The sequence below is a fragment of the Aeromonas sp. INTO2 genome (genome assembly GCF_049860605.1).
Lineage (GTDB): Bacteria > Pseudomonadota > Gammaproteobacteria > Enterobacterales > Aeromonadaceae > Aeromonas > Aeromonas caviae.
This window is the reverse complement of record NZ_CP187588.1, coordinates 3482482-3594809: the sequence shown is the minus strand read 5'-3', so window position 1 is coordinate 3594809 and position 112328 is coordinate 3482482. Positions and strand designations below refer to the sequence as shown.

At 63.5% G+C, this 112328-nt stretch carries 107 protein-coding genes, 4 tRNA genes and 2 pseudogenes (2 of these 113 only partly in view); 54 read left to right on the top strand and 59 right to left on the bottom strand.

The genetic code is table 11. The features are described 5' to 3' along the window. The 5 genes from ACPW74_RS16970 to nhaC form a co-directional block, all read right to left on the bottom strand. A protein-coding gene (locus ACPW74_RS16970) for an ABC transporter permease (RefSeq protein WP_425858407.1) crosses the window boundary here: on the bottom strand, positions 1 to 100 show its 5' end (the start). The gene continues 869 nt to the left of window position 1, outside the view; the window shows 100 of its 969 coding nt (coding positions 1-100); the start codon lies at positions 98 to 100; its stop codon lies off the left edge, out of view. Beyond that, the gene (locus tag ACPW74_RS16965; RefSeq protein ID WP_279981957.1) at positions 97 to 1110 is read right to left on the bottom strand and encodes an ABC transporter ATP-binding protein; all 1014 of its coding nucleotides are present in this window, start codon (positions 1108 to 1110) and stop codon (positions 97 to 99) included. The genes ACPW74_RS16970 and ACPW74_RS16965 overlap by 4 nt, the downstream gene beginning before the upstream one ends. A 72-nt stretch (positions 1111 to 1182) precedes the next feature. Beyond that, the gene (locus tag ACPW74_RS16960) at positions 1183 to 2328 is read right to left on the bottom strand and encodes an ABC transporter substrate-binding protein (RefSeq protein WP_039039701.1); all 1146 of its coding nucleotides are present in this window, start codon (positions 2326 to 2328) and stop codon (positions 1183 to 1185) included. Positions 2329 to 2523: 195 nt separating this feature from the next. Next, on the bottom strand, positions 2524 to 3447 hold the full coding sequence (locus ACPW74_RS16955) for a LysR family transcriptional regulator (protein WP_279981955.1): 924 nt from the start codon (positions 3445 to 3447) through the stop codon (positions 2524 to 2526). A 105-nt stretch (positions 3448 to 3552) separates the two neighbouring features. Further along, positions 3553 to 4962: a Na+/H+ antiporter NhaC gene (gene nhaC / locus ACPW74_RS16950; RefSeq protein WP_223931664.1), complete on the bottom strand. Its 1410-nt coding sequence runs from the start codon at positions 4960 to 4962 to the stop codon at positions 3553 to 3555. A gap of 299 nt (positions 4963 to 5261) precedes the next feature. Between nhaC and ACPW74_RS16945 the strand changes: the two genes are divergently transcribed. Next, a complete protein-coding gene (locus tag ACPW74_RS16945) occupies positions 5262 to 5471 on the top strand; it encodes a hypothetical protein (protein WP_010675758.1) in 210 nt (69 codons plus the stop codon). Here ACPW74_RS16945 and ACPW74_RS16940 read toward each other — a convergent pair. The 8 genes and pseudogenes from ACPW74_RS16940 to rsmC form a co-directional block, all read right to left on the bottom strand. Continuing rightward, complete coding sequence (locus ACPW74_RS16940) at positions 5468 to 5740, bottom strand: late competence development ComFB family protein (RefSeq protein ID WP_029314828.1); 273 nt, start codon at positions 5738 to 5740, stop codon at positions 5468 to 5470. The two genes, ACPW74_RS16945 and ACPW74_RS16940, sit on opposite strands and share 4 nt — an antisense overlap. A 100-nt stretch (positions 5741 to 5840) precedes the next feature. After that, positions 5841 to 5926 (bottom strand) — tRNA-Leu (locus ACPW74_RS16935). Positions 5927 to 5997: 71 nt separating this feature from the next. Next, positions 5998 to 6083: transfer RNA gene (locus ACPW74_RS16930), tRNA-Leu, on the bottom strand. A 45-nt stretch (positions 6084 to 6128) separates the two neighbouring features. Next, positions 6129 to 6214, bottom strand: a tRNA-Leu gene (locus ACPW74_RS16925). 55 nt (positions 6215 to 6269) lie between these two features. Continuing rightward, positions 6270 to 6355, bottom strand: a tRNA-Leu gene (locus ACPW74_RS16920). Positions 6356 to 6471: 116 nt separating this feature from the next. Continuing rightward, entirely contained in the window at positions 6472 to 7932 is a 1461-nt protein-coding gene (gene glgA, locus ACPW74_RS16915; protein ID WP_039040607.1) for a glycogen synthase GlgA, read from the bottom strand. Beyond that, positions 7922 to 9142 (bottom strand): annotated as a pseudogene (glgC, locus tag ACPW74_RS16910) (glucose-1-phosphate adenylyltransferase); the annotation flags it as partial. The pseudogene glgC and the gene glgA, both read right to left, overlap by 11 nt. A gap of 147 nt (positions 9143 to 9289) precedes the next feature. Beyond that, positions 9290 to 10318 (bottom strand): 16S rRNA (guanine(1207)-N(2))-methyltransferase RsmC, encoded by a 1029-nt coding sequence (gene rsmC, locus ACPW74_RS16905; RefSeq protein ID WP_010675754.1) that lies wholly within the window; start codon positions 10316 to 10318, stop codon positions 9290 to 9292. 278 nt (positions 10319 to 10596) lie between these two features. On the opposite strand from rsmC, the gene dapA reads away from it, so the two are divergent. From dapA to ACPW74_RS16890, 3 genes are all read left to right on the top strand, one after another. Continuing rightward, complete coding sequence (dapA, locus tag ACPW74_RS16900; protein WP_279981952.1) at positions 10597 to 11469, top strand: 4-hydroxy-tetrahydrodipicolinate synthase; 873 nt, start codon at positions 10597 to 10599, stop codon at positions 11467 to 11469. Between the two features lie 95 nt (positions 11470 to 11564). Then, on the top strand, positions 11565 to 13211 hold the full coding sequence (locus ACPW74_RS16895; protein ID WP_041213957.1) for a sensor domain-containing diguanylate cyclase: 1647 nt from the start codon (positions 11565 to 11567) through the stop codon (positions 13209 to 13211). Between the two features lie 182 nt (positions 13212 to 13393). After that, complete coding sequence (locus ACPW74_RS16890; protein ID WP_041211731.1) at positions 13394 to 13984, top strand: HAD family hydrolase; 591 nt, start codon at positions 13394 to 13396, stop codon at positions 13982 to 13984. Positions 13985 to 14120: 136 nt separating this feature from the next. Here ACPW74_RS16890 and hfq read toward each other — a convergent pair whose 3' ends face one another. After that, positions 14121 to 14480: an RNA chaperone Hfq gene (gene hfq / locus ACPW74_RS16885; protein ID WP_039040603.1), complete on the bottom strand. Its 360-nt coding sequence runs from the start codon at positions 14478 to 14480 to the stop codon at positions 14121 to 14123. 176 nt (positions 14481 to 14656) lie between these two features. On the opposite strand from hfq, the gene ACPW74_RS16880 reads away from it, so the two are divergent. From ACPW74_RS16880 to ACPW74_RS16870, 3 genes are read left to right on the top strand one after another with little or no spacing between them, the layout of a single operon-like run. Continuing rightward, positions 14657 to 15928 carry a paraquat-inducible protein A gene (locus ACPW74_RS16880; RefSeq protein WP_041211730.1) on the top strand — a complete coding sequence of 424 codons (1272 nt, stop codon included), beginning with the start codon at positions 14657 to 14659 and terminating at the stop codon, positions 15926 to 15928. Next, a complete protein-coding gene (pqiB, locus tag ACPW74_RS16875; RefSeq protein WP_279981950.1) occupies positions 15921 to 17567 on the top strand; it encodes an intermembrane transport protein PqiB in 1647 nt (548 codons plus the stop codon). Before ACPW74_RS16880 ends, pqiB begins: the two co-directional genes overlap by 8 nt. Further along, complete coding sequence (locus tag ACPW74_RS16870; RefSeq protein WP_042864902.1) at positions 17567 to 18136, top strand: PqiC family protein; 570 nt, start codon at positions 17567 to 17569, stop codon at positions 18134 to 18136. The genes pqiB and ACPW74_RS16870 overlap by 1 nt, the downstream gene beginning before the upstream one ends. A 55-nt stretch (positions 18137 to 18191) precedes the next feature. On the opposite strand, the gene ompA is transcribed toward ACPW74_RS16870, so the two are convergent. After that, positions 18192 to 19223, bottom strand: a complete 1032-nt coding sequence (ompA, locus tag ACPW74_RS16865; RefSeq protein WP_041211729.1) for a porin OmpA — start codon at positions 19221 to 19223, stop codon at positions 18192 to 18194. A 278-nt stretch (positions 19224 to 19501) separates the two neighbouring features. Next, a complete protein-coding gene (locus ACPW74_RS16860; protein WP_279981949.1) occupies positions 19502 to 20509 on the bottom strand; it encodes an SGNH/GDSL hydrolase family protein in 1008 nt (335 codons plus the stop codon). A gap of 234 nt (positions 20510 to 20743) precedes the next feature. Between ACPW74_RS16860 and ACPW74_RS16855 the strand changes: the two genes are divergently transcribed. Further along, entirely contained in the window at positions 20744 to 21073 is a 330-nt protein-coding gene (locus ACPW74_RS16855) for a YgiW/YdeI family stress tolerance OB fold protein (RefSeq protein WP_425858406.1), read from the top strand. A 45-nt stretch (positions 21074 to 21118) separates the two neighbouring features. Here ACPW74_RS16855 and ACPW74_RS16850 read toward each other — a convergent pair whose 3' ends face one another. After that, positions 21119 to 22036 carry an IS5 family transposase gene (locus ACPW74_RS16850; protein WP_336580497.1) on the bottom strand — a complete coding sequence of 306 codons (918 nt, stop codon included), beginning with the start codon at positions 22034 to 22036 and terminating at the stop codon, positions 21119 to 21121. Positions 22037 to 22112: 76 nt separating this feature from the next. On the opposite strand from ACPW74_RS16850, the pseudogene ACPW74_RS16845 reads away from it, so the two are divergent. Next, positions 22113 to 22184: pseudogene (locus ACPW74_RS16845) on the top strand (DNA-binding protein); the annotation flags it as partial. Between the two features lie 57 nt (positions 22185 to 22241). Here the strand turns inward: ACPW74_RS16845 and mltC are convergent. The 5 genes from mltC to ACPW74_RS16820 all read right to left on the bottom strand — a co-directional run bounded on the left by mltC (position 22242) and on the right by ACPW74_RS16820 (position 27313). Beyond that, entirely contained in the window at positions 22242 to 23345 is a 1104-nt protein-coding gene (mltC, locus tag ACPW74_RS16840) for a membrane-bound lytic murein transglycosylase MltC (protein ID WP_010675743.1), read from the bottom strand. A gap of 119 nt (positions 23346 to 23464) precedes the next feature. After that, entirely contained in the window at positions 23465 to 23737 is a 273-nt protein-coding gene (locus ACPW74_RS16835) for an oxidative damage protection protein (RefSeq protein WP_010675742.1), read from the bottom strand. Then, positions 23734 to 24819 (bottom strand): A/G-specific adenine glycosylase, encoded by a 1086-nt coding sequence (gene mutY / locus ACPW74_RS16830; protein ID WP_182956706.1) that lies wholly within the window; start codon positions 24817 to 24819, stop codon positions 23734 to 23736. Before mutY ends, ACPW74_RS16835 begins: the two co-directional genes overlap by 4 nt. Before the next feature lie 167 nt (positions 24820 to 24986). After that, the gene (gene exeB / locus ACPW74_RS16825) at positions 24987 to 25670 is read right to left on the bottom strand and encodes a GspB family T2SS assembly factor variant ExeB (RefSeq protein WP_010675740.1); all 684 of its coding nucleotides are present in this window, start codon (positions 25668 to 25670) and stop codon (positions 24987 to 24989) included. Further along, a complete protein-coding gene (locus ACPW74_RS16820; RefSeq protein WP_053288783.1) occupies positions 25670 to 27313 on the bottom strand; it encodes an ExeA family protein in 1644 nt (547 codons plus the stop codon). The genes exeB and ACPW74_RS16820 overlap by 1 nt, the downstream gene beginning before the upstream one ends. Before the next feature lie 229 nt (positions 27314 to 27542). Between ACPW74_RS16820 and ACPW74_RS16815 the strand changes: the two genes are divergently transcribed. Then, complete coding sequence (locus ACPW74_RS16815; protein WP_279981948.1) at positions 27543 to 28781, top strand: multifunctional CCA addition/repair protein; 1239 nt, start codon at positions 27543 to 27545, stop codon at positions 28779 to 28781. 101 nt (positions 28782 to 28882) lie between these two features. Here ACPW74_RS16815 and ACPW74_RS16810 read toward each other — a convergent pair whose 3' ends face one another. Together ACPW74_RS16810 and ACPW74_RS16805 are read right to left on the bottom strand one after the other, a co-directional pair. After that, positions 28883 to 30148 carry an inorganic phosphate transporter gene (locus tag ACPW74_RS16810; protein WP_069784272.1) on the bottom strand — a complete coding sequence of 422 codons (1266 nt, stop codon included), beginning with the start codon at positions 30146 to 30148 and terminating at the stop codon, positions 28883 to 28885. 25 nt (positions 30149 to 30173) lie between these two features. Further along, the gene (locus ACPW74_RS16805; protein ID WP_010675736.1) at positions 30174 to 30854 is read right to left on the bottom strand and encodes a TIGR00153 family protein; all 681 of its coding nucleotides are present in this window, start codon (positions 30852 to 30854) and stop codon (positions 30174 to 30176) included. Between the two features lie 169 nt (positions 30855 to 31023). Here ACPW74_RS16805 and ACPW74_RS16800 point away from each other — a divergent pair, with 169 nt between their 5' ends. Continuing rightward, the gene (locus ACPW74_RS16800) at positions 31024 to 31977 is read left to right on the top strand and encodes an inorganic triphosphatase (RefSeq protein ID WP_425858405.1); all 954 of its coding nucleotides are present in this window, start codon (positions 31024 to 31026) and stop codon (positions 31975 to 31977) included. A 77-nt stretch (positions 31978 to 32054) separates the two neighbouring features. Here the strand turns inward: ACPW74_RS16800 and ACPW74_RS16795 are convergent, their stop codons facing one another. From ACPW74_RS16795 to hslR, 7 genes are all read right to left on the bottom strand, one after another. After that, entirely contained in the window at positions 32055 to 32525 is a 471-nt protein-coding gene (locus ACPW74_RS16795; RefSeq protein ID WP_279981946.1) for a glycine zipper 2TM domain-containing protein, read from the bottom strand. Positions 32526 to 32656: 131 nt separating this feature from the next. Further along, on the bottom strand, positions 32657 to 33109 hold the full coding sequence (locus ACPW74_RS16790; protein ID WP_104452240.1) for a GNAT family N-acetyltransferase: 453 nt from the start codon (positions 33107 to 33109) through the stop codon (positions 32657 to 32659). 137 nt (positions 33110 to 33246) lie between these two features. Next, positions 33247 to 35049, bottom strand: coding sequence for an aminopeptidase P family protein (locus ACPW74_RS16785; RefSeq protein ID WP_279981944.1), 1803 nt, complete (start codon positions 35047 to 35049; stop codon positions 33247 to 33249). 33 nt (positions 35050 to 35082) lie between these two features. After that, positions 35083 to 35748 (bottom strand): GntR family transcriptional regulator, encoded by a 666-nt coding sequence (locus ACPW74_RS16780; RefSeq protein WP_279981942.1) that lies wholly within the window; start codon positions 35746 to 35748, stop codon positions 35083 to 35085. A 173-nt stretch (positions 35749 to 35921) separates the two neighbouring features. Continuing rightward, on the bottom strand, positions 35922 to 37547 hold the full coding sequence (gene pckA, locus ACPW74_RS16775) for a phosphoenolpyruvate carboxykinase (ATP) (RefSeq protein WP_010675730.1): 1626 nt from the start codon (positions 37545 to 37547) through the stop codon (positions 35922 to 35924). Between the two features lie 149 nt (positions 37548 to 37696). Further along, complete coding sequence (hslO, locus tag ACPW74_RS16770) at positions 37697 to 38581, bottom strand: Hsp33 family molecular chaperone HslO (RefSeq protein ID WP_010675729.1); 885 nt, start codon at positions 38579 to 38581, stop codon at positions 37697 to 37699. 104 nt (positions 38582 to 38685) lie between these two features. After that, positions 38686 to 39084 (bottom strand): ribosome-associated heat shock protein Hsp15, encoded by a 399-nt coding sequence (gene hslR, locus ACPW74_RS16765; RefSeq protein WP_010675728.1) that lies wholly within the window; start codon positions 39082 to 39084, stop codon positions 38686 to 38688. A 216-nt stretch (positions 39085 to 39300) separates the two neighbouring features. Between hslR and exeC the strand changes: the two genes are divergently transcribed. From exeC to exeN, 12 genes are all read left to right on the top strand, one after another. After that, the gene (exeC, locus tag ACPW74_RS16760; RefSeq protein ID WP_406568946.1) at positions 39301 to 40149 is read left to right on the top strand and encodes a GspC family type II secretion system variant ExeC; all 849 of its coding nucleotides are present in this window, start codon (positions 39301 to 39303) and stop codon (positions 40147 to 40149) included. 21 nt (positions 40150 to 40170) lie between these two features. Further along, the gene (gene exeD, locus ACPW74_RS16755; protein ID WP_010675726.1) at positions 40171 to 42225 is read left to right on the top strand and encodes a GspD family T2SS secretin variant ExeD; all 2055 of its coding nucleotides are present in this window, start codon (positions 40171 to 40173) and stop codon (positions 42223 to 42225) included. After that, positions 42225 to 43730 (top strand): GspE family T2SS ATPase variant ExeE, encoded by a 1506-nt coding sequence (exeE, locus tag ACPW74_RS16750; RefSeq protein ID WP_041211720.1) that lies wholly within the window; start codon positions 42225 to 42227, stop codon positions 43728 to 43730. The genes exeD and exeE overlap by 1 nt, the downstream gene beginning before the upstream one ends. Before the next feature lies 1 nt (position 43731). Then, on the top strand, positions 43732 to 44952 hold the full coding sequence (gene exeF / locus ACPW74_RS16745; protein ID WP_039040588.1) for a GspF family T2SS innner membrane protein variant ExeF: 1221 nt from the start codon (positions 43732 to 43734) through the stop codon (positions 44950 to 44952). Positions 44953 to 45068: 116 nt separating this feature from the next. Then, entirely contained in the window at positions 45069 to 45500 is a 432-nt protein-coding gene (gene exeG, locus ACPW74_RS16740; protein WP_010675723.1) for a GspG family T2SS major pseudopilin variant ExeG, read from the top strand. 47 nt (positions 45501 to 45547) lie between these two features. Then, on the top strand, positions 45548 to 46111 hold the full coding sequence (gene exeH / locus ACPW74_RS16735; RefSeq protein ID WP_279981939.1) for a GspH family T2SS minor pseudopilin variant ExeH: 564 nt from the start codon (positions 45548 to 45550) through the stop codon (positions 46109 to 46111). 65 nt (positions 46112 to 46176) lie between these two features. After that, positions 46177 to 46530, top strand: coding sequence for a GspI family T2SS minor pseudopilin variant ExeI (exeI, locus tag ACPW74_RS16730; RefSeq protein ID WP_257713654.1), 354 nt, complete (start codon positions 46177 to 46179; stop codon positions 46528 to 46530). Positions 46531 to 46574: 44 nt separating this feature from the next. Continuing rightward, positions 46575 to 47216, top strand: coding sequence for a GspJ family T2SS minor pseudopilin variant ExeJ (gene exeJ, locus ACPW74_RS16725; protein ID WP_045522074.1), 642 nt, complete (start codon positions 46575 to 46577; stop codon positions 47214 to 47216). Positions 47217 to 47405: 189 nt separating this feature from the next. Next, on the top strand, positions 47406 to 48425 hold the full coding sequence (gene exeK, locus ACPW74_RS16720) for a GspK family T2SS minor pseudopilin variant ExeK (protein ID WP_201890335.1): 1020 nt from the start codon (positions 47406 to 47408) through the stop codon (positions 48423 to 48425). Positions 48426 to 48538: 113 nt separating this feature from the next. Next, on the top strand, positions 48539 to 49723 hold the full coding sequence (gene exeL, locus ACPW74_RS16715) for a GspL family type II secretion system protein ExeL (protein ID WP_103255184.1): 1185 nt from the start codon (positions 48539 to 48541) through the stop codon (positions 49721 to 49723). Further along, a complete protein-coding gene (gene exeM, locus ACPW74_RS16710; protein ID WP_010675717.1) occupies positions 49720 to 50211 on the top strand; it encodes a GspM family type II secretion system protein ExeM in 492 nt (163 codons plus the stop codon). The genes exeL and exeM overlap by 4 nt, the downstream gene beginning before the upstream one ends. Beyond that, the gene (gene exeN, locus ACPW74_RS16705) at positions 50208 to 50966 is read left to right on the top strand and encodes a GspN family type II secretion system protein ExeN (protein ID WP_029314819.1); all 759 of its coding nucleotides are present in this window, start codon (positions 50208 to 50210) and stop codon (positions 50964 to 50966) included. Before exeM ends, exeN begins: the two co-directional genes overlap by 4 nt. 48 nt (positions 50967 to 51014) lie before the next feature. Here exeN and ACPW74_RS16700 read toward each other — a convergent pair whose 3' ends face one another. Further along, positions 51015 to 51824, bottom strand: a complete 810-nt coding sequence (locus tag ACPW74_RS16700) for a helix-turn-helix transcriptional regulator (protein ID WP_010675715.1) — start codon at positions 51822 to 51824, stop codon at positions 51015 to 51017. 145 nt (positions 51825 to 51969) lie between these two features. Here ACPW74_RS16700 and tyrS point away from each other — a divergent pair, with 145 nt between their 5' ends. Next, positions 51970 to 53235: a tyrosine--tRNA ligase gene (tyrS, locus tag ACPW74_RS16695; RefSeq protein ID WP_279981937.1), complete on the top strand. Its 1266-nt coding sequence runs from the start codon at positions 51970 to 51972 to the stop codon at positions 53233 to 53235. Here tyrS and ACPW74_RS16690 read toward each other — a convergent pair. Further along, positions 53230 to 54135 carry a LysR family transcriptional regulator gene (locus ACPW74_RS16690; protein ID WP_425858404.1) on the bottom strand — a complete coding sequence of 302 codons (906 nt, stop codon included), beginning with the start codon at positions 54133 to 54135 and terminating at the stop codon, positions 53230 to 53232. The genes tyrS and ACPW74_RS16690 overlap by 6 nt on opposite strands. A gap of 116 nt (positions 54136 to 54251) precedes the next feature. On the opposite strand from ACPW74_RS16690, the gene ACPW74_RS16685 reads away from it, so the two are divergent. Then, positions 54252 to 55358: an NADH:flavin oxidoreductase gene (locus tag ACPW74_RS16685; RefSeq protein ID WP_279981935.1), complete on the top strand. Its 1107-nt coding sequence runs from the start codon at positions 54252 to 54254 to the stop codon at positions 55356 to 55358. 79 nt (positions 55359 to 55437) lie between these two features. On the opposite strand, the gene yrfG is transcribed toward ACPW74_RS16685, so the two are convergent. Continuing rightward, positions 55438 to 56106, bottom strand: a complete 669-nt coding sequence (gene yrfG, locus ACPW74_RS16680) for a GMP/IMP nucleotidase (protein WP_279981933.1) — start codon at positions 56104 to 56106, stop codon at positions 55438 to 55440. A 147-nt stretch (positions 56107 to 56253) separates the two neighbouring features. Here yrfG and nudE point away from each other — a divergent pair, with 147 nt between their 5' ends. The 3 genes from nudE (at position 56254) to ACPW74_RS16665 (ending at position 59399) form a co-directional block, all read left to right on the top strand. Continuing rightward, the gene (gene nudE, locus ACPW74_RS16675; RefSeq protein WP_279981931.1) at positions 56254 to 56862 is read left to right on the top strand and encodes an ADP compounds hydrolase NudE; all 609 of its coding nucleotides are present in this window, start codon (positions 56254 to 56256) and stop codon (positions 56860 to 56862) included. A gap of 44 nt (positions 56863 to 56906) precedes the next feature. Further along, entirely contained in the window at positions 56907 to 57719 is an 813-nt protein-coding gene (gene cysQ, locus ACPW74_RS16670; RefSeq protein WP_010675709.1) for a 3'(2'),5'-bisphosphate nucleotidase CysQ, read from the top strand. Between the two features lie 411 nt (positions 57720 to 58130). Continuing rightward, the gene (locus tag ACPW74_RS16665) at positions 58131 to 59399 is read left to right on the top strand and encodes an aromatic amino acid transport family protein (RefSeq protein WP_029314815.1); all 1269 of its coding nucleotides are present in this window, start codon (positions 58131 to 58133) and stop codon (positions 59397 to 59399) included. Positions 59400 to 59482: 83 nt separating this feature from the next. On the opposite strand, the gene ACPW74_RS16660 is transcribed toward ACPW74_RS16665, so the two are convergent. The 3 genes from ACPW74_RS16660 to metJ form a co-directional block, all read right to left on the bottom strand. After that, positions 59483 to 59821: a tRNA-binding protein gene (locus ACPW74_RS16660; protein WP_052815523.1), complete on the bottom strand. Its 339-nt coding sequence runs from the start codon at positions 59819 to 59821 to the stop codon at positions 59483 to 59485. Between the two features lie 84 nt (positions 59822 to 59905). Next, entirely contained in the window at positions 59906 to 60664 is a 759-nt protein-coding gene (locus ACPW74_RS16655) for an AraC family transcriptional regulator (RefSeq protein WP_279982307.1), read from the bottom strand. Positions 60665 to 60699: 35 nt separating this feature from the next. After that, entirely contained in the window at positions 60700 to 61023 is a 324-nt protein-coding gene (gene metJ / locus ACPW74_RS16650; RefSeq protein ID WP_005327165.1) for a met regulon transcriptional regulator MetJ, read from the bottom strand. Positions 61024 to 61246: 223 nt separating this feature from the next. Here metJ and metB point away from each other — a divergent pair, with 223 nt between their 5' ends. Both metB and ACPW74_RS16640 read left to right on the top strand, forming a co-directional pair. After that, complete coding sequence (gene metB / locus ACPW74_RS16645) at positions 61247 to 62425, top strand: cystathionine gamma-synthase (protein ID WP_010675705.1); 1179 nt, start codon at positions 61247 to 61249, stop codon at positions 62423 to 62425. Next, on the top strand, positions 62425 to 64878 hold the full coding sequence (locus ACPW74_RS16640; protein WP_201890331.1) for a bifunctional aspartate kinase/homoserine dehydrogenase II: 2454 nt from the start codon (positions 62425 to 62427) through the stop codon (positions 64876 to 64878). Before metB ends, ACPW74_RS16640 begins: the two co-directional genes overlap by 1 nt. Positions 64879 to 64945: 67 nt before the next feature. Here the strand turns inward: ACPW74_RS16640 and ACPW74_RS16635 are convergent, their stop codons facing one another. Together ACPW74_RS16635 and ACPW74_RS16630 are read right to left on the bottom strand one after the other, a co-directional pair. Continuing rightward, positions 64946 to 65635 (bottom strand): LrgB family protein, encoded by a 690-nt coding sequence (locus ACPW74_RS16635; RefSeq protein ID WP_010675703.1) that lies wholly within the window; start codon positions 65633 to 65635, stop codon positions 64946 to 64948. Then, a complete protein-coding gene (locus ACPW74_RS16630) occupies positions 65628 to 66029 on the bottom strand; it encodes a CidA/LrgA family protein (RefSeq protein WP_039040574.1) in 402 nt (133 codons plus the stop codon). Before ACPW74_RS16630 ends, ACPW74_RS16635 begins: the two co-directional genes overlap by 8 nt. Positions 66030 to 66157: 128 nt before the next feature. On the opposite strand from ACPW74_RS16630, the gene ACPW74_RS16625 reads away from it, so the two are divergent. After that, positions 66158 to 67033, top strand: coding sequence for a LysR family transcriptional regulator (locus ACPW74_RS16625; RefSeq protein ID WP_167826123.1), 876 nt, complete (start codon positions 66158 to 66160; stop codon positions 67031 to 67033). A gap of 15 nt (positions 67034 to 67048) precedes the next feature. On the opposite strand, the gene ACPW74_RS16620 is transcribed toward ACPW74_RS16625, so the two are convergent. From ACPW74_RS16620 to ACPW74_RS16610, 3 genes are all read right to left on the bottom strand, one after another. Then, entirely contained in the window at positions 67049 to 67825 is a 777-nt protein-coding gene (locus ACPW74_RS16620) for a substrate-binding periplasmic protein (protein WP_279981925.1), read from the bottom strand. Positions 67826 to 67862: 37 nt separating this feature from the next. After that, complete coding sequence (locus ACPW74_RS16615) at positions 67863 to 68747, bottom strand: hypothetical protein (protein ID WP_425858403.1); 885 nt, start codon at positions 68745 to 68747, stop codon at positions 67863 to 67865. A 102-nt stretch (positions 68748 to 68849) separates the two neighbouring features. Further along, the gene (locus ACPW74_RS16610; RefSeq protein ID WP_279981922.1) at positions 68850 to 70277 is read right to left on the bottom strand and encodes a PLP-dependent aminotransferase family protein; all 1428 of its coding nucleotides are present in this window, start codon (positions 70275 to 70277) and stop codon (positions 68850 to 68852) included. A gap of 252 nt (positions 70278 to 70529) precedes the next feature. On the opposite strand from ACPW74_RS16610, the gene ACPW74_RS16605 reads away from it, so the two are divergent. Genes ACPW74_RS16605 through ACPW74_RS16595 form a run of 3 tightly spaced genes read left to right on the top strand, consistent with a single transcriptional unit; the run spans position 70530 to position 72210 of the window. Then, positions 70530 to 70997 carry an OsmC family protein gene (locus ACPW74_RS16605; protein ID WP_279981920.1) on the top strand — a complete coding sequence of 156 codons (468 nt, stop codon included), beginning with the start codon at positions 70530 to 70532 and terminating at the stop codon, positions 70995 to 70997. Positions 70998 to 71015: 18 nt separating this feature from the next. Further along, a complete protein-coding gene (locus ACPW74_RS16600; RefSeq protein WP_279981918.1) occupies positions 71016 to 71453 on the top strand; it encodes a rhodanese-like domain-containing protein in 438 nt (145 codons plus the stop codon). A gap of 28 nt (positions 71454 to 71481) precedes the next feature. Then, on the top strand, positions 71482 to 72210 hold the full coding sequence (locus ACPW74_RS16595) for a GNAT family N-acetyltransferase (protein ID WP_424930945.1): 729 nt from the start codon (positions 71482 to 71484) through the stop codon (positions 72208 to 72210). A gap of 121 nt (positions 72211 to 72331) precedes the next feature. On the opposite strand, the gene ybaK is transcribed toward ACPW74_RS16595, so the two are convergent. Then, positions 72332 to 72802 (bottom strand): Cys-tRNA(Pro) deacylase, encoded by a 471-nt coding sequence (ybaK, locus tag ACPW74_RS16590; RefSeq protein ID WP_010675694.1) that lies wholly within the window; start codon positions 72800 to 72802, stop codon positions 72332 to 72334. A 181-nt stretch (positions 72803 to 72983) separates the two neighbouring features. Between ybaK and ACPW74_RS16585 the strand changes: the two genes are divergently transcribed. Further along, on the top strand, positions 72984 to 74465 hold the full coding sequence (locus tag ACPW74_RS16585; protein ID WP_279981915.1) for a GGDEF domain-containing protein: 1482 nt from the start codon (positions 72984 to 72986) through the stop codon (positions 74463 to 74465). A 169-nt stretch (positions 74466 to 74634) separates the two neighbouring features. On the opposite strand, the gene ppc is transcribed toward ACPW74_RS16585, so the two are convergent. Continuing rightward, positions 74635 to 77268 carry a phosphoenolpyruvate carboxylase gene (gene ppc, locus ACPW74_RS16580; RefSeq protein WP_010675692.1) on the bottom strand — a complete coding sequence of 878 codons (2634 nt, stop codon included), beginning with the start codon at positions 77266 to 77268 and terminating at the stop codon, positions 74635 to 74637. A 213-nt stretch (positions 77269 to 77481) separates the two neighbouring features. Beyond that, entirely contained in the window at positions 77482 to 78627 is a 1146-nt protein-coding gene (gene argE, locus ACPW74_RS16575) for an acetylornithine deacetylase (RefSeq protein WP_201933081.1), read from the bottom strand. Between the two features lie 261 nt (positions 78628 to 78888). On the opposite strand from argE, the gene argC reads away from it, so the two are divergent. From argC to argH, 5 genes are all read left to right on the top strand, one after another. After that, positions 78889 to 79896, top strand: a complete 1008-nt coding sequence (gene argC, locus ACPW74_RS16570; RefSeq protein WP_010675690.1) for an N-acetyl-gamma-glutamyl-phosphate reductase — start codon at positions 78889 to 78891, stop codon at positions 79894 to 79896. Between the two features lie 23 nt (positions 79897 to 79919). Next, complete coding sequence (argB, locus tag ACPW74_RS16565) at positions 79920 to 80699, top strand: acetylglutamate kinase (RefSeq protein ID WP_279981912.1); 780 nt, start codon at positions 79920 to 79922, stop codon at positions 80697 to 80699. 25 nt (positions 80700 to 80724) lie between these two features. Then, entirely contained in the window at positions 80725 to 81642 is a 918-nt protein-coding gene (locus ACPW74_RS16560) for an ornithine carbamoyltransferase (RefSeq protein ID WP_010675688.1), read from the top strand. A 56-nt stretch (positions 81643 to 81698) separates the two neighbouring features. Further along, positions 81699 to 82934: an argininosuccinate synthase gene (locus ACPW74_RS16555; RefSeq protein WP_010675687.1), complete on the top strand. Its 1236-nt coding sequence runs from the start codon at positions 81699 to 81701 to the stop codon at positions 82932 to 82934. 202 nt (positions 82935 to 83136) lie between these two features. Then, entirely contained in the window at positions 83137 to 84522 is a 1386-nt protein-coding gene (gene argH / locus ACPW74_RS16550) for an argininosuccinate lyase (protein ID WP_223914994.1), read from the top strand. A 105-nt stretch (positions 84523 to 84627) separates the two neighbouring features. Here the strand turns inward: argH and ACPW74_RS16545 are convergent, their stop codons facing one another. Beyond that, positions 84628 to 85521 (bottom strand): LysR substrate-binding domain-containing protein, encoded by an 894-nt coding sequence (locus ACPW74_RS16545; protein ID WP_042878353.1) that lies wholly within the window; start codon positions 85519 to 85521, stop codon positions 84628 to 84630. A 96-nt stretch (positions 85522 to 85617) separates the two neighbouring features. Here ACPW74_RS16545 and ACPW74_RS16540 point away from each other — a divergent pair, with 96 nt between their 5' ends. From ACPW74_RS16540 to ACPW74_RS16525, 4 genes are all read left to right on the top strand, one after another. Continuing rightward, complete coding sequence (locus tag ACPW74_RS16540) at positions 85618 to 85944, top strand: carboxymuconolactone decarboxylase family protein (protein WP_076361550.1); 327 nt, start codon at positions 85618 to 85620, stop codon at positions 85942 to 85944. Then, on the top strand, positions 85935 to 86327 hold the full coding sequence (locus ACPW74_RS16535; protein ID WP_010675683.1) for a tautomerase family protein: 393 nt from the start codon (positions 85935 to 85937) through the stop codon (positions 86325 to 86327). The genes ACPW74_RS16540 and ACPW74_RS16535 overlap by 10 nt, the downstream gene beginning before the upstream one ends. Next, positions 86324 to 86848, top strand: coding sequence for a DUF4865 family protein (locus ACPW74_RS16530; RefSeq protein WP_039040565.1), 525 nt, complete (start codon positions 86324 to 86326; stop codon positions 86846 to 86848). Before ACPW74_RS16535 ends, ACPW74_RS16530 begins: the two co-directional genes overlap by 4 nt. 235 nt (positions 86849 to 87083) lie before the next feature. Next, the gene (locus ACPW74_RS16525) at positions 87084 to 87719 is read left to right on the top strand and encodes an FMN-binding negative transcriptional regulator (protein WP_425858402.1); all 636 of its coding nucleotides are present in this window, start codon (positions 87084 to 87086) and stop codon (positions 87717 to 87719) included. Positions 87720 to 87792: 73 nt separating this feature from the next. On the opposite strand, the gene ACPW74_RS16520 is transcribed toward ACPW74_RS16525, so the two are convergent. The 10 genes from ACPW74_RS16520 to ACPW74_RS16475 all read right to left on the bottom strand — a co-directional run bounded on the left by ACPW74_RS16520 (position 87793) and on the right by ACPW74_RS16475 (position 95466). After that, positions 87793 to 88254, bottom strand: coding sequence for a hypothetical protein (locus ACPW74_RS16520; protein WP_182935230.1), 462 nt, complete (start codon positions 88252 to 88254; stop codon positions 87793 to 87795). Positions 88255 to 88453: 199 nt separating this feature from the next. Next, on the bottom strand, positions 88454 to 88666 hold the full coding sequence (locus ACPW74_RS16515) for a hypothetical protein (protein WP_041211694.1): 213 nt from the start codon (positions 88664 to 88666) through the stop codon (positions 88454 to 88456). Positions 88667 to 88760: 94 nt separating this feature from the next. Further along, positions 88761 to 89108, bottom strand: a complete 348-nt coding sequence (locus ACPW74_RS16510; RefSeq protein ID WP_324026626.1) for a DUF1294 domain-containing protein — start codon at positions 89106 to 89108, stop codon at positions 88761 to 88763. Then, positions 89105 to 89695, bottom strand: coding sequence for a sugar O-acetyltransferase (locus ACPW74_RS16505; RefSeq protein WP_266142298.1), 591 nt, complete (start codon positions 89693 to 89695; stop codon positions 89105 to 89107). Before ACPW74_RS16505 ends, ACPW74_RS16510 begins: the two co-directional genes overlap by 4 nt. 89 nt (positions 89696 to 89784) lie before the next feature. Further along, on the bottom strand, positions 89785 to 91044 hold the full coding sequence (locus ACPW74_RS16500) for an MgtC/SapB family protein (RefSeq protein ID WP_270829723.1): 1260 nt from the start codon (positions 91042 to 91044) through the stop codon (positions 89785 to 89787). Positions 91045 to 91264: 220 nt separating this feature from the next. Then, positions 91265 to 92101 (bottom strand): transporter substrate-binding domain-containing protein, encoded by an 837-nt coding sequence (locus ACPW74_RS16495; RefSeq protein ID WP_069651912.1) that lies wholly within the window; start codon positions 92099 to 92101, stop codon positions 91265 to 91267. Beyond that, positions 92098 to 92859, bottom strand: coding sequence for an amino acid ABC transporter ATP-binding protein (locus ACPW74_RS16490; RefSeq protein WP_425858401.1), 762 nt, complete (start codon positions 92857 to 92859; stop codon positions 92098 to 92100). The genes ACPW74_RS16495 and ACPW74_RS16490 overlap by 4 nt, the downstream gene beginning before the upstream one ends. Further along, positions 92856 to 93518 (bottom strand): amino acid ABC transporter permease, encoded by a 663-nt coding sequence (locus ACPW74_RS16485; protein WP_323944366.1) that lies wholly within the window; start codon positions 93516 to 93518, stop codon positions 92856 to 92858. Before ACPW74_RS16485 ends, ACPW74_RS16490 begins: the two co-directional genes overlap by 4 nt. 74 nt (positions 93519 to 93592) lie before the next feature. After that, a complete protein-coding gene (locus ACPW74_RS16480) occupies positions 93593 to 94258 on the bottom strand; it encodes an amino acid ABC transporter permease (RefSeq protein ID WP_425858400.1) in 666 nt (221 codons plus the stop codon). Next, positions 94255 to 95466, bottom strand: coding sequence for a threonine synthase (locus tag ACPW74_RS16475; protein WP_425858399.1), 1212 nt, complete (start codon positions 95464 to 95466; stop codon positions 94255 to 94257). The genes ACPW74_RS16480 and ACPW74_RS16475 overlap by 4 nt, the downstream gene beginning before the upstream one ends. Positions 95467 to 95681: 215 nt before the next feature. On the opposite strand from ACPW74_RS16475, the gene ACPW74_RS16470 reads away from it, so the two are divergent. The 3 genes from ACPW74_RS16470 to ACPW74_RS16460 all read left to right on the top strand — a co-directional run bounded on the left by ACPW74_RS16470 (position 95682) and on the right by ACPW74_RS16460 (position 101057). After that, positions 95682 to 97829, top strand: a complete 2148-nt coding sequence (locus tag ACPW74_RS16470; RefSeq protein ID WP_425858398.1) for a prolyl oligopeptidase family serine peptidase — start codon at positions 95682 to 95684, stop codon at positions 97827 to 97829. Between the two features lie 203 nt (positions 97830 to 98032). Then, positions 98033 to 100183 carry an AsmA family protein gene (locus ACPW74_RS16465; RefSeq protein ID WP_319896184.1) on the top strand — a complete coding sequence of 717 codons (2151 nt, stop codon included), beginning with the start codon at positions 98033 to 98035 and terminating at the stop codon, positions 100181 to 100183. Positions 100184 to 100322: 139 nt separating this feature from the next. Beyond that, the gene (locus ACPW74_RS16460; protein WP_202039951.1) at positions 100323 to 101057 is read left to right on the top strand and encodes an SDR family oxidoreductase; all 735 of its coding nucleotides are present in this window, start codon (positions 100323 to 100325) and stop codon (positions 101055 to 101057) included. Positions 101058 to 101113: 56 nt separating this feature from the next. Here the strand turns inward: ACPW74_RS16460 and glnE are convergent, their stop codons facing one another. The 3 genes from glnE to ACPW74_RS16445 form a co-directional block, all read right to left on the bottom strand. Then, positions 101114 to 103987, bottom strand: a complete 2874-nt coding sequence (glnE, locus tag ACPW74_RS16455) for a bifunctional [glutamate--ammonia ligase]-adenylyl-L-tyrosine phosphorylase/[glutamate--ammonia-ligase] adenylyltransferase (RefSeq protein ID WP_048208431.1) — start codon at positions 103985 to 103987, stop codon at positions 101114 to 101116. 135 nt (positions 103988 to 104122) lie between these two features. Next, positions 104123 to 104563, bottom strand: a complete 441-nt coding sequence (locus ACPW74_RS16450; protein WP_010675667.1) for a GNAT family N-acetyltransferase — start codon at positions 104561 to 104563, stop codon at positions 104123 to 104125. Between the two features lie 107 nt (positions 104564 to 104670). Beyond that, a complete protein-coding gene (locus tag ACPW74_RS16445; protein ID WP_010675666.1) occupies positions 104671 to 105921 on the bottom strand; it encodes a methyl-accepting chemotaxis protein in 1251 nt (416 codons plus the stop codon). 100 nt (positions 105922 to 106021) lie between these two features. Here ACPW74_RS16445 and ACPW74_RS16440 point away from each other — a divergent pair, with 100 nt between their 5' ends. The 7 genes from ACPW74_RS16440 to epd form a co-directional block, all read left to right on the top strand. After that, positions 106022 to 106774 carry a potassium channel family protein gene (locus ACPW74_RS16440; protein WP_029314808.1) on the top strand — a complete coding sequence of 251 codons (753 nt, stop codon included), beginning with the start codon at positions 106022 to 106024 and terminating at the stop codon, positions 106772 to 106774. Between the two features lie 152 nt (positions 106775 to 106926). Next, entirely contained in the window at positions 106927 to 107532 is a 606-nt protein-coding gene (locus ACPW74_RS16435) for a TIGR04211 family SH3 domain-containing protein (protein WP_223915461.1), read from the top strand. 123 nt (positions 107533 to 107655) lie between these two features. Then, entirely contained in the window at positions 107656 to 108993 is a 1338-nt protein-coding gene (locus tag ACPW74_RS16430) for an IS4-like element ISAeme15 family transposase (protein ID WP_425858397.1), read from the top strand. Positions 108994 to 109138: 145 nt separating this feature from the next. Continuing rightward, on the top strand, positions 109139 to 109918 hold the full coding sequence (nudC, locus tag ACPW74_RS16425; RefSeq protein ID WP_425858396.1) for an NAD(+) diphosphatase: 780 nt from the start codon (positions 109139 to 109141) through the stop codon (positions 109916 to 109918). A 139-nt stretch (positions 109919 to 110057) separates the two neighbouring features. Next, positions 110058 to 111125: a uroporphyrinogen decarboxylase gene (hemE, locus tag ACPW74_RS16420; RefSeq protein WP_425858395.1), complete on the top strand. Its 1068-nt coding sequence runs from the start codon at positions 110058 to 110060 to the stop codon at positions 111123 to 111125. A 151-nt stretch (positions 111126 to 111276) separates the two neighbouring features. Further along, on the top strand, positions 111277 to 112206 hold the full coding sequence (locus tag ACPW74_RS16415) for an ROK family protein (protein WP_041211677.1): 930 nt from the start codon (positions 111277 to 111279) through the stop codon (positions 112204 to 112206). Positions 112207 to 112256: 50 nt separating this feature from the next. Further along, on the top strand, positions 112257 to 112328 hold the beginning of the coding sequence (gene epd, locus ACPW74_RS16410; protein ID WP_425858394.1) for an erythrose-4-phosphate dehydrogenase. The gene runs 939 nt beyond the window's last position; the window shows 72 of its 1011 coding nt (coding positions 1-72); its start codon is at positions 112257 to 112259; the stop codon falls past the right edge of the window.

The following is a 112328-nucleotide window of genomic DNA, read 5'->3' as shown; positions in this document are numbered from 1 at the left end:
GCCGCCCGTAGAGCAGGGTGGAGAGGCGCCGCAGCGGCCGATAGGAGAGGGGGGCGGTGGGTTGGCTCATGGCAAGGCTCGCACTGTGGGGGGCACTCATGGTTGAGCTCCCTGAGGGGCGGTGTGCAGGCGATGGATCGCCTGCTCCGGCCAGCTGAGGCTGACCCGGGCGCCACGGGGCAGGCGGGCCTGGCCCTCGTTGGGGTGGTTGACGATAAGCTCGAGCTGCTCGCCGAGATCGACCCGGTAGCGCACGAAGGGGCCGAGGTACTCCACCTCACGCACCTCCCCTGACCAGCCCGGCGTGCCGGCCTCGGCGAGGCGGATCCGCTCCGGGCGCACCATCATCTGCTGAGCATCGCCGCACAGCCGGCGGGCCTGCTCCCCCTCGAACAGGTTGACTGTGCCGACGAAGCGGGCGACGAAGGGGGTGGCGGGGGCGTCATAGATGGTATCCGGCGCGGCGATCTGCTCGATCTTGCCCTGATTGAAGATGCAGATCCGGTCGCTCATGGAGAGCGCCTCCTGCTGGTCGTGGGTGACGAAGATGAAGGTGATGCCGAGCTGGCGCTGCAAGGCTTTCAGTTCGAGCTGCATCTGCTCGCGCAGCTTGAGGTCGAGGGCCCCGAGCGGTTCGTCCAGCAGCAGGATGCGCGGCTGGTTGATCAGTGCCCGGGCGATGGCGATGCGCTGGCGCTGGCCGCCGGAGAGCTGGCCCGGCTTGCGGTTGCCGACGCCGGGCAGGCGCACCAGTTCCAGCATCTCGTCCACCTTGCGGTAACGCTCCGCCTTGGCGACGCCCTTGAGCATCAGGCCATAGCCGATGTTGTCGCGCACATCCATGTTGGGAAACAGGGCGTAGTCCTGAAACACGGTATTGAGGTTGCGATCGTAGGGGGGCACGGTGGAGCAGGGCTCGCCGAACAGCCGGATCTCCCCCTCGCTCGGGTATTCGAAGCCCGCGATCATCCGCAGGCAGGTGGTCTTGCCAGAACCGCTCGGCCCCAGCAGGGTGAAAAACTCTCCGGCCGGGATCTGGAAGGAGATGTCATCGACCGCCTTCACCTCGCCATAGTAGCGGCTGACCCGGTCAAATTGTACGGCATTCATGGGGCGTCCTTGTCTGTGTGGGAAGCGGGCCGGACTCCTGTCCGGCCCCATATCAGCATTTACTGAGGCACCTCAGCGACCACCCAGGATGGCGATATAGTCCGAGACCCAGCGGTAGTAAGGCACGCAGGTTCCCTGGCTCTTGCACTGGGAGACGGGAGTTCGCCAGAAGTGAACCCGATCGAAGTTGTCGATGCCGTTGGTCTTGCACCCCTCTTTCCCGAGCAGGGCATTGCCCTCGCAGGCGGCCGGCACCACGGGCACGGAGCCGAACCAGGAGGCGAGATCCCCCTGCAGCTTGTTGTTGAGGGAGTGCTCCAGCCACTTGTAGGCACAGGTGAGGTTCTTGGCCTCGCTGTGCACCATGCTGGTGTCGGCCCAGCCGGTGACGCCCTCCTTGGGCACCGTCGTGGCGATGGGCTGCTTGTCGGCGATCAGGGTATTGGCCTGGAAGGGCCAGGAGCCAGAGGCCACTACCCCCTCGTTCTTGAAGTCGTCGATCTGGACGAAGGCATCGTGCCAGTAGCGTCCCACCAGCTTGCGCTGCTGGCGCAGGAGGTCGAGGGCGGCCTTGTACTGATCCTCGTTCAGCTCATAGGGATCCTTGATGCCGAGCGCGGGCTGGTGGCTCATCAGATAGAGGGCGGCATCGGCGATGTGGATGGGGCCGTCGAACGCTTGCACCCGACCCTTGTTGGACTTGCCGTCCGGCAGGGTCTGCTCCTCGAACACCACGTTCCAGGAGTCGGGTGCCTTGGGGAACACCTTGGTGTTGTACATCAAGATGTTGCCGCCCCACTGGTAGGGCACGCCATAGTGCTTGCCGTCCACCGTGTGCCAGGGGGCATTCTGCAGGCGGGGGTCTATCTTGCCGTAGCTCGGGATGAGCGCCAGGTTGAGTGCCTGCACCTTGCCGCCGGCGATGAGGCGCAGGCTGGCGTCGCCGGAGGCGGTCACCAGATCGAAGCCCCCCTCGTTCATCAGCGCCACCATCTCGTCCGAGGTGGCGGCCGTCTTGACGTTGACCTTGCAGCCGGTCTCTTTCTCGAAGCCGGTGACCCAGTCGTAGTTCTTGTCGGTCTCGCCGCGCTCCACGTAGCCGGCCCAGGCCACGATGTTGAGCTGGCCTTCACCCTTGCCGAGGGTGGTGGGGGCAGCCTGGACCTGGCTTGCCAGCAGCGCCGGGATCAGGGCCAGGGTCAGAGGGGTCAATTTCATCTTGCTCTCCTTGCATGATTGGCAACCGTGGCGGCGCCACAGTAGGCATTAACATCCTGTTAACCAGTCATGAGCGTAGGAGAAGCCGGGAGCAATGAGAATTTCAATTTTTAACGGCTTTGGTATCTGTAAAATCGATATCGAGTGCGGATGAATCTGATTTTTTGCCGGAGTCACGGCTGTTCAGGCTCAGTCCTAGCGGGGGAGGTGCTGGCGTGCCCGCAGCCGGCTCTGATCTCTGGCGATGTCGATGAACTCGCGTGCGGCCCAGTCAAGGCGCGAGCCGCGCCGCCACACCAGACCGATGTCGATGGCGGGGATGGGCTCCTTGATGGCGCGGGCCTCGACCCGCTCTTGCTCCAGGGACCAGGGGCGGTAGGCAAAGTCCGGCAGCAGGGCGAGCCCGAGCTGGCTCGCCACCAGGCTGCGCACCGCTTCCACCGAGGCGGTACGCAGCACGATGCGCGGCGCGATGCCGTAGCGGCGCAGGCCGCCGCCGATGATCTGGTCCAGCTGGTCGGCGGTCAGCGAGATCATGGGCTCCTCGCCGAGCGCCTTGAGGGAGAGGGTCGACTCGGCGCAGAGGGGGTGGTTGGCTGCGAGCCAGACCCGCAGCGGCGAGCGGGTCAGCAGCTCGGTATCGAACGCCTCCTGGCGGATGGTGGGGTTGGTCATCAGGATCCCCACGTCCACCTCGCCGTTGACGATCTGGTGTTCGAGATAGGGCTGCTCATCCTCCTTCACCTCGATCTGTACCGCCGGGAAGGCGCGGCGAAAGCGGCCGAGGGCCTCCGAGAGGTAGTAGCCTGCCACCAGCGTGGTTACGCCTATGGTAAGCCGCCCCTGATCCTGCTGGGCTACCGCCTTGAGGGACTGGCCGGCTTCGGTCATGGCGCTTAGGATGCGACGGGCGTGCAGCAGAAACTGGTGACCCTGGGTAGTGAGGCTGACCCCGCGCGGATTGCGCTCGAACAGGGCGGCGCCGAGCTCGGTCTCCAGCTCGCGGATGGCGCTGGTGACCGCCGACTGGGAAATGTGCAGCTCGGCGGCTGCGCGGCTGACCGAGAAGCTGTCGGCCACCGCCACGAAATAGCGGATCTGGCGAAAGGTGAAGTTCATCTGGGCGTCCTGCCACGTGCGATCAAGGTGAGTGCCAGCTTAACCTCGAATCGCACCCAGACAAAAGGCGCCGTGATGGCGCCTTTGTCGTTGTTTTTACGGAAATTAGCGGGCTGTCACCGCCTCTGTGACCGGTACACGGTTCACCCCCTTGCCCAGATAGGCGAGGGTGATGGTCACTATGATGCAGGTGAAGCTGAGCCACATGTAGGGCAGGTAGTCGAGGGTCGCTACCCCGAGGACCCCGGCCATGAAGATGCCGTTGTCGCTCCAGGGCACCATGCCGCAGGTGAGGGTGCCGCCAAACTCGGCGTTGCGGGAGAGGTTCTTGCGCGCAAGCCCCAGTCTGTCGTAGTTCTTGGCCATGATCTTGGGGGTCAGGATCAGGGACACATACATGGCCGAACCGAACACGTTGGCCAGGAAGGCGGTGCCGATGGTGTGGCTGGTCAGGCTGCCGGCGCTGTTGATGCGCTTCTCGAAGGCACTGGCGATCACTTCCAGGATGCCGACCTTCTCCAGCAGACCGCCGAAGCCCAAGCCGAAGATGATGACGGCCACGGAACCCAGCATGGACTCCATGCCGCCACGGCCCAGGATGTTGTCGATGAAATCGACGCCGGAGGTGATGGCAAACGGGCTGTAGGCGGAGTGCATCGCCTTCACCGGATCCATGTCCTGGAAGAGGATCGCCCAAACAAGACCCAGCAAGGCGCCGAAGCTGATCACCGGGAATGCGGGCTTGCGGTTGGCCAACAGGCCCAGCACCAGCACCACGGGCACTATGGCCATGGGGGTGATGTTGAACTGCTTGTCGAGGGCGTCCATCACCAGATTGACCTGCTCCAGGCTGACGTTGCCGGAGTACTGCATGCCGACCACGGTGAACAGGGCGGCGGTGATGACGTAGGAGAACAGGCTGATGGGCAGCATCCCCTTGATGTGTTCCATCACGTCGACGTTGGACATGGTCGAGGCCAGCACCACGGAGTCGGAGAGCGGGGAGAGCTTGTCACCGAAGTAGACGCCGGAGAGCACGGCACCGGCTACCAGCGGCGCGGGTACCCCCAGGCTGTGGCCTATACCCATCATGGCGATGCCGGCGGTGGCCGCCGAGCCCCAGGAGGTGCCGGTGGCCAGCGAGGTGAGAGAGCAGATGATCAGGGTCGCCAGCAGGAAGATGGAGGGGTGTATCACCTTGAGGCCGAAGTAGATGATGCTGGGGACGATGCCGCCGGCAATCCAGGTGCCCACCAGGGCACCGACGGAGATCAGTATCAGGATGGCCCCCATCCCCTTGGCGACGCCGTCGACTGCCGCCTGTTCCAGGGATTTGTAATCATGGCCGAGCTTGATGCCGAGCCCCATGATGACGAACCAGGCGATGAACAGTGCCAGCTGGATTGGCAGATCCAGCACGCTGGTGAAGGAGAAGGCCAGGGCCAGGAAAATGGCCAGGCAGGCAAATACTTGCGACATGCCCGGCAATCGGATGTGGTGTTGTTGGTTTTGCATAGACGCTCCCTAAACTCTTGCTCGCCAAGGTCAGCCCCTCTCGTCCTGCGGATGCGTTGATCCCGAGAGGCTTACCAAAAGAGGGCGCAATCTACCATAAAGCGGAGGTGTAAAATCCCTGCTCATTCGGCAAAACAGCTTTAAAATTTTAAAATCCCACAAAATAGTTGATCTAATCGGCATTTTTCACTGTTCAATCGACACCGTTTGATAGCCGGAGATCCATAGGCAAGTTCGATTGCAGATGGCGACACCAAAGATGATAATGGTTATCATTAATCTTTCTCGGACTAATGCCAATGAACTGGATAGCACGCGCTCTGCTCTTGGCCGCCCTTCTGGCGGTGCTGGTCTGGGGTCAGGAGAAGGAATACGGGTTCTGGAGCCTGGGGTTCTTGCTGGCTGCCTGGGTCATGCTGGAACCCAGGCTGAGACCGGTGTTGATCCTGCTGCCGGTTGCGGGAATGACAGGGGTCGTCACTCTGCTCTGGCAGCAGGGCTGGCATTAAGCCTGGCGAGTGGGGACGGCCTGGATCTTGTCGTAGGCCTGGCGCAGGGAGGCGATGACCTTCTTCTCCATTTCGCTGCGTTCGGCGTCTGTCGTGAAGTAGATCATGTCGACATCGTGACGGATGTAGTGGGAAGGAAGCTGGTTGAGTGTCAGGCAGCAGAGGTCTGCCAGCTGATAGGGGGTCAATGTTCGAGCCAACCCCTGTTTTTCTATCTCCTTGAGCACCAGATGCTCATAGAAGTTGTGAATATCGGTATCCAGGATCATGGGAAAACCCCCGTGGTGGCGCAGCATCTTCAACAGCATAGCCATGGGGCATGAAAACACAAAAGGCCCGTTACTCTCGTAACGGGCCTTTGCAGAATGATGGTGCGAAGAGAGGGACTCGAACCCTCACATCCGTGGGACACTAACACCTGAAGCTAGCGCGTCTACCAATTCCGCCACCTTCGCACACTGATTTTCTCCAGCTGGTTTTTAAATGCGGTTGGAGCGCATTTTCTGTGTTTTACATGCCAGAAGCATGGTGCGAAGAGAGGGACTCGAACCCTCACACCCGGGGGGCACTAACACCTGAAGCTAGCGCGTCTACCAATTCCGCCACCTTCGCACATCGGGTTATCAGTCTGGATTTACATGCTGTCTGACAAAAGCATGGTGCGAAGAGAGGGACTCGAACCCTCACACCCGGGGGGCACTAACACCTGAAGCTAGCGCGTCTACCAATTCCGCCACCTTCGCACATCGGGTTATCAGTCTGAATTTACATGCCGTCTGATAAGAGCATGTTGCAGTATGGTGCGAAGAGAGGGACTCGAACCCTCACATCCGTGGGACACTAACACCTGAAGCTAGCGCGTCTACCAATTCCGCCACCTTCGCATCACTGCGGTGGGGGATTCTATAGAGTTTTGGGGGGGCGTCAACAGCCAAAGGGGACTTTTTTCGCTGTTGACGGATAAAGGCGTGCCAAGGGCACAAAACTTCAGCAATCGGCGTCAGACGGTGGCCAGCGCATCCTGATACATCTGTTCGTACAGGATGACGGAGTCTGCCCAGTCGAAGCGGGTGTTCATGGCGTGGTGCTGCACACGGGCAAAACGTGCCGGCTCCTGCAGATAATGGAGCAGGCTGCGGCGCATGGCATCGAGTAAGGTGCTGGCAGTGGGATCGTTGAAGCAGAAACCGGTCGCGTGCGTCGGGTCGGCATCCCAGTCCACGACGGTATCTTTCAATCCGCCGACAGCCCTCACCAGGGGCAGGGTGCCATAGGCCAGACTGTACATCTGGTTGAGCCCGCATGGCTCGAACAGAGAAGGCATCAGGAAGAAGTCGGCGCCGGCCTCCACCAGGTGGGCCAGACGGTCGTCATAGGCATTGATGAAGGCAAACTTGTCGGGATGCTGCTGGGCAATGCTTTGCAACTGGGCGGCGAGAGAGGGATCACCGGAGCCCACGATCACTACCTGGACCTGATGCTGCAAGAACTTGTCCAGCGCCGGGATGAGCAGGTGTACTCCTTTCTGCTCGGTCAGTCGACACACCATGCCATAGATGGGGAGGTTGCCAACGGGGAGCCCCGTCTCCTGCTGCAGGATGCGCTTGCAGGTGTGTTTGCCATCCAGGTTGTCGGCATCATAGGTGGCGGGCAACAGGGGATCGAAGGCGGGATCCCAGTCCTGATAGTCACAGCCGTTGAGGATGCCACGCAGGTCAGCTGCCCGCTGCTGGAATACGCTGGCCATGCCGTGAGCGCCCAGGTGTGTCAGCAGCTCGCTGGCGTAGTTGGGGCTGACCGCATTGATCTTGTCTGCGTAGAGCACACCGCACTTGAGCAGATTGATGTGACCATAGTCGTAGTTGATGCGCTGCTCGTAGTCGTGGATTTCCGGCACGGCCCAGAACTGCTGGCGATCGAACACGCCCTGAAAGGCCGCGTTGTGAATGCTGATGACCGACCGGGTGCGCTGGAAGAAGGGGTTGTGGGCATGACGGGTTTTCAGCAGCAGCGGCAGCAGACCGGTGTGCCAGTCGTTGCAGTGGGCGATGTCGGGAGCGAAACCCAGCTGTTCGCACGCATGCAGGGCCGCCGCGGCCAGAAAGGCAAAGCGTTCACCGTTGTCGGGATAGGCCTGGTTGTTCTCGGCATAGAGCTGGGGGCGGTCGAAATAGTGCGGGCAATCGAGCAGATAGACGCAGATCCCGTCCAGTTCCAGCTGATGGATGCGATAGCTGATATCACTGCGATCCTGGGGGGTGGGGAGCCAGCGCGAGGCGAGGAGGGTGGCCTCGTCCCGGCGCTTGATGGTCTTGTAGAAGGGCATAATGATGCGCACATCGTGCCCCTGACGGGCGAGATGCTGCGGCAGGGCCTTGGCCACATCTGCCAGGCCCCCGGTCTTCACCAGCCCCTCAACCTCCGAGGCTACAAACAGGATTTTCAGTGGGTTAATAGCCAACTCTTGCTCCCTTAGGTACCACGACGATACCGCCTTCGGATACGGTAAACCGCTCTCTGTCATGGTCCAGATTCTCACCGATCACGGTGCCGGGTGCAATTTCAACGTTTTTGTCGATGATGGCGCGGCGAATGGAGCAACCTTCGCCGATTTTCACATCCCCCAGCAGCACGGATTCACTGATGTGGCTGCAGGGGCCTATGTTGCAGCGAAATCCCAGTATGGATCGCTGGATCTGGCTGCCCTGAATGAAGCAGCCACCGGAGATCAGGGAGTTGGCGATCTTGACCTTGCAGTCGTCGGTATCGATGAAGGTGGCGGGGGGCAGGGGCGGGTAATGAGTGTGCAGCGGCCACTTGCGATTGTAGAGAGAGAAGGGGGCATCGTCGGCCACCAGGTCCATGTGTGCCTGCCAGTAAGAGTCGAGCGTCCCCACATCGCGCCAGTAGACGTTGGGCTTCTCGCCCGGGATCACGTTGGTGCTGTAGTCGTAGACATAGACGGGGGCACGAGGGAACAGGCTGGGAATGATGTCCTTGCCGAAATCGTGACTGGAGTTCTCCTCGGCGGCATCCCGCTTGAGCTCCCGATAGAGGGCCTCGGTCTCGAAGATGTAGTTGCCCATGGAGACCAGGGCCTGGGTGGGGTCGCCGGGGATGTGTTTCGGGTGACGGGGCTTTTCTTCAAAGCCAATCATGCGCCCTTCCTGATCCACCTCGATCACCCCGAAGGCGCTTGCTTCCTCGATGGGCATGCGCAGGGCAGCGACGGTCAGGGCGGCCGCTTTCTGCTTGTGGAAGCTCACCATCTGGCTCACGTCCATCTTGTAGATGTGATCGGAGCCGAAGATGCAGACGTGCTCGGGGTCGGAGATCTCGATGAAGCGCAGGTTCTGGTAAATGGCGTCTGCGGTGCCGTCATACCAGCGTTTGCCCATTCGCATCTGGGCCGGAATGGGGTCGATGAAGCGATCCGTGATGCCGACGATGTTCCAGCCCTTCTTCATGTGCAGGTAAAGAGACTGGGACTTGAACTGGGTGAGTACATAGATGCGCAGGAAGTCGGCGTTGACGAAGTTGTTGAGCACGAAGTCGATCAACCGATAACTGCCGCCAAAGGGTACGGAGGGTTTGCTGCGGGTGGTGGTCAGCGGTTGCAGTCGGGTACCTTCACCGCCTGCCAGTATCATGGTGAGTATGCCTGCCATCGTCGTTCTCTCCCTGAGATCATGATGTTGAAAAGGTTTTCATGTCGCTGCGAAAAAAACACCCCTAAAGGGGTGGTAAACGTTTTCTTGGTACCTTAACAGATCCCGTCTGGCACTCTCTACTTGTTTTATTACAACCGTTGCACTTCTTTAAGCTTTGCTCAGATACACCTTGAATTTGGCATCGCCCGCGATCACCTCGGTCTGTTTGAAGTGCGCATCCAGTATAGGCTGGTATCGCAGGAAGGCATTGGCGACTATGGTCAGGGCGCCATTTGCGGTCAGGTACTCAGGTGCCTTTGCCAGGAAGGTTTCGGTGGCGGCGTAGAAGGTCTTGAGCCCGGCATGGAAGGGGGGATTCGAGACAATCTGTTGGAATGTTTCGGCAATGTCGGAATAGACATCGGAGGCATGAACACGTCCGCTCAGACCGTTGACCGCCAGGGTTCGGCGGCTGGACTCCAGTGCCAGGGCATTGATATCCACCATGGTGACAGCCAGGGCCGGGTTGCGCTTGGCCAGCACGGAACCGATGACGCCGGCGCCGCAGCCAAAGTCGAGCAGCTTGCCCGTTACGGGGGGGAGGCTCGCCAGCAGCATCTGGGTGCCGAGATCCAGGCCGTCTGCACTGAAGACCCCAGGCAGGGCCATGACGGTCAGGGTGGTGTCGCCCGCCTGGCACTCATAGCGACTGAACCAGGCGTCCAGCTCGAAGGGGACGACCGGTTTGTCGAGCGTGCCGTGGTAGAGAGAGCAGCGGCGCGCAGAGTCGCGCTTGATCGGTTTCTCGCCATAAGGTGCCAGCAGCTTGTCGGCCCCGTTGATGCCGCCCCGGTTCTCGCCGGCGAGGAACAGGTCGGCCCCGCTTTCGAGCAGCGGCGTCATCATGGCCAGCAGGTATTGCGCCTCGGCCTTGGCCTTGGGCATCAGCAGCAGCAGGGCATCGAATCGGGGGGCGCCACCCAGCTGGTGATCGAACAGGATGGCGTCTCCCAGAACGGCCTGCTGGGTGCGGTAATAGCAGTAATCCGTGGTGAAGACGGTCAGGCTTTGTGCCAGCTCGGCCAGTTGACGAGGATAATCATCCTCCAGGGCACCGCACACCAACAGCCGCTTGCCGACAAAGAGGGCTTGGTTACGTTCCAGCATCTGACTGACGGCACTGACAGGACGGCTCATTGGGTCTCTCCACGCATTTTTGGGCGGCCATTATACATGGCCGCTTTCGCCTTGACATTTATGCCGTGTTCCCGAAATATGCCCAGACGCCTTATTTACCCAGAGATGATGCAATGCGGTCATGCGTATCGAAACGAAAGCATAAACACAGCCTGACAATCGGGCCTGCTGGCGTGCGCGCGTAACCTCTCATCCCTGAGACGATTCAAGCCCCGGTAGCGACTCCCGTACCGGGGCTTTTTATTGACCAATCCATCTGTTTAGGAGAAGGAAATCCCATGTTTCAAGGTTCGATAGTTGCCCTGATCACCCCATTTCGACAGGGCCAGCTGGACGAGGCCGCACTGGCTCGCCTGGTGGAGTGGCACATAGAGCAGGGAACCCATGGCATAGTGCCGGTCGGCACGACCGGGGAGAGCCCGACCCTGACCCACGATGAGCATTGCCGCGTGGTGGAGCTGGTGGTCAAGCTGGTGGCCGGGCGCATTCCCGTGATCGCAGGTGCAGGCTCCAACAACCCGGTTGAAGCCATTGAATACACCCGCTATGCCGAGCAGATGGGAGCGGATGCCACCCTGCATGTGGCCGGTTACTACAACCGCCCCAATCAGGAAGGGCTCTACCACCACTTCAAGGCGGTGCACGACGCCACCACCAAACCCATCATCGTCTACAACATTCCGCCCCGCGCCATCGTTGACGTGCAGCCGGCGACCCTGGCCCGTCTGGCCGAGTTGCCGCGCATTGCCGGCGTGAAGGATGCCACCGGTGATCTGGCCCGCCCCTGGGTTGAACGCCAGCTCATCAAGAAGCCGTTTGCCTGGCTCTCCGGTGAAGACGCCACCGCCGTGGCCTACAACATCGGTGGTGGCCAGGGTTGCATCTCGGTGACGGCCAACGTGGCCCCCAAGCTGGTGGCCGAGGTGCAGAACCTAGCGCTGGCCGGTGAGTGGCAAGCTGCCCGCGAATTGCAGGACAAGCTCATTCCGCTGCACCAGGCCATGTTCGCCGAGCCGAGCCCCGCAGGGGCCAAGTATGCGGTCTCTCTGCTGGGTCTGTGCAGCGAAGAGTGCCGTCTGCCGGTGATGCCGCTCTCCGAGGCCACCCGCGAGCGCATCCGCAGTGCCATGCTGGCATTGAATCTGTTGTAAAAACTGGGCTCTGGATCTCGCTTTTGATTGCCCGGTCAATTAATGGCCGGGCTTTGCCGATATACTCGCTTGGATACAACCAAGGATGATTTGGCATGGAAGAATGGGATCCGGAGCACTTCACCAGTTTTGAACATCTCTGTGAAGTGACCTTGTCTGCGGTCAGGGAAAAAACAGAGGCTGAACAGATCTATCTGTGGCTGCGTGCTCCGACGCCCCAGCTCTATCACTATCGCCCGGAACAGGGTCTGCTCTGCCTGAGCGCTGACGTCCTCTCTTCCCTCGAGTTGCCCATCCTCTTCATCGAACGTTCCCTTGCGCTCGGCCAGTTGCTGGTGGAGCCCATCGCGCCGACCCGAGCCATCTGGGAGCGGGAGAGCGTCGAACCCGAGATCCCGCGCCTGCGCGCCAGCTTCCCCCTCAAGCGTCACAAGGGGCTGGAGGCTGTGGTCTATCTGGAAACCCGCCGTCGTCTCGATCGCCTGCCAAGACGCCAGCAGCAGAGCATCCAGCTGCTCATGCATTATCTCGCCGCCGAGCTCGAGAGTCGGCGACTCGCGGGACAGGTGGATCTGGAGCGGGATCAGCGGCTCCATACCCAGGCAGACCTCGTGCGCAGCCAGGCCCTGCAGGACTCTTTCCTCAGCATGCTGCAGGCGCTGCATCAGGTGGGGGTCAAGCTCTCCCGCTGCGAGAGCGAGGATCGTTTGCTGCACGACGCGGTGGCACTGGCCCGCCAGGAGTTGCAGTTCGATCGCATCGCCATCTTCCTGACTGACAGTGAATTCAAGACCATGCACGGTACATGGGGTACCAACGAGGCGGGTGAGCTCATCGACGAGCGCCATTTCATCAGCCCCATTCCGGATCACCCCACGGTGCAGGAGGCGCTGCGTCGCAAGGACTATGTCCTGGTGCTGGAGGACACGCCTCTCTATTACGAGAAGCAGGAGGTGGGTCGCGGCTGGAACGCCATGGTGTCGCTCTGGGACGGGAGTACCCCCATCGGCTGGATCGCCGCCGACAACCTGCTCTGGCGGCGCCCCCTCAAGGCGTATCAGAGCGAGATCTTCAAGCAGTATGCCGCCGTGCTCTCCCAGTTGCTGATCCGCCAGCGCACCCAGGAGAAGCTTGAGCGCTTCAATCGGGAGCTGGAGCTGAGGGTGCAGGAGCGGACCCGGCAACTGGCCGATACCAACCGGGCGCTGGAGGAGGCCAACCGGCGCCTCTCTCTGCTGTCTCTGGAAGATCCCCTGACTGGCATCGCCAACCGCCGCCAATGGGACATTACCATGGAACGGGAGTGGGAGCGGGCTCGCCGCCATCAGGGCGTGCTGGCGGTGCTGATGATCGATGTGGACGAGTTCAAGTCCTACAACGATCACTTCGGCCACGGCAAGGGGGATCAGTGCCTGCAGCGGGTGGCGGCACTGCTGCAGGACACCGAGCGGCGGCGTACCAACCTGGTGGCCCGCTATGGGGGGGAGGAGTTTGTCATCCTGCTGTGTTCACCGCAGCCGGGAGAGGCGGAGCGGCTGGCGGAGCAGATCCACCACGGCCTTGACGCCTTGCAAATTCCCCATCCGGCTTCCCGGGTGGCGGCGACACTCACCGTCAGCATCGGGTTCAGCTATCTGGTCCCGTCATCGGACAAGGAGTGGCAAACCCTGACCGAGCAGGCGGATCAGGCACTCTATCACGCCAAATCACAAGGGCGGGCCTGTACCCTGGCCTATCGCTGACACCTGCGTGGGGGCTGCCTGCCCGGCATCAGATCCATGCTGATCTGTATACGTGTGGGCTTTCAGATCCACGCCGCCCTGTATATATGAGGTAGCAAGCGTTTCTCGCCATCTGGTGCATGGCGATGCGCCCGCGCTCTGGCTAGAATGGGGGCCCATTTTTCACAGACAGATCCTGCACCATGACCCTATCCGGATTTCAAGGCCTGGTTTTCGACCTCGACGGCACACTGGTGGACTCCATGCCCTTGCACCTGGCCGCCTGGGAGCACACCGCCCGCGAGTTTGGCTTTCGGTTCGACGCCGACTGGTTTTATGAGCTGGGAGGCATGCCCAGCCGCAAGATAGCCCTGCTGGTGGCCGAAGTGCAGCAGATCGCGCTGGATCCCCTGGTGGTGACACGCTGCAAGACCGAACACTATGTCGCCAACCTGCACAAGGCCACCCCCTTCCCGGCCATGCTGGATCTGGTGGAACGCTATCACGGCCGGATCCCCATGGGCATAGGGACAGGCTCTCCCCGTATCAATGCCGAAGCGGTGCTGCGCAACACAGGGCTGGATCGGTATTTCCCCGTGGTGGTCACCGCCGACGACGTGGAGCTGCACAAACCCCATCCAGACACCTTCCTGCTGGTGGCGCGACGCCTGGGTGTCGAGCCCGGTCAATGTCTGGTGTTCGAGGATACGGGCATAGGCGCACAGGCCGGTGAAGCGGCCGGTATGCAGGTTTGCATGGTCAGAGAGGGAAAACCGGTCGGATTGACCTACTGAGTGACGAAGACGAGCGGGTCAACAACCGGCTCGGGAGAGAAGCCCCACTCTCATACGGGACAGGCGAAACATGAGAGTGGGGAGCAGATGTCACTGGCTGACGCAGCGACACCGTCAGGATGGGCAGTGGCGAGATTTACTGCTCGCTGCCACCACCCTGGTTGTCGTCATAACGGCTGGGGGCGCCATGGGGGCGCGGCGCCATGGAAACCCGTGGCTTGCGGGCCCGCTGGATGCTGACGGCAGGACGGCCGGAGTGCATGGCAATGGTGGAAATCTTGGCCTTGTAGACCAGTTGCTGATTGCCATGGGCATCGGTCAACAGCACGCTGTACTGGTCAAAACCGCTGATGGTCCCCTCCAGCTTGATGCCGCTCACCAGGAAGATGGCGACCTGGCTACGGTTTTTGCGCAACCAGTTGAGGGCAGAATCTTGCCCGTTCCCGAGGGAGAAGGCCTGCTCGATAGTGGAGTAGCTTGGGGATTCAGTTGTCATAAATTATTGTCCCGCGGAAAAAAAGTGGCGTTTGATTGTGCTAAATGGGCACTGCCTTGTCAAAGTCATTCTCACACCCGGGCAGGATGGACAACGACAGGGCTGGTCGGCAGGGGCCGCTGCTGCAATAATTGGCGGCTCTGGCCCCGTGGCGGGCCTCATGCTGGGGTCTTATCTTGCATCCGGTTTCACACCAACATCCACCCACCTATACCCATGACGCGACCGCCTGCGAAGAGTGTGACCTGCTGGTGCCGGCCACCGAGCTGGCCGTGGGGGAGACGAGCAGTTGTCCGCGCTGCGGCCATACCCTGACTCGTCATCTGCCGGAGCAGGAGCGCAGGCCCATCGCCTATGGCTTTGCGGCCATCATCATGTTCGTGCTCTCCAACGCCTTTACCTTCATGTCGTTCTCGGCCAAGGGGGTGGGGCAGGAGATGACCTTCCTGCAGTGCATCACCACCCTGGTGGATCAAGGCTACCTGTTCCTCGGGGCCGTGCTGAGCATTACCCTGATCGGGTTGCCGCTGGTCTATATCGGCTCCATCATGCTGGTGCTGTGGCGCCTGGACAAGGATCTGCACAGCAAGGCCCTGCGCTCCCTTGGCCGCCTGCTGTGCCGGATCAAGCCCTGGCTGATGGTGGACGTCTTCCTCATCGGGGTGCTCATCTCTCTGGTCAAGCTGATGGGGATGGCCGACATCAAGATGGGGCTGTCGTTCTGGGCCTTCGTTGGCTACACCCTGCTGCTCATCAAGATGATCTCCTCCCTGGATCGGATGTGGCTGTGGCAGCGGCTGTTCGGCCCGACGGCGGCGAGGGAGCTGGATCCCGAGGAGAGCGCCCTGTCGTGCGGTCTGGTGGGCTGTCACATCTGCGGCGCCCTGAACGAGCAGGATGCCCATAGTTGCGTTCGCTGCGGGGATCACCTGCACAGCCGCAAGCCGGGTGGTCTGAACCGCACCTGGGCCCTGCTGATCACTTCGGTGATCCTCTATGTCCCAGCCAACCTTTATCCCATCATGGACACCGTGTTCCTGGGGGATGACAGCCCCTCGACCATCATGGGCGGGGTGGTGCTGCTGTGGGCCATGGGCTCCTACCCGATTGCCGCGGTGATTTTTTTCGCCAGCGTGGTGGTGCCGCTGGTGAAGATCCTGGCGCTGCTGTGGCTCTGCTACGTGGTGCAGCGCGGCCAGGGGGCATCTCCCCTCGGCAAGCTCAAACTCTATCGCATGACCGAATTTGTGGGGCGCTGGTCGATGATCGACGTCTTCGTGGTGGCCATCCTGGCCGGTCTCATTCGGCTCGACAATCTGATGACCATCTACCCTGGCCCTGCGGCCGTCGCCTTTGCCGGGGTCGTACTGGTCACCATGGTGGCTGCCATGAGTTTCGATTCCCGCCTGATCTGGGATTTACAACAAGGAGAACGCGAACGTGAGTGAGCGTAAGACAAGGTGGAAACCGGGCTCTGATTTCATGAGTTCGGCTGCCGCTATCTGGATGGTGCCCTTGCTGGCGCTCTTCATCGGCGCCTGGATGCTGTTCCAGCACTGGTATTCACAAGGGCCGAGCTTCACCCTGACGGTGGCGACCGCCGAGGGCATAGTGGCAGGCAAGACGGTGATCCGTTCTCGTGAAGTGGAGGTGGGCCGTATCGAGACGGTGGAGCTCAGCGAGGACTACAGCCATGCCGTGCTCAAGGCTCGCCTGACCAATGCCGCCGCCGGCATGCTCAAGAAAGACAGCCAGTTCTGGGTGGTCAAGCCCAGGGTCGGGCGTGAGGGCGTTTCCGGTCTTGGCACCTTGCTCTCCGGTGCCTATATCGAGCTTTCTCCCGGCAAGAAGGGCAGGGCGCGAAGCGAATACGCCATGCTGGACAGGCCACCCCTGGCATCCCTGGATGCCAGGGGATTGCGGCTATCCCTGTCCAGCCGGGATGCCAACGCGCTGGGCGCGGGTTCCCCCATCAGCTATCAGGGATTCACCATCGGTCAGGTCGAAGAGGCCAAATTCCTGCCCGAGAAGAGCGAGATGCAGTACCAGCTCTTCATCAACGCGCCTTATGACGTCCTGGTGAGCAGCAACTCCCGGTTCTGGTTGACGCCCGGCTTCGAGGTCTCCATGAGCAGCGAGGGGATGAAGGTGAAGATGGACTCGCTGGAGAGCCTGATCAACGGCGGCATCACCATGGGGCTGCCTCCCGGCTGGTTGCCGGGGGAGCCGGTGAAACAGAACGACGAGTTCGTGCTGTTCAAGGACGAGGAGAGCGTGCTGGCCGGTAGCCTGGATCAGTTCATCGACTATGTCTTCCTGTTCGACAATGACGTGGGCGGGCTGCATCCCGGCGCGGCGGTACAGTATCGCGGCATCCGGGTCGGTACCGTCATCTCGGCTCCCTATCTCATCGACGACAAGGGCGTCCAGCTATTCAAGAGCCGGCAGATCCCGGTGCTGGCGCGCATCGAGGGGCAGCGTCTCTCCCACCGTTATGCCAATGCGGAGAAGGAGCAGTGGCGGGCCCTGTTCAACAAGCAGTTCAAGGAAGGGCTGAGGGCCAGCCTCAAGACCGCCAGCCTGCTGACGGGGGGCAAGGTGATCGATCTGAACTTCTATCCGGATGCGCCTGTCTATCAGCCGCTCAAGATGGCGGGCTATCAGGTCTTCCCGACTGCCCAGGCCGGGCTGGATCAGATCGAACGCAAGGTGAACCTCATCCTCGACAAGTTCGTCGACATGGACATGGCTACCACCCTTACTCAGGTCAACAGCACCCTGATGACGCTGGACAAGACGCTCAAGCATGTCAGTGCCGTGAGTGCGAATCTGGAGCAGTTTACCGGCCAGCAGTCGACCCAGCAGTTGCCGGCCTCCCTCAACCAGAGCCTCAAGCAGTTGCAGGAGACGTTGCAGACCTATGATGCCGGTTCCCAGACCAATCAGGAGCTGCGTCAGTCGGTGCAATCCCTCAACCAGCTGATGAGCGAGTTGCAACCTCTGGTCCATTCACTGAACGAGCAGCCGAGTTCGCTGATCTTTGACCGCGCTCGTCCGCGGGATCCCGAGCCCAAGCGAGGAAAATGATGAAAAAACGGATGATGACGCTGGCCTTGCTGGGCCTGCTGGCGGGATGTGGCAGTGCACCGACGACGCTGCATTACTATTCGCTGGATGCCGACACGGCGCCGTCGAGTGTCACCACGGCGAAGCCGCAGCACCAGTTGGTGCTGCGCCCCGTCGCCCTGTCCGGTCAGCTTGACCGGATGAGCCTGGTCTATCAGCTGGAGGGAAAGGAGCTGCACTTTGCCGAGTACCATCGCTGGGCAGGTTCCCTCGATGCCCAGTTGAACCAGTTGACCCTCAATGGCCTCTCCAGCCGCTTGCCTGGCTGGGTGGTGCGTCAGGACGGGGCCCGCAAGGGGCCTGTGCTGAGCATCTCGGTCGAGCGTTTCCAGGGGCGGCACGACGGCCGCGCCCTGCTCAGCGGTCGCTGGCGCCTGCTGACGGAGGAGGGGGTCGTGTTGAGAGATGTTCCCTTCCAGCAGGAGCGGGTGCTGCCTGCCGATGGGTATGGCGCCCTGGTGAACGAGCTGGGACAGGGCTGGCAACTGTTGCTCGATCAGATTGCGGCGGATGTACGCACGCGCATCTGAGGAAGCATAAAAAAAGACGGGAGGCCATGGCCTCCCGTTTTGTTTGGGGTCGTCGTTATTGCTGTACTTCCGAGACGCCCTGTACCTTGACCTCTACCCGGCGATCCGGGGCCAGGCAGACGATCAGCTCGCGCTTGGATTTGCTGGTGCAGCTGTCGCCGGTGACGGGAGACTGCTTGCCACGCCCTTCCACATTGACCTTGCCGGCCGGCAGGCCCTTGCCAATCAGGTAATCGGCCACGGTCCGGGCACGCTGCTCGGACAACTTCTGGTTGTAGGCCTCGGAGCCGATGCGGTCGGTATAGCCGATGACGGTGGCCGACCCGTCTTTGGGCCTGGCCTCTTCAATCTGGCTGTAGAGGGTATCCAGCGCCTGCCCGGCCTGGGGCTTGAGGGTGGCCTTGTTGAAGTCAAACAGCACGTCCGAGCTCAGGGTGAACTGCTTGTCGACCATCACGGGCTCGGGCGCGGGGGCGGGAGCTGCGACCGGCAGAGCCGGTGCAACCTGACCGAAGCGATAGACGGCGGCCAGGGAGAGCAGGCCGTTGTCCATGCGCAGGCCGGTATCGTCACGGCTGCCATACGGGGTGCTGTACTGGTATTCGAGGCGGGCTGCCCAATCCAGGCTCAGGGCATACTCCGCACCGAGCGCGCCGACGAAGGTGAAGCGGCTGTCGTTTTCCAGCTGATCGCTGTCGGTCCAGCCATAGCCGCCCCCGACACGGCCGTAAAGGTCCAGATTGTCCGCAACCGGGAACCCCAGTTTCAGCGTGAGCTGGGCCAGCTGGGCTTGCACGGAGTCATTGAAGGCCGCGCCATTGCGGGTGCCGCTGTACTTGAGCTTGCCAAGGTAGTCATAACCCAGTTCGACACCCAGATTCTGGTTGATCTGGTAACCGGCGAAGGCACCGGCGCCGACTTCATCGTCGTCTTTGTCGGTGATGGCGATGGAATTGCTCTCATCGACACCGTAGAAGTTGGACCAACCCAGTTTGGCACCGCCATACCAGGTGTTGTCTTGTCCGGCTGCCTGGGCGTTGGCCGCAAGCAAGCCTGAAACCAGCAAGGTAATCAGTGTTTTGTTCATAGATGCCTCTGCAATCTTGTGTGTGGGGAGCGCGAATTCATGTCGCCTCGCCTCGTGGGTTGGGCCTGTGTTCGACCACAACACGTTTAAACGTAGCTCGCTTTTCTCGATCTACAAGCAACTGATATAAAACATATTGTGATATCCATCTGCATCATAGTGGAGACAGAAGACCGCCGGGGAACCGTGACTCGAATCTGTGATGGGTGTCATATGGATTGCTTGCCCTTGTCGGCAAGAGGGCCGGCTAGGCGCCGGCCCTGGCAGGATGGCCTCCGTTATCGAGGGAGGAATTCGTACTCCTGTTCGATGAAGGCGGCAGCCCGCTCGCTCAGGGCGGCGTGTACCACTGTGGTGGGGTGGACCTGGTCCCAGAACATCTTGCCTTCACAGTTCAGCTCGCCCGCACTGCGGCGCGCCATGGGCGTTGCGACGGCCTGAGCCAGCAGAGGGTTGCCGGCGATGGCAAGGCGCTCCTCGGGATTGAAGGGGGCCAGTCGACTGTCGGTGGCGGCGCTGCGGGAGGCAAAGGGCTTCCACACATAGCCGCCGCCATAGCAGGCGTGTTCGGTGTCGCTCAGGCCGAAGTTCTGTGGCTCGCGCAGCATCTCGGCGAACTGCTTGTCGATCTCGAACAATCTCACCATGCCGGTGGGAGCCAACTGGCGTGCCAGATTCAGCAGCAGCTGGTTGTGGTAGGCGGAGACATGGCTGGCTGCCTCGACCACTTTCTGGCTGCGGGCCGAGGGGTTCTGGCCCAGATCCGGCAGGTTGAACAGCAAGATCTGCCTGGCACCGTTCAATACCATGCGGTTGGCCGCATCGCTGATGGCGTCGCGCACCCGCTTGGCATCCTGCTCGGTGTTCCAGCCATAGGCCAGGTAGTCGTTGGCACCGACCCAGAGGATCACCAGATCGTCGGGCTTGAAGCTGTCCTTTTGCAGGAACTGGGTCACCTCGTAGTCCAGGTTGTTGATGACCTGATACTTGGGGTTCCAGGAGATCTTGTTGTAGGCCACGGCAGTGGCGCCCCCTTCCGCCTCGTTGGCGATGGCGAGGCCCGGGAAGTGCTGGGTGAGCTGCTCCAGCCAGACCGGGCCGTTGGAGAAGCGGCCCTGATGGTAAGGCGGGCTGGAGGGGAGGTAACCGCGCATCTTGTCGTACATCTTGCCGGTATCGGAGAGGCTGTCGCCGAACATCACGATGCGGGAGAAGGGGGGACGCGTCTCGGCGGCATGGGCCGTGAGGGCGAAGAGACCCAATAAACACAAAAGCCATTTGTTCATGTAGCTGTTCTCATGGATGGGGCAGGGCGGGCCTGCGGGCTGTTCCTCGATGGCGGCGGGCTGGGAACCCGCATGGCCAGGTGAAAAGGTATCCACTCGAATACATTTTTGCAGCATGCCGTGGCCATTTAATCGCTTGCGATCACATCACTCCTCCCTGAATGGGGAGGCTTCACGTTTGTTTCACGCGCCCCCGGGCAAGATGCCCTCATACAGCAAAGACAGGAGCATGAAATGAACAACGCAAAAGCAATCGCCCTGGTGGCCCTGATGTCCGTCTCTTCCTTCGCCATGGCGGCCTACACCGGCCCCAAGGAGCAGAACAAGGTATCGGTCGCCCAGTTGAAAGACGTGGCCGATGATCAGTGGGTGACCCTGGAAGGCAAACTGGTCAAACACCTGGGTGGCGAAAACTACCTGTTCCGTGACGACAGCGGCGAGGTGGAAGTGGAGGTGGACGGTGACGTGTGGCGCGGTACCGAGGTAGGCCCTGACGATCTGATCCGCGTGCGCGGCGAGGTGGACCACAGCTGGAACAAGACCGAAGTCGAGGGGCGTTGTTGATCAAATCCGTCGCTGGATGGCCGTTCCCCAACCCGTTGATACCACTCAATTCACTGGCTGGCGAACAGGCATACCAAGCCCTGTCAGCTTGTTCATCACCTTCACGCCAGCCAGGATTTCGCCCACCTGGGCGTTGTAGTTCCGCAGGCTCAGCGTTGGCCCGATGAGTTGCTTGAACCGGTACATGGCGGTCTCGGCTATCGAGCGCTGGTGATAGCCGGAGTCTTTCTTCCATTGCTTCAGTTCACCGGCCTTGAGCGCCGTCACCGCCTCGTTGCGGGGATGGCCTTCCTCCCACGGTGCCGCATTTTTTCTCGGCGGTATGGTGGCTTTCGCCCCCTTCTTCTTCAGTAGCGCATGACAGGCCTTGGTGTCATACGCACCATCGGCGCTGACCTGTTTTATCTTGCGTCGTAAGGGGTTGAGCAACGTCGGTAACACCTCGTTATCCGCCACCGTCTCCAGGCTGACTTCGGCAGCGATGACCGCATGGGTTGTGGCATCCACCGCCAAGTGGAGCTTGCGCCACACTCGTCGCTTCTCCTTGCCGTGTTTGCGAATTTTCCATTCGCCTTCGCCATAGACCTTGAGGCCGGTGGCATCAATGACCAAGTGAGCCACCGGGCCTTGGCTGGGGACGCGGTACTTGATGTCGACGGTCTTGGCGCGCTTGCTGATACAGCTATAGTCCGGCGACTGCAAAGGCACCGCCATCAGTTGGAACAACGAGTTAATGAAGCCTTCTAGCGCCCGCAGCGGCAACTTGAACAAGCCTTTTAGCATCAGGGCCGTCTCAATGGCGGTGTCACTGTAGTGGAAACCTCTCCCTCGGCGGCCATGGTGGACCAGGCAATGCCACTGCTTAATGGCTTGTTCGTCCATCCAGATGGTCAACGAACCGCGTTGCACCAAGGCTTGGTTGTACTGCTGCCAGTTGCTGATCTTGTGCTTGGACTTGCCCATCTGATGCTCTCGGAGACTGCGCTACAGGATCAGATCACCGAGATGTCAGATAGTTCCCCGATTTGAGCAACAAGGCCAAGTCGAGGTGGAACACCTGGAGAAGGTGGGGGCTGCGCCCCTGAGCAAGGGTGGCTTCATCGCCAAGTAAGCTTTCTGGCCACAGTAAATGAGAAGGGCGCTCCAGGAGCGCCCTTCTTGCATGCCATCAGCCAGCCCGGCTTGCGACGGTTCGCTTGAACCCCTTCTCGGCCTGATTGACCTTGTAGAGATAGCGGCGAGCCTCTGCCTTGGGATGTTGTTCGGTCAGTACCTGATAGACGGCCTCGGGGGAGAGGCGGTTGATCATGCCGGGGGCCGCCTTGCGATCGTTGGAGAAGGTGTTGAGCACCCCTCCCGCACCACCGTTGTAGGCGGAGATCACCGCATAGCGGCGGGACTGGGGATCCTGGATATCCGCCAGATAGACGGTCTGCAGCAGGTGCAGGTAGGCGGTCCCCACATCGATGTTGTAGGCCGGATTGAACAGATCTTCCCTGGTCGGCTGGCCATCCTTGCCCTTGACCCTCACATAGACATCCCGCCCAGCGGTAGCCGGGATCACCTGCATCAGGCCATAGGCGTTGGCGTGGCTGACCGCATAGGGGTTGAAGCTGCTCTCGGTCTTGATCACCGCGTAGATGAGACTCTCGGCGACCCCGTACTTGCGGGAGGCGTCGCGGATGATGCTGGCGTATTTGTAGCCGCGCCTGTCTTCGTGGTTGGCCACCATGGGAATGTCGATGAAGAAGATGTTGCGGATCCCGAGGGTGCGCTTCTTCATCGCGTTGGCGATCAGATAGTCGGCATAACGCTCTGCACGCCAGCTGGAGCGGATCGCTTGTCCCTGGTTGTCCAGCACCTGGCCATAGAGGAAGGGCTCGCCACCTGGCATGATCTCACGGTCCGAATAGAGGTCGACCTCTGCCGGATCGTCCGGGGTCAGCAGGGTTTCGATGATGGCGCGACGCAGGTGGGCGCGGGGATCCAGACCCGAGACGGTCTCCACCATGATGTGACCGCTGGAGAAATCGATGTGGGCGCGGCTCTTGTACTGATCCGTGTATTTGACGTAGTCAAACTTGCCCGCGAACAGCGCCTCGCGCCCCCATATCTCGTTCACGTTATGGGAGAGCGCACTGATCATGTGTTCAAAACCGCGCACGTCCTTGCCGTTGACCAGATCATCATCGCCACTCCCGCTGGTCTGGGGTGTGGATGAACAGGCAGAGAGAAACAGCAGGGCGCACAGCAGCCCAAAAAAACGACCCATAAGATCCTCAAACCGGGCGGTGGGGCCGCCCGTCACTGACTGGCCTGAGCCAGGATTGGTGTCACCCTGCGGCATATTGACGACTCAGGGGGACGCTGGCCCTTTGACTCGATTCCCGCTCACTGGCTGGGAGGGGTGTAACCGTCGATCTGGACTTCACCCGCGTCGAACAGATAGCTGACCATCTCTTTTTCCAGCAACTGGCGGTGCTCGAGATTCATCATGTTCAGCTTCTTCTCGTTGATCAGCATGACCTGCTTCTTCTGCCACTCGGTCCAGGCTTCCTTGCTGATGTTGTCGAAGATCCGCTTGCCGAGTTCACCGGGGTAGAGTTGGAAATCGAGACCCGGCGCTTCTTTCTTCAGGCGCAGGCAAAATACGGTACGGCTCATGTTGACCTCTGTGGTTGCAAGTCTGGTTGTAAGTCCGGGTAGGCGAGCAGACGGGCCGTGGCCGCCGCCAATCCCACCTCGGCAGGATGGCGTAAGTTATACCAGAGTCGGGTATCCGCTTCCATGAGCAGGGGGGCGGGCGGAACAGCCATTTCGATCAGCAAAGGGCGGATATCGAGGTGGAAGTGGCTGAAAGTGTGACGAAATCCAGCGAGCTCCTGATAGGCGGCATCCTCCAGCCCCAACTCCCGCAGTCGTCCGGTCACCTCGGTGAGGGATTCCACCTGCGGGAAGCAGTAAAGCCCGCCCCAGATCCCTTGCGGCGGACGCTTCTCCAGCAGCAGCTGATCGCCGTGGCGGATGATCAGCATAATGCCGTTGCGTGCCGGAATGCTCTTCTTCGGCTTGCTGTTAGGGTAGGCGGTGGGGTTGCCCTGCGACAGCCCCTGGCAATCGGCCTGCACCGGGCAGCGCTCGCAGGCGGGCTTGCTGCGGGTGCAGACGGTGGCCCCCATGTCCATCATGGCCTGGTTGTACTGGGCCACCCCGACGCGCGGGGTGAGGCGGGTCGCCAGCTCCCAGAGATCGTGCTCGACCTGCTTCTGGCCCGGCCAGCCCGCCAGCGCCAGCCAGCGGGTGAGTACCCGCTTCACGTTGCCATCCAGGATGGCGTGGGGCTGGCCCAGAGAGAGGGAGAGCACGGCCCCGGCGGTGGAGCGACCGATGCCGGGCAGAGCCATCACCTCTTCCAGTTGTTCCGGAAAGAGGCCGCCGTGCAGATCGCGGATCTGCTGGGCAGCCTTGTGCAGGTTGCGGGCGCGCGCGTAGTAGCCAAGCCCGGTCCAGTGATGCAGCACCTCGTCGATGGGGGCGTTGGCCAGGGCCAGCACGTCGGGGAAGCGGGCCATGAACCGCTCGTAATAGGGGATGACAGTGGCAACCTGGGTCTGTTGCAGCATGATCTCGGAGACCCAGACCCGGTAGGGGGTTTTGTCCTGCTGCCAGGGCAGGGTCTTGCGGCCGTGGATCTGGTACCAGTCCAGAATGCGGGTGGCGAAGGTGGTGTTGTCTGAGTGGCTCACAGTGTGCTCATGTTCTGATGATAAGTCCGCCCGCCATCAGGAGGGCGATCCCCGACCCGGCGCATGGCAATGGTCGAGTGTAGGTTATTGATTAAAAAGGGGAGCTCTCGGGCTCCCTCTGAATGGGCGGTGACCCTACCGGGGGAGGGCCACCGGATGCCGGCAGATCAGCCGCGCCAGTCTTGCAGCGCCTTGAGGCTGGCATACTGGCCGCCGACCTGCAGGACGATGTAGTCCTGGGCGATGGCTGCCAGGATGACGCCGGGGGCGATCTCATTGCCCTCGCGCCACTCCCGTCCATTGAGCACGACGGCCCGCTTGGCCGGGTCGGAGGAGTAGTTGTGGGCACCATAGGTCAGGGACGGTACCTGCTGTTTCAGGGCCGGGGCCAGGGCGCCGAGGGGGATGGCACTGGTCTGGACCTGAGCCTGGGGCGCACTCTCTTCCACCAGCGGCGTGTTGTTGAGGGCGGCCATCAGCCGTTCTGCCAGACTCTGTCCCCCCTGGTTTGCGGTAGTCGCAGCCGGGGTTGCGGCAGGTCTTGGAGCGACCACGGGCTCCGGCAGGGGGGGCGGCAGCGGCCGGGTGATCATGGGCCTGGGTTCGACCCGCACGAAGGGGGGAGTCACCACTTCCTTCACTTCGACCTGCTGTTCCACGGGTTTGAGGTGATAGAGGTGCCAGCCATAGTTGGCGGCGGCGCCCATCACCAGAGCCAGGGGCACCAGGGCCCACCAGATCCAGCGGCGGTTGGGCTCCTCTTCCTGGCTCACGGGCAGACCCATGAGCGGCATATGGGGGGTGAACTGGGGCTGGTCGGCCCGGCGCAGGGCCTTGAGCAGGGTGGACATCAGGAAGCCTCCTCGACCATGGGATCCGTCTCATCATCCGCCACGCTGTCGAGATCGACCGGCGTGCTGGCTCGCAGGGATTCATCCTCCAGCCTGGGCATGGGTTCGCCGGAGGCCACATTCAGCCGCAGCAGGGTGTTGCTGCCGGCGATGCCGTCCGGGGTCAGTCCCTGCTCGCGCTGGAACTGTTGCAGCTTGTTCTTGAGGGTGGCATCGAAGCGGCTCACCTTGCGATCGGGTTGCTGCATGGCGCGGCTAAGGGCGTTGTCCAGCCACTGCACCTGGGCAGCCCCGGCATTGCTCGCTATCAGGGGCACGTTGCCCTTGGGCATGCGCCAGAGCAGGGTGTAGCTGCCGCCCCAGGCGTCGGAGAGCCACTGCCTGTCCACCTGCCAGCTCTGGTTGCCGATGAGCAGGGAAGCCTTGTCCGCCCCCAGGCTGACCAGGGTGGCGTAATAGAGGCCGCCGGTCTCGTCGGTGAGACTGATGAGGGCTGGGTATTGCAGCGCCTGCAATTGCGCCAGGGAGGCTTCTCCCTCCTGGCAGCGCAGGCCCGCACGGGGGGCATTGTCGCAGGTTGCCTCCTCCAGCTCGGCCTGGTAGCCCCATACCTTGTAGAGATTCTGCATGGCGACGTCCGGCTCCAGCGCCTGATTGATGGCGCGGGTCAGCTGGGCTTGCTGCTCCGGCGTGTCATCCACCTTGACCGGTACCTCGACCTTGACCAGGGGGCGGGCTGGGAAGAATCCGAAGAATTGCCAGCCCCACCAGCCGGTGGCGACCAGCAGGGCGCCCACCAGGGCGACCGTGAGGCCGGATTGCCAGCTTCCCTCGTCGCGAATGCCGCTCACCTCATACGCGGACTGGCTGATGTCCCCGTGCACTATCTTGTGGCTGCCACGGGCGAAGGCGGCGATGAGGGCGCGGTCGCAGATGAGGTTGATGAGACGGGGAATGCCTCCGGAGAGGCGATGCAGGGTCTGGATGGCCCTGGGGGTGAAGATGGGCTGGACGCAGCCTGCCACCTGCAACCGGAAGCGAACATAGGCATCCACATCCTGGCGCGACAGCGGCAGCAGGTGATAGCGGGCGGTGATCCGCTGCGCCAGCTGGCGCAACAGGGGCTGGCGCAGCATCTGTTGCAGCTCGGGCTGGCCGATGAGCACCACCTGCAGCAGTTTCTTCTCGTCTGTCTCCAGATTGGTGAGCAGTCGCAACTGCTCCAGCACGCCGGGCAGCAGGTGCTGGGCTTCATCCACCAGCACCACGCTGCGCTTGCCTGCCGCCAGATTCGCCAGCAGATGATCCCGGATAAGGTCGAACAACTGCTTGAGGCTGGCCTCTTCGCCGTAGGGCAACTGGAATTCGTCGCAGATGGCGGCCAGTAGATCCCGCTCGGTCAGAGAGGGATTGAGGATGTAGGCGATCTCGGTGTCGGCGGGCAATTGCTGCAGCAGGCAGCGGGAGACGGTGGTCTTTCCCGTACCCACTTCCCCGGTCAGCAGCACGAAGCCGCCACCGTCCTGCAACCCGTAGTTGAGGTGGGCGAGGGCCTCCCCGTGACGCTCGCTCATATAGAGGTATTTGGGGTTGGGCGAGATGGAGAACGGGGGCTCCGACAGACCAAAGAACTGTGTGTACATAAGGATCCATTCCATTGTTATGGGCGGCAGGTTAAAGCCTCCCAAAAGGGATGTCAAAGACCCGGATACCATAAGGGGAGCTGGCTCGAACCACGGGCTGACTCACCCAGGACGATGGCGGGAAGTGGCCGCCCGGCCGAGTGATGGCGAGCCCGGTGCGGCGGGGGCACATCGTCTCTCTTGGCCAAAAGCGGTATCATCGGGGCAAGTTTATCGAGGGAGAGTGCGCGTGCAGATTTATCTGGTCGGAGGGGCGGTGCGGGATCGCCTGTTGGGATTGCCCCAGGGTGACAGGGATCACCTGGTGGTCGGCGCCACGGTGGAGCAGATGCTGGGTCTCGGATTCACCCAGGTGGGCCGAGACTTTCCAGTCTTTCTTCACCCCAAAACCCAGCAGGAGTACGCCCTGGCGCGCACCGAGCGCAAGCAGGGGCAGGGTTACACCGGCTTCGTCTGCCATGCCGCCCCCGAGGTGACGCTGGAGCAGGATCTGCTGCGCCGGGATCTCACCATCAACGCCATCGCCGAAGATGAGGACGGGCAACTGCACGATCCCTACGGCGGCGTGCAGGATCTGGAGGCGCGGTTGCTGCGCCATGTCTCGCCGGCCTTTGCCGAGGATCCCCTGCGCATCCTGCGGGTGGCGCGCTTCGCCGCCCGTTTCCATGCCCAGGGGTTCGTGGTGGCACCCGAGACGCAGGGGCTGATGCGCGAGATGACGGAGGCTGGAGAGCTGGCCCACCTGACCCCGGAGCGGGTCTGGAAGGAGCTGGAAAAAGTGCTGCTGGGGCCGACACCCCAGATCTTCTTCGAGGTGCTGCGCGAATGCGGCGCCCTCAAGGCGCTCTTCCCCGAGCTCGATGCCCTGTTCGGTGTGCCGGCCCCTGCCAGATGGCACCCGGAGATCGACACCGGCATCCACACCATGATGGTGCTGGCGCAGGCATGTCGCCTCTCCCCCGAACTGACCGTGCGCTTCGCGTCCCTCTGCCACGACTTTGGCAAGGGGCTGACCCCGCCCGCCTTCTGGCCGAGCCATCATGGCCATGGCCAGAAGGGATTGCCGCTCATTCGGGATTTTTGCGAGCGCTTCCGGGTGCCGAACGAGTGTCGCGATTTGGCCCTGCTGGTGAGCGACCTGCACACCCATATCCACATTGCCTTCGAGCTCAAGCCCGCGACCCTGCTCAAGGTATTCGACAAGGCCGATGCCTGGCGCAGACCGGAGCGCTTTGCCCAGCTGCTCGATGCCTGTCGCGCCGACTTCCACGGTCGTACCGGCTTCGAAGAGAAGGTCTACAGTCAGCCGGACTATGTCGCCGAGGCCCTGGAGGCGGCGCAGGCTGTGCCGGTCAAGGAGATAGTGGCGGCCGGCTTCAAAGGGGAGGCAATCCGCGAGCAGCTTGCCAAGCGGCGGCTTGATGCCATCAGCCGGGTGCGCGACGAGTGGACCTTCATCGAGGAGTAAACGCCGCAGCCGATCGACGCTCAATCGACGGCGTAATATGGGCGAAGCATAAAAAAGCCCGGGTCAATGACCCGGGCTTTTTGTCGTGCGGCGTGGGCTGCTCAGGAGAAGCAGGCCTGCAGCACGTAGAAGATGGCGATGGCCAGGATGGCGCCCGCGGGCAGGGTGATGACCCAGGAGACCACGATGTTGCGCAGCACGCCCAGGTTCAGGGCCGCGATGCCCCGTGCCAGACCGACGCCCATGACGGCACCCACCAGGGTCTGGGTGGTGGAGATGGGCAGACCGGTGCCGGAGGCGATCACCACGGTGGCGGCGGTGGCCAGCTGGGCGGCGAAGCCACGGCTCGGGGTCAGGTGGGTGATGCCGGTGCCGACGGTCGCCATCACCTTCTCGCCCATGGTGGCCAGACCGATGACGATGCCGATGCCGCCAAGGGGCAGGATCCACCAGGCGATGTGGGAGCTGCCGCCGATCTCGCCGCCGGCCGCCACGATGGAGGCGACTGCAGAGAGCGGACCGATGGCGTTGGCCACGTCGTTGGAGCCGTGGGCGAAGGCCATGGCACAGGCGGTGATGATCATCAGGATGCCGAACACCTTCTCCACGTTGGCGAAGTGCATCTTGCTGTCATCTTTCGGGTTGTACTGCTGGCCGCGGATATAGATCCAGCCGGCAAACGCCACCGCGATGGAGATGGCGACGGAGAGCAGCGCGCCTTCGCCATTGCTCAGGTGCAGACCGACGTGGGTCAGCCCCTTCTTGATGGTGACCAGGCAGATGACCAGGGACGTCAGGAACATGTAGAAGGGGACATAGCGCTTGGCGTTGTCCAGGGGGTTGTCCGTGTTGAAGATGAGCTTCTGCACGCTGATGAACATGAAGTAGGCGATGATGCCCGAGATGGCCGGCGTGATGATCCAAGAGCCGACGATGCCGCCAAACTTGTTCCACTGTACCGCTTCCGGACCGATGCTCACCACGGCGAAGCCCACGATGGCGCCGATGATGGAGTGGGTGGTGGAGACGGGCCAGCCGAAATAGGAGGCCAGGATCAGCCACAGACCCGCAGCCAGCAGGGAGGCGATCATGCCGAGCACCAGCAGATCCGGCGTGTCGGCAAAGGCGTTGCTGTCGATGATGCCGCTGCGGATGGTGGCCGTCACTTCGCCACCGGCCAGATAGGCACCGGCGAACTCGAAGATCATGGCGATGATGATCGCCTGACGGATGGTCAGGGACTTGGTGCCGACCGATGTGCCCATGGCGTTGGCGACGTCGTTCGCACCAATGCCCCAGGCCATCAAAAAGCCGAACAAGGCCGCCACGAGCACCAGGGTGGTGCCGTAATTTGCGATAATGTCCATTAGTAGTGTTTACCCAGTCAGTCGATTACGAACGAGCCAGCATCAATTCCAGACGGGCGCCAACGCGCTCTGCCTGATCAGCCAGGTCACCTACCCATTCGAGGATCTTGTAGAGGAACATAACGTCGATCGGATTGTATTTGTGCTCAACGGCTTGCAGCTGTTGGCGCAGTCCGATCTGCATGGTGTCAGTATCGTCCTCGATGAGATCCAGCTGGTGGATCATCTCGGCAACCATTTCAACTTCACGTCCTTTAAAGCCGGTTTCGAGCAGCTCATCGAGTTCTCCGATGGCTTTTTCGGCTTGGGCGGTCGCATCGATACAGCGTTTGAGATAGGCCATGAAATCGGCGCGCATCTCGGTGGGGAATTCCATCTTGCGGCCAAGCATGCGACCGGAAATATCCTTGGCACGGTTGGCAATCTTGTCCTGCTGGGTCAAGAGCTCCAGCAGATCGGTACGGGCGACCGGCAGGAACAGGCCGCGAGGGAGTTTCAAGCGGATTTCGCGCTTGAGGATATCCGCTTCTTTTTCCAGCTGGGCGATCTGTTGCCGGATCTTCTCGGCATCTTCCCAGCGGTCTTCGGCGACGGCATCAAAGAAGGGAATGAGCTGTTCGCAGCACACGTGAACCTTGACGATATGCTTCTGCAGCGGCTTGATGGGGGACTTGGCAAAAAGACCCAAAATAGTATTTACTGGCATGGCCAAACCTGTGTCGGTGAAAAAACACTCGATACGATTTTATGAGGGGCGCATGGTAACCGAACTGTGCCATCAATAAAACCGTGAATTAATCGTGAACTGTCGCTGGCATTATATCCTCGCGACCCTGAACATGCCCCCCAAAGTTGCCCGCCAGCCCGGAATGACTATGCAAACTGAGATCGAGATAAAGTTTTTCGTCACCAGCAATATTCAAGAATCCCTCTCCAACCTTCTGAATTCACTAGAGATTATTTCTTCCAATCAAGCCGCTCTTGGCAACGTCTATTTCGACACGCCCGACCTGGGTTTGCGTGGGCTCGATATGGGGTTGCGCATTCGTCGCAGCGATGATTTTTCCGAGCAGACCATCAAGTGCCGGGGGCAGGTCGTGGGCGGATTGCACGCCAGACCCGAGTACAACGCCCCGGTAGAGGGCACCATTCCGACCCTGTCTGCCTTTCCTGCCGATATCTGGCCGAGTCTGGCAGTGCGCGATGAACTCCAGAGCCGTCTGGTGGCCCAGTTCAGCACCGATTTCCTGCGCCGCCACTGGCTGATCGCATTCGGAGATGCCGAGATCGAGCTGGCCTGGGATCAGGGGGAGATTGTCGGTGCCCTGGGGCGAACCGGGATCGACGAGCTGGAGCTGGAGCTGAAATCCGGCGATGCCCGCGCCCTGTTCACCCTGGCGAGCAAGCTGGCGGCGCTGGGAGGATTGTGGCTGGGTGCCCAGTCCAAGGCGCAGCGCGGATACAGGCTGGCTGGGCTTGGCAAGCCACTGGCCGTGCAGCCCCTGCAAAGGATTGAGGGTAAAGATCAGAAGGCCAGCATTACCCTGGGTATGCAGCACTGGCAGTATCATGAGCAGCTCTGGCTCGAGAGTGACGATGCTGGCGAACAACAACGGGCGCTGCATGCCCTGCTCGAGGGGGTATCCCTGGTTGCCGAGGCGGCAGGCACGCTGACGGTGCCACCCTCCTGGCTGGCCGACCTGCAGGCGCAACAGCGTCTGATGATGCAGGTGGCCGGGGATCGTGCATCACTGCATGCCCTGTTCCACCATGCCGACCTGGTGAGCCTGCAGCTGTCCATCGCGGCCTGGCTGCATCTGGGGGAGTGAATCTTAAGTGGTGCAGAGCGCAAAAAGGTGAGCCCGGGCTCACCTTTTTTATGGCAGTTGCACCTTGAACGGCGCTATCAGTTCACCACGGCCACGTTGATGGTGCCGTTGCCCTCGGTCATGCGGACCCGGGCGCCAGGCACAAAGGTGGGGCTGGCCTTTTGTACCACCACGATGGATTCGCCGTTCTCTTTCTTGATCTCGAGCTCGACCCCGTCAACCTGGTTGAGTTTGTCCCCTGCCGCCTTGCCGGCCGCCGCACCCGCGATGGCGCCACCGGCCGCCGCGATGTCACTGCCACGACCGCCGCCTATGGTGCTGCCGAGCAGGCCGCCGACCACGGCACCGCCAATGGTGCCGATCAGGGAGTTTTCATCGGCCTGGATCTTGACGGGGCGGGTGGAGAGGATGGTGCCATAGCTGACGGTCTGTACCTGCTTGGCGCGATCCTTTGTGTAGACATCGCCGGAGTAGACGTCGCTGTTGGCACAGCCGGTGATGGCGGTGGTGGCCGCCAGCAGGGTGACGAGAGCAATACGTTTGAACATGATGGGCCTCCTGGGCGGGCATCGGATTAATCTGGTGATGAATTGCACTTTACGCCAACCAGATTGCGCATTAAACCCGCAAAGTGTAACCAATTATGTGGCCGGAAGGCTCCCGTGCCGGTGACGGATGGTCAGGTCAGGGCTTTTTCCAGCAGCAGGCGATCCTCGCCCGGCCCGAAGTAGCCTCTCTCTTCTGCCAACTGCTGATAACCCAGCCTTAAGTAGAGGCGCTGGGCCGGATTGGCGGGATCCACGGTCAGCCTCACCCGGGCAACCTGCAAATGCGCCAGAGCCTGCTCCACCTGCAACATCATTTGCTCGGCCAGGCCGAAGCCGCGCGCTTCGGGACGCACTGCGAGGGAGAGCAGCCAGCCCTGCGACCGATCCTGACCAAGCCCCCCGAGGGCATAGCCCAGCAGCCGGCCTTCCCGTTCCGCGACGACCAGCAGTTCGGGCCACAGATCCATGGCCTGGCGAAAGAAGAAACCGGGGTAGACATCCTCGCCGAAGACATCGGCATCTATCTGCCAGATGGCGTGCATGTCGGTGTGGGTGGCAAGGCGCAATACGGGGGACGAGTGCATCGGGGCTCCTCTGATCGGGTCTCTGCTGCGGGGCAGCCAAAAAGGAGGCACAGGGTAGAAGGGGCGGGGAGTCGATGCAAGGGGGGCATTTGTGGCATGTCGCAGATAAAGAAACAGGGCCCGCAGGCCCTGTGTCATCAGAGGAGGCTGGTTGCCTGCTCCAGCCAGGCGAGATCCTCGCCCTCCAGCAGCGGACTCAGACGGCGGTAGACCTCCGCATGGTATTCGTTGATCCAGCGGAACTCCGCCGGGCTCAGCAGGCTGCGATCGATGAGGCGGATGTCGAACGGCACATAGGTCAGTCGCTCGAAGCCCAGCATCGGCAGCTCGCCACGGGCCTCCTGTTCGGTCACCACCACCAGGTTTTCACAGCGGATGCCGAAGGCATCTTCCCGGTAGTAGCCCGGCTCGTTGGAGAGCACCATGCCCGGCTGCAGGGCCACCAGGCTGCCCTTGGGGGCGATGCGCTGCGGGCCTTCGTGCACGCTGAGGAAGTGGCCGACCCCGTGGCCGGTGCCATGGTCGTAGTTGTAGCCGGCCTGCCACAGGGGCATGCGGGCCAGCACGTCGAGCTGGATGCCGGCTGTACCGCGGGGGAAGCGGGCCTGATCCAGGGCAATATGACCCTGCAGCACCCGGGTAAACATGGCCCTGTGCTCGTCGGTCACCTCACCCACCTTGACGGTGCGGGTGATGTCGGTGGTGCCGTCCAGGTACTGGGCGCCGGAGTCCACCAGATAGATGCTGTCCTGGCCGAAGGTGCGCGGGGTACCGTTGGTGTGGCGGTAGTGGCACATGGCGGCGTTGGGGCCGAGTGCCGAGATGGTGTCGAAGCTCGGCTCCACATAGTGCTCCTGCTCGTGGCGGAAGGCTTCCAGCTGGTCGGCCAGGGTGCCTTCGTCCACACCGTCGAACTCGCCGCTGGCGATCAGGCGATCCAGCCAGGCCAGGAAGCGGGTGACGGCAACGCCGTCGCGCAGGTGGGCGGCACCCATGCCGGCCAGCTCCACGGGGTTCTTGCACGCCTTGGGCAGCATGGTGGGATCCTGGCCGGCCACCAGAATGGCGCCTGCCTCTTCCATCACGAGCTGGGTCCAGGCGTTGGCGGTGTTGGGGTCGGCCAGCACCTTCTGCTGATCCTCGCCGATGCGCTGCAACACGTCACCCAGCTTGTCGATGGGGTAGACGGAGACATCCTGTCCCACGTGCTGGCTGAAGGCGAAGCAGTCGATCTTGTCGGTATCGACGAAGAAATCCATGGTGGTGTTGGCGTAGAGCACCGCAAAGCCCAGCACCACCGGCAGGCGTTCCACGTCGCGACCACGCAGGTTGAGCAGCCAGTTGATGGGCTCGGCCTGGGTGAGCAGCACCGCATCCAACCCGCGCTTGCGCAGATCGCTGGCCAGCATTTCGCGCTTGGCCTGGCTGGACTGGCCCGCCAGCTCCTCGCTGTAGAGGATGACAGGGCTCTTGGTCGGAGCGGGACGATCGCTCCAGTGCAGATCGATGGGGTTCTCGTCGATGCGCACCAGCTCGATGCCGTGATCGGCCAGCACGGCGTTGGCGTTCTGATACCAGGCCAGGCTGTGCAGGCGGGCATCGAAACCGACCCGGGAGCCTGAGGGCAACTGCTCTGCCAGCCACTGCACGTGGGGGTCTTCATTGAGGTGGAGAAACTCGAACAGCTCGGCCGGCGCCTGCATGCGCGCCTGCACGGTATAACGACCGTCGATGAACAGGGCCGCCCGATGCGCCATGATGATGGCGAGCCCGGCGGAGCCGTTGAAACCCGTGATCCAGTCCAGCCGCTCGGCATAGGCGGGAATGTACTCCCCCAGATGCTCGTCGTCGTGGGGAACGATGAAGGCGTCCAGCTCCAGCGTGGCCAGTGTGGCCCTGACCTGGGCGACGCGGGTTTCAATAATCTCGAAATGGTTCATGTCGTTATTGCCAGCTTGTGGTGATGTGAGTGTTCATTGATGGTGGCCGCCTGCCAGGATCTGTCTGATCGACTGGCCTGCCGCCTCGATGTGTTGCTTGAGCAGTACCACTGCCTCGTGCTTGCGCCGGGCGCGGCACAGTTCAAGGAGTCGGGCGTGCTCCCGCTCGGCCTTGTCCACGCCGCCCTGGGCGAACAGCAGTTCGAAACGCACATAGCGGTCGCAGCTCAGATTGATCTGGGCGATCAGTTCCAGTGCCTGGGGGCGATTGGCTGCCTGGTAAAGGGTGGCGTGAAAGCGGTGATTCAACTCGGCCCAGTGTTCGATCTGGGTGCCAGACTCCAGCGCCAGATCAAACTGGGCGAGGATGGCTTGCGCCTGGGCGAAGGTCTCCCCCGTCATCAGGTCGACGGCGTGGAACAGGGTATCGGCTTCGAGCAGTGCCCGCAAATAAAAGAGCTCCTCGATGGCCGAGGCATCCAGCATGGTCACCACGGCGCCGCGATGGGCCTCGAACTTCACCAGCCCCTGAGCTTCCAGTTGCATCAGGGCTTCCCGCACCGGGATGCGGCTCACCGCCAGCTCCTTGGCGATGGCGTCCTGGCGCAGGGGGGCGCCCGCAGCAAACTCGCCACGCAATATCCGGCCGCGGAGGTTCTCCATCACCATCTGGGTTCGGGTCTTGTAAGGTGGGGTCATGCTGGGGTCACGGGCAGGTTGCAAAATTGTATATTGTATAAAGTTTGGCTGAATCTAACGCGCAAGGGCCGTCAAGGCAAGGCTTGGCGGGAGCCATATGCCGCGCATCGGCCAAAAAAATACCGGCCAGCAGGGCTGACCGGTACGGGATTGCGAGACGCGAGGCGCGTTTCTTACAACTGCGGGCCCGCCGCGACCAGGCGTTTGCCTTCGTCGTTGTCGGTGAAGCGCTCGAAGTTCTTGATGAAGCGCCCGGCCAGATCGGCCGCCTTGGCATCCCACTCGGCCTGGTCGGCGTAAGTGTCTCGCGGATCCAGGATGGCGGGGTTGACGCCCGGCAGCTCGGTCGGCACTTCCAGGTTGAACACCGGCAGTACCTTGGTCGGCGCCTTCTCGATGGAACCATCCAGGATGGCGTCGATGATGCCACGGGTATCCTTGATGGAGATCCGCTTGCCGGTACCGTTCCAGCCGGTGTTGACCAGATAGGCTTCAGCCCCTGCCGCTTCCATCCGTTTCACCAGCTCCTGGCCGTACTTGGTCGGGTGCAGGCTGAGGAAAGCCGCGCCGAAGCAGGAGGAGAAGGTCGGGGTCGGCTCAGTGATGCCGCGCTCGGTACCGGCCAGCTTGGCGGTAAAGCCGGACAGGAAGTGGTACTTGGTCTGCTCCTTGGTCAGCTTGGCGACCGGGGGCAGCACACCGAAGGCGTCTGCGGTCAGGAAGATCACCTTGGTGGCGTGACCCGCCTTGGAGACCGGCTTGACGATGTTGTCGATGTGATAGATGGGGTAGGAGACTCGGGTATTCTCGGTGCGGGAACCGTCGTCGAAGTCGATGGTGCCATCGGCGGCCACGGTCACGTTTTCCAGCAGCGCATCGCGGCGGATGGCGTGGTAGATGTCCGGCTCGGCCTCTTCGGAGAGCTTGATGGTCTTGGCGTAGCAGCCCCCTTCGAAGTTGAACACGCCGTGATCATCCCAGCCGTGCTCGTCATCGCCGATCAGCTGACGCTTGGGATCGGTGGAGAGGGTGGTCTTGCCGGTGCCGGAGAGGCCGAAGAAGATGGCCACGTCCCCATCCTTGCCCACGTTGGCGGAGCAGTGCATGGAGGCGATGCCGCGCAGGGGCAGGAAGTAGTTCATCATGGAGAACATGCCCTTCTTCATCTCGCCACCGTACCAGGTGCCGCCGATGAGTTGCATCTTCTCGGTCATGTTGAAGGCGACGAAGTTCTCGGAGTTGAGACCTTGCTCCTTCCAGTTCGGGTTGGTGCACTTGGCACCGTTCATCACCACGAAGTCCGGTTTGAAGGTCTTCAGCTCCTCTTCGCTCGGGCGGATGAACATGTTCTTCACGAAGTGCGCCTGCCAGGCCACCTCGGTGATGATGCGCACTGCCAGGCGGGTGTCCGGGTTGGCGCCGCAGAAGCCGTCCACCACGAACAGACGCTTGCCGGAGAGCTGTTTGGTGACCAGCCCTTTCAGATGTGACCACACTTCCGGGGTAATCGCCTTGTTATCGTTTTTACCCTGGTCAGACCACCACACAGTATCCTGAGTAGTGGCATCTTTGACGATATATTTATCTTTAGGGGAGCGGCCGGTGAAGATGCCGGTGTTGACGTTGACGGCGCCAAGTTCGGTGACGACGCCACGCTCGAAGCCCTCAAGGTCTGAGCGGGTCTCTTCAGCGAAAAGCTGCTCATAGGAGGGGTTGCGAACGATTTCCTGGCTGTTTTTGATACCGTATTGGTCCAGCTTCAGTTGTTGGGCCAGGGTGGGTTCTACCACGATTGTCATTGTATTCTCCTGGGTTCAGAGGTGTGTAGGGTTCTATCTGACGTTCATGCTACCACCTAGGTGGTAGTTTTTAGCGATCGCCATCAAACTTTATAAAATAGGGTATTTTTTTGTTATTTAAGTTAAAGGCGGGTTTTGCCCGCCTTTGATTAGTGTAACTGGTTTGCATCATTACCGGGAGCCCTGCTGAACAGGGTTTCGATGTCTATCCCGTCGAATTCGTAGTGGGCGCCGCAGTAATCGCAGTGCATGTCGATCTTGCCGAGCTCCTGCACCATGGATACCGCTTCCTCCTTGTCTATCTGCAGCAAGGCCCCTTCGCAACGGGCGCGGGAGCAGGTGCAGCGGAACTCGATGGCCTGGGGATCGAACACCCGTACCTTGTCCTGGTGGTAGAGGCGGTAGAGGATCTCTTCCGCGTCCAGACCGAACAGCTCTTCGTCCTTGATGGTGGTGGTGAGCTGGACCAGGTGGTCGAAATCTTCGCTGTGATCCTCGCTCTGGGCCGGCAGCTCCTGCAGCAGGATGCCCGCCGCACGGGGCTCGCCCTCGTGGTGGCCGGTGCGGATCCAGAGGCGGGTGGCCAGTTGTTCGGACTGGGCGAAGTAGTGCTCCAGACAGGCCGCCAGGGTGTCGGCCTCCAGGGCGATGATGCCCTGATAGCGCTCTCCCTGATCCGGAGTGATGGTGATGACCAGATGGCCGTTGCCGATCAGGCTTTGTAGCTTGCCGTCCGTCGGCAATTCCCCTTCATAGCGTGCCACGCCGCGCAATTGCTGGTTGTTGTCGCCGTTGATGACGGCCAGACGCACCGGACCGTCCCCCTGCAGCTGCACCGTGATGGAGCCTTCGAACTTGAGGGTGGCGGTCAGCAGGCTGGTGGCAACCAGCAGCTCGCCCAGCAGGTGCTGCACCTGTACCGGGTAGTTCTGGGCGTCGATGATGTGGCGGTAGGTACGATCCAGCTGGACCAGCTCCCCACGCACTTCGTACTCTTCGAACAGATAGCGATACAGGAGGTCTTGGTTACTCATCATGGTTTCCTAGGATGTTCTTGGGGAAAAATAAACACATTGTTAAACAGGTGGTTAGGAACTAATTCCTCCACCTGTCGTCATAAAGGGGCCACAGACGCGGATTAGGATTGCTTGACCCGGATAAGCTGGCGTCGCTCCTGCTTGTCGGGTCGGCGCTCCGGGCTTGGGGCAAACTGGCTGTTGAAGCGGCGGGCTTCGCTGTTTTCGGCCCGTTTCTTCAGGCTGGCCTCTGTCTCTTCATAGAGTTGCTGGGCCAGCGGGGCGGATTTGCGCTGCTCGCTCACCTCGAGCACCCGCACCTCCCGCTCGTCCTGGCCTTGCCAGAATCGCACCAGGGCGCCGACCTCGACCGCCTTGCCCGGCTTGGTGCGCTGGCCGTTGTAGTGCACCTTGCCGCCGTCGATCTGATCCCGCGCCAGACTGCGGGTCTTGTAAAAGCGGGCGGCCCACAGCCACTTGTCGAGACGGACCTGAGTGCTGCTTTGTGCTGGATTCGACATGGATCGGCTCCGGGATGGCTGAAAAGGTGCCTGATTATACCAGAGGCGGGCCCCGGGATAGAAACAGGGGGCATCCGGGTGTGACGGAAACTGAATTTTCACCCCTTGGTCCCATCCGGTCGGTTGTCTCTGGGTCCATTGCCGTACACAATAGCCAACCGACTTGGATGCCAGACAATTTTGAGAAAGATGACGCTACCGTTCAGGGATGATTTGTTGACTTCCCTTCTGGCTCGCTGCAAGGCCATGCCACTCTCCCGTTTCAGCCAGCCCCTGTTCTGGCTTCTGCTGCTGTTGCTGGCCCAGCAGTGTGCCGTGCTCACCTGGCGCCTGTACGAACTGGCCCAGCCCGCTCCCCTGACCCCCTGGCAACCCTCGGTCCCCTCGGTGCAGGGGAGTGGTGGCGATCGCCTCGATCTTGGCAACCTCAGCCGCCTCTCTCTCTTTGGCAAGGCGCTGCAACCCCAGGCGGACAAGGCGGCAGAGACGGTGGCGGCGGATGCCCCGAAAACCCAGCTCAACGCCCAGCTCAACGGGGTGCTGGCAAGCTCGGATCCCGCCAAGTCCATCGCCATCATCGCCCACAACGGGACACAGAACTCTTACGGCATCGGGGACTACATCGACGGTACCCAGGCCAGGATACGCCAGGTGTTTGCCGATCGGGTCATCATCGCCCGGGACGGCCGTGACGAGACCCTGATGCTGGACGGGGAAGAGTATGGCAAGCCCCTGCCCAAACCGGCCCGCCAGGAGGGGCTCTCCTCCGTGCGCAGTGAACTGCTGGGCAACCCGGGCAAGATCACCGATTACCTCAATATTTCTCCGGTCCGGGTGGACGGTCGCATGACCGGCTATCGCCTCAACCCGGGTCGTAATCCGGAACTGTTCAATCAACTCGGACTGGTCGCCAACGATCTGGCGGTCAGCATCAACGGCCTGGATCTGCGTGACAACGCCCAGGCCATGCAGGCGATGCAGCAGGTGGCGGGCGCCACGGAAATGACCGTCACCGTCGAGCGGCAAGGACAGCTCTACGACGTCTATGTCGGCTTGTCAGAATAATGAATTGGAGTAGCACCAAGAATGACAAATAAAGGGAAGGGCTGGCGTCTGGCCACCATGGCGGCAGCCTTGATGATGGCCGGTTCTGCCTGGGCCACCGAGTATTCCGCCAGTTTCAAGAACGCCGACATCGAGGAGTTCATCAACACGGTCGGCAAGAACCTGAACAAAACCATCATCATAGAGCCATCGGTACGCGGCAAGATCAACGTGCGCAGCTATGACCTGCTCAACGAGGATCAGTACTACCAGTTCTTCCTGAGCGTGCTCGACGTTTACGGCTTTGCCGTGGTGCCCATGAACAACGGCGTGCTCAAGGTAGTGCGCTCCAAGGATGCCAAGACCTCGGCCATCCCCGTGGTGGATGACACCAACCCCGGCGTGGGTGACGAGATGGTGACCCGGGTGGTACCGGTGCGCAATGTCTCGGTCCGTGAACTGGCCCCCCTGCTGCGTCAGCTCAACGACAACGCTGGCGGCGGCAACGTGGTCCACTATGAGCCCTCCAACGTGCTGCTCATCACCGGCCGCGCCGCAGTGGTCAACCGCCTGGTGGAGGTGGTTCGCCGGGTGGACAAGGCGGGGGATCAGGACATGGACGTCATCAAGCTCAAGTTCGCCTCCGCCGGCGAGATGGTGCGGCTGGTGACCAACCTCAACAAGGATGGCAGCAATCAGGGGGCCAACGCCTCCCTGCTGCTCTCCCCCAAGGTGGTGGCCGACGAGCGCACCAACTCCGTGGTTATCAGCGGCGAGCCCAAGGCCCGTGCCCGCATCATCCAGATGGTGCGCCAGCTCGACCGGGATCTGCAGAGCCAGGGCAACACCCGGGTCTTCTACCTGAAATATGGCAAGGCCAAGGATCTGGTTGACGTCCTCAAGGGGGTCAGCTCCAGCATCGCCGCCGACAAGAAGGGCGGGGCGGCTGCCACGGCCACGGGCGGCGCCAGCATCGGCGGCGGCCAGCTCGCCATCTCCGCCGACGAGACCACCAATGCCCTGGTGATCACCGCCCAGCCGGACGTGATGGCCGAGCTGGAGCAGGTCATCGCCAAGCTCGACATTCGCCGTGCCCAGGTGCTGGTGGAGGCCATCATCGTCGAGATATCGGATGGTGACGGCATGAACCTCGGGGTGCAGTGGGCCAACACCAATGGCGGCGGCACCCAGTTCACCGACACCGGTCTGCCCATCGGCTCCCTGGCCATCGCCGCCAAGGATTACAAAGACAACGGCAACACCGACGGCCTGTCATCCCTGGCGGGCAGCTTCAGCGGCATGGCGGCAGGCTTCTATCACGGGGACTGGGCGGCGCTGGTGACGGCGCTCTCCACCAACAGCAAGAACGATATTCTCTCCACCCCGAGCATCGTCACCATGGACAACAAGGAGGCCTCCTTCAACGTCGGTCAGGAAGTGCCGGTGCAGAGCGGCTCCCAGAGCTCCACCACCAGCGATCAGGTGTTCAACACCATAGAGCGCAAGACGGTGGGGACCAAGCTGGTGGTGACGCCCCAGATCAACGAAGGAGATTCCGTGCTGCTCAACATCGAGCAGGAGGTCTCCAGCGTGGCACAGAAGCAGGCGACCGGGACCGCCAACCTGGGCCCCACCTTCGATACCCGTACCGTGAAGAACGCCGTGCTGGTCAAGAGCGGCGAGACAGTGGTGCTGGGCGGCCTGATGGACGAACAGACCCAGGAGCAAATCTCCAAGGTGCCCCTGCTCGGGGACATTCCGGTGCTGGGCTACCTGTTCCGTTCCTCCAAGACCTCCACCGCCAAGCGCAACCTGATGGTCTTCATCCGCCCGACCATATTGCGTGACGCCAATGTCTACTCCGGGGTCTCCAGCAACAAGTACACCCTGTTCAGGGCCGAACAGCTGAGCCGGGCTGCGGAAGAGGGCTATGCCACCTCGCCGGCTCGCCAGGTGCTGCCCGCCTATGGCCAGGACGTGATGATGTCCCCCGAGGTGCAGCAGCAGATCCAGAGAATGCAGGCCCAGCAGCAGGCGACCGCCACCGGCGTGCGCGCCCAGGTGCAGGAGCAGCCCTTCGTGCAGAGCAAGCCCTGATGGCCGCCTACCAGCTCGATGGCAGCGAGCTGCCGGCTCCCCTGCCGGAACTGCCGTTCGCGTTTGCCCGCAACTTCGGGGCCATCCTGACCGAGCGCCAGGGTGCCCCGGTGCTGCTCTGTCGTCAGGGGATCTCCCCCCAGACCCTGCTGGAGGTGCGACGGGTGGCGGGCTGTGCCTTCGCGGTGGAGCAGCTTGGCAACGACGAGTTCGAGACGCTCCTGATGGCCCACTATCAGCGTGACTCCTCCGAGGCGCGCCAGCTGATGGAGGATCTCGGCAACGAGATGGACTTCTTTGCCCTGGCCGAAGAGCTGCCTCAGAGCGAGGATCTGCTGGACGCCGACGACGACGCCCCCATCATTCGCCTCATCAATGCCATGTTGAGCGAGGCGATAAAAGAAGAGGCGTCCGACATCCACATCGAGACCTTCGAGCGGGCCCTGGTGATCCGTTTTCGCATCGATGGGGTGCTGCGGGAGATCCTGCGCCCCCATCGCAAACTCGCCTCCCTGCTGGTGTCGCGCATCAAGGTCATGTCGCGCATGGACATCGCCGAGAAGCGGGTGCCCCAGGATGGCCGCATCTCACTGCGCATCGGCGGCCGGGCGGTGGACGTGCGGGTCTCCACCATGCCCTCCAGCTACGGCGAGCGGGTGGTATTGCGACTGCTCGACAAGAACAACGTGCGCCTTGAGCTCAAGCAGCTCGGCATGACGCTGGCCAACCGCAACATCATCAGCGAGCTCATTCGCAAGCCCCACGGCATCATCCTGGTGACGGGCCCGACCGGTTCGGGCAAGTCCACCACCCTTTATGCGGCCCTCTCGGAGATCAACTCCCGGGATCGTAACATCCTGACCGTCGAAGACCCCATCGAATATGACCTCGAAGGGGTGGGCCAGACCCAGGTCAACAGCAAGGTGGACATGACCTTCGCCCGGGGCCTGCGCGCCATTCTGCGTCAGGATCCGGACGTGGTGATGGTGGGGGAAATCCGTGACCTCGAGACCGCCCAGATCGCGGTGCAGGCATCCCTCACCGGTCACCTGGTGATGTCGACCCTGCACACCAACACCGCCATCGGCGCCATCACCCGGATGCGGGACATGGGGATCGAGCCCTTCCTGCTCTCCTCGTCGCTCCTGGCGGTACTGGCCCAGCGGCTGGTGCGCACCCTCTGCCCGGATTGCCGCGCACCGCACCCTGTCACCGAGCAGGAGCGTCTGGCCATGGGCATCGAGCTTGCGCCGGATCAGCAGATCTGGCGTCCGGTGGGCTGCGAGCAGTGCAACCACACCGGCTATCGCGGCCGGACCGGCATCCACGAGCTGGTGGTGGTGGACGAGGCAGTGCGCGAGGCGATCCACAGCGCCAGCGGCGAGCTCGCCATCGAGCGGCTGATCCGGGGTCACACCCCCAGCATCCGCCGCGATGGCATCGACAAGGTGCTCAAGGGGCAGACCAGCCTCGAAGAGGTGCTGCGCGTGACCCGGGAAGACTGAAATGGCGGCATTTGAATACAAGGCCCTCGACGGCAAGGGGCGCAACAAGAGCGGCGTGCTGGAAGGGGATTCCGCCCGCCAGGTGCGCCAGCTGCTGCGCGAGCAGGGGCTGACCCCCCTCGAGGTGAATGAGACCACCGAGAAGGCCAAGCGGGAGGCGAACCGCTTCGTGCTGTTTCGCCGTGGTGCCTCTACCGCAGAACTGGCCCTCATCACCCGCCAGCTGGCGACCCTGGTGGGGGCCGGTCTCACCATCGAAGAGGCCCTCAAGGCGGTCGCCGAACAGTGCGAGAAGGCCCACCTGCGCAGCCTGGTGGCGACGGTGCGCAGCAAAGTGGTGGAGGGGTATTCCCTGGCCGATTCGCTGGGGGCCTTCCCCCATGTGTTCGACCAGCTGTTCCGCTCCATGGTGGCGGCCGGCGAAAAGTCTGGTCACCTGGAGAAGGTGCTCAACCGTCTCGCCGATTACACCGAGCAGCGCCAGCACATGCGCACCAAGCTGCTGCAGGCGATGATCTATCCCATCGTCCTCACTCTGGTGGCGGTGGGGGTCATCTCCATACTGCTCACCGCCGTGGTGCCCAAGGTGGTGGCCCAGTTCGAACACATGGGCCAGCAACTGCCGGGCACCACCCGTTTCCTCATCGGCACCAGCGAGCTGTTGCAGCACTACGGCCTCTGGTTCCTGCTGCTCCTTGGCATTGGCGGCCTGATTTGGCGCTGGTGGCTGACCGACGACAAGCGTCGTCGTCGCTGGCACCAGGTGATACTGCGCCTGCCGGTGATCGGTCGGGTCAGCCGCGGTCTCAACACCGCCCGCTTTGCCCGCACCCTGAGCATCCTCAACGCCAGCGCCGTCCCCCTGCTGGAGGGAATGAAGATCGCCGGCGAAGTGCTCTCCAACGACTATGCCCGCATGCGCATCGGTGAGGCCACCGAGCGGGTGCGGGAGGGGACCAGCCTGCGCAAGTCGCTGGATGAAACCAGAATTTTTCCGCCCATGATGCTGCACATGATCGCCTCGGGCGAGCAGAGCGGCGAGCTCGACAGCATGCTGGAGCGGGCGGCGGACAACCAGGACAGGGAGTTCGAAACCCAGGTGAACATCGCCCTCGGGGTGTTCGAGCCCATGCTGGTGGTCTCCATGGCCGGGGTGGTGCTGTTTATCGTGATGTCGATCCTGCAGCCGATCCTGGAGCTCAACAACATGGTGAATCTGTGAGGGTCAGGTGCCCGAATAGGCTTCGCCATTCGAACCTGCACATTCAATCGAATGATCGTGGTTTAACAGTTAATCGTTGATGGCTCATGCCATCTCATTTCGTTAGGGAGTCAGTCATGCAAAAGCGTCGTCAATCGGGTTTTACCCTGCTGGAAGTGATGGTGGTCATCGTGATCCTGGGGATCCTGGCCAGCCTGGTGGTGCCCAACCTGATGGGCAACAAGGAGAAGGCGGATCAGCAAAAAGCGGTCTCCGACATAGTGGCGCTGGAAAACGCCCTCGACATGTACAAGCTGGACAACAACCGCTACCCCACCACCGAGCAGGGGCTGGACGCCCTGGTCAACAAGCCGACCGCATCCCCTGAGCCGCGCAGCTACCGTGAAGGGGGCTACATCAAGCGCCTGCCGCAGGATCCCTGGGGCAACCAGTACCAGCTGCTGAGCCCGGGCCAGTTCGGCAAGATCGACATCTTCTCCATGGGGATGGACGGCGAAGCCGGGACCGATGACGACATCGGCAACTGGAACCTGAAGGACTTCCAATAAGTGATTCCGCCGCGTCGTGCTCACTGCGCCACCCCGGGGCTGCCTGAATGAAGATGGCCTCTTGGGCCCGTCACCAGGCCGGTTTTACCCTGCTGGAAGTGTTGCTGGTGGCCATGTTGATGGGACTGGTGGCCACTGCCGTCACCCTCAGCATGGGGGGCGCCAGGGGGGATCGGGAGCTCGACAAGCAGGCGCGCCGCTTCATGGCGACCCTGCAGCAGGCCCAGGAGTATTCGGTCATGGATGGCAGGCTGCTGGGGCTGCGGGTCGAGGAGAACGGCTGGCAGTTTATGTCCCGGGATCCCAAGGATCGCAAGTGGCGCGCCCTGACCGGTGACAAGTTGCTGGGGCCGGTGACGTTGCCGGAGGGGATGACCCTGGCGGTGGAGCTGGAAGGTTTCAACTGGCGTACTGCGTCGGACGAACGCCAGGAGCAGGGTCGGGACGAGCGCGAGCGGACACCCCAGATCCTGGTCTTTCCGGGGGGAGAGCTCTCTCCCTTCGTGCTGACCCTGAGCCAGCAGGACGAGGATCTGCACTACCTGCGCACCGTCAGGGGGGACGAGTTCGGTCGTCTCTCCCTGTTGCAGGATGAAGAGGAAGAAGAGTGAGGAGCGCCAGGCCCGCAGGGGGCGTTCTAGCGCGTCGCACCGCTCTGTCGGGTGGCCCCGCCCGGGTGCGCGGCATGACGCTGCTGGAGGTCATGGTGGCCCTGGCGGTGTTTGCCATCGCCGGGCTGGCGGTGATGAAGACCGCGAGCGAACACCTGGCCGGCCTCAATTATCTGGAGCAGAAGACCCTGGCGACCTGGGTGGTGGAGAATCAGCTGGTGCAGCAGAAGCTCGAAGGCAAGTGGCCGGGAGACAGCTGGGTGGAAGGGGACGAGGAGATGGCCGGGCAGACCTGGTACTGGCGCTATCGCGGCGTCGCCACGGCGGACAGCAACTTCAGGGCGCTGGACATGGAAGTGCGCACCGCGCCCAAGGCCGACAGCCCGGTGGCCATGATCCGGACCTATCTCAGCCGATGAACATTCATCAACGTGCGTCCATGATCCGGAGTCGGTGTCAGCCGATGATCCAGAGCAACACCCACCCATCGTGCCACCGCGGCTTCACCCTGCTTGAGATGCTGGTGGCTATTGCCATCTTCGCCACCCTGAGCCTGGGGGCCTATCAGGTGCTGCAAGGGGTGCTGACCAGCGACGAGGTGGCCAAGCGCAAGGAGGCCCGTCTCTCGGAGCTGCAGCTCGCCTTCAGCCTGCTGGAGCGGGATGTCACCCAGATGGTGCCGCGCAGCGGTCGCATCGACGGCGAGAACAACAAGGTGCTGCTGGCGGCGTCCCGCTTCGGCCAGCAGAGCGACGACTGGGGCATGGCCTTCATTCGCGGCGGCTGGCTCAATCCGGACGGCATACTACCGCGCTCCGGCCTGCAACGGGTGGGTTGGCGTCTCAAGGGGCAGACCCTCGAGCGGTTGAGCTACCTCTATCCGGATCCGGCCATTGGCACCGAGCCGCGCATTCAGCCCGTGCTGACCGGCGTGACGGCGCTGCGCCTCTATTTCTACGACAAGGGACAGTGGAAGGAGGAGTGGACCCAGCGCGACCTGCTGCCCTACGGGCTGGCGGTGGAGCTGGAGCTTGAAGACTACGGCACCATCCGTCGCCAGTTCCTGATCGGAGCCGGTGGCCAGAGGGCAGAGAATGGTAACTGATCGTCGTTTTCCCCTGTCCGTCACGGAGGATGACGGCACTATTCGACGTCGCCAGTTCCTGATCGGAGCCGGTGGTCAGAGGGCAGAGAATGGTAACTGGTCGTCGTTTTCCCCTGTCCGTCACGAAGGATGACGGCACTATTCGACGTCGCCAGTTCCTGATCGGTGCTGGTGGCCAGCGAGCGGACAATGGCAATTAAGCGCCCCCGCCCTCCTTTGGCCCCCGGCAGACAGCGGGGCATGGCCCTGCTGGTGGTGTTGCTCATCCTCGCGGTGATGGTGATCGTCGCCAGCAACATGAGCGGCCGCTTGCAACTGGAGCTGCGCCGCACCGCCAACCTCACCCTGGGCAAGCAGGCCTGGTGGTATGCCATGTCGGCGGAGGCCCTGGTGATCAAGGTGCTGAACCAGGACTTCAAGGACGACCCGGATCGGGTGAGTCTGGGACAGAACTGGGCGCGGGAGGACGGGGTCTTCCCGGTGGAGGATGGCACTCTCTCGGGCCGGGTGCGGGATCTGCAATCCTGCTTCAACCTCAACAGCCTGAGCGTGCCCCTCAAGGAGGGGGAGAACGGCGACGATCTCGAGGCCCAGCCTTACCAGTTCAAGGTGTTCCGGGCCCTGCTCGCCCAGCTCGAGGTGGATGATTACGAAGCGGTGCAACTGACGGACGCCATCCGTGACTGGACCGACAAGGATACCCAGCTGGTCTCGAGCAACGGGGCCGAGGATGCCTACTACGAGGGACTCAATCCCCCCTACCTGGTGGCTAACCAGCGGATGCTGGGCACCGACGAATTGCGGGCGGTGCGCGGGGTGAGCGCCAGCCTGTACGCCCGGTTGGCCCCCTATGTGTGCTCCCTGCCCAATGACAAGCTGGTGGTGAACATCAACACCATCCGGCCGGAGCAGGCGGCCCTGCTGGTGGGGCTCTACCAGGGGAAGATCGGGCTGGACGATGCCAAGCGGGTGCTGACCAGCCGCCCCAAGAAGGGGTGGAAGAACAAGCAGGAGATGACGGAGCAGTTGCAGGTTCAGCCGGGTGCCATCACCGGGCTGGATGGCGCCCTGGACATCAAGAGCAGCTTCTTCGAGGCCCGCCTGCTGGCGGAGGTGGGGGAGACCCGCGCCAGGCTTGAGACCGTCTTCCAGCGTGGCAAGGACAACAAGCTGGTGATGCTGCGTCGCCTGAGCGGCGGCGCCGAATAACAAGGGGGCGTGGGGCGGTTTCAGCTGCCCTGCGCATCCCCCGATTGGACTGCAACCCATGGCTGTGCGCCCGCCCCCCTGAGGGAGGAGCGGGCATGGCAGGAGAGACATTAGTGAGCGAGAGTCTGGTCATCCGTCTGGGGACCAATGCGCAGCAGCCAGTGCACTGGCTGGTCTGGTCGGCGCAGGAGCAGGAGATCATCGCCTCCGGCATCCTGGCCTCGGCGCACGCCCTCGGCGAGCTGCAGGAGCGTGCCGGTGGTCGCCCCGTGGTGACCCTGGTGCCCGGCAGCGATCTTATCTTCCGGCGGGTCAATCTGCCGGGCAAATACAGCCGCCAGAGTGCGGCGGCCCTGCCCTATCTGCTGGAGGAGCAGATCGCCTCAGACGTGGACGATCTGCACCTGGTGGTGCTCGGCCATCAGGGCCGCGAGGTGGATCTGATGGCGGTGGACAAGGGGAAGATGCACTCCTGGCTCGGCTGGCTGGAGCAGGCAGGACTCAAGACCCTGCACCTGCTGCCCGACGTGCTGGCGCTGCCGCTCGCCGCCGATGGCTGGTCAGCCCTGCAGCTGGGGGAGGAGTGGCTGGTCCGCCAGGGCCCCCGTCAGGGCATAGTGGCGGAGGAATCCCTGCTGGCCATGCTGCTGGCAGCGCAGACCGACCCCGTCACCCTTCACTGCCATACTCCCATCCCCGCCATGGCGGCGGGCAACTGGCAGGGGGCTGACCCGGAACTGCCCATGCTGTTGCTGGCGAAAGGGGCGCTGACCTGCCAGGCCAACCTGTTGCAGGGGCCCTATCGTCCCCAGACCGAATACGCCCGCTACTGGTTGCAGTGGCGCAAGGTGGCGGTGCTGGCAGGCGTATTGTTGCTGGTGGCCCTGGTGCAGCGCGGTGTGCATCTGCACCAGCTGGCGGAACAGGACAAGGCCCTCAAGGCGGAGATCCGGCAGGTCTACACCCGGATCTTCCCGGGAGAGACGCGGATCGTCAACGTGCGCAGCCAGATGACCCAGCACCTCCAGCAGTTGGGGCAGGCTCCCCAGGATGGCGTCCTGTTGCTCCTGACCGAGCTGGCCCCGGTGTTTGCCGAGGTGCCCGGCCTCAAGCCCGAGGTGCTGCGCTTCGATGCAGCCCGGGGCGAGCTGAGGTTGCAGGTGACGGCCCCCGGCTTCACCGAGATCGAACGTTTCCGCGAGCTGGCGGGCAAGCGCTTCGAGGTGCAGCAGGGTGAGGTGCGAAGCACCGAAGGCAAGGTCGAAGGGGCGCTGGTGCTCAAGGGGAGGTCGTCATGATGGACAAACTGCAGAGCTGGTGGCGCGGCATCAGTGCCCGCGAGCAGCGGCTGGTGGCGGTGGGGGGCAGCGTGCTGCTCATCGGGCTCTTCTACTGGGCGATCTGGCAGCCGGTGGCAAATCGCATTGCCGAGCGCGAGCGGCAGGTGGTGAACCAGCAGCAGACCCTGGCCTGGCTCAAGGAGAAGGGACAGGAGGTGCTGGCGATGCAGGGGGGACAGGGGCGCCAGATCGATACCGGCGGTACCCTGGACGGTGTGGTGAACCGCACCGCCTTCAACCAGAAGATCAAGATTGCCCGCTTGCAGCCCCAGGGTCAGGAGCTGCAGGTATGGATAGACACAGTGCCGTTCGATGATCTGCTGATCTGGCTTGCGACCCTCTCGGATCAATACGGCGTCCAGGTGCAGATCATCGAGCTGGCCCGCGAGGGGCTGGCCCCCGGGCTGGTCAAGGTCAGACGTTTGCAGTTGAGTCGTTCCCAATGAAGCGAAAAATAGTGATCGCCAGTCTCTTCCTGCTGGCCTATCTCGGTTTCCTGCTGGCCCAGTTGCCTGCATCCCTGGTGGTGCGCCATCTGCCGCTGCCCCCCAATCTGGTACGGTTGGAGGGGGTGAGCGGCACCCTCTGGAGCGGTCAGGCCGCCCGGGTGCAATATGCCAGCGAGTCCCTCACCCAGTTGCGCTGGGATCTCGATGGCTGGTCCCTGCTGCGGCTGGCGCCCGAGGTGTCGGTGCGCTTTGGCGAGCGCAGCGGACTCAACGGGCAGGGGATCCTGGGTTGGAACGGTGCCGCTTTCGGGCGCGACATCACCCTGAATGCGCCGGCCCCCTGGGTGCTGGAGCGGGTGCCGATGAGACCCCCCTTCCCGCTGACGGCGGCGGGCCAGTTGCAGCTCAAGATCGACCAGTTTGCCCAGGGCAATCCCTGGTGCGACAACCTTTACGGGGATCTTCACTGGTATGACGCACAGGCGGACACCCCGGCGGGCAAGTTGGCCCTGGGGGATCCCGAGATCAAGCTCACCTGTCTCGACTCCCGGCTGGTGGCCGAGATCAAGCAGGGCTCGGAGGCGGTGCAGGTACTGGGCAAGCTGGAGTTGCAGGCGAATCGCCAGTACCTGTTCCAGGGCACCCTGAAACCGGGTCCCGAGCTGCCGGACCAGATGAAACAGGGGCTCCCCTTCCTCGGCCAGCCCGATGGGCAGGGGCGCTTCCCGCTGCGTTATCAGGGCCGCATCTGACGGCGTTGCCCATGGTTTGAACCACCCCGCCCCGGCGGGGTGGTGTCGTTATGGGGGCGCGCCGGCTGGCGCCGTGATGAGGTGATTGAGGAAGAAGCTGAACAGCTCGGCCCGGGAGTGCAGGTTCAACTTGGCGTAGAGGTGCTTGCGGTGATTCTTCACCGTGCCGCTGCCGATGCCGAGTGCATCGGCAATGGCCTCGGTATCCAGCCCCTGCAACAGCAAACCCGCCACCTGGCGCTCCCGCCGGGTTAGCTGGTCTCCCCCCACACTGGCGATAGCCTGCTCCACCGCCCCCTTGAGGTCAGTGCCATCTGACCTGGCCGGGCTGCGGGCCAGGCGGGGTGTCTCTTCCCGCCAGTGCTGGCGACACAGGGAGTGGACCAGCGGGAACAGTGCCTCCAGCCTGGCCAGCTCGTCACGGCTGAGGGAGCTGCGCTTGTCGAGGCGGCCCAGAAACAACATCAGGGTGAGGCCGCCGCGCACCGGCAGGATCAGCCCCACCTCCTCCTGCCAGCCGGTGGCCTGATAGAAGTGGTGGCGATACTCGGGGTCGAGCCGCCCCCGCGACACCTGCGCCAGGGTCCAGACCCCGGCACCCAGCCCCTGCTCCAGCGCCTGCATGAAGGGATCCTGGCTAAAGTGGCGGGTGAGGTAGCGGTCGAACAATAGGGCCCGCTGATGATGCAGGTTGTCGTAGAGGTAGACGGGGCGCAGCCCCACCCCGAGCAGCAGGGCACAGTCGAATGCCACCTGTTGCTGGATGAGGCGCACCAGGGCTGCCGGGAAGCCGCTGCCGTGCAGGGCATCGACGGCGGCGGTCAGGCTCAGGGTATCCGTGGCAGGAGACGGGGGCATGGCGATGGGCTCCGGGTCAGGGAATGGCTTCCCCACGATGGCAGGATGCTAGCACGGGAGTGGCAAAACTGTCCCCTGGGGGACATATCTGCCAGCACCGCAAACGGAGAGGATGGCCCTCTTTCTCTTGCTGTTGGAGCCCTCCATGACAAATCCTCACCTGCTCGATGAGCTGACCCAGCGCGGCCTGGTGGCCCAGAATTCCGACCCGGTGGCGCTGGCCGACCATCTTGCCACCCCGCGCACCGTCTATTGCGGCTTCGATCCTACCGCTGGCAGCCTGCACATCGGCCACCTGGTGCCACTGTTGATGCTGCGCCGCTTCCAGCTGGCGGGCCACACCCCGGTGGCCCTGGTGGGCGGGGCCACCGGCCTTATCGGCGATCCCAGCTTCAAGGCAAGCGAGCGCACCCTCAACAGCGCCGAAACGGTGCAAGGCTGGGTCGCCAGCCTGTCGGCCCAGATAAGCGCCCTGCTGACGGCGAGCGATGGGCTGGCAGCGCCGCTGCTGGTCAACAACGCCGACTGGATGGGGCAGATGTCCGCCCTCGATTTTCTGCGGGACATCGGCAAGCACTTCTCGGTCAACGCCATGCTGGCCCGCGAATCGGTGCGCCAGCGCCTGGCCCGTCCGGATCAGGGGATCTCGTTCACCGAGTTCTCCTACGCCCTGCTGCAATCCCAGGACTTCGCCGTGCTCAACCAGCGCCTCGGCTGCACCCTGCAGATCGGCGGCAACGACCAGTGGGGCAACATCACCAGCGGCATGGACCTCACTCGGCGGCTGCATCAGGCCCAGGTCTATGGCATGACGCTGCCGCTCATCACCAAGGCCGATGGCACCAAGTTCGGCAAGACCGAGGGGGGCGCTATCTGGCTCGACCCGGCGCTCACCTCCCCTTACGCCTTCTACCAGTTCTGGCTCGGTACCGCAGACGAGGATGTCTACCGCTTCCTGCGCTACTACAGCTTTATGCCGCTGGCCGAGATTGAGGCGCTGGAGGCGGAGGATGCGAAGCGGCAGGGGCGCAAGCTGGCCCAGCAGGTGCTGGCGGACGAGCTGACCGAACTGGTACACGGCAAGGGGGCGCTGGCGGCGGCGCAGCGCATCAGCGAATCGTTGTTCAGTGGCGAGGTAGCCCGCCTTGGGGAGAGCGATCTGGCCCAGCTGGCGCAAGATGGCATGCCAAGCAGCTGCATCGAGGGGGAAACGGATCTGGTGACCCTGCTGGTGGAGTGCGGCCTGGCCAACTCGAAGCGGATCGCCCGCGAGCTGCTGGCGGCGGGAGCCGTCAGCGTCAACGGTGCGATCCGCCAGGATGAGCCGCTCACCGCCGACGATCGGCTGTTCGGCCGCTACCTGCTGCTGCGCCGGGGCAAGAAGCAGTACCACCTGGTGATCTGCTCATGAAGGGGTGAGCGCCTCGATGACGTAGTCGAGGAAGTGGCCGACCAGGGCCGACTCGGCCCGGCGCTGGGTATAGAGGGCGTAGAAATGGGCCCCCTTGGGGCGATAGTCCGGCAGCACTTCGCGCACCACCCCCTCGGCCAGCTCGGCCGCCACCAGGTAGCGCGGCAGGCGGGCTATCCCCAGTCCCTGGCGCATCCCCTGGTGAATCGCCTTCTTGCTGCTGAAGGCCAGTTCGCCCACTACCTCGAGAGGGATCTCGCGCCCCTGGGCAAGGAGGGGCCAGCGCTCGTGGCGGCCGTACTCCTGGCTGCGGGTGATGAGGCTGTGCTGATGCAGATCCTGCGGTGTGGTGAGGGGCGGGTGACGGTCGAGGTAGTCAGCGCTGGCGCAGAGCACCAGATCGTCCACCGCGATGGGGCGCGCCAGGTAGGGCTGGGTGCCGAGCTCGGTGCTGCGAAACGCCACGTGCAGGTTGTCGCGCAGCAGGTCGGCCGGGGTATTGCTGAAGTCGGCGATGATCCGCACCTCCGGGTGGTCGGCGCGAAAGCGCAGCAGCACCGGAGTCAGCACCACTTCTCCCCAGAGATCCGGCGCCGTGATGCGCAGCTCCCCGCACAGTGCCGAGCGGCGGCGCTGCAGGCCGTCCAGCAACTGCTCGTGCAGGGCGATCATCTGGTCGGCCTGGCGGTAAGCGAGCTCTCCTGTGTCGGTCAGTTGCACCCGGCGGGTGGTGCGACTCAGGAGCACGCTGCCGAGGCTCTGCTCCAGGTGGCGCAGATCTTTTGACGCCTTGCTCGGGGTGATGCCGAGCTGGGCCGCCGCCGCGGCGAAGGATCCACAGCGGACGATGGCGACCAGCAGGTGCATCAGGTAGAGAGTGTCGAGCTTGTGGTGACTCATGAGGGGTGGCCTATTGTGTCTTGCTGGGAATGAATGTCTTGCTTGTGCGCCTGATTATATCCTGGTGGCCCGGGTTTATAGTGGCCGCCATGCCATTGCGATCCCGGGAGAGGACGATGAACAAGACACTGGGCGACAGCTTCCACTTCGAGCGAGCCGGATTGCGGCTCAAGAACCGGGCCGTGCTGGCCCCTTTGACCCACAACATGAGCGGCGCAGGCGGTGATCCCGGCCAGGCCGAGCTCGACTGGCTGGCGCGCTGCGCCCGTGGCGGCTTCGGCCTGCTCATTGCCGCCGCCACCCAGGTGCGGCCCGGCGGACGCTGCTGGGCGGGGCAGCCTGCCCTGATGACGGACGCCCAGCAGCAGGCCTTCACGGCCCTGGCCGACAGTGCGCGGCAGGCCGGGGCGCTGGCGGTGGTGCAACTGCATCACGGCGGGATGCGGGCTCTGCCAGAGCTGAACGACGGGGCGCCAGTCGGCCCGTGCGCGCTGGCGCCGGGCGGGCGTTACCCCCTCGGGGTCAAGGGGCTGAGCGAGGAGGAGATTCTGACGCTCATTGACGCCTTTGTGAGCGCTGCGGAGCGGGCCCATGGCGCCGGCCTGCACGGGGTCGAGCTGCACGCAGCCCACCACTTCCTGCTCTGCAACTTCCTCAACCCCCTGCGCAACCGGCGCACCGACCGCTGGGGTGGCAGCCTCGCCAACCGGGCGCGGATCCTGGTGGAGATAGTGCGCGGCATTCGCGCCCGTCTACCCCGGGGCTTCCTGGTCGGGGTGCGTCTTTCCCCCGAGAGCTATGCCCATATCCAGGGCATCGAACTGGCCCATCAGCTGGCGGTGGCGCGCCTGCTGGCGGACGAGGGGATCGACTACCTGCACTTCTCCATGGGGGACAGCTTCAAGGCGGTGGCGGGGGATCCCGACGGCGGCGCCCTGCTGGAGGCGGTAAGGGTCGGGTTGGCCGGGCGGGTGCCGCTCATGGTGGCGGGCAAGATTAGCGACGCAGTTTCGGCGGAGCGGGCTCTGGCCGGTGGCGCCGATCTGGTGGCGGTGGGCACGGCGGCCCTTGGCAATCCGGACTGGATGGAACGGGTGAGCCGCGGCCTGCCTCTGCATGCGGCCCCTTTCACGGCGGCGCACCTCACGGAGGTCGGCTTCACCCCAAGCGCCCTCGACTACCTGGCCGGCATGGGGGTGCTGGCCCCGCGCGATGCGGCCTGAGGGCTTTCATGAACGGTATGCGCTCGGCAGGCTGTTGAGCTGATGTGACAAGGCCCTCGTGAAGAGGGCCTTGTGCGTGTCAGGCGCCGAGAGGGAGCAGGTCGGCGTAGTCGTCGAGCGCCGGGAAGTGCTGGAAGGTGAGCGGCGGCATCTGGCTGTCGGGGTGACTGATGCCGAGCTGGTGGCCGATGCCGAACTCGGCCGAGGCGGCCAGGATCCGCTCGCTGTCATCCACGAAGAGGGTGCGGGCCGGGTCGAAGGCCAGCCGCTCGGCCAGCGCCTGCCAGCAGTGCTGGCTCTCCTTCGACCACCCGAGCTCATGGGTGCTCACCATCAGATCGAGGTGCTGGGCGAGGCCGAGGCGTGCATCCTTCACCGACAGACTGGCGGGATGGGCATTGGTGAAGAGCACCACCTGCTTGCCGGCGGCCTTGAGTGCGGCCAGGAAGGGAATGACGTTGGGGCGCCACTGGATCTTCTCCAGGATCTCCTGTTTGAGGGCGCGGATGTCGAGCCCGAGCGTCCGGGTCCAGTAATCCACGCAGTACCAGTCGAGGGTGCCGTTGACCGCATGATAGTGAGTGTCTATCTGCGCCTTCGCCTCGGCCAGCGGCAGGCCGAGTCGCTCGGCGTAGCGCGCCGGCACCAGGGTCTGCCACAGATGGCTGTCAAAATGGAGATCGATCAGGGTGCCATCCATGTCGAGCAACACGGTATCAATCTGGTGCCAGGGCAGGGGAGTCGACATGGGGCCTCGCGATGTCTGTGGTGATGGGAAAAAAGGGGCGCATTATAACGGATTTTTCAGACATCTTTCCCCTCTTTGCCCCGTGGTGTTCGGCAGGGGAGTCGTTTACTCTTGAAACACGATTTTTTAACGAGCAGTCAGCCCCCGATGAGCGATCCTCACAAGCGCAATCCCGTCCACCTCAGTGTCGAGACCATGGCCCATGACAAGAGCAAGCCGGAGATCCTCAAGGCCGAGATCGTGGCCGAGAGCCGGCTGTTCAAGGTGGAGTCCCTTCACCTGAAATTCTCCAACGGCGAGGAGCGGGTCTACGAGCGGATGCGCGGCGGCAATCGGGGTGCCGTCATGGTGGTGCCCTTGTTCGATGCCCACACCCTGCTGCTGGTGCGTGAATACGCGGCGGGCACCCACTCCTACGAGCTGGGTTTCCCCAAGGGATTGATAGACCCCGGTGAAAATGCCTTCGAGGCGGGCAACCGGGAGCTGATGGAGGAGGCGGGCTTCGGGGCGAGCAGCCTGACCCTGCTCAAGCAGGTGTCGCTGGCGCCGGGGTATTTCTCCAGCCGGATGGACATCTTGCTGGCGCGGGATCTCTACCCCGAGCGGCGGGTCGGTGACGAGCCCGAGCCTCTCGAGGTGATCCCCTGGCCCCTCGACCGGATCGACGAGTTGCTGGCACGACCGGACTTCACCGAGTCGCGCAGCATCAGTGCCCTGCTGCTGGCCAGCAAATGGCTGGCGGAGCAGGGAAATTAGCCCGCAGAGGGTCTGTTTGGCAATCAGAGGCAGAGGTAAGCACCATGCAGGAGTTGTTGGCCTGGATACCCGAGGTCAAGGAGATCGCCCGTGAGGCGGGCAGGATCCTTCACGAGATCTATCGCGGCGGTCAGTTCGAACGCCAGTTGAAGGAGGATGCGACCCCGGTCACCAGTGCCGATCTTGCTGCCGATGCCTACCTCAAACAGGCGCTGGCAGCGCTCACCCCCCATGTCCCCGTGCTGACCGAAGAGGCGGCCGACATCCCCTTCAGCCAGCGTGCGAACTGGCGCCAGTACTGGCTGGTGGACCCGCTGGACGGCACTGGCGAGTTCATCGCAGGCAGCGGCGACTTCGCCACCCTGATCGCCCTGGTGCGGGACAATGTCCCGGTGCTCGGGGTCATCTATGCCCCCGAATCCGATCTGCTCTACTGGGCGGTGCGCGGTCACGGCGCCTTCAAGGAGGCGAACGGCGAGAGTCGTCCCATCAGCGCCATCCATCATGAACACGATCAGCCTGACTCCCTGGTGGTGGCCATCAGCCGCCGCCAGAAACTGGAGAACCTGACCCGTCGCCTCAACCCGGCCATCCACTACGAGCTGATCCCGCTCGGCTCCAGCTCCCTCAAGTCCTGCCTGGTGGCGGAAGGCGTGGCGGATTGCTACGTGCGCCTGGGCCCCACCGGGGAGTGGGATACCGCTGCCGCCCAGTGCATCGTGGAGGCGGCAGGGGGGCGCATCCTCAGCCTGGCGCTGCAACCGCTGAGCTACAACGAGACCGAGTCGCTGGAGAACCCGGACTTCATCGTGATGGGGGACCCGGATCTCGCCTGGGGACGCATTCTGGCCCACTGACGGGTCGACCAGCTCGCAGGGAATGCAATCAGGCGACCACAGGGTCGCCTGATTGCATTGGTGTGATCCACTGGCTGGTTACGGGGATTTTAGGGAGATTCGCTAGTGATGGCGATAACGGCAGTGGATCATCACATCCAATCTGGCTGCACTGGCATAATTTTCAGTTAATTCTGAAAACATGCATTTCATCGAAACAAAAAATCGGTGTGGGTTTTAATTTTGGTTTTATATTCCTAACTTTTGGTTTGTATCAGGATTAATTGAATAATCCGGGGTGAGATTTCCTCCCAATCTCACTGGTGGAACAGGGCTTTGCCAGTGAGATCTGCCAGTCTCCCTTTTTGAGAATTAAATGCTAAAGGAGCACAATGTTTTTAGATTTTAATACTACGTAAAAGTGATTTATCGATGAGTTTATCTGCAGACGTCTCACGGGAGCTGTCCGGTTCCCCCTCCACCATGGCCAGCACCGGCTGGCGTCGCCACGACACCCATTGGGTCATCAGCCTGTTCGGTACCGCCGTCGGCGCCGGCATTCTGTTCCTGCCCATCAACCTGGGTCTGGGGGGGATTTGGCCCCTCATCATCGTCGCCGTGCTGGCCGGTCCCATGACCTTCCTGGCCCACCGCGGGCTGGCGCGTTTCGTGCTCTCGTCGTCGCGCCCCCAGGCCGACTTCACCGAGGTGGCCGAGGAGCACTTCGGCAAGATGGCCGGGCGCCTCATCTCGGCGCTCTATTTCCTCTCCATCTTCCCGATCCTGCTCATCTACGGTGTCGGGCTGACCAACACGGTGGAGAGCTTCATGGTCAATCAGCTCGGTCTGGCCTCCCCGGATCGGGTGATGCTCTCCGGCGTGCTGGTGTTCGCCATGATCGCCGTGATGCTGGCCGGCGAGAAGGCGATGCTGCGGGCCTTCGCCGTCATGGTCTACCCGCTGGCGGCGATCCTGCTGGCCCTCTCCTGCTACCTCATTCCCCAGTGGCAGTGGCCGGAAGTGACCGCCTTTGAAGGCACCAGCTTCCTCAACACCGTCTGGCTGGCGCTGCCGGTCACCGTGTTCGCCTTCAGCCACGCCGCCGCCATCTCGGGCTTTGCCAACGTGCAGCGCCGGGAGTACGGGGAGCAGGCCGAAACCAAGAGCGGCCTGATCCTGCGCAACACCACCGTCATGCTGGTGGGCTTCGTGCTCTTCTTCGTCTTCTCCTGCGTGCTGAGCCTCTCCCCGGCTCAGTTGGCCGAGGCCAAGGCCCAGAACGTCTCCGTGCTCTCCTATCTCGCCAACATCACCGACAACCCGGTGATCGTGACCCTGGGGCCGCTCATCGCCTTCATCGCCATCAGCTCCTCCTTCCTCGGCCACTTCCTCGGTGCCCGCGAAAGCCTGAAAAGCCTGATCGCCAAGCCCACCGGCCTGCCGCTGGCGAAGGCGGACAAGCTCGGCATCGCCCTGATGTTCTTCGCCATCTGGGGCGCCGCCATCATCAACCCGGGCATTCTGGGGTTGATGGAGACCCTCTCCGGCCCCGTCATCGCCATGATCCTCTTCATCATGCCGGTGGTGGCCATCTACAAGGTGGAGGCGCTGGCCCGCTTCCGTCACCGTTGGGTCAACGGTTTCATCCTGCTGACCGGTGCCCTGGCGGTCTCGGCCCTGCTGTTCAGCCTGCTGAAATAAGCCAGGCCGTCAGCATCAAACAAGAGAGGCGACCCCGGGGGTCGCCTCTCTTGCTTCTGCTCTCTGGTTGCCTTGCCGTCGTCTCACCCCAGCTTGGCGCCGTTCTCCACCGCCTGCTCGGGGATGACGATCACCACGGCGCCATCCGGGCGATAGAAGCCGGTCAGCAGAAACTCCGACTGGATGGGGCCTATCTGCTTGGGGGGAAAGTTCACCACGGCGACGATCTGGCGGCCCACCAGATCCTCCGGTCGATAGAGGTCGGTGATCTGGGCGCTGCTCTTGCGCACCCCGAGCTCGGGGCCGAAATCCGCCCACACCTTGTAGGCGGGGCGGCGCGCCTCGGGGAAGGGCTCGACCCGCACCAGGGTGCCCACCCTGAGCTCCACCATCTCGAAATCCTGCCAGCTTATGGTCTGCATCTTGGCTCCTCGTTGCCCATACCTTGCATGAGCCTCAGCATGCCTCGAATGCCCGGGGATTGTCTTCGGCAAAGAGCCGACCGATTACGGCAGGCAGCCGTTTTGCCGGCGCCAGAGGGAAGGGGTCAGTCCGGTTTCGGCCAGGAAGCGCTCGGCAAAGGCTCCCTGGTTCTGATAGCCGCAGCGGCTGGCCACTTCGCCGACGGGCAGCCGGGTGCGAGCGAGCAGGGTGCGGGCCAGTGCCATACGCCGCATCCTGAGGTAGTGGGAGACGCTCGTGCCCACCTGCTGGCGAAAGGCGTGTTTGAACTGGCTCAGGCCGAGGCAGGCGATGGCGGCGAGTTCCTCGTTGGTGAGGGGGTCTGCGAGGTGGGCTTCCATATGACGCTGCACCTTGGCGATACGAGGGGCTATGCGGGGAGCGACGGCGGGGCCCATGCCGCGTCCCTCGGTCAGCAGCCCGAGCCACACCTGATCCATGCCGGCCACGTGGCGCCCCTCGGCCACCATGCGGTGCAGGAAGGCGAGGTAGTGGCGCTGGGCCTCATCCAGCTCGACGAAGGGGTGGTCCCCCAGGGCTGCCGGCAGCCAGTGGCTCTCCTGCACCAGAAACACATGCGCCGGGTCGGCGGCGTAGTCGTGGCGAAGGCCAGGGGCGATGATGCAGGCAAAACCGGGGGCGAGGCGACATCCCCGACCCTGCACCTCGATCTCGAGGGGGCCGACGAGGGGGATCACCAGCTGGGCGTGGTCATGACTGTGGCTCTGCATGTCGCTCTGGTAGTGACGCAGGCTGAAGGGGGAGGTGGCAGATAAGCATGACGCGGCACCGGGCCGCGTCATTGAAAGGGATGCATCGTTTGCCATGGGCAGCCGCATTACTCGGCGTCGAAGTCTTCGATCTCTTTGCCAAGGGCTTCCATGATGGCGCGGGCCTCGGCGGGGACGCTGTCCGGATGATCCTTGCGCAGGTCGTCGTCACAGGGCAGCGGCTGGCCGGTGAAGGCGTGCAGGAAGGCTTCGCAGAGCAGCTCGCTGTTGGTCGCATGACGCAGGTTGTTCACCTGGCGACGGGTGCGCTCATCGGTCAACACCTTCAGCACCTTGAGCGGGATCGAGACGGTTATCTTCTTGACCTGTTCGCTCTTCTTGCCGTGCTCTGCATAGGGGCTGACGTAGTCGCCGTTCCACTCTGTACCCATGTTCCACCTGTAGTCGTTTGGCCGTGAGCGCGGATTTTAACCCTTAAGGAATTCAATGGCAATCCAACAGCAAAGCCATTTAGACGTCTAGAAGTGTTGACGGCTTTTTTAAGGTGGCGTAGTGTGGTGCACCATGGGCCGGCAGTCCGGCCAGCGAAAATGAGAGCGGGGCTGGACGACCCACGAGGCGGACCGGCTCCGGCAACCCATCAAGGAGAGTGACATGACCCACAAGGCCACCCTGGCGGTACGCACCGGGATTGAGACAGACACGCAGCACGGTGCCGTGGTGCCCCCCATCTATCTCTCCAGCAACTACACCTTTGCCGACTTTGGCGAGCCCCGTCAATACGACTATGCCCGTTCCGGCAACCCGACCCGCACCAATCTGGCGGATGCCCTGGCGGCCCTGGAAGGGGGGGCCGGCGCCGTGGTGACCGGCACCGGCATGGGGGCCGTTCATCTGGTGACCACGGCTCTGCTCAAGGCGGGGGATCTGCTGATCGCCCCCCACGACTGCTACGGCGGTACCTGGCGCCTGTTCGAGTATCTGGCGGCCAAGGGCCACTACCAGGTGCAGTTCGTGGATCAGGGAGACGAGGTGGCGCTGGCCGCCGCGCTGGCCCAGAAACCCGCACTGGTGTGGGTGGAGACCCCCTCCAACCCGCTGCTGCGGGTGGTGGACATCGCCGCCATCGCCGAGGCCTCCCACGGGGTGGGGGCCCAGGTGGTGGTGGACAACACCTTCCTCTCCCCCTTGCTGCAACAGCCCCTGGCCCTTGGTGCCGACGTTGTGGTCCACTCCACCACCAAGTACATCAACGGCCACTCCGACGTGGTAGGGGGTGTGGCGATCGCCAAGGATCAGGCTCTTGCCGACTCCCTGGTGTGGTGGGCCAACTGCCTGGGGCTCACTTCCGGTGCCTTTGACTCCTACCTCACCCTGCGGGGCCTGCGCACCCTGGCCCCGCGCCTGCGCACCCATCAGGAGAACACGGATCGCATCCTCGCCTTCTTGCAGCAGCAGCCGCTGGTCAAGCGGATCTATCACCCCAGCCTGCCGAGCCATCCGGGCCACGACATTGCGCGCCGTCAACAGTCCGGCTTTGGCGCCATGCTAAGTTTTGAGCTCGATTGCAACGAGACGGGGCTGCGAGCCTTCCTCGCGGGGCTGCGCCTCTTCTCGGTGGCGGAGTCCCTCGGCGGTGTGGAGAGTCTGGTGGCCCATCCGGCCAGCATGACCCACAGGGCCATGACCCCTGCGGCCCAGCAGGCGGCGGGTATCAGTGCCCAGTTGCTGCGCCTGTCGGTGGGGATCGAACACGGTGAGGATCTGGTGGCCGATCTGGCCCAGGGGTTTGAACAGGCGCAGTTGGCACAACAGGCAGAGCAGGTGAAGTAATGGAACAACAACAAGGAGAGTGTGTGGTGGCAACAGAGGCAGTCTTCAAGCGGCGCCATGTACACAAGTTCGGCGGCAGCAGCCTGGCGGATCCGGTCTGTTATCGCCGGGTCGCCAGCATCGTCGAGCAACAGGTGGGGGGCAACGAGCTGGTGGTGGTCTCCGCCGCGGGCAAGACCACCAACCGGCTGATCCAGCTGGTGGAGCTGGCGGAAGCGGGGGATGAGGCCGCAGGCGAAGCCATCACCGCCCTGCACGCCTATCAGCAGAGCCTGATCGACGGCCTGCTGGAAGGGGAGCTTCACCTCGATCTGAGCCAGCAACTGACGGACGACATGCAGCTGATCGCCAAGACCCTGGAGGGGCAGTTTGACCGCTTCGAGCGCAACGGCCTGCTCGCCTTTGGCGAGGTGTGGTCCGCCCGCCTGCTGGCTGCCCTGCTCACCAGCCGGGGTGAGGCGGCCGCCTGGCTCGATGCTCGCAGCTTCCTGCGCGCAGAAGACGGCGCCCTCATCAAGGTGGACACCGCCCTCTCCAGCGAGCTGCTCAAGGCTCGGCTGGCTGAGCACGCCGGTCGCATCGTGGTGACCGGCTTCATTGCCGCCGACATGGAGGGGCGTTCCCTGCTGCTGGGGCGCAACGGCTCCGACTACAGTGCCAGCCTCCTGGCGGCGCTGGCGGACGGCGAGTCCACCACCATCTGGAGCGACGTGGCCGGGGTCTACAGTGCCGACCCGCGCCGGGTGAAAGAGGCGCGTCTGCTGGAGCGCCTGAGCCTGGCCGAGGCCAACGAGCTGGCGCGCCTGGGCTCCTCGGTGCTGCATTCGCGTACCCTGCAGCCGGTGGCCGACAGCCGTCAGCGCCTCACTCTGCGCTGCAGCTACAATCCGGACGAAGGCTGCACCCACATCCTGCGCCGTGCACCCCGCTCCGGCGGTGCCCGCATCGTCTCCTCGGTGGATCAGATAGCCCTCATCGAGCTCAAGGTGCTGCCGCAGACTGACTTTGAGCAGACAGTGGCGGCCATCGAGGCCCATCTGGCCCGCCATCGCCTCCATCCGCTCACCCTGCAGCGCCAGCCGGATCGGCGGGTGCTGCGTCTGGCCTACACCCTGGAGGTGGCACAAGGGGCCTTCGAGGTGCTCCGTGACTTCCAGTTGCAGGGCAACTTTACCGGCCTCATCCAGAAGGAGGGGTTCAGCCTGGTCGCCCTGGTGGGGGCCGGCGTCACCGACAACGCCGAGCAGTGCCATCGCTTCTACCAGCTGCTGGCGGATCAGCCTCTCGAGTTCGTGCAGGTGGCCAAAGACGGCCTGAGCCTGGTGGCCGTGCTGCGCCAGATCGTGCTGGAGCCGCTGCTCATCGCTCTGCACAGTGCCCTGTTCAGCCGCCCGACCCGTGTCGGGCTGGTGGTGTTCGGCAAAGGCAATATCGGCGGTCACTGGCTGGGGCTCTACGCCCGCGAGAAGGCGCGCCTCGAGCATGAGCTCAATCTGGCGCTCACCCTCTACGGGGTCTTCGACTCCAAGGGCGGGCTGCTGGACGAAGAGGGGCTGGATCCCCTCAAGGTACAGGACAACTTCAATCCCAAGCCGCTCATCTGGCCGGAGCTGCTCTCCCAGCTGGAGCAGCACAGTTTTGACTCCCTGATCGCGCTCGACATGACCGCCAGCGAGACGGTGAGCCGCTACTACCCGGACTTTGCCCAGCTCGGCATCCACATCATCGCCGCCAACAAGTTTGCCGGTGCCGCCGACAGCGAGTTTTACCAGCGCATCAAGCAGACCTGCCGCGACCATCAGGTGCAGTGGCGCTACAACGCCACCGTGGGGGCCGGGCTGCCCATCCAGTCCAGCATCCAGATGCTGCGTCAGAGCGGTGACCGCATCCAGGGGGTTTCCGGCATCTTCTCCGGCACCCTCTCCTGGCTGTTCCAGCAGTATGACGGCACTCGCCCCTTCTCCGAACTGGTGGACGAGGCGTGGCAACACGGCCTGACCGAGCCGGATCCCCGGGAGGATCTCTCCGGTCAGGATGTGCGCCGCAAGCTGCTCATCCTGGCGCGGGAGGCGGGCTTCGAACTCGACTCCGCCGACATCGAGCTGGAGAACCTGGTGCCGGTGGTCCTGCGCAAGGTGAGTGCGGATCAGTTCATGGACAGGCTCAAGGAGCTGGATGACCCTATCCAGACCGCCTTCGAGGGGGCGCGCCGGGTCGGCAAGGTGCTGCGTTATGTCGCCCGCTTCGAGCACGACGGCAAGGCCCGCGTCGGGCTGGAGGCGCTGGAGCCCCATCACCCGTTTGCCAACCTCTTGCCCTGCGACAACGTGTTCGCCATCGAGAGCGACAGCTATCGCACCAACCCCCTGGTGATCCAGGGGCCGGGAGCGGGCCGGGAAGTGACGGCCGCCGCCATCCAGTACGATCTCTGGCAGATCTGCGCCAGCCTCTGAGGCTGCGTGACACGATGCAATGAGAAGAGGCGCCCCAGGGCGCCTCTTCTGTTATCGGGTAGCGGAGTTACCAGAACAGCCGGCCCAGGAGGGGGGCGAGCAGCACGGTGGCCATGCCGGCGATCATCATCACCATGCTGGAGACCACCCCCTCCTCGTTGCCCATCTGATAGGCCCTGGCTGTCCCGGCCCCGTGGGCCGAGGCACCAAAGCCCGCGCCCTTGCCAAGGCGGCTGCGGATGGCGAGCACGGTGAGCACGCTTTCTCCCACCGCCATGCCGATGACGCCGGTCAGCACCACGAACAGGGCGGTGAGATCGGCGTTGCCACCCACGGAACGGGTCGCCTCCACCGCGAAGGGGGTGGTGATGGATCTCATGGCCATGCTGCGTTGCAACAGCTCGGAGAGGTTGAGCCAGCGGGCCAGCAGCACTGTGCTGCCCACCGCCATCACCACGGACGCCACGACCCCGACCGAGAGGGAGAGCCAGTGGCGGCGCATCAGCTGGCGATTCTCGTAGACGGGCACCGCGAAGGCGACGGTGGCAGGGCCCAGCAGCCAGAGCAGCCAGTGGGATTCGGCCATGTAGTCCCGGTAGGGAATGTGGAACAACATCACCACGGCCACCAGCAGGGTGGGGGCCAGCAGCAGCGGCATCAGGGGCAGGATGCGCTTTTTGCCATAGAGCCACTTGCTGGCGTAGTAGAAGAGCAGGGTCAGGGCGAAGCAGAGCAGGCCGAGCAGGGTGTCAGACATGGCGGCGACTCCGGCGGGCCAGCTTCAGCTCGAGGCGATAGACCCTGTCCACCACCAGCGCCGTGGTGCCGAGCACCAGCACGGTGCTGACGATCAGGACCACCATGATGCGCCACCCCTCCTGCAGCAGCAGCTCCTGATAGTTGACCACGGCCACTACGGCAGGGACGAAGAAGAGCAGCATCTCCGCCAGCAGCCAGCGGGCCCCGGCACTGAACCACTGGGCCTTGACCACCCCGAGCAGGATGCAGACCAGCAGCAGCAACATGCCGGTGAGGTTGGCGGGCAGGGGCAGGTGCAAGGTGCGCACTGCGATGTCGGCCAGCAACCAGATGGCCGCCAGCAGGGCGATTTGGAAGGGGGTTTGCAACCAGCGAAGGCAGAGGGTTTTCATGGCAAGCGTCTTTCTGTGAACCTGCTCACAGTATAGAGAGGGACCAAACCTGCAAAAAATGAATTTAAATTATCAAAGTCATGCCAAAGAGGCATGATTTTGCCAGCCATCCCCGTCAAGAGAGCACCATGGATATTCGAGCCCTGCGTTACTTCGTCGAGCTGGTGCGGGAGCAGAGCTTCACCCGCGCCTCCGAAAAGCTGTTCGTCACCCAGCCCACCATCAGCAAAATGATCCGCAACATGGAAGAGGAGCTGGGCCAGCCCCTGCTGAGCCGGGTCGGCCGCCGCTTCACCCTGACCGACAGCGGCCAGGTGCTGTTCAATCGGGCCCAGACCATCCTGGCGGAGATGCAGCAGCTGGAGGCGGAGCTGGCGGATCTGCAGAGCCTGCAATCCGGGCGTCTTGCCCTCGGCATCCCGCCCATGGTGGGCCATGTCTATGCGGATCTCATCCGTACCTATCGCAGCCGCTACCCCGGTGTGGAGCTCTCCATCGTCGAATATGGCGGGCGGCGCATCGAGCAGGCGGTGCTGGCGGGGGAGCTGGATCTCGCCATCACCATGCTGCCGACCAGGGAAGAGGGGGCTCTCTGCGCCTTGGAGCTGGACAGTTACCCCATCCGGGTGGTGCTACCGGACCTGCCCCGCTGGCGCGAGGGTGGCGAGATCCGGCTGGAGGCTCTGCGGGACGAACCCTTCCTGCTCTATACCCAGGCCTTCACCCTGAGCGAGCGGCTGGAGCAGGCCTGCGAGCAAGCCGGGTTCGTGCCTCAGGTGGCGGCCCGCAGCAGCCAGTGGGACTTTCTCACCGCCATGGTGCGAAGCGGCATGGGGGTCGCCTTCCTGCCGGAGCCCATCTGCCGGCGGCTGACGCCGGATGGGCTGGTGTTGCGCCCTCTGGCCCCGGCGCTGAGCTGGCGGCTCGGGGTGATCTGGCCAGGGGATCGCTACCTCTCCCGCACCGCCGAGGCCTGGCTTGCCCTGTGCCGCGAGCAGGGCTGAAGAGCGGGTCTGGGGTTAGGGGGTCCCCGGTGACGCCATGCCTGTGACGAAGCGGGCATAGGCTGCGGAGTGTCGCACCTCCTCAATCTCGTCCCACACCTGTTGGCTGAGATCGGGGTGGGCTTGATGGAAGGGGTGGGAGAAGATGAGGTAGTAGGGTTTTTCGACCAGGGGAGGGGTGATCCGCTCGAGTGTGGCCTGCAACTGCGGGTGGGCGGCCAGGGTCCGTTCGGCGACCCCGGTTTGCAGGGCGGCGGCAACGGCGCGCTGCATCGCGACCTTCTTGAGCAGGATCAGTGGTTCCCTGCTGGAGTCATCCACCCTGACACCGCTCTCCTGCAGCTGGGCGACGATGGAGAAACCGGACTGCGCCGCAATGACGCCATGGGCGACGAGCTGCCGGCCATCCCAGCGAACCTGTCCGCCTTTTGGCTGGTAGAGGCTGTAGCTCTCGGTGAGCAGGCGCTTGGCGGGATCAGGTGCCCCCTGTCGCATGGGATAGACCCCTATGGTGCGAGCACGCTCTTCGCTGTAGCTCAGCTTGACTGCGGCATCGAGCTGGCCCTGGCTGACGAGGGAGAGGCAGCGTTTCCAGGGAAGGGGGGTGAGAATGATGGGATGCCCGATCCGGTTTGCCACCTCCTTGAGGTGGAACTGCACTATCCCCTCGCCGGACATCAGCAACCAGGGAGGCGAATCGCTGTTCTCCATGCAGGCACGAATGCTGCCGGGGGCGGCCATGACGCAGGTCGGCAGCAACCAGAACAGCAGCGCCAGGCAGAGAGTGCGCAAGGGGAGCCTGCCTGACAGGGGAGATCCGGTGAGCCAGTCAGGGAGCGATGCCAAAGTCATCCCTCATCGGGTCATAGAGATAGGAGCGGTAGTCGGTGCTCTCGTCGGGCAACTGCGGGTTGGTCAGCCGGAAGATCTGGCGTGAATCGAGCCGGGCAAAGACTAGGGAAGGCTGGAAATGATGGCGCCAGAGGCGCTGCAGGGAGCCATCTTTCCAGGCCAGTTGCAGGCCGCGCAAAAGGCGCTCGCGCTCTTTGCTGTAGGTGGCGTGGCTATAGAGGGAGTGGATGAGCGGATAGAAGAGGGCGACATGGCTATCCACGGTCAGCCCCGGCAGGCCGGGTCTGTGGTTTTTCCACTCGCTCAATATCTCGTTGGCACCACGGCAGAAGGGATCGATCCGGCCACGGGCCACCAGGCGAAACAGTGACTCATAGTTATCCACCTCCTGCACCCTGAAGCCGTTGTAGCGCAGGATGTCGGCATCCCGCCAGCCGGTGCCCACCCCTTGCGTGAACTGCTGAAACTGGGACAGGGTGTGAACCCCGGCCAGGGCCTGGGCACGGGCGCTGCCGACAAAACGGACCCGGTAGCCGAGCACGCCCAGATCGATGGGGAAGGGGACCAGGGTGACGCCGGGTTGAGGGATCTCCTGGGGCCAGCTGTCGACGATGAAGAGGGCATTCTTGCCCGGCGTTTGCACTTCGAGCCGCATCCTCGCCTTGTTCATCCTGATGGCGTCGAGCAGTTCATAGTCGCCGTAATCGGGCCGTGTTTTCTCCAGCGCCAGCCTCATCGCCGCCCGGTAATAATTCATGCGGACATCCTGTTGGGTTTCCCCGGTGATCAGGGTGAAGCGGGTGGCCGCCATCGTGAGGGACGGGAGGGAGAGGGCGAGCAAAAGGAGCAGGATTCGATGCATCTTGACCGGGTTCGGCAACGGGATTGTGCCCAGTATAGACGGGCCATTCCCGTCGACACAGCGCTATCAGGCTCTGGCAGATCTGACCTCTTGAGAAGGGGGTCATGCGGATTTCATCAAGAGACCCAGGCGACGACAGAGTTGGCGCAGCGTCTGGTTGTCGAGGCAGCCAAAGCCGAGCAGCCACCCTTCCAGCGTCGGCGGGCCCAGGTAGAACTGGCCCAGATGGCGCAGCCCCAGCCCGCAGGCGTTGGCGGCATCGGTCCAGCGCGCCTCGCCACCGGGGGGCAGCAGCACGGCGCACTGCAGGCCGGCGCCGCTGTGGATGGGAGTGAGCCCCGGGCAGTGCTCTGCCAGTTCCGCCAGCAGCAGATCCCGTCTGCTCTGGTAGAGGAGGCGGCTCTGTCGCAGGTGGGTGGCGAAGTGCCCGCCCCGGATGAAGTCTGCCGTGACCGCTTGCAGCAACTGGTTGCTGTGGCCGTCGACGGCGGCCCGGGCGCGGCAGAAGGAGTCCATCAGCGGCCTGGGCAGCACCAGGTAGGCGAGGCGCAGCGAGCCGAACAGCACCTTGCTGAAGGTGCCCACATAGATCACCCGCCCCTGGCCGTCGAGCCCCTGCAGGGCGGGCAGGGGACGCTGATCATACTGGTACTCCCCGTCGTAATCGTCCTCCAGGATCCAGGCGCCGTGACGCTCGGCCTCGGCCAGCAGCGCCATGCGGCGGGGCAGGCTCATGGGGACGCCAAGGGGATACTGGTGTGCCGGGGTGCAGTAGATGAGGCGCGGTGCAGGATGATCCCCATGAGGGTTGAGCCCCTCTTCATCCACCGGCACCGGATGCACCCGGGCACCGGCGCTCTCCATGGCGGTGCGAGCCCCGGGATAACCGGGGTCTTCCACCCAGACGGTGTCACCGGCATCGATGAGCAACTGGGTCGCCAGCAGGATCCCCTGCTGGGAGCTGGTGAGGATCAAGATCTGATCCGGCTCGCACACCACGCCGCGTGACTGCACCAGATAGCTGCTGATGGCGGTGCGAAGTTCCCCAAGCCCCTGGGGATCCCCGTAGTTCATCCAGTCGCTGGCGCGCTGGCGCCACTGTTGCTGCATCAGCCGACCCCAGAGTGCCTGGGGGAAGAGACGGGGATCCGGCTGGCTGGAAGCAAAGGTGGTGCCCACCTCGGGCACGTCGTGACAGGCGCCACCCAGGGCCATCTCCTGACCGCGACGGGAGAGGCCCGCCGCTGACTGGGGCGGGCGCGGCGCGGGGCGCACCGCCGCCAGGGCGACAAAGCTGCCGGCGCCCACCTTGCGCACCAGATACCCCTCCGCCTCGAGCCGGCCATAGGCCAGTTCCACCGTGCTGCGGGAGATACCGAGATCCCGGGCCAGGAGACGGCTGGCGGGCAGGCGGCTGTGCAGGGGCAGGTGGCCCGCCAGGATGGCCTCGCGCAGGGTACGCACCAGTTGTTCGTGCAGGGGCAGATCCCCTTGCTGCTGGCTGGCGAAGAGCGTTGGCAGAACGGTCATGGTGTGCTCCCGTTGGCGCGGGGGTTGCGCCCCTTTCGAGGCAGGGATCCTACCCGCAGGGCATGGCGCGGCTGTGGGGCTGGCGACTGACGGGCAGAGCGGGTGGGGTGGATGGTCATGGTGGCGTCTCGATGAAATTGGTCTGCCCATATTGGCAAAATTGGTCGGCGTGGCAAGGCCATTTTGTCGCTACATTGGTGGTCACAGAGTGGCGCCAGCAGGCGGCACGGATTGGCAACACAAGGAGTCTGCATGTCGGAATACAGTGCCACCATCAGTTGGCAGCGGGGGGAGCATGAGCCCTTCGTCGATCAGCGTTACAGCCGGGCCCATGAGTGGGCGTTTGATGGCGGGGTCAGGGTGCCGGCCTCCTCCTCTCCCCATGTGGTGCCGCTGCCTTACTCGGTGGCGGAACATGTGGACCCGGAAGAGGCGTTTGTGGCGGCCCTCTCCAGTTGCCACATGCTCACCTTCCTCTGGTTGGCGGCGAAGGCGGGCTATCGGGTAGAGAGCTACCGGGACGAAGCGGTCGGCATCATGGCGCAAAACGGGCAAGGTCGCCTCGCCATGACCCGGGTCACCCTGCGTCCCAGGGTGATCTTCGGGGGAGAGCGGGAGCCCGCTCTGGCGGATCTGGAGCAGTTGCACCACCAGGCCCATGAGGAGTGCTTCATCGCCAACTCGGTCAACACCGTCGTCACCACAGAGATCGTCATCTAGTCATCAGGAGCGTTCAGGATGAGTCATGTATTGAGCACAGGGGTGGCAGGGGCCGTCGAAGCCAGCGCCTTTTTCGAGGCCCAACTGAAGTTTCGTACCGATCCGGCGGATCTGGCCGCCGATCTGCTGGCCGGGGCGGCGGGGATCGTGGTCATCGATACCCGCTCCCCCGCACACTATGCCGAGGGGCACATTCCCGGCGCCATCTCCTTCCCCCACAGGACCATGACGGCGTCGACCACGGCGGCACTGGACCGGAACCTGGTGTATGTCTGCTATTGCGACGGCATCGGCTGCAACGGTTCGACCCAAGGGGCCTACAAGCTGGCGTCCCTCGGGTTTGAGGTCAAGGAGTTGATAGGGGGTCTGCACTGGTGGCGTCAGGACGGTTTCGCCGTCGCCACGGGCAGCGAGCCCGGAGTGCTGCTGGAAGGGGGAATTGCCTGTGCCTGTTGAACGCTGCAATGAGGGGGGCGACGCCTCCCTGTCCGGCGCCGCCCTTTTCAACGACTTTGGGCAGCCTCTGGGGCGTGCGCTGCCAGAATGGCGCGGCGCCGAGTTCCCTCCCCACCGCGCACTGCATGGCTGGGGCTGTCGTCTCGAGCCCCTTGATCCCGAGCGCCACCTGGGGGATCTGTGGCAGGCATTCAGTGCCGACAGCGGGGCCATGTGGACTTACCTGACCAGCGGCCCTTTCGCGGACGAGGCCGCCATGGGGGGCTGGCTGCGGGAGGTCGCCACCAAGCGGGATCCCCAGTTCTACGGCATCATCGACGAGGGGAGCGGACGGGCGCTGGGGCTGGCGAGCTACCTGCGCATCGATCCCCTGGCGGGCAGCATCGAGGTGGGCTGGCTGCACTTCTCCCCCGCCATGCAGCAGTCACGGCTGGCGACGGCGGCCATGGTGTTGATGATGGCCAATGCCTTTGCTCTGGGATACCGGCGCTACGAGTGGAAGTGCAATGCCCTGAACCTGCCTTCGCGCCAGGCGGCCCTGCGCCTCGGCTTTCACTATGAGGGGACCTTCCGTCAGGCGCGGGTGGACAAGGGACACAACCGGGATACGGCCTGGTTCTCCGTCATCGACAGCGAGTGGCCCGCCCTGAAAGGGTGCTTCGAGCGCTGGCTGGAGGACGGCAACTTCGACCATGCCGGGCGTCAGCGTCGCCGACTCTCCGAACTGACCGCCGCCTGCCGCTCTGGGGCGTGCTGAGGGCGACAGATCACCCGCGGGGACGGGGCGGTTTCCGGTCGGGTTCCTTGGGCGCTTCGCCCGCAAGGCGCCAGATCCGGTATCCAGACGCAAGAGGCGCCAGTCATGGCGCCTCTTTTGTTCAGTCGTGGTGATCGCCGATGGGGGCCGCAATCCAGTTCATCAGCCGGACCATGTCCCCGGGGGCCACGCCGACCGAGAGCCCCCGCTTGCCACCGCTCACCAGGATCTCGTCGAAGGCCATGGCGGAGTCGTCCAGCACGGTGGGCAGCAGCTTCTTCTGGGCCAGGGGGCTGATGCCGCCCACCTTGTAGCCGGTCAGCTTTTCGGCTTCCGCCGGCTTCATCATCTCCACCTTCTTGAGTCCGGTGGCCTTGGCGAGCTGCTTGAGGCTGCACATGCCCGAGGAGGGCACGATGGCCACCACCGCTTGCTTGTCGTGATGGGCGAGCAGGGTCTTGAACACCTGCGCCTCGGGCAGGCCCAGCTGGGTAGCGGCATGTTTGCCGAAGTCGTCGTGGGCTTCGCACTCGTAGGGGTAGAGCCTGTGGGGGATCTTGAGCTTTTTCAGCAAGTTGATGGCGGGTGTCATGGGGTCTCCTCGAACCGTGGCAAGGCCAGACAGTCTGCGCCCGGGAGCCGGATGTGGCAAGAACCAGTCTTCACACCCAATCGGGGCCTGTGTTAGCGTAACCGGGTGCCGGATCCTATGATTTGGGCACTTGTCCCCGCATTCCAATGCAATGCGCCGGCGATCGAAAGGAATCGTAGCCATGAATACCACAGCACTTTGCGCTCGCGATATCGACGCGATGGATCGATATGAGACCCTTGCCAGGCTGACCGCCCTTGATCGGGCCTATGGCATGGTCGAGTTCGATCTCGATGGTCGCATGGTGTCGGTCAACCCCCTGTTTTGCGACATGCTGGGCTATCCCCCCGAAGCGCTGGTGGGCCAGTCCCATCTCATGCTGTTGCCGCCGGATCTGCAGGCGGAGCATGATCTCTTCTGGCAGAAGGTATTGGGTGGCGAGATCCAGTCAGGGGAGTTTCGCCGGGTCAGGCAAGGTGGCAGCCCCCTCTGGCTCCATGCCACCTACATGCCCGTGAGCGACGAGGGCGGCACCCTGCTGGGGGTGGTCAAGCTGGCGCACGACATTACCTCGGCTGTGATGGCCAAGCAGCGGGTCGAGCAGCAGAGCCAGCTGTTTGACATCGTGGTGGCCGCGCACCAGAGTTTTCTGCTCGATCGCAATCTCGGCTCCGCCTGCGATACCGTCTTCGAGCGCCTGCTGAGCGTGAGCGAGAGCTCCTATGGTTTCATCGGCATCATCCAGTACGAGGATGGTCGTCCCAGTCTCTATGTCCCCTCCATCTCCAATGTCTCCTGGGACGAGGCGACCCACGCCTGGTATGAGCAGCAGCGCCAGAGTCGGGGCGGGCTCATCTTCAGCAAGCTCGACAACCTGTTTGGGCACGTGGTGACCCACAATACCCTGGTGTGCTGCAACGATCTGCCGAGCCATCCAGCCAGTCGCGGTGTCTCCCCCCGTGGTCATCCGCACCTGGAGAGCTTCCTCGGCATTCCCATCCGCCACAAGGGAGAGGCGATCGGCATGATCGCTCTGGCCAACCGCCCGGGTGGCTTTGACGAGACCCATGTCAGCCTGCTCGAGCCCCTCACCACGGCCCTTGGCACCCTTATCCACGCCCGCAACCTGGAGGACGAGCGCAGCCGCATGGAGCGGGTGCTGCGCTTCAACGCCGAGCATGACTTCTTGACCAAGCTGCCCAACCGCAGCAGCTTTTTCCAGCAGGCCAACGTGTTGCTGGATCACGTCCAGCACCATCCTGCCGAAGGGGAGGCCTGCTGCCTGGCCTTGATAGATATCGACTTCTTCAAACAAATCAATGATGTATATGGACACCTTGCCGGAGATGCCGTGCTGGCGTCGCTGGCGGGGCTGCTGATGCAGGCGGTACGCAGCAAGGATCTGGTGGCGCGATTTGGCGGGGAGGAGTTCATCCTGCTGCTGCGGGGCACGACCCTGGAGGAGGCCCACACCATCATGGAGCGCATCCGGCGCCAGGTGGAGCAGCACACCTTCCTGTACCAGCACCAGGCGATCACCGTCACCATCAGCGTGGGGCTCACGCCCTATCAGATGAGTTACAGGCGCATGGATGACTGGCTTCAATGCGTGGACCAGCGACTTTACGAGGCAAAACGTCGGGGTCGCAACCAGGTCTCCTGATGAGAGGCCATATCGCGAAATAAAACAGGGCACCCTCATGGCGCCCTGTTTGTTGTGGATGTTTTTTTTCCCCCTTAGAGGGGGCTGTGCTGGCGGCAATATCGGGATCCCCGTGCCCGGCAGAGATGAAAAAGGGCGCCGGGGCGCCCTTGTTTGCAACGGTCCGGGATCAGCCGGTGTTGCGCATGCCGGCGGCGATGCCGGCGATGGTGACCATCAGCGCCTGATCCAGCTCGGGGTGCAGGGTCTCCGGGTGGTTGCGGGAGCGATTGAGCAGCTCGGCCTGCAGCACGTTGAGCGGGTCTGTGTAGGGGTTGCGCAGCTTGATGGACTCCTTGATCCAGGGCTGATCGTCCAGCAGGTCGCCCTGCGGGCGCAGTTTCAGCACCACCTCGATGGAGTCGGCAAGCTCCTGACGCAGCTGCTTGCCGAGTGCCCACAGGTTCTCCGGCACCAGGCGGGTGTCATAGTATTCCGCCAGCCAGAGGTCGGCCTTGAGGAACACCATCTCCAGCATTTCGAGACGGGTGCGGAAGAAGGGCCACTGGCGGCTCATCTCGTCCAGCACGCTCTTCTGGCCGTCGTCGATGGCCTGTTGCAATCCCTTGTGGGCGCCGAGCCAGGCCGGCAACATCAGCCGGTTCTGGGTCCAGGCGAAGATCCAGGGGATGGCGCGCAGGCTCTCGACACCGCCGTTGGGCTTGCGCTTGGCGGGGCGGGAACCGAGCGGCAGCTTGCCGAGCTCCATCTCCGGGGTGGCAGCACGGAAGTAAGGCACGAAGTCCGGGTGACCGCGCACGATACTGCGGTAGTGATCGCAGGAGACAGACGCCAGCTGCTCCATCACGGCGCGCCAGCTCTCTTTCGGCTTGGGCGGCGGCAGCAGGTTCCCCTCCAGCACGGCGCTGGTGTAGAGGTTCAGGCTCTGGATGGCCACCTTCGGCAGGCCGAACTTGAAGCGGATCATCTCCCCCTGTTCGGTGACCCGCAGGCCGCCGCGCAGGGATCCCGGGGGTTGCGACAGGATCGCCTGATGGGCGGGGGCGCCGCCACGGCCGACGGTACCGCCGCGGCCATGGAACAGGGTGAGGCGGATGTTGTTGGCTTCAGCCAGCGCCACCAGGGATTCCATGGCGGCGTACTGGGCCCAGCCAGCGGCCATCATGCCCGCATCCTTGGCGGAGTCGGAGTAGCCGATCATCACGTACTGACGGCCCTGGATGTAACCGCGATACCAGTCCACCGACAGCAGGCGTTCCATCACGGCGGTGCCCGCCATCAGGTCTTCCTGGGTCTCGAACAGCGGGGCAACCGGCATGCGGAACTTGCAGCCAGCTTCCTTCAGCAACAGCTGGACCGCCAAGACATCGGACGGGGCGCCGGCCATGGAGATGATGTAGATGCCGAAGGCATCGGGGTCGTGCTGGGCGATGACGCGACAGGTGTCGATGGTCTCGCGGGTCTCGGCACTGGGATCCCAGTCGCTCGGGATGAGGGGGCGGCGGGAGTTCAGCTCGCGCAGCAGGAAGGCCTGCTTGTCCTCTTCGCTCCACTCGGCGTAGTCGCCCACACCCAGGTAGCGGGTCAGCTCGGAGAAGACCTGGCCGTGACGCTCGCCATCCTGACGGATGTCCAGCTTGACCAGGTGGATGCCGAAGCAGGCCAGTTTGCGCAGCACGTCCAGCAGCATGCCGTCGGCGATGTTGCCCATGCCGCAGGCATGCAGGGAGTGGTAGCAGAGCTCAAGGGGCTCGCGCAGCTGGGCGGTGCTCTTGACGAGATCCCTGCTCTCGCTCGCCTGGCCCTGTACCTTGGCGGTCAGGTACTCCTGGGTCTCGCGCAGCTGCTCGCGCAGCTCGCGTACCAGGGCGCGATAGGGTTCCGGGTTATCACCGACCCGGGCACGCACGGCGTCAGTGCAATCGGCCATGGAGAGCTCGGAGGTGAGCTCCTTGATGTCCTTGTAAAACAGGCTCACCGCCATCCAGCGGCCCAGCTCCAGCACTTCGGCGGTCACTTTGGCGGTGACGAAGGGGTTGCCGTCGCGGTCACCACCCATCCAGGAGGTGAACTTGACCGGCGCGGCATCCAGCGGCAGCCGCACACCCAGATGGTGTTGCAGGCGCTCGTCCAGATTGCGCATGAATTCGGGGATGGCCGGCCACAGGCTGTTTTCCACCACGGCGAAGCCCCACTTGGCTTCGTCCACCGGGGTCGGGCGCTGTTCGCGGATCTCATTGGTGTGCCAGGCCTGGTTGACCAGTTGCTCGATGCGACTCTGGATCTTGTCCCGCTCGCGGGGCAGCAGATCGGAGAGTTCCAGGGCCTCGAGGCAGTCGTTGAGCTGCACGTGCTTGTGGATCAGGGTACGACGGGTCACCTCGGTGGGGTGAGCGGTCAGCACCAGATCGATGTCCAGCTCGCGCACGGCCTGGATGATGGCCTCCTGGGACAGGTTGGAGGCTTTCAGCTTGTCGAACATCTGCTCCAGCGGGTCCGGGGTGCAGACCTGCTCTTCGCAGCGACGGGAGATGGTGTGGAACTGCTCCGCCACGTTCGCCAGGTTGAGGAACTGGCTGAAGGCACGGGCCACGGGCAGCAGTTCGTCATCGGAGAGGGTACGCAGGGTGTCGAGCAGGCGCTCTCTGTCAGCCTCGTTCCCCTTGCGGGAAGACTTGGCCAGTTGGCGAATGGTCTCAATCTTGTCGAGGAAGGCCTGCCCCTGATGATCCTTGATGGATTTACCCAGCAGTTGGCCCAACATGCCTACGTTGGCCCGTAGTGCGGCGTACTTTTCGTTCATTCCACATCCTTATTTTGTTGGTGCCTCCTGACCTTCCAGGCGGGAGGCGACCTCACTTATTGTTGTGCGATTACAACATATGCTCCGTCATCTTAGGGGGACAATCTACCCAGATTGTCTGCGCAAGGTCAAATAACAAGCCGATTCAGAACATGTATTTTCCTCACCTGTCCCAAGGCGCCTGTCATGTAACTTACTTACATCCCTGTTTGGCTAGACGCAGAAGCGCCGGAGCAGGTGCTGCAGCACCGCCGTGGTCGGTTTGACGAACGACAGATCCAGGTATTCATCGGGCTGGTGGGCCTGGGTGATATGGCCTGGGCCCATCACTATGGTCTCGCAACCCAGCTGCTGGATAAAGGGGGCTTCGGTGCAATAGTTCACGGACTCGGCGGCCCGGCCGCTCGCCTTTTCCGCCTCCCGCACCAGCTCGGAGTCATCCTGGCAGGCATAGGCCGGAATGGGTTCGTGCAGGTGCTGCAGGTGCAGGCAGCCGGGCTGGTGGATCTCGATGGGGGAGAGCGCCTCTTTCAACATGCCCATCAGCTCGTCGGGGCCCACCTGCGGGGTGGGGCGCATGTCGATGTGCAGCTCGCAGCAGCCGCAGATGCGGTTTGGGCTGTCGCCCCCCTGGATGTAGCCGAGGTTCAGGGTGGGCTGGGGCACGGCGAAGCGGTGATCCGCGTACTTCTCCTTCAGATCCCGCTGCAGCTTGAGCACCTGACCCATGGCCTTGTGCATGATCTCCATGGCATTGACGCCGTTGGCGGGATCCGAACTGTGGCCGCTTCGGCCTGTGATGCGAATGGCTTCCGACATGTGGCCTTTGTGGGCCACCACGGGCACCAGCCCGGTGGGTTCGCCGATCACCGCGTAGTCGGGTTTGAGTTCGGCTGCGGCGGCGATAGCGCGGGCCCCGGCCATGGTGGTCTCTTCATCGGCGGTGGCAAGAATGCGCAGCGGTTTGCTCAGGGTCTTGAGGTCGACCTCCTTGAGCGCTTCCACGATAAAGGCGAAGAAGCCCTTCATGTCGATGGTGCCGAGCCCGTACAGGCGGTTGCCCTCTTCGGTCACCTTGAAGGGGTCTTTGGTCCAGGCTCCTTCATCGAAGGGAACCGTATCCGTGTGACCTGCGAGCAGCAGCCCCCCTTCTCCCTGACCATAGGTTGCCACCAGGTTGAACTTGCCCGGCAGATCCGGCAGGGCCGTCACCTCGCACTGGAATCCAAGCTGGCCGAACCAGTCGGCCAGCAGCCGGATCACCGCCTCGTTGCTCTGATCCCAGCGAGTATCCGTGCTGCTGATAGAGGGAATCGCAATAATATTCTTATAAAGTGAAAAAAAATCCAGTTTGGCCATCAGCTCCTCCTTGCGTCCCCGGAGTGTTTCTGTTAGAAAATACAAATGCAAAGTGAGTGCATGAATATTCTGTTCGAGTGCTCATCGACAAGGCCTCTAGTTGTAAGGGAAAGTTAATGTTCTGTCACCTGATCTGTAACCGACGACGCATATCCGCCTGAATTGCCCCTCCGCACTCGTTGCATCAAAGGGGCGATAGCCGACCCCTTGCACCGCAGCACCATGCTGTGAATTTCGAACCCAGACTTGGAATACTCAAACATGCTTAAGACCGTTATCGTCGGTGCCAGTGGCTACGCGGGGGCCGAACTGGCCGCTCTGGTCCAGAACCATCCACAACTCGAGCTGTTCGGCCTCTATGTTTCCGCCGGCAGCCAGGACGCCCACAAACGTTTCTCTTCCCTGCATCCCCAGTGGGTGGGCAAGCTGGATCAGCCGCTGCTGCCTCTGGACGAAGACGGCATGACCCGGATCCTGACCCAGGCCGATCTGGTGGTGCTGGCTACTGCTCACGAGGTGAGTGCGGAACTCGCGCCCAAGTTCCTGGCCAAGGGGTTGCCGGTGTTCGATCTCTCCGGTGCCTTCCGGGTCAACGATCAGCAGTTCTACTCCTCCTTCTACGGCTTCACCCACGAAAATGAGCAGTGGCTGGAGCAGGCCGCCTACGGTCTGGCCGAGTGGAATGCCGATGCCGTCAAGGCCGCTCAGCTGATTGCCGTGCCGGGATGCTACCCGACCGCCTCCCTGTGCGCCCTCAAGCCGCTGCAACAGGCCGGGCTGATTGCCCAGGGGTGGCAGCCCATCATCAATGCGGTTTCCGGCGTCTCCGGGGCCGGTCGCAAGGCCGCCATCAACACCAGTTTCTGCGAAGTGAGCCTCAATCCCTACGGCACCTTCAATCACAGGCACCAGCCGGAGATCAGCCACCACCTCGGCAAGGAGGTGCTGTTCCAGCCCCACCTCGGCAACTATGTGCGGGGCATCCTGGCCACCATCTATGTGCAACTGGCGGAAGGGGTGACGCCGACCCAGGTGGATCAGGCCTACCTCAAGGCCTACGAAGGCAAGCCCCTGGTACGCCTCACCGGCCAGATGCCCTCCATCCGCGGCGTGGCGAGCACGCCCTACTGCGACATCGCCTGGCAGCAGCAGGGCAACATGCTGGTGGTGGTTTCTGCCATCGACAACCTGCTCAAGGGGGCCGCCTCGCAAGCCATGCAGTGCATAAATATCAAGTTTGGTTTTGAACCGGCCACCGGCCTGATTTAACGCTTTAAGAAAGGATCGAGAAGATGGACAAGCAGACGCTGGTAATCAAGTTGGGTGGTGCCCTGATCGAGAACGACGAGGCCCTGACCGCCCTGTTCGCCACCCTGAAGACCTTCCTGGATGATCAGCACCGTCCTCTGGTGCTGGTGCACGGTGGTGGCTGCCTGGTGGATGACCTGCTCAAGGGGCTGGGCATGACCTCCACCAAGAAGAACGGCCTGCGGGTGACCCCGTTCGAGCAGATCCCCGTGATTGCCGGTGCCCTGGCCGGGACCGCCAACAAGATGATGATGGCCAAGGCCATCTCCACCGGCATTCCTGCTGTGGGTCTGTGCCTCGCCGACGGCAGTCTGTGCCAGGTGACCCAGCTCGATCCGGATCTCGGTGCGGTCGGTGACTGCAAGCCGGGCAACCCGGCGCTGGTGGCCGGCATCCTGGGGCAGGGCTTCCTGCCGGTGGTGAGCTCCATCGGCATTACCGCCGACGGACAGATGATGAACGTCAATGCGGATCAGGCGGCCACCGCCATCGCCGAGGCGCTGGGCGCCGATCTGGTGATGCTGTCGGATGTGAGCGGCATTCTGGATGGCAAGGGCAAGCTGGTGCCGCAACTGGACAAGCAGAGCGCGCTGGACCTGATGGAGAAGGGCGTTATCACGGACGGCATGGCAGTCAAGGTGAAAGCCGCCCTGCACGCCGCCGAAACCCTGGGCAAGCCGGTCTGTGTCGCCAGCTGGCGCTACCCGGATCAGCTGCTCAAGCTGCTGGCTGGCGGCGCGGTCGGCACCCAGGTCACCCTCTGATCTCCACCGGGAAAAGGACAATCCGATGCAACATCTTCTGAAAGACAGTGATTTAAGCAAGGCCCAGATCGAGGCGCTGCTGGCGCTTGGCAAGGCGGTCAAGGCCGATCCGAAGAAATACAGCCAGGCCCTGGCGGGCAAGAGCGTGGTCACCCTGTTCGAGAAGCCCTCCCTGCGTACCCGGGTCACCTTCGACATCGGCATCGCCAAACTGGGTGGTCACAGCGTCTATCTGGATCAGCAGAACGGGGCGCTCGGCAAGCGGGAGTCGGTGAAGGATTTCGCCAGCAACCTGTCCCGCTGGTGTGACGCCATCGTCGCCCGGGTGTTCGATCACCAGACCCTGGTCGAGCTGGCCGAGTTCGGCTCGGTGCCTGTGGTCAACAGCCTGTGCAACCTCTACCACCCCTGCCAGGGGCTGGCGGATTTCATGACCATCAGCGAGCACTACAGCGACCTGTCCAAGGTGAAGCTGGCCTATCTCGGCGATGGCAACAACGTGAGCCACTCCCTGCTGCTGCTGGGGGCGACCCTCGGCACCGACGTGACCCTGGTCTGCCCGAAAGGCCATGGCCCGGATACCCAGATCTTCCTGCAGGCCCAGGCGCTGGCAGCTCAATCTGGCGCGACCATACATATCAGCGATGATGTCGCGGATATCGAAGGCTTTGACGTGGTTTATACCGATACCTGGGTTTCCATGGGTGACAACACACCAATGGAGCAGGTAAAAGATATCTTCATGCCTTATCAGATCAACCAGGCCCTGCTCGATCGGACCGGCATCCAGCATGTGCTGCACTGCCAGCCGGCCCACCGGGAGCTGGAGATCACCTCGGAGGTCATGGACGGCCCAGCCTCCCTCATCATGGATGAGGCAGAAAACCGGATGCATATCCAGAACGCCGTGCTGCTGACCCTGTTCGGACAGGGCCAGAAGTAATCCGGCAACCGACCCGGAATCACCCCTTTTTATCGAATCATCACGGAGAGAAGTAAATGAGCGGAATCAACAAGATCGTACTGGCTTACTCGGGCGGACTGGATACCTCGGCCATCATTCCCTGGCTGAAGGAGCACTATGACGCTGAAATCATCGCCTTCGTCGCCGACGTGGGTCAGGAGCGTGACGATCTGGAAGGGATCGAGCAGAAGGCCATCGCCTCCGGCGCGGTCAAGTGCATCGTCAAGGATCTGCGGGAAGAGTTCGTCAAAGAGTATGTCTACCCGACCCTGAAGACCGGCGCCGTCTATGAAGGCACCTACCTGCTGGGCACCTCCATGGCCCGTCCGGTGATCGCCAAGGCGATGGTCGAGGCTGCCCTGGCAGAAGGGGCTGATGCCATCTCCCACGGTTGCACCGGCAAGGGCAACGACCAGGTGCGGTTCGAAGGGGCGGTAGCTGCCCTGGCGCCCCAACTGAAAGTGATCGCCCCGTGGCGGTTGTGGGACATGCGTTCCCGGGAAGATCTGCTGGCCTATCTGGAAGCCCGCAACATCCCCTGCAAGGCGACCCTGAAGAAGATCTACAGCCGCGACGCCAACGCCTGGCACATCTCCACCGAGGGTGGCGAGCTGGAGAGCACCTGGAACGAGCCGTCCGAAGCCGTCTGGCAGTGGACCGTCTCTGCAGAGGATGCCCCGAACGAGCCGGAATACGTCAAGCTGACCGTGGCCAAGGGCGAAGTGGTGGCCGTTGACGACCAGCCGCTCAGCCCGCACCAGATCCTGACCACCCTGAACGAGCGTGCCGGCAAGCACGGCGTGGGCCGGATCGACATCACCGAGAACCGGATGGTGGGCATGAAGTCCCGTGGCTGCTACGAGACCCCGGGTGGTACCGTGATGGTCGCCGCACTGCGCGCCGTGGAAGAGCTGGTACTGGACAGACCGACCCGCGCCTGGCGGGAAAAGCTGGGTGCCGAGTTCTCCCACCTAGTGTATGACGGTCGCTGGTTCACCCCGCTGTGCAAGGCCATTGTCGCCTCCGCCAACGCCATCGCCGAGGAGCTCGACGGTGAAGTGGTGCTGAAGATGTACAAGGGTCAGGTCACCGCGGTGCAGAAGAAGTCGCCGAACAGCCTCTACTCCGAAGACTTCGCCACCTTCGGTGCCGACGAAGTGTACGACCAGAGCCATGCCGAAGGCTTCATTCGTCTCTACACCCTGGCGAGCCGGATCCGCGCCATGAAAGAGCAGCATCAAGCCATCGGTGGCGACCATACCCACGGCTAAGCAAGCGCTATCACCCGTTGATTCGAGGGGGCATGGCCCCCTCTTTTACAGGCAGAGAGGCCCTTTGCCATCCTCATCGGGTGTGACAAGAGCGGCTGCGCCCTGGCCGCTTCTGTGAGATAACAGGCTCGCAGAAAAACAGGGCAAGATTTCAAGTTCGACGGCGCAAGGCGCCGCCGACAACGCATTCAAGGAGAGCAGTATGGCACTTTGGGGTGGACGCTTCAGTCAGGGAGCCGATAGCCGGTTCAAGCAGTTCAACGATTCGCTGCGGTTCGATTACCGGCTGGCGGAGCAGGATATTCAAGGCTCCATGGCCTGGGCCAAAGCGCTGGTCAAGGTGGGGGTGTTGACCGCCGATGAGCAGGCTCAGTTGCAGCAGGCGATGGAGGTACTGCTCGCCTCCGTGCAGCAGGATCCCCAGCAGATCCTGAACTCGGACGCCGAAGACATCCACTCCTGGGTCGAGAGCCAGCTCATCGCCGCCGTCGGCGATTTGGGCAAGAAGCTGCACACCGGCCGCTCGCGCAACGATCAGGTCGCCACCGACCTGAAACTCTGGTGCAAGGCGCAGGGTGAGCTGCTGCTCGGCTCCATCACCGCCCTGCAACAGGGGCTGGTCACCTCCGCCCGCGCCAATCAGGCCGCGGTGCTGCCCGGTTACACCCATCTGCAGCGGGCCCAACCGGTCACCTACGCCCACTGGGCCCTGGCCTATGTGGAGATGCTGGAGCGGGACCATTCCCGTCTGCAGGATGCCCTCAAGCGCCTCGACACCAGCCCGCTCGGCTGCGGCGCCCTGGCGGGCACCGCCTACGCCATCGACCGCGAAGCCTTGGCGCTCGACATGGGCTTTAGCGGCGCCACCCGCAACAGCCTGGATTCGGTGTCCGATCGGGATCACGTGGTGGAGCTGATGCACGTGGCGTCGCTGTCCATGACCCACCTGTCGCGGTTTGCCGAAGACCTTATCTTCTACAACACAGGTGAAGCCGGTTTTGTGGAGCTCTCCGATGCGGTGACCTCCGGCTCGTCCCTGATGCCCCAGAAGAAGAACCCGGACGCGCTGGAGCTCATTCGTGGCAAGACCGGCCGGGTGGTCGGCGCCCAGATGGGCATGCTGATGAGCCTCAAGGCGTTACCGCTGGCCTACAACAAGGACATGCAGGAAGACAAAGAGGGGCTGTTCGACGCCCTCGACACCTGGCACGACTGCCTCGACATGGCGGCCCTGGTGCTGATCGATCTGAAGGTCAATGGCGAGCGTACCAAGGCGGCGGCCCAGGGCGGTTATGCCAATGCCACCGAACTGGCGGACTATCTGGTGGCCAAGGGCATTCCGTTCCGCGAGGCGCACCATATCGTCGGCGAGACTGTGGTCTATGCGATCCAGGTGAAAAAGCCCCTGGAAGAACTCTCCCTCCCCGAGTTCCAGCGCTTCAGCCCCGTGGTGGGGGAGGATGTTTACCCAAACCTGGAGCTGGAAGCGACTCTGGCCAAGCGGGTCGCCAAGGGAGGCGTTGCTCGCGAGCAGATAGAGGCAGCCCTCACCGCCGCCGAGGCCTGGCTGGCCAAACGGGCGGGTTAAGCCAAGCGGCTCGCCATGGGAACAAGAAGGCAGAACGGCAACCCCAGGGTTGCCGTTTTTTATGGGTACGCCTCGGCGCCGTGGGGCGCGTTGACCAGGCGCTGTTCAGCCCCTGTGTCCGGCGCTGGCCTGATGCACGGCGTCCGTGAGCAGTCGTTGCAACTGGCATCTGGCCTCGTCGGTTTCATGGCTGGCGGCGAGCAGCACCACCCCCAGGGTACCCGGTGAGGGCAGTACGCCGCCGAGGGTGGCGAGACTGGCCGGCATGCCGATGGGGGAACGCACCGTGATCCCGAGCCCGGCCTGCACGGCGGCCCAGATCCCGCCCAGGCTCTGGCTGGTGAAGGCGATCCGCCAGGGGATCCCGGCATCGTCGAGGGCGCGGATGGCCCGCGCCCGCATCAGGCAGGGGGCATCGAAGAGCACCAGGGGCAGGGGCTCCCCGCGCGCGAGCAAAGGGGCGAGGTCCCACTCGGGGTGGGCAATCCAGGCCAGTTGCACCACCTCGATGAGGGGAAGGTCCTCCCGCTCTCCCTGTGGCTGCCAGGCGAGAGCCATGTCGAGGGTGCCCTCCCTGATCCCCTGCACCAGGGCCCCGTTGCGATCGATGCGGGTTGTCATGCGCAGGGCCGGGTGCTGACGACAGAGGGGCCCCAGCACGGCGGGGAGCAAAGATTCGCCGAAGTCCTCCTGCACCCCGAGCCGGATCTCCCCTTGCAGCAATTCCCCTTTGAGGGCGAGCACGGCTTCGTCATTGAGCGCCAGCAGCCGCTTGGCGTAGCCCAGCAGGCGCTCACCGCTGGCTGTCGGCACCAGGTGACGTCCCTGCTTCATGACCAGATCGGTGCCGCACTGCTGTTCGAGTTTTTTCAACTGGGCGCTGACCGCCGAGGTGGAGCGGCACAGCCGCTGCGCCGCCAGCGCAAAGCTGCCGCACTCCAGTCCCAGCACGTAGCTGCGCAGGGCATCGAGATCCAGGCTGGGGGGAAGGGGTGACATAACTATCCTTTTAATCGGGATGATTGGTCTTAAATATTTCGATTTTTTAAATTGTAGCAGTGAGGGAGAGTGGCTTCATCCACCAAGGAGATTGCCATGACACCCGATGTTCCCGATCGCGCCACCCTGGCGCAGCTTGCCCCCCGACTCGCCCGACTGGCGGAAGAGACGCTGTTTGGCGATATCTGGCAGCGCCCCACCCTCTCGGCCCGCGAGCGCAGCCTGATCACCCTGGCCATCCTGGCGTCACTGGGCCGGGTGCAACAACTGCCCTGGCATATTGTATTCGCCCGGCAAAACGGCCTGTCCCGGGATGAGCTGGAAGAGCTGTTCACCCATCTTGCCTTCTACGCCGGTTTGCCCGCCGCAGTGACGGCCGTGGGCTATCTGCCCCCCCGCGAGGAGGTGACCCCATGCCGCTGACCCGTATCACCCTGTGCGAGGGGATGAGCGACGCACACCTGCAACAACTCAGCGCCCTCTACCACCAGACCCTGGTGGAGGTGTTCGAGGTGCCGCCGAAGGATAAATTCCAGATCCTCGAGATCTTGCCTGCCAGTGCGCTCATCTATGACCCCCACTACCAGACCGGCCGCCGGGACCAGGGTTTCATCCTCTTCCAGATCCTGGCGGGCAAGGTGCGCAGCACCGCGACCAGGGAGCGTCTTTATGCACGTCTCGCCGAGCGCCTTGAGGCCGAGCTTGGGATCCACCCCGACAACCTCATGGTGGTGATCCAGCAGACCGATGCCGAGGCGTGGAGTTTCGGCCAGGGCCGGATGTTCAGACAGGAGGTGGCCTCATGATCGCCATGCACTACCGATTCACCCTGCCCGCAGACTACGACATGGCGCTGATCGAGCAGCGGATCGCCAGCAATGGCGCCAGACTGGACGGCTTTCCCGGTCTGTTGTTCAAGGCCTATCTCTACAGCCGTCAGGACGATGGGGCCCTGCCGGGGCAGGAGAACCGCTATGCCCCCTTCTATGTGTGGCACAGCGCCGAGGCGATGCACCGATTTCTGGCAAGCGAGGGATTCGCGGCGCTCACCCGGCATTTCGGCTGGCCCCGCATCGAGACCTGGCATCTGCTGCGGGCGCCGGATCCGGCCTCCCTCGACGGGGCTTGCATGGCCAGGCTGCGGCGCACCAAGGTCACTTCCCACGGCGAGCTTGCCGACCTGCACGGCGAGGCCATGGTGAGCGGCTGGGATCTCACCCGATGGGAATGGCTGGAGGCGGATTTTCTCCCGTCCCTCTCATCGCCCTTGCCTGGCGGGGGCGAGATCTACCGTATCGGCTATTTGGCGAAGGGGGGCGGGGTGTAAAGCGGAATTATCTTTGTCATTGAGGCTGTTCTTCCATTCACTTGGGCTGTGAAAGTGATATTCGCATCGTGAACATAGGGTGTTATATCTCGCTTGTGGATGATGATGTGGCATTGCGGCCACCTGCTGCAATGAACTGGCTCAGTGGGGCACATTCGGGGTGACGGCCCGCGCCGGGCAGGGCATGATCCCGCTGCAATGCGTATGGACGCGTCAACCGGATCAAGGAGTTCCCATGTACCTGCCACCCCATTTCGCCGTTACCGACCCCGAGGCGCTGCACCAGCTGATGCAGGCGCACCCCCTGGGGGCCCTGATCACCTGTGGTGAAGGGGGGCTGGATGCCAACCACCTGCCGTTCGAGTTCGATGGGGCGCAGGGGGCCCACGGTGTGCTGCGGGCCCATGTGGCCCGCAACAACCCGCTTTGGCAGGAGGTGAAAGACGGCGACGAGGTGCTGGTGATCTTCCGCGCCGCCGACGGCTACATCTCCCCCAGCTGGTATCCGGGCAAGCAGGTGCATCACAAGCAGGTGCCGACATGGAACTACTGCGTGGTGCACGCCCATGGCCGTATCCGGGTGAGGGACGATGCCCGCTTCGTGCGTCGCCTGCTCGCGACCCTGACCCGTACCCACGAGGCGGGAGAGTCCATTCCCTGGAAGATGGCGGATGCACCGAGAGACTATCTCGAGACCATGGTGCAGGCCGTGGTGGGCATTGAAATCGAGATCGACCACCTGGTCGGCAAGTTCAAGCTGAGCCAGAACAAGGAGGCGGCGGATCGCCTGGGAGCGGCCAATGCCCTGCAGGAGCGCGGGCAGAGCGCGCTTGCCGGCGCCATGCTGAACCCGCCCCCTTCACAGTCCTAGCGTGACATCATGGGATCCGGCCCGACAAAAACGGCAACCGTCTGGTTGCCGTTTTTCATGGTTCCACTCCCGCTCACGCGCTGGCATTGAGCAGCTTGCCGACGCCTTCCCCCGGGCCCTGGGGCAGTGTCTGTTTGAAGGCATAAAGCAGCTGATCGAGGTTGAGGCCGCTGTTGCCGAGGGAGCCCTTGAGGGTGTCTAGCTCGCTCTGCAGCGCGTCGAGGCGGGTGCTCTGGGTGCCGTCTGCCAACTGGATGCGGGCGGCATCGATGGCCTGGGGCAGCGACTGGCCCGAGGATTCCTGGCCCAGGGTCTGCATCAGCGCCCCCATGAAGTGGTTGATGGCAGGGCGGTTCTGCTCGCTGTCAGCCTCCTGGATGCCAAGGCGCTGGAACAGGCTCTGCACCGTGGGGGCAAGGTGCGCTTCCTGCACGGCAGGCTCGGTCTGGGCGGGCGGCGTGCCGTCGCCCAGCAGCTTGCTGCCGAGCTTGATGGCAAGGGAGGCGAGGGGAAGCAGGGTGCCGATGGCGATCATGATGTCACTCTCCGTACGACTGATGTCATGACGGAGCAGGGAATGGGCCAGCTTGGCGAACATTCAGCCTAAAAATGGCAGGGGACTGATCCTGCTGTGAATTTCGTTTTTGCCAGGCGGAGGACGGGCGGGGGCGAGCGGGGGCGGCGGCAAACCCTTGCAGCCCGGGGCTGGCCGGTTTGCCGCCCGGCTTGCCGGATCAGAGCTCCTTGAACGGGCGGCGCTTCTCCTCCTCGATGACGATGGCCTCCAGATTGGCGATGCGCTCCTGCAACTCCTTGATGATCATGTCCTGCTTGCCGAGACGGTCGGTAATGCGGGCATCCCCCATCTGGTAGCGGGCGCGTTTGGTGAGATAGCTGAACGACACGCTGATAAAGACGATCAGGACGATACCTGTCCACATGGTCATGAATGACTCCTTTCAAGATTTGAACGAGAGGATCTGTCTCCCGCGCTGTCGTTGTCTCATACCCGACCTTGGGCGGCAATGCCCGCCTGGTTGTTCAGAGCGGCCAGAGCGGCCAGAGCGGCCAGCCGAGCCAGATCCCGAGCAGCAGCAACTGCCCCCAGACGATGGCCCAGAACCGCAGGCGGTAGCTCCCTTTCTGGGTCTTGTGGCGCAGCCACTGGCGGGCGACCAGGGCGCCGGGCCAGCCGCCGCACAGCTCAAGCAGATGCAGGCGGGCCTCGGGCACGCGCCAGCCGCCACGAATGGCCTGGCGTTTGTCCCAGGCGTAGACGACCAGGGTCAGCAGGCTCATCAGCAGGATCAGGGCCAGCGGCCACCAGTTGGCATCGTGCGCGCCGAGCCAGCCTGCCCAACCCAAAGGCAGCAGGGCCAGCACCATCATGACAGGCACGCCGGATCCCGAGTCTCGCCCGGTTGTAGCGTGCGGATCACCCGGGCCGGATTGCCCACCGCCAGGGAGTCCGCCGGGATGTCCCGGGTGACCACGGCGCCAGCCCCTATGATGGAGCGGGGCCCTATGGTGACGCCTGGGCAGATGATGGCCCCGCCGCCAATCCAGCAGTCATCGCCGATCCGCACCGGCTTGTTGTAGGCGGTCCAGTTGCGTCGCTCCAGATAGTTCATGGTGTGGGTGGCGGTGTAGATCTGCACGTTGGGGGCCAGCAACACATGGTTGCCGATGTGCACCTCGCCCACGTCGAGTATGGTGACGTTGAAGTTGAAGAAGGTCTTCTCGCCGATGTGGATGTTGCGGCCGAATTCGCAGGTGAAGGGGGTGCTGATCCAGCAGGAGTCGGGACAGTGGGCGAAGAGGTCGCGGCAGATCTGCTGGCGCAGGACGTGATCCCCCGCCGGTGAGGCGTTGAGCCGGCTCAGCAGCGCCTGGCCGCGAATGCGGTCGTTCGCTATCTCCTCGCTCTGGCTGTCCAGGGCGCCCCCCGCCAGTACCTTGTCCCAGTCGCTTGCCATGGTCATCTCCTCCTGCTGCAAGAGGGGGCAGTATACGCGACAAGGGGAGGGGGTGTCAGAGTGCCGGGCCCGTCAGGTGATCCCCGTCATCATGTCATCAGGACAAGGGGCAGGATGAGCAGGATGGAGACGAGGTAGGGGAGCAAGACCCGCCGCCCCAGGCTGCGTCCGCCAATCACCAGTGCCAGCACCCCTTTCACCAGGGAGTTGACCAGCCCGGCGAGCAGTATGCCCCTGGCCGCCACCTCCAGGGCCAGCTCCTTCTGGGCGAGCTGGGAGAGGGAGAGGGTGATGGCGTCCACGTCCGTGATGCCGGAGACCAGCGACAGCAGATAGACCCCGGAGTTGCCCACCTTGCTTTGCAGCAGGGTGGCCATGAAGCCGATGAGGGCGAGCAGCAGACCGAACTTGATGGCGGTGGCGAGATCCAGCGGGTTGCGGGTTTCGGGCTGTACCGGGCCGTCCAGCATCTCTTCCCGCTGGCGCCAGAACCAGAAGGCAAAGCCGTAGACGATGGCCGCCAGCAGCAGCAGGGGGGCGGCCAGACGCAGCGCCAGCTCCCCGTGGATGATCAGCACCAGTGCCAGCAGCCTGAGCCACATGGTGGCCCCCGCCAGCAGGATGCCGGTGGCCAGCAGCCGCTCCAGCCCTCCTTGCTCCTTGTTGAGGCGGGCAAATTGCAGGGTGAGGGCGGTGGAGGAGGCGAGCCCCGCCAGCATGCTGGTGAGCACCAGCCCGGAGCGGGTGCCGAGCAGGCGCACCGCGAAGTGACCACAGAACGAGATGCCGGCGATCACCACCACCATCAGCCAGATCTTGAAGGGATTGAAGGCATTGAGGGGACCCATCTCGGTATCGGGGAGCACCGGCAGCAGCACCAGGGAGATGAGCAGAAAGCGCAGGGTGGCGTGAAATTCCAGTTCGCTCAAGAACAGCATCCCCTGCTGGATCTTGCCCTTGAGCCCCATCAGGAGGGCCGCCAGCACGGCGCAGGCCACCGCCTCGCTCGGGCTCTGCAGCACCGACATCAGCCCCAGCAGGTAGGTGAGCACCATGGCTACCGAGCTGGTGAGGCCGAACTCCCCCTGCCAGCGCTGGGCCAGCCAGACCGAGAGGCCGCACCCCGTCACCACGGTCAGCAGACCGAGCAGGGCCAGCCAGGGCCCCAGGGTGGGCAGCAGCAGGGCGCAGACCCCGCCGAGCAGACCGATGAGGCCATAGGTGCGCATCCCGGCGATGCGCTGGTTGTCTCCGAGCTGGCGCACCTGCCAGCCCCGCTCCAGCCCGATGATGAGCCCGATGGCCAGGGACACCAGGGCGCCGTAGACGGGCTCGGCCTCTATCCACATGGGTTTCTCCTCCCGCTGCCGTTTCAGTGAGGATGGCACAGGACATCCCGGGGCAGGGGGAGCTGGCTCACAGAGCGGGTGTCCCGCCTGCCGGGGTCTTGCAAACAAAAAAAAGGCGCCACCTGGAGGGGGCGCCTGGAAAGGTCAAACCTTGCGGTTTGCAGACCAACGGAACCAAAGATCACACACTTCACACTCAGCACTGCTGTGGGGGCAGGGCTCAACCCTGCCACTTGCCTCCTTCCACTATCACGTCGTTGGGATCGGTATCGGCGCTAAGCTTGTCGCGCACATACTGGTCGTAGAGTTTGAGCAGGTACTTCTCTTCCCCCAGCTTGGCGAGACGATCGTTGACCCAGTCACGCAGCTCGATATTGCCCTTCTTCACCGCAGGGGCGATGGGGTCTTCCGAGCCCAGCTTCTCGGGCAGCACCCGATAGCCCGGGTTTTCCTTGGCCCAGCTGAACAGTACCAGATTGTCCTGGGCATAGGCGTCGCCACGGCCCTGGGCCAGCGCCTGCAGGGACTCGGTGTTCTTCTCGAACTTGAGCACCTTCCAGTCCGGGTGGTTGCGGGTCAGCCAGATGTCGGCCGTGGTGCCGGTGGTGACGATAAGCCGCTTGCCGGCCAGATCGTCGAGCTGCTTGGCGTCGCTGCCTTCCGGCACCAGCACCTGCACCGCGACCTTGAGGTTCGGGTTGGTGAAGTCCACCACCTGCCGCCGCTCCGGGGTCACAGTCATGTTGGCGAGGATGAGATCCACCTTGTCGCTCTGCAGGAAGGGGATGCGGCTGGCGGGCTCCACCGCCACGAACTCGACCTTGTTCTCGTCCCCCAGCAGATCCTTGGCGAAGCGGCGGCCGAGATCGGTGTCAAAGCCGACGTAGTTGCCCTTCTCGTCCACATAGCCAAACGGCGGCTTGTCGGTGAAGACGCCGACGATGAGCTTGTCCCGCGCCTTGATCTTGGCGAGGGAACCGTCTTCTGCCTGGGCGGCGCCGCTGGCGAGGCCCAGGCCGATGAGGGCGCTAAACAGGACCGAGGTAATTATCTTCATGCTGACTCCTTTCGTTTGCTGACAGTTATATAAGAAAACTTGGCGAGGAACTGGCGGGCACGCTGGCTGCGCGGGCTCTCGAAAAACTGATGGGGCGCGGCCTGCTCCAGGATGTGGCCGCCGTCCATGAAGACGATGCGATCCGCCACCGCCTGGGCGAACGCCAGCTCGTGGGTGACGATGAGCAGGGTCATGCCGCTGCCGGCGAGATCCCGGATCACCTCCAGCACCTCCTGCACCATCTCGGGATCCAGCGCAGCGGTCACCTCGTCAAACAGCATCACCTGCGGGTTCATGCACAGGGCCCGCACGATGGCGATGCGCTGCTGCTGGCCGCCGGAGAGCTGGCGCGGATAGTCGTGGCGCCGCTCCCACAGGCCGATGCGAGTCAGCAGCTGTTCCGCCTGCAGCAGGGCCTCGGCCCGCTCCCGTTTTTGCACCTGAAGGGGGCCGAGCAGCACGTTCTCCAGCACCGTCAGGTTGGGGAAGAGGTGATAGCTCTGGAACACCATGCCGATGCGCTGGCGCAGCCGCTGCCAGTCGGTGCTGGCATCCAGCCTCTCTCCATCGAAGCGAATATCGCCCCCCTGAATGGGTTCGAGCCCGTTGAGGGTGCGCAGCAAGGTGCTTTTGCCGCAGCCGCTCGGCCCCAGGATGACGATCACTTCCCCGGCGTTCACCGTGAGGCTGACCTCGTCCAGTACCCGGTGTTGGCCGAATTGTTTGCTGACAGCATTGAGCTCAAGCAGAGGTGTCATACCGCATTACCCCATTGTTGCTCCAGCCGGCGCGAGGCGAGCGAGAGCGGATAGCAGACCAGAAAGAAAAACAGGAACAGCAGACCGTAGATGAGCAGCGAGCCATAGGTGCGCTCGATGATCTGCTGGCCCACCTTGATCACCTCCACCACCCCGATCAGCACCGCCAGCGAGCTGGTCTTGATGATGCGGGTGTAGATGTTGATGGTGGGCGGCGTCAGCCGTTGCAGCGCCTGGGGCAGCAGCACGTGGCGATAGAGCTGCCAGCGGGAGAGCCCTAGCGCCAGGCCGGCCTCCTGCTGGCCGCGGGCGAGGGAGTTGAGGCCGCCGCGCACCACTTCGCCTACCTCGCTGGCGCCCCAGAGGGCCAGCACCAGCACGGCGCACCAGAAGGCCGGGATATCCAGGCCAAAGAAGATCGGCAGCCCGAAGAAGAAGAGATAGAGCCAGACCAGCACGGGCACCACCCGAAACAGCTCGAGATAGACCCGCAGCACTCCCCGAGTCAGCCTTCCCCCCTGCTGGGCCAGCACGCCATAACCGACCCCGCCCAGGGTGGCGAACAGGATGGCGAGCAGGGAGATGGCGAGGGTCTGGCCCGCGCCCACCGCCAGCAGTGGCAGCGCCTGCGTCAGCTGTTCAGTGACTGGAATGGCCATAGCGAGCCCTCCTTCTTTGTGCATGGGTGGCGAGTGACGGCAGCAGCTGGACAATAGGTGTCTGCATCAGTTGTTCAATGACCGAACTGACCATGTTGCAGCCTCCTTTCAACGACGCGCAGGGCAAGGGAGAGCGGCAGAAAGATCAGCACGCACATCAAGGTCAGCACCGCCAGCATCTCGTAGGTCTTGTAGTAGAGGGCGATGTAGTTCCTGGTGGTGTAGAGCAGCTCGGGCACCGCCACTGCCGAGGCCACCGTGGTCTCTTTGAGCAGAAAGATGAAGTTGGCAAACAGCGCCGGCAGGCTGGCGAGCCAGGCCTGGGGCAGCTGGACGTGGCGCAGCAGCTGCCAGCGGGAGAGGCCGATGGCCCGGCCCGCTTCCAGCTGGCTGGGGGGGATAGCCTGAACGCCTGCACGCAGCGCCTCGGTCAGGTAACCGCCGCCGAGGAAGGTCATGGCGATCACTGCCGTGGCAAAGCCGGAGAGCGAGATGCCGAGCGCCGGCAGCCCGAAGTAGAGAAAGAACAGCTGGATCAAGAGCGGCGTGTTGCGGGCCAGCTCCACATAGGCGCGGATCAGCCCGTTCAGCCAGGGCTTGTGCAGGCTTTGCAGCGTCACATTGAGCAGCGCCACGACGAGCGAGGTGAGGATCACTAGGATGCCGAGCTGCAGGGTGACCCAGACCGATTGGCCGAACGCCGGCAGGGTGGTGAGAACAAAGGACCAGTCGAAGCTCATGCCGGGATCCTCCCGTCACGGCGCAGCCGCTGGGGCACGACCGTGATGGCGTCAGGGTACTTGATGCCGGCGCCGGTGTTGAGCACCACCACCCGCTCGCCCCCCTGTATCCAGCCCGCTTCCCGCAGCTGGCGGGCGGCGGCGAAGGCGGCCGCCCCTTCCGGGCAGACGAAGCTGCCTTCGCGCGCGGCGAGCTGTCGGATCTCGCGCTGGATGGCGCTATCGTCCACCGCGATGGCGCACCCCTCGGTGCGATAGAGGGCGTCCAGCACCAAAAAGTCCCCCAGCGCCTTGGGCACGTTGATGCCAAAGGCGAGGGTCTGGGAATCGGGCCAGAAGCGCGATTCGCGCTCCCCCTGCTGCCACGCCTGGACGATGGGGGCGCAGCCGCTCGCCTGCACCGCCACCAGTCGCGGCAACGGCCCCTTGACCCAGCCCAGCTCCTGCAACTCCCGCAGCGCCTTGTAGATGCCGATGAGACCGACTCCGCCACCGGTGGGGTAGAGGATGACGTCCGGCAGGGTCCAGCCGAGCTGCTCGGCGATCTCCAGCCCCATGGTCTTCTTGCCCTCAATGCGATAGGGCTCCTTGAGGGTGGAGGCATCGAACAGCCCCTGCTCGGCCACCGCCTCGGCCACCTGGCGACCGGCGTCGCTGATGAGGCCATCCACCAGATAGAGGCGGGCACCGGCCAGCGAGGTCTCCAGTCTTGTGATGGCGGGTGCCGCCTGGGGCATGACTATGGTGCTGCGCAAGCCGGCGCGGGCGCCGTAAAGCGCCCAGGCCGCACCGGCGTTGCCGTTGGTGGGCATGGCGAAGTGGGTGATGCCGAGCTCCCGGGCGCGGGAGACGCCGACCGCGGCGCCGCGGGCCTTGAAAGAACCGGTGGGGATGATGCTCTCATCCTTCATCCAGAGATCCGGAATGCCAATCTGCTTGCCGAAAGCGGGCAGGGGCAGCAGGGGAGTGAAGCCTTCCCCCAGGGTGATCACCTGGGCGGGGTCGCGCACCGGCAGCAGCTCGTGGTAGCGCCACAGGCTGGCGGGGCGGCCCAGCAGCGCGGCCGGGTGCCAGGCCTGTTTCAGGGCCTCGAGGTCGTAGCTGGCCAGCAAGGGGGCACCGACCGGGCTCAACTGCTGGGGCTGATCGGCATTCACTATCTCGCCGGTCTTGCTGCAACGTAGATGTGATAAGTAGCTGTACGGCATGCTTTATCCTGAATGGCTCACGTTGGCTGGTGTCTTATTCCATCCTGTGACCCAAGGGCCGGATAACAAACAAAATAAAGCGGCAAACTTAAGCGAAAAAAGTCATATGGATCCCCCGTGTCGGCGGGCCACCCTCTGCCACCGGTCGGGGGGTTGGGCCATCCGGCGCGCTTTGTTAATCTGCCCGCTCACTCAAACCGCAGGGAGCCGCCTCGATGCGAGCCATTGTCAGCCTGCTGGCCCTGTCACTGCTCTGTGCGTGCAGCGGCCAGCCAACCAGAGAGGATGCCATGTCAGGGAATACGCGCCTTCACTACCCCGTCACCCGCCAGGGTGAGCAGGTGGATCACTATTTCGGCCAGGCCGTGGCCGACCCCTATCGCTGGCTGGAGGATGATCGCAGCCCCGAGACGGAGGCCTGGGTCAAGGCCCAGAACCGGGTGACTCAGGGTTACCTGGCGCAGATCCCGTATCGCGCCGCCATCAAGGAGAAGCTGGCCGCCTCCTGGAACTACGCCAAGGAGGGGGCGCCGTTTCGCGAGGGGCGCTACCACTACTTCTTCAAGAACGACGGCCTGCAGAACCAGAACGTGCTGTGGCGCCAGCAGGAGGGCAAGCCGGCCGAGGTGTTCCTCGATCCCAATACCCTCAGCCCCGACGGCACCACGGCGCTGGATCAGCTGAGCTTCTCCCGCGATGGCCGCATCCTGGCCTACTCCTTGTCACTGGCCGGCAGCGACTGGCGCGAGATCCACCTGATGGACGTAGAGAGCAAGCAGCCGCTGGAGGCGCCCCTCAAGGACGTGAAGTTCAGCGGCATCAGCTGGCTCGGCAACGAGGGCTTCTTCTACTCGAGCTACGACAAGCCGGATGGCAGCGAGCTGTCGGCCAGGACCGATCAGCACAAGGTCTATTTCCACCGGCTCGGCACGGCGCAGGAGGATGACCGGCTGGTGTTCGGCGCCATCCCGGCCCAGCACCACCGTTACGTGGGGGCGACCGTCACCGAAGATGACCGCTTCCTGCTTATCTCGGCGGCGAACTCCACCTCGGGCAACCGCCTCTATGTGAAGGATCTGAGCCAGGAGAACGCGCCGCTGCTGACGGTGCAGGGGGATCTGGATGCGGACGTGAGCCTGGTGGACAACAAGGGCGGCACCCTTTACCTGCTGACCAACCGGGACGCCCCCAACGGCCGGCTGGTGACGGTGGATGCCGCCAACCCGGGTCCGGCCCGCTGGCGGGATCTCATCCCCGAGCGCCAGCAGGTGCTGACGGTGCACAGCGGCAGCGGCTATCTGTTCGCCGAATACATGGTGGATGCCACCGCCCGGGTCGAGCAGTTCGACTACGAAGGCAAGCGGGTGCGCGAGGTGGCGCTGCCCGGCCTTGGCAGCGTCAGTGGCTTCAACGGCAAGCACGACGACCCCGCCCTCTACTTCGGCTTCGAGCACTATGCCCAGCCGCCGACTCTCTACCGGTTCGAGCCCAAGAGCGGCGCCATCAGCCTCTATCGCGCCTCGGCGGCGCCGTTCAAACCGGAGGATTACGTTTCCGAGCAGCGCTTCTACCAGAGCAAGGACGGCACCCGGGTGCCGCTCATCATCAGCTACCGCAAGGGGCTGAAACTCGATGGCAGCAACCCGACCATCCTCTACGGCTATGGCGGCTTCGACGTGAGCCTGACCCCGAGCTTCAGCGTGTCGGTAGCCAACTGGCTGGATCTGGGGGGCGTCTATGCGGTGGCCAACCTGCGCGGGGGCGGCGAGTACGGCCAGGCCTGGCACCTGGCGGGCACCCAGCAGAACAAGCAGAACGTGTTCGACGATTTCATCGCGGCGGCCGAGTACCTCAAGGCCGAGGGCTACACCCGCACCGATCGGCTGGCGATCCGAGGTGGCTCCAACGGCGGTCTGCTGGTGGGGGCCGTGATGACCCAGCGGCCGGATCTGATGCGGGTCGCCCTGCCGGCGGTGGGGGTGCTCGACATGCTGCGCTACCACACCTTCACCGCCGGGGCGGGCTGGGCCTATGACTACGGCACCAGCGCCGACAGCGAGGCGATGTTCGACTACCTGAAGGGCTACTCGCCGCTGCACAACGTCCGGGCCGGGGTCAGCTACCCTTCGACCCTGGTGACCACGGCGGATCACGACGATCGGGTGGTGCCGGCCCACTCCTTCAAGTTTGCCGCCACCCTGCAGGCCGACAATGCCGGCCCCCATCCCCAGCTCATCCGCATCGAGACCAATGCCGGGCACGGGGCGGGCACGCCGGTGGCCAAGCTTATCGAGCAGAGTGCGGACATCTATGCCTTCACCCTGTACGAGATGGGCTACAGGGAGCTGCCGCGTCAGCCTTGATCCGGGCGAGGCGGGCGCCAGCCATCCACTATCATCAGGGCCCTGCGGGGCCCTTTTTATTGCCGCGCGTTGGAAGAGCTGCGCTGGCTGCACTAGCTGCGACCATCCCTGTCTCGCTGCTGGCCCGTTTTCGCAGACGGGCCCCATCTGTCATCCCCCCGGTGGTATAGTCAGCCACAAGATCCGCATTCAAGGAGTCCATCGTGAAGAAGATCATCTACATCCTGCTGGGGTTGGCGCTGGCGGCCGTGGTGGCCATCGCCGCCCTGGTGTCCCTCATCGATCCCAACCAGTTCAAGCCCCAGCTGGTGGAACAGGTGCGCAAGAGCACCGGTCGCGAGCTGGTGATACAAGGGGATATCGGCTGGCGTTTCTGGCCAAGCCTGGGCCTCTCCCTCGAGAAGGTGGCGCTACGCAACCCCGCCGGCTTTGCCGAGCCCGACCTGGTGCGATTCGAGCAGGGTGAGGCCTCAGTAGGCTTGCTGCCGCTGCTCTCCCACAAGCTTGAGATCGGCAAGGTGACCCTGAGCGGCGCTCATCTGTTTATCCAGACCAGGGCTGACGGCAGCTCCAACCTGAGGGATCTGCTCAAGTCCTCCGCCGAGCCCAAGGGGGAGGCGACAACCTCCGAGCCCGCCGCAACGACGCCCCCAGCCGCCAGTGACAAACAGCCCTGGCAGATCAGCCTGCAAGGCATCGCGCTGGTGGATGCCAGCGCCCTGGTGCGGGACGACCGCAGCGGTACCGTCTCCCGGCTCGACAGGCTGGATCTCGATCTGGGGCAGTTGACCCCGGGGGAGTGGGTACCGGTGACCCTGGCCGCCAAGGGGGCACAGGGGGATCTGGCCTTTGATCTCAAGGGTCAGGCCCAGCTCAAACCGGCCCGGGAGGCCATGAAGAGCGAGCTCAAGGATCTCAATCTCAGCGGCAGCCTGAACCAGCCGGCGCAGCGGCTCGATGCCTTCTCCCTCAAGGCCGACCGGCTGGCATTGGGGGAGTGGAGCAGTCTGAGCCTTAGCCTCAGCGGGGCACTGGGGGCGGCGGACAAGCCGACCCTGGCCGGTACGCTGGAGGGGTCCCTCAAGGCGCGCCTCGATGAAAACCGGCAACTGCTGGAGCTGTCGGATGCCGTGCTGGCCGCCAAGCTGAGCGGTGATTCTCTGCCGCGCCCGCAGATGCAGGTGAAGCTGGCGGGTTTTGCCCGCGCCGAGCTCGACAAGCAGAGCGTCGCCCTCAGCAACCTGGTGCTGGGGGTGGATGATGCTCTGCTCAGCGGCAGCGGCGCCGTTCGTCTGGGGGCCGTTCCCAAAGTGGACTTTGACCTCAAGGGGGACAAGCTCGACTTGGACAGTTGGCTGGGTCAGCCAGCCAGGACGGCGCCCGCTGCGGCCACGTCGGGCGCCGCAGCCTCGGCCGGAGCACCGGCACAGACCGCCGCGCAGGCGCTCTCCACGGTAGAGCCTGATCTGACCGCCCTCAAGGCGGTGGACCTGTCTGGCCGCCTGCAACTGGGCAGCCTGCGCCTCAAGGGGCTGGATCTGAGCGCCGTGGATCTGCAACTGGCCCTGGCGGGTGGTCAGCTCACCCTCAAGCAGTTCAGTGCCGGGGTGGCCGGTGGCAAGGTGACCGCGAGCGGTCTGCTCGATGCCCGTCAGCAGCCGGCCCGCTATCAGGTGCATAAGCGGGTGCAGGGGGTCGATGTGCGGCCCCTGCTGCAGACCCTGGCCCAGACCGACCTGCTGGAAGGCAAGGGGGATCTGGAGGTCGAGGCGCAGGGCTCAGGCCTCTCCGAGCAGGCGCTGCGCAGCCGGATGCAGGGCAAGGTGAACCTCAAGTTGAGCGATGGCGCCCTGCACGGCATCAACTTGGCGGAGATGATCCGCGAGGCGCGGGCCACCCTGACCGGCAAGGGGGCGGATCAGGTGAAGGAGGTGCGCAAGACCGACTTCAGCGCCCTCACCGCCAGCTTCCAGATTGCCAACGGGATTGCCAGGAGCGATGACATCCAGCTCTTTGCCCCCGCCCTGCGGGTGAAGGGGCAGGGCCAGACTGCCCTGGTGCCGGAGACCCTCGACTTCCTGTTCCTCACCTCCGTGGTGGAGAGCAGCAAGGGGCAGGGGGGCAAGACGGTGGATGAGCTCAAGGACATCACCATACCGGTGCGCATCGGCGGCCACTGGCAGGCGCCGAGCTACAAGCTCGACGTGAAGGCACTGCTCAGCAACAACAAGGTGCTGGAGGAGAAGGCCCGCAAGGAGGCCGAGCGCGGTCTCAAGAAGCTGCTGGGTGACAAGGCCGACAACGAAGGGGTGAAGGGGGTGGCGGACCAGCTGCTCAAGGGCCTGTTCAAATAGCCAGCCTCCCGTTGTTGTCATCAAGAGCCCGCCCCGTGCGGGCTCTTTGCTGTGGTGCCGGGCGTCACGGGACGAGGTGTGGTCGGCAACATGAGGTACTATGCGAAACAGTCTTCGAAACTAGGAACCAGGAGGGTTCATGAACAAACGGGTGCTGATCACCGGCGGTGGCAGAGGTATCGGGGCCGCGACAGCCCGCTATCTGGCGGCGCAGGGTTACCATCTCTGTCTCAACTATCGTCAGGACAGGGTGTCCGCCGAGGCGGTGGTGGCCGAGATCCTGGCCACCCATCCGGTCGAGTGCATCGCGGTGCAGGCCGATGTCAGCGTGGAGGCCGAGGTGGTGCGCCTGTTCGAGGAGATGGACGCGCGGCTCGGCCCCGTCACTCATCTGGTGAACAACGCCGGCAGGTTGCAGCCCCAGATGCGGGTGCTGGAGATGAGCGCCGAGCGCATCAACCAGACCCTGACCACCAATGTCACCAGCTGCTTTCTCTGCTGCCGCGAGGCGGTGCGCCGCATGACGGCGGGGGGCGCCATCGTCAATGTCTCTTCCGCCGCCGCCCGGCTGGGCTCCCCCGGGGAGTACGTGGATTATGCCGCCGCCAAGGGGGCCGTCGACGTGCTGACCAGAGGCTTGTCGCTGGAGCTGGCGGCTCAGGGGATCCGGGTCAACGGGGTGCGTCCGGGTTTCATCTACACCGACATGCATGCCGACGGCGGCGAGCCCGGCCGGGTGGACAGGATCAAGGGCAATATTCCCCTGCAACGGGGCGGTCAGCCGGCCGAAGTGGCCACCGCCATCGCCTGGCTGCTGTCGGACGAGGCCTCCTATGCCACCGGCACCTTTATCGATGTGGCGGGCGGGCGCTAGGTCATCTTCAACAAGCCTTTCGTCAACGAGAAGGGGCGCCATGGCGCCCCTTCTGCTTATTCTCCCAGCAGCTGTTGCCAGACCGCCAGCACATGGCCCCGCTCTCGCGGCAACTGATCGTCCCCCACCTTGCGGGAGATCTCCGAGAGGTTGAGGCGATGGCCGAGGTTGCGGATCTCCAGATAGGCCTGCTTGAGCCCCTCAGCCTGCTCCAGTGTGAGTACCCCCGCCATCACGCACTCATCGAAGATGCGCACATTGTCTGACCAGCGGGTGAGTGCATCCGGCTCGCCGCAGGCATGGGCCAGCACCAGGTACTGGGCGATGAACTCGATGTCCACCATGCCGCCGGGGGACTGCTTGAGATCGAACTCTCCCTCTCCCGCCTTGAGCAGGTGATCCCGCATCTTCTGGCGCATCTCCCGCACTTCGCGGGCCAGGGTGGGCAGATCCCGCTCCTTGGCCAGCACGTCGCGGCGGATGCGGGCAAATTCGGCGACCACGGCATCATCGCCATAGATGGGACGGGCTCGCACCAGGGCCTGATGCTCCCAGGTCCAGGCTTCCTGCTGCTGGTATTGCTCATAGGCCGACAGCGATGAGACCAGCAGGCCTGAGTCGCCGGAGGGGCGCAGCCGCATGTCGATCTCGTAGAGGATGCCGGACGGAGTGCGGGTGCTGAACAGATGCAGGATCCGCTGGGCCAGGCGCAGGTAGAACTGGCGGCTGTCGATGGGCTTGCGGCCATCGGTGTAACTGTTGGGGTCGCCGCCGTGCAGGAACACCAGATCGAGATCCGAGCCGTAGCCGAGTTCGATGCCCCCCAGCTTGCCGTAGGCCACCACCGCAAAGCCGCGCTGGCCGCTCACCGCCACCTCGGGCGGCACCCCGTAGCGTTCGCTCATCTGGGCCCACGCCTGATTGACCACCTCCTCGGTGATCGCCTCCGCCAGCCAGGTGAGGTGGTCGCTCACCTTCATCAGCGGCAGGGCGCCGGCGATGTCGGCGGCGACGATGCGCAGCAGCTGCACCTGCTTGAACTGGCGCAGCGCCTCCATCTGCTGCTCCACGTCCTCCTCGGGGATGCGCAGCAGGAACTGGCGCAGCTGGGGCTTGTACTGATCCAGCGGGGTGGGGTGGTAGAGGTGTTGGGGATCCAGCAGCTCGTCCAGCAGGATGGGGTAGCGGGCCAACTGCTCGCTCACCAGGTTGCTCTCGTCACACAGGCGCACCAGCTGGCGCAGGGCGGCGGGGTTTTCCGCCAGCAGTTGCAGATAGGCGCTGCGGGTGAAGATGCGGGTCAGCAGGGTGCAGACCCGCTCGAACAGGCGGGCGGGCTCGCGGCTCGCCACCACCAGCCGCAGCAGCTCCGGCATCAGCCAGTCCAGGGCGATGCGCCCCTGGGGCCCTACCTGACGGCGCTTGTACTCCTCCTTGAAACGCAGCAGGGCGGCGCAGAGGGGGGCGGGCTCCACCACTCCCTGCGTGGTCAGCAGTTTTTCCAGCTCGGCGGCATCAAGCTCGGTGCGCCAGAGATCGAGCCAGAGCTGTTCCAGGTGGGCGGGGGCCTCCTTCTCTTCCCCCACCACGGCGACGAACTCCTGATGGACGGCGGCCATCTCCTCATCGAGGTGGGCCATGAAGGCGTCCCAGTCGGTAAAGCCGAGGGTGGCGATGAGCCGCTGGCGATCCCGATCCTCGGTGGGCAGGGTCTGGGTCTGCTGATCGCCGATCTCCTGCAAGATGTTTTCCACCCGGCGCAGGAAGCGATAGGCGGTGAGCAGGCGTTCGCACTGGCTCCCCTCCAGGGCCCCCCCCTGGGCGATGGCGGCCAGCGCCTCGGGCAGGTGGCGTACCCGCAGGGCGGGCTCGCGCCCGCCACGGATGAGTTGCAGCGCCTGGGCGATGAACTCCACCTCGCGAATGCCCCCGGCCCCCAGCTTGATGTTGCCCTCCAGTCCCTTGCGGCGCACCTCGGCGGCGATCATCGCCTTCATCTGGCGCAGGCCGTCGATGACGCCGAAGTCGATATAGCGGCGGAACACGAAGGGGCGCAGCAGTTCGGTCAGGGCCATGGCGTGTTCGCACTGGGGGCCCAGCACCCGTGCCTTGACCATGGCGTAGCGCTCCCAGTTGCGGCCGTGATGCTGGTAGTAGTCCTCCATGGCGGCGAAGGAGATGGCGAGCGGCCCCGCATCGCCAAAGGGGCGCAGCCGCATGTCGACCCGGAACACCTGACCATCCTGGGTGGGCTGGTGGAGGGCGTTGATGAGACGCTGCCCCAGCTTGATGAAGAACTGCTGGTTGGCGAGCTCCCGCCGACCGCCAACGGTGTAGCCGTTCTCGGGGAAGGTGAAGATAAGGTCGATGTCCGAGGAGAAGTTGAGCTCGCCGCCGCCGAGCTTGCCCATCCCGAGGATGAGCAGCGGCTGGGGGTTGCCATCGCCGTCCATGGGGGTGCCCAGCTCGCTGCACTGTTTGGCGTAGAGCCAGTCGCGGGCACCACAGATGAGGGCATCCGCCAGCTTGGTGAGATGGATGAAGCTCTCTTCGACCTCGGACTCCCCGAGCAGCTCGCGCCAGGCGATCACCAGCATGCGGCTGCGGCGGAACTGGCGCAGGATGCGCTTGAGCGCCTCCTCGTCCGCGACCTCGGCGAGCAGGGCTGCGAGCTCAGGTTCATAGGCGGGCCAGCGCTCGGCCCGGGTCAGTGCGTCCGATGCCAGGGTCTCGGCCAGCAGCCCCGGCTGCTTGATGAGGGAGTCGGCGACAAAGTCGGAGAGGCCGAGCAGGGTCAGCAGAGTCTGGCGGGTGGGCTCGGGCAGTGCGTCATACTGGGGCGCCAGGGCGAGCAGCCGCTGCCAGTGGCGCAGGGCCTGCTCCTGCAGCAAGGGAGAGAAGGCGGAGAAAGAGGGAGAGTGCTGGGCCACGGTTGCCATCCTTGTGGTTGACGAGTCTGCAGGGAGAGTGAAATGCCGGCTGCCAATCTAGCACTCCCGGGCGCTGGCGTCACAGCGCCGCTGCCCGGAAGGTGATCCGGCGACGGATCCGGCGATCGGCCGGGCTCAGGGACGCCGGTAGATCTCGGGGTCGTAGATTTCCATCAGGCTGCCGGGGCTTCTCGGCGGCACAAAACCGAAACCGGCGTAGAGGCCGTGGGCATCGGAGGTGGCGAGGGAGAGACGGCGCAGCCCTTGCAGCTCCGGGTGGGCGAGGATGGCTGCCACCAGGGCCTTGCTGTGACCGCGCCCGCGATGTTCGGGCAGCACGAAGACGTCGGCGAGATAACCGAAGGTGGCCTTGTCGGTGATGACCCGGGCGAAGGCGACCTGCTGGCCGTCGAGATAGGCTCCGAAGCACAGGGAGTGGTTGATGGCCCGCTGCAGGGTGGCGAGGGGAATGCCGAGGCACCAGTAGGCCTCTTCACTGAGGAAACGGTGAATGAGCGGGACGTCGAGGCGCCCCTTGTCGTCGCTTATCTCAAGCGCACGTTCTGTAGTCTGCATCCTGGCTCCTTGCCGTGATGAAAAAAGAAAGGCCCCTAAGGGGGCCTTCCAGTGTACTCAAATCACGACCTCAGGCCAGCCTGAAGGTTTGACGATGGGTGCCAGCATCAGGCCAGCTTGAAGGCCTGGATATGGCTGTCCAGCGTCTGGCTGTGGTGTTCCACCAGTTCGGAGGCATCTTTCAGCTCCCGCAGCACCACGACGGAGCCTTCCACCACCTGTTTGACCTGCTCCAGGTTGGCATTCATCTCCTCGGCGACCGAGCTCTGCTGCTCGGAGGCGGCGGCGATCTGGCGGTTCATGTCGGCCACTCCCTGCACCCGCTGCACTATGGTGTCGAGCTGGGTACCAGCCTGAGTCACCTGCTCCACCCCCTTGTCCGCCTGCTGCACGCTCTCGGCCATCAGGCCGACGGCCTGGCGGGCGTTGCCCTGAAGCTGCTCGATCATCTTCTGGATCTCGACGGTGGCGGCCTGGGCACGGTTCGCGAGTTCGCGCACCTCGGAGGCGACCACGGCAAAACCGCGACCCGCCTCACCGGCGCGTGCGGCTTCGATGGCAGCGTTCAGGGCCAGCAGGTTGGTCTGCTCGGAGATGCTGCGGATGGTGTCCACCACGGAGCCGATGCGATCGACCCCGTGCTCCACTTCGTTGACCACGGTGGAGGAGCGCTGGATGTTGCCGGAGAGAGTGTCGATGGTGTTGACGGTAGCCGCCACGCAGCGGCTGCCCTCCTCGGCCAGCTGGCTGGTTTCGGCGGTGGCGTGGGACGCCTGCTCCGCGTGGTTGGCTACTTCTCGAATGGCACCTACCATCTGGCTCATGGCGCTGGCAAGCTGCTCAATCTGGGTGAACTCCTCGTTGATGGCCTCGTTCGCCTCATCCATGCAGAGAGTCACCTGGGAGGCGATCTCGTTGAGCTCCTTGCAGGCGGCACGCTGGGTCCCGAACACCTCCTTGAGGTTCTCCTGGGAGTGGGCCACCGCCTTGGCGATGTCGCCGAACTCGTCCCGGGACTTGAGCAGCACGCTGTGGCTGAGATCCTTGTTGGCGAAACGCTCCAGCAGCCCCACCAGGTAGTGGACCTGCTTGACCATGAGGCGTGAGCCGGTGAGCAGCAGCACCACGAAGACGACCCCCATGAGCGCCGTCTCCACCAGCCCGGTCCAGAGCAGGCGATCGGCGATGGTGTTGGCCATGGCGGCATCAATGCCCTCGCTGAGCAGGGTCGCTTCCAGGTTGCTGGCATCGAACCAGAGTTTGGCCAGCAGCAGCAGGGTGCTGAACACCATGAGCAGCACCACCTTGGGCACCAGTCGGATGTTGCTCATGCGCCTCTCCAGCGGGTTCAACTGCATAATTTTTCTCCTTTCAACGTCCATTATTCCTTTGCCGTCATAGCTATCGGCATTATCTTCCTTTTTATTAATTTGCACCGTGCTTAAAGTTGGAAAATGTATGCGACATCACTTAACTCATTTGCGTACCATGGATCTGCTGATGGGGTTTCTCTCCGTGATTTCGGTCTGCCTGGTGGCTGCTCGCTGGCTGGGGCACGGTGAACTAAGCCCCCAGACTTTGCAGCTCTTTTATGATGTCGACAGTCTGATCTGCTACTTCTTCCTCGCTCACTTCGCCTATGGCTGGGCGCGCGCCTCCGACAGGATGGCCTTCTTCAAGAGCAACTGGTTCTATCTGCCCGGCAGCCTGCCCATGGTGGAACAACTGCGCTGGGCGCGGCTCATCCAGCTGTGGCGGGTCTACCAGTTGCTCCGGGACAGACCGGATCTGCTGGCCATGTTCCGTCGTGAACGCAACGAAACCACCCTCTCCGGCATTCTCTTCCTCTTCTTCCTGTTGCTGGGGGTCGGCTCCGGCGTCATGTACTGGCTGGAAACGGGGCAACCCGGCAGCCAGATCCAGACTCCTTACGATGCCTTCTGGTGGACGCTGGTGACCCTCTCTACCGTGGGGTACGGGGATCTGGTGCCCAAGACGGAGGAGGGGCGCTTCGTCGCCAGCCTGCTGATCCTCTTTGGTGTGGGGTTGTTTGGCGCCCTCAGCGGCTTCATGGCCAGCCTGTTCGTCCATCCCGGCAAGACCAACGACGACACCGCGGTGTGGCGACGCCAGCAGAGCGAACAGCAGGCGCAACTGCTCAAAGAGCTCAAGGCCCTGCGCGCCGAGGTGCAGGCGCTGAAACAGAAGTAGGTACGACGTCTGGAATGGTCGCGTCGTAAACCGGCGGCGCTGCGAGACAGCTCTCACTCGGGGAGATGGCGCTTTTCTTTGCTTGTCCTTTGACCCGCAGGCGGCTTAACATTCGGCCTGCAACCTAATCCAACGAAGAGAATCGATCGACCATGCGCGCCCTTCTCGGGATCCTGATCTGCTTGTGTGCCCAACAGGCACTGGCCGATACCCGCTATGTTTCAGACAACATCTTTACCTATATCCACAACGGTCCGGGTACCAAGTACCGGATCCTCGGCAGCGTCAAGGCCGGTGAGCCGCTGGAGGTCAAGGCGGTGAACCAGGAGGCCGGATTCACCCAGGTGGTGGACGGTCGTGGCCGCGAGGGCTGGATCAAGAACAGCGAGCTGCAGGGAGAGATCAGCCTGCGTGAACGCCTTCCCCAGGTTCAGAAAGAGCTGGACGAAGCCAAGGCCCGTCTGCTGAACCTCAATGGCGACAACGAGAAACGCTTCGCCGAGAAGGATGGCAAGATCGCCGAGCAGAGCAAGGAGATCGCCAGCCTCAAAGCCCGTCTGGACAGCCAGAGCGCCGAGATGAGCAGCCTCAAGGAACAGAACGACGCCTTGACCCAGAGCTATGACAACCGTGAGCACGACATGCAGATGGACTGGTTCATCCGCGGTGGTGCCATGGTGGGGGGCGGCATCCTGCTCGGGATCCTCCTGCCCATGCTCCCGCGCCGTCGCAAGAGCAGCGAGCGCTGGATGAACTGATCGCCCCGGCGGTCAACAGGATGAAAGGTCGCCAGAGGCGCAATGCTGATCAGTTAAGGATCCATTGACCGATCCTTCTGCTGTAGGACAATCCGGAACCAATCACTGGTTCCGGATTTTTTTATGTCTATTGCAAACGATCTGAACGATGTTGTTGAGGCATCTGGCGACATGCTGGCTCGGCTGGCCATTTTTGCCGACCATATTCCCGACGAATGGATTACTGCCGCTGCCACCTTGTCTGAAAAGGCCACTATCCGCCGACGCCGCTTACCTTCTGATATGGTCTTGTGGCTCGTCGTGGGGATGGCCTTTTTCCGCAATGAGCCCATCTCCGAGGTCGCTCGGCGCCTCAACATCTGTGCAGAAGGGTTGGCCAATGATGCCTTGCTCGCGGACAGTGCCCTGTCTCAGGCCCGTCAGCGACTCGGCAAACAGCCGCTCGAGTGGCTGTTCAAACAGTGCGCCGATGTGTGGGGGCGGGAACGTTATCCTGAAGACCATTGGCACGGTTTACAGGTCTTTGCCATCGATGGGGCCCTGTTCCGAACCCAGGATATGCCTGAACTCAGAGCACATTTCGGCTCGGGTAACACCTCAACCAACCGGCAGACACCCTACCCGATGCTGCGGTTGGTCACGCTCATGAATGTCCGCTCGCATGTCATTGCCAACGCGGCCATCAGCCCGTACCGCAAAGGGGAAATCCCCCTGGCCAGCGAGTTCATTCACTCATTGCCGGACAAGTCAGTGACCCTGCTGGATAAAGGCTTCTTCGGTGCCGACCTGTTGCTGCGTATTCAGGCCGAAGACACCGACCGTCACTGGCTCATCCCGGAACGCAAGGGGCTGGTATACACGGAACTTGAGCGCTATGGCGACGGTGACCGTCTGTTGCAAATGACGGTCTCGCCTCAGGCTCGCAAGAAAAACCCGGCGTTGCCGACACACTGGCAAGTTCGCGCAGTGACCTATGAGGTGGCAGGCAAGGAGAAAACGGTCTTTACCTCCCTGCCCGTGGCGCGATTCAGTGCAGCTCAGGTGGCGACCCTGTACCACGAGCGCTGGGAAATCGAGCTGGGATACCGGGATATCAAAAGCGCGATGCAGCACAACGCCATCACGCTGAGAAGCAAGAAAGTGGACTTGGTCTATCAGGAGCTGTGGGGATTGCTGCTTGGATACAATCTGGTCAGGCGGGAGGCCAGCCAGGCCGCCGTAGCCCATCAGCGAGCGCCCAATGAGGTGAGCTTTAAGTTTGCCTGTCAGTTCATCGCGAACCAGATGGCAGTGATGGCGGGCGCGTTATCGCCAGCCCATACGCCACGGAGGTTGGCGGAGTTGCGGGGCTGCATAGGCGTCATGTTCATAGAAAAACGCCCCAGGCCATCGAGACCCAGGGCGGTGAAGATATCAAAGACCCGTTTTCCGGTAAATCGCAATGCGGCTCCGCTTAAGTGAACAGCATTGCGCCAGAGGCGACCTTTTTTCATGGCGTGCCTGGCGAGAAGAGGGCCATGTCGGGGGTCGCCATCGGCCCTTCCCGCTCGTAAGATGAGGCGAACGATCCTGTGCCGCGCGCATTCTCAACAAGAGCCTTCATCATATGTCATCAACTAAACAGGCCTGCTGGTTCGTGCTGGGGGGCGATCACCTCGTCCTGCTGGATGAACAGGGGCGCATTCCAAAAGGGGCCCGCGCCGTTTTGCCCCCCCATCTGCACACTGCCCCCTTCGAGCGCTTCGACGAGTGGGACGGCCTGCCTTGCCATCTGCTGGATCTGGGCGCGGAGGCGGAGACCGGGGCCATGGCCCCGCTGCGCCAGCTCATGGTGGCGGGGGACGAAGAGGGCTTTCGCCTCGCAGGACGGGCCTGGCAGCTCGCCACTTTTCGCCGTACCCATCGTTTCTGCGGTGAGTGCGGCGCCCCCATGACCCCGAGGGAAGGGGAGTGGGCCCAGGGGTGTCATCACGGCCATGTCGTCTATCCGCGCATCTCCCCCTGCATCATCGTCGCGGTGCGCAAGGGGCCGGCCATCTTGCTGGCAGCCCACCGCCGTCACTATCAGGCGGATGATCCCATGTATACCGTGCTGGCCGGCTTCGTGGAGGCAGGGGAGAATCTGGAGCAGTGCGTGGCGCGGGAGGTGTTCGAGGAGAGCGGCATCCGGGTGACCAATGTGCGTTACGTGGCGAGCCAGCCCTGGCCCTTCCCCCACAGCCTGATGATGGGCTTCACCGCCGACTACGAGAACGGCGAGATCCGGGTGCAGGATGACGAACTGGTGGCGGCAGGCTTTTTTGAGGCTGACCGGCTGCCGCGCTTGCCCCCTCATGGCACCATAGCGCGCCGGCTCATCGAACAGTGCCTCGCCGAGGCGCGTTGAGGGAAAACGGGGGCGCTTGTATGCGCCCCCTCACATCTTTGCACTCCTGCGGCGATGTGCGGCGTCAGGGTCGCCCTCAGCCTTGCACAAAGTGGTATCATGTCCGCCATTTTATGCGTGACATGACTCAGGAACTGGGATGAAAGAGCTGAAGAACGATCGATACCTGCGTGCCCTGCTGCGCCAGGAAGTGGACATGACCCCGGTATGGATGATGCGTCAGGCTGGCCGTTATCTGCCGGAATACAAGGCGACCCGCGCCGTTGCGGGGGATTTCATGTCCCTGTGTCGCAACGCCGAGCTGGCCTGTGAAGTCACCTTGCAGCCCCTGCGCCGCTATCCACTCGATGCCGCCATTCTCTTCTCCGACATCCTGACCGTGCCCGATGCCATGGGGCTGGGCCTCTACTTCGAGCACGGGGAAGGCCCGCGCTTCGAGCGCCCGATCACCTCCATGGCCGACGTGCAGGCCCTGCCCATCCCGGATCCGGAAGACGAGCTTGGCTACGTGATGAATGCGGTGCGCACCATCCGCCGCGAGCTCAAGGGCGACGTGCCGCTCATCGGCTTCTCCGGCAGCCCCTGGACCCTGGCCACCTACATGGTGGAGGGGGGCAGCTCCAAGGCCTTCACCAAGATCAAGAAGATGATGTATGCAGAGCCGCAGACCCTGCACCTGCTGCTCGACAAGCTGGCGGACAGCGTGATTAGCTATCTCAACGCCCAGATCAGGGCGGGTGCCCAGGCGGTCATGGTGTTCGACACCTGGGGCGGCGTGCTCACCCCGCGCGATTACCGCGACTTCTCCCTGCAGTACATGCACAAGATCGTCGATGCCCTGACCCGTGAACATGAGGGCCGCCGTGTGCCGGTCACCCTGTTCACCAAGAACGGCGGCCAGTGGCTGGAGCAGATCGCCGCCACCGGCTGCGATGCGCTGGGTCTGGACTGGACCACCGACATCGCGGACGCCAAGCGCCGGGTCGGCGACAAGGTGGCGCTGCAGGGCAACATGGACCCCTCCATGCTCTACGCCACCCCGGAGCGGATCCGCGAAGAGGTCGCCACCATTCTGGCCGGTTTCGGTCATGGCAACGGTCATGTCTTCAACCTGGGGCACGGCATCCATCAGGATGTGGACCCGGAACATGCTGGCGTGTTCGTCAACGCGGTGCATGAGCTCTCCGCCCGGTACCACGGTCGCTGAGGGCGGCAAACAGCGTGATGAACGGGGCCTGCGGGCCCCGTTTTGCTGTCCGTGACACAGGGGGCTGCATCCTGGTCGCGGCTCGGGTTACACTGCACCCCCATGTTGGCAGTCGTTGCCGGGATGGGGTCGTTGAGGGGCAGGAGGCTGGATGGAGAAGCGGGCGTGGGATTGGGGCATCGATCTTGGCGGGACCAAGTGCGAGTGCGTGGTGCTCGATGGCGACGAGGTGTTGCTGCGCCACCGCATTCCCACTGAACGGCACGGCGGCTACCAGCACATGCTGGGCCAGATCGCCAAACTGGTGGACGAGTGTGCCGCCAAACTCGGTCAGCGTCCTGCACTCATCGGCATGGGGACGCCGGGGGCCCGGGACCCCCAGACCGGGCTGCTGAAAAACAGCAACACCACCGAGTTCAACGGCAAGCCGCTCAAGGAAGATCTGGAGCGCAGGCTGGGCGTCCCCGTGCTCATCGCCAACGACGCCAACTGTTTCGCCCTGGCGGAAACCCACCTGGGGGCGGTGCGCCAGCATCATCCCGATGCAAAAGTGGTGTTCGGCATCATCATGGGCACCGGGGTCGGGGCCGGCATCGTCATCAACGGCCAGATCCTCAACGGTCACCACGGCATCGCCGGGGAGTGGGGGCACAACGTCCTGTTGCCGGAGGGGCCAGAGTGCTACTGCGGCAAGCGCGGCTGCGTCGAAACCCTCATCAGCGGCCCGGCGCTGGAGGCCTGGTACGAGGCCAGGACCAAACGCCGTCTCTCGCTCGCCCAGATTGCTGCGGCCAGTGCCCATGATCATGTCGCCAGGCTCACCATGGACAGGTTGCACCTGTTGTTCGGCCAGGCGCTGGCCAACGTGATCAATATTCTCGATCCGGACGTCATCGTCATCGGTGGCGGCGTGGGCAATGTGCAGAGCCTCTATCGCGCCGGGCGCGAAACGGTATTGCCCTTCCTGTTCAACCCCCGCTTCGCCACCCCCATGGTAGCGCCGGCTCTGGGGGACAGCGCCGGGGTATTCGGTGCCGCACTGCTGGCCCGCGGCGTCTTTCGCGAGGCACTGCTCTCGTGAGTCGCCCCTTCCTCCCATCCCTTTGTCGCAGCTAAGGACACAACGTTTCCATGATCAAGATTGCCATCAACGGCTATGGCCGCATCGGCCGCAACGTGCTGCGGGCCCTCTACGAGAGCGGC

Coding starts and splice junctions, on each gene's coding strand:
- hemE (WP_425858395.1), top strand. CDS start 110,058: ATGAAAGAGCTGAAGAACGATCGATACCTGCGTGCCCTGCTGCGCCAG.
- ACPW74_RS16450 (WP_010675667.1), bottom strand. CDS start 104,563: ATGCAGACTACAGAACGTGCGCTTGAGATAAGCGACGACAAGGGGCGC.
- ACPW74_RS16780 (WP_279981942.1), bottom strand. CDS start 35,748: ATGACCCCACCTTACAAGACCCGAACCCAGATGGTGATGGAGAACCTC.
- cysQ (WP_010675709.1), top strand. CDS start 56,907: ATGCAGGAGTTGTTGGCCTGGATACCCGAGGTCAAGGAGATCGCCCGT.
- ACPW74_RS16665 (WP_029314815.1), top strand. CDS start 58,131: ATGAGTTTATCTGCAGACGTCTCACGGGAGCTGTCCGGTTCCCCCTCC.
- ACPW74_RS16560 (WP_010675688.1), top strand. CDS start 80,725: ATGCAACATCTTCTGAAAGACAGTGATTTAAGCAAGGCCCAGATCGAG.
- ACPW74_RS16430 (WP_425858397.1), top strand. CDS start 107,656: ATGTCTATTGCAAACGATCTGAACGATGTTGTTGAGGCATCTGGCGAC.
- ACPW74_RS16895 (WP_041213957.1), top strand. CDS start 11,565: ATGGAAGAATGGGATCCGGAGCACTTCACCAGTTTTGAACATCTCTGT.
- ACPW74_RS16470 (WP_425858398.1), top strand. CDS start 95,682: ATGCGAGCCATTGTCAGCCTGCTGGCCCTGTCACTGCTCTGTGCGTGC.
- ACPW74_RS16530 (WP_039040565.1), top strand. CDS start 86,324: ATGATCGCCATGCACTACCGATTCACCCTGCCCGCAGACTACGACATG.
- ACPW74_RS16495 (WP_069651912.1), bottom strand. CDS start 92,101: ATGAAGATAATTACCTCGGTCCTGTTTAGCGCCCTCATCGGCCTGGGC.
- ACPW74_RS16630 (WP_039040574.1), bottom strand. CDS start 66,029: ATGAAAACCCTCTGCCTTCGCTGGTTGCAAACCCCCTTCCAAATCGCC.
- exeD (WP_010675726.1), top strand. CDS start 40,171: ATGACAAATAAAGGGAAGGGCTGGCGTCTGGCCACCATGGCGGCAGCC.
- ACPW74_RS16605 (WP_279981920.1), top strand. CDS start 70,530: ATGTCGGAATACAGTGCCACCATCAGTTGGCAGCGGGGGGAGCATGAG.
- ACPW74_RS16690 (WP_425858404.1), bottom strand. CDS start 54,135: ATGAGTCACCACAAGCTCGACACTCTCTACCTGATGCACCTGCTGGTC.
- ACPW74_RS16700 (WP_010675715.1), bottom strand. CDS start 51,824: ATGCCCCCGTCTCCTGCCACGGATACCCTGAGCCTGACCGCCGCCGTC.
- exeJ (WP_045522074.1), top strand. CDS start 46,575: ATGATCCAGAGCAACACCCACCCATCGTGCCACCGCGGCTTCACCCTG.
- ppc (WP_010675692.1), bottom strand. CDS start 77,268: ATGAACGAAAAGTACGCCGCACTACGGGCCAACGTAGGCATGTTGGGC.
- ACPW74_RS16505 (WP_266142298.1), bottom strand. CDS start 89,695: ATGGCAAGCGACTGGGACAAGGTACTGGCGGGGGGCGCCCTGGACAGC.
- exeF (WP_039040588.1), top strand. CDS start 43,732: ATGGCGGCATTTGAATACAAGGCCCTCGACGGCAAGGGGCGCAACAAG.
- ACPW74_RS16785 (WP_279981944.1), bottom strand. CDS start 35,049: ATGAACCATTTCGAGATTATTGAAACCCGCGTCGCCCAGGTCAGGGCC.
- argE (WP_201933081.1), bottom strand. CDS start 78,627: ATGGCCAAACTGGATTTTTTTTCACTTTATAAGAATATTATTGCGATT.
- ACPW74_RS16850 (WP_336580497.1), bottom strand. CDS start 22,036: ATGGGCAAGTCCAAGCACAAGATCAGCAACTGGCAGCAGTACAACCAA.
- ACPW74_RS16790 (WP_104452240.1), bottom strand. CDS start 33,109: ATGCACTCGTCCCCCGTATTGCGCCTTGCCACCCACACCGACATGCAC.
- metB (WP_010675705.1), top strand. CDS start 61,247: ATGACCCACAAGGCCACCCTGGCGGTACGCACCGGGATTGAGACAGAC.
- yrfG (WP_279981933.1), bottom strand. CDS start 56,106: ATGTCGACTCCCCTGCCCTGGCACCAGATTGATACCGTGTTGCTCGAC.
- ACPW74_RS16540 (WP_076361550.1), top strand. CDS start 85,618: ATGACACCCGATGTTCCCGATCGCGCCACCCTGGCGCAGCTTGCCCCC.
- ACPW74_RS16520 (WP_182935230.1), bottom strand. CDS start 88,254: ATGATCGCCATCGGCACCCTGCTTCCCCTCGCCTCCCTTGCCATCAAG.
- ACPW74_RS16660 (WP_052815523.1), bottom strand. CDS start 59,821: ATGCAGACCATAAGCTGGCAGGATTTCGAGATGGTGGAGCTCAGGGTG.
- ACPW74_RS16525 (WP_425858402.1), top strand. CDS start 87,084: ATGTACCTGCCACCCCATTTCGCCGTTACCGACCCCGAGGCGCTGCAC.
- ACPW74_RS16535 (WP_010675683.1), top strand. CDS start 85,935: ATGCCGCTGACCCGTATCACCCTGTGCGAGGGGATGAGCGACGCACAC.
- dapA (WP_279981952.1), top strand. CDS start 10,597: ATGTTTCAAGGTTCGATAGTTGCCCTGATCACCCCATTTCGACAGGGC.
- ACPW74_RS16545 (WP_042878353.1), bottom strand. CDS start 85,521: ATGTCACCCCTTCCCCCCAGCCTGGATCTCGATGCCCTGCGCAGCTAC.
- ACPW74_RS16440 (WP_029314808.1), top strand. CDS start 106,022: ATGCGACATCACTTAACTCATTTGCGTACCATGGATCTGCTGATGGGG.
- ACPW74_RS16810 (WP_069784272.1), bottom strand. CDS start 30,148: ATGGACATTATCGCAAATTACGGCACCACCCTGGTGCTCGTGGCGGCC.
- ACPW74_RS16635 (WP_010675703.1), bottom strand. CDS start 65,635: ATGTCTGACACCCTGCTCGGCCTGCTCTGCTTCGCCCTGACCCTGCTC.
- ACPW74_RS16870 (WP_042864902.1), top strand. CDS start 17,567: ATGAAAAAACGGATGATGACGCTGGCCTTGCTGGGCCTGCTGGCGGGA.
- ACPW74_RS16940 (WP_029314828.1), bottom strand. CDS start 5,740: ATGATCCTGGATACCGATATTCACAACTTCTATGAGCATCTGGTGCTC.
- ACPW74_RS16415 (WP_041211677.1), top strand. CDS start 111,277: ATGGAGAAGCGGGCGTGGGATTGGGGCATCGATCTTGGCGGGACCAAG.
- exeN (WP_029314819.1), top strand. CDS start 50,208: ATGAAGCGAAAAATAGTGATCGCCAGTCTCTTCCTGCTGGCCTATCTC.
- ACPW74_RS16800 (WP_425858405.1), top strand. CDS start 31,024: ATGCAAACTGAGATCGAGATAAAGTTTTTCGTCACCAGCAATATTCAA.
- ACPW74_RS16945 (WP_010675758.1), top strand. CDS start 5,262: ATGAACTGGATAGCACGCGCTCTGCTCTTGGCCGCCCTTCTGGCGGTG.
- hslO (WP_010675729.1), bottom strand. CDS start 38,581: ATGAGTAACCAAGACCTCCTGTATCGCTATCTGTTCGAAGAGTACGAA.
- ACPW74_RS16435 (WP_223915461.1), top strand. CDS start 106,927: ATGCGCGCCCTTCTCGGGATCCTGATCTGCTTGTGTGCCCAACAGGCA.
- ACPW74_RS16625 (WP_167826123.1), top strand. CDS start 66,158: ATGGATATTCGAGCCCTGCGTTACTTCGTCGAGCTGGTGCGGGAGCAG.
- ACPW74_RS16805 (WP_010675736.1), bottom strand. CDS start 30,854: ATGCCAGTAAATACTATTTTGGGTCTTTTTGCCAAGTCCCCCATCAAG.
- hslR (WP_010675728.1), bottom strand. CDS start 39,084: ATGTCGAATCCAGCACAAAGCAGCACTCAGGTCCGTCTCGACAAGTGG.
- pckA (WP_010675730.1), bottom strand. CDS start 37,547: ATGACAATCGTGGTAGAACCCACCCTGGCCCAACAACTGAAGCTGGAC.
- ACPW74_RS16965 (WP_279981957.1), bottom strand. CDS start 1,110: ATGAATGCCGTACAATTTGACCGGGTCAGCCGCTACTATGGCGAGGTG.
- ACPW74_RS16600 (WP_279981918.1), top strand. CDS start 71,016: ATGAGTCATGTATTGAGCACAGGGGTGGCAGGGGCCGTCGAAGCCAGC.
- ACPW74_RS16460 (WP_202039951.1), top strand. CDS start 100,323: ATGAACAAACGGGTGCTGATCACCGGCGGTGGCAGAGGTATCGGGGCC.
- ACPW74_RS16490 (WP_425858401.1), bottom strand. CDS start 92,859: ATGACACCTCTGCTTGAGCTCAATGCTGTCAGCAAACAATTCGGCCAA.
- argH (WP_223914994.1), top strand. CDS start 83,137: ATGGCACTTTGGGGTGGACGCTTCAGTCAGGGAGCCGATAGCCGGTTC.
- argC (WP_010675690.1), top strand. CDS start 78,889: ATGCTTAAGACCGTTATCGTCGGTGCCAGTGGCTACGCGGGGGCCGAA.
- ACPW74_RS16610 (WP_279981922.1), bottom strand. CDS start 70,277: ATGACCGTTCTGCCAACGCTCTTCGCCAGCCAGCAGCAAGGGGATCTG.
- ACPW74_RS16890 (WP_041211731.1), top strand. CDS start 13,394: ATGACCCTATCCGGATTTCAAGGCCTGGTTTTCGACCTCGACGGCACA.
- exeE (WP_041211720.1), top strand. CDS start 42,225: ATGGCCGCCTACCAGCTCGATGGCAGCGAGCTGCCGGCTCCCCTGCCG.
- ACPW74_RS16640 (WP_201890331.1), top strand. CDS start 62,425: ATGGAACAACAACAAGGAGAGTGTGTGGTGGCAACAGAGGCAGTCTTC.
- ACPW74_RS16860 (WP_279981949.1), bottom strand. CDS start 20,509: ATGAACAAATGGCTTTTGTGTTTATTGGGTCTCTTCGCCCTCACGGCC.
- nhaC (WP_223931664.1), bottom strand. CDS start 4,962: ATGCAAAACCAACAACACCACATCCGATTGCCGGGCATGTCGCAAGTA.
- ybaK (WP_010675694.1), bottom strand. CDS start 72,802: ATGACACCCGCCATCAACTTGCTGAAAAAGCTCAAGATCCCCCACAGG.
- argB (WP_279981912.1), top strand. CDS start 79,920: ATGGACAAGCAGACGCTGGTAATCAAGTTGGGTGGTGCCCTGATCGAG.
- metJ (WP_005327165.1), bottom strand. CDS start 61,023: ATGGGTACAGAGTGGAACGGCGACTACGTCAGCCCCTATGCAGAGCAC.
- ACPW74_RS16585 (WP_279981915.1), top strand. CDS start 72,984: ATGAATACCACAGCACTTTGCGCTCGCGATATCGACGCGATGGATCGA.
- mltC (WP_010675743.1), bottom strand. CDS start 23,345: ATGGGTCGTTTTTTTGGGCTGCTGTGCGCCCTGCTGTTTCTCTCTGCC.
- exeG (WP_010675723.1), top strand. CDS start 45,069: ATGCAAAAGCGTCGTCAATCGGGTTTTACCCTGCTGGAAGTGATGGTG.
- ACPW74_RS16820 (WP_053288783.1), bottom strand. CDS start 27,313: ATGTACACACAGTTCTTTGGTCTGTCGGAGCCCCCGTTCTCCATCTCG.
- nudC (WP_425858396.1), top strand. CDS start 109,139: ATGTCATCAACTAAACAGGCCTGCTGGTTCGTGCTGGGGGGCGATCAC.
- tyrS (WP_279981937.1), top strand. CDS start 51,970: ATGACAAATCCTCACCTGCTCGATGAGCTGACCCAGCGCGGCCTGGTG.
- ACPW74_RS16555 (WP_010675687.1), top strand. CDS start 81,699: ATGAGCGGAATCAACAAGATCGTACTGGCTTACTCGGGCGGACTGGAT.
- nudE (WP_279981931.1), top strand. CDS start 56,254: ATGAGCGATCCTCACAAGCGCAATCCCGTCCACCTCAGTGTCGAGACC.
- ACPW74_RS16475 (WP_425858399.1), bottom strand. CDS start 95,466: ATGCCGTACAGCTACTTATCACATCTACGTTGCAGCAAGACCGGCGAG.
- ACPW74_RS16615 (WP_425858403.1), bottom strand. CDS start 68,747: ATGCATCGAATCCTGCTCCTTTTGCTCGCCCTCTCCCTCCCGTCCCTC.
- ACPW74_RS16835 (WP_010675742.1), bottom strand. CDS start 23,737: ATGAGCCGTACCGTATTTTGCCTGCGCCTGAAGAAAGAAGCGCCGGGT.
- ACPW74_RS16655 (WP_279982307.1), bottom strand. CDS start 60,664: ATGACGCGGCCCGGTGCCGCGTCATGCTTATCTGCCACCTCCCCCTTC.
- rsmC (WP_010675754.1), bottom strand. CDS start 10,318: ATGAGCCGTCCTGTCAGTGCCGTCAGTCAGATGCTGGAACGTAACCAA.
- ACPW74_RS16795 (WP_279981946.1), bottom strand. CDS start 32,525: ATGTTCAAACGTATTGCTCTCGTCACCCTGCTGGCGGCCACCACCGCC.
- hfq (WP_039040603.1), bottom strand. CDS start 14,480: ATGACAACTGAATCCCCAAGCTACTCCACTATCGAGCAGGCCTTCTCC.
- exeK (WP_201890335.1), top strand. CDS start 47,406: ATGGCAATTAAGCGCCCCCGCCCTCCTTTGGCCCCCGGCAGACAGCGG.
- ACPW74_RS16955 (WP_279981955.1), bottom strand. CDS start 3,447: ATGAACTTCACCTTTCGCCAGATCCGCTATTTCGTGGCGGTGGCCGAC.
- ACPW74_RS16515 (WP_041211694.1), bottom strand. CDS start 88,666: ATGACCATGTGGACAGGTATCGTCCTGATCGTCTTTATCAGCGTGTCG.
- exeH (WP_279981939.1), top strand. CDS start 45,548: ATGAAGATGGCCTCTTGGGCCCGTCACCAGGCCGGTTTTACCCTGCTG.
- exeB (WP_010675740.1), bottom strand. CDS start 25,670: ATGTCCACCCTGCTCAAGGCCCTGCGCCGGGCCGACCAGCCCCAGTTC.
- exeM (WP_010675717.1), top strand. CDS start 49,720: ATGATGGACAAACTGCAGAGCTGGTGGCGCGGCATCAGTGCCCGCGAG.
- ACPW74_RS16855 (WP_425858406.1), top strand. CDS start 20,744: ATGAACAACGCAAAAGCAATCGCCCTGGTGGCCCTGATGTCCGTCTCT.
- ACPW74_RS16960 (WP_039039701.1), bottom strand. CDS start 2,328: ATGAAATTGACCCCTCTGACCCTGGCCCTGATCCCGGCGCTGCTGGCA.
- ompA (WP_041211729.1), bottom strand. CDS start 19,223: ATGAACAAAACACTGATTACCTTGCTGGTTTCAGGCTTGCTTGCGGCC.
- ACPW74_RS16480 (WP_425858400.1), bottom strand. CDS start 94,258: ATGAGCTTCGACTGGTCCTTTGTTCTCACCACCCTGCCGGCGTTCGGC.
- ACPW74_RS16510 (WP_324026626.1), bottom strand. CDS start 89,108: ATGATGGTGCTGGCCCTGCTGCCTTTGGGTTGGGCAGGCTGGCTCGGC.
- ACPW74_RS16485 (WP_323944366.1), bottom strand. CDS start 93,518: ATGGCCATTCCAGTCACTGAACAGCTGACGCAGGCGCTGCCACTGCTG.
- ACPW74_RS16685 (WP_279981935.1), top strand. CDS start 54,252: ATGAACAAGACACTGGGCGACAGCTTCCACTTCGAGCGAGCCGGATTG.
- ACPW74_RS16500 (WP_270829723.1), bottom strand. CDS start 91,044: ATGTGGATAGAGGCCGAGCCCGTCTACGGCGCCCTGGTGTCCCTGGCC.
- ACPW74_RS16445 (WP_010675666.1), bottom strand. CDS start 105,921: ATGCAGTTGAACCCGCTGGAGAGGCGCATGAGCAACATCCGACTGGTG.